Consider the following 115343-nt stretch of genomic DNA (forward strand, 5'->3'; position numbering starts at 1 on the left):
GCGGAACTGGGCTATCACAGCCTACTTGAACGGTACGAGGCGCTTGCCGCTGCGTGAACCGCCCGGTGCGGACCCGCATGCCGGGTGGTGTGGGAGGCGGGGTCGGCAACGACCCCGCCTACCCGATTTCCCATGCTTCGGTCCCTGGCCGGCAACACTGGAACGCTGGCGCCGCGAGGGTCTTGGGCCGGATGAGGACTGGATGCAGGTCTGCGGGTTCGACGGCGACATGCGCCACCGGCACCCGGTGAACGGGTTCATGTGCCCGGGCATCGAAGCGCGGGTGCTGGAGGACGAGGGCGAGACGGAGATCGTGATCGATCATTTCGGAGTCCGCCAGCGCCGGCGCAAGGACGGCGGCTCCATGCCCGAGTTCCTGGGGTTTCTCGTGGAGACCCGAGAGGACTGGGAGCGCGAGAAGTTCCGTTTCGACCCCTCCGCCGAAGGGCGCCTGCCACCTGCCGACCAGTGGGCAGCATACTGCGCCGCCAACGCCGTACGCACTGAGCCGTGCTACGCGGGCGACCTGCCCATCGGGTTCTTCGGGGGCCCGAGGCAGATCATGGGCTACGAGGGCTTTGCGTATGCTCTCTACGATGATCCGGCGCTGTTGGAAGACATCCTGGACACGATGTGCGATTCGTGGGTGGAGTTCTTCCCACGTGTCCTTCGCGAGGCGCCCGTGGATGTGTTTTTCATCTGGGAGGATATGTGCTTCAAGACGGGCCCGCTCATCAGCCCAGACCAATTCCGGCGCTTCCTGCTCCCGCGCTACAAGCGGTTCACGGCGGCCCTGCGAGATGCGGGTGTGGATATTATCATGGTGGACAGCGACGGGGATGTGCGATTGCTGCTGGACCTGTGGATCGAGGGCGGCGTCACGTGCTTATTCCCGTGGGAGACCCAGATGGGCCTGGATATCACCGAAGTCCGGCGCAGGTATCCTAAGCTGCAGATGATCGGCGGCATTGACAAGAGCAAGCTGGCTCACGGCCGGGACGCCATCGACAGGGAGCTGTCGAAGCTGCCCTTCATGCTGGAGCACGGCCGTTACCTGCCGGCGGTGGATCATTTCGTACCGCCCGATGTCTCGTGGGACAACTACCGTTACTTCTGCGAGCGATTGCGCGAGCTGATTCACCGCTACCCGCCCGGCCCCGTGGATGACTGATGCGACGCGGTCCGTACCAGCGCTCTCGCGTGACGGCCGGAATGGGTCGCCGAGGGACGTGCCCCCCTCGACTCACGGCCTCGCCCTGATCGCCAGCGCGATGTCCCGGCTGAAAGCGGGCGACGTCAGTTCAAATCGACCCTCGCCATGGTCCACAGTGCTCTCCTGGATCGTCTCGCCGCTCACCGGGCTCACCCAGCGCACCGTGTAGCTCCCAGGGGGCGCGTCCAGGCTGAGCTCGGCGCGCAACTCCCGGGCTTCATCCGCCGGGTCGTACAGGTAGACCGCGTACTGCCTGCCCGGGTCCGCCAGTCCCCACCCGCGCGCCTGACCGGCATTGATCTCCGCCCCGAGAGGCTTCATCCGGATGAAATCGAAGCTGCGGATGAAGTCCCCGAGGGCTCTCAGCTGCTTCCGCAGTTCGGGCCCTCCGCCCCCGGGCTGGCTGTCCGGGTACTTGAAGGTTCCGTCCTCATGCCCCACGGTGAAGGAGTAGTCCAGATTGTTGTACAGCCCGCCGCCTGCGAGAATGAACGCCCAGCCCTCCCGGCGGTAGTGCTCATCCGCGGTGCCCTTGAAGCCGGTTTCGTTGTCGCCGATCACGCGGTTGAGGCGGTAATTCATCCCCACCGTCACTGGCGGCCAGGCATAATGGAAGTTGAGGATCGACACCGCCGGGTGAGGGTCAGTCACCTGGGCCTTGCCATTGGCGATGTTCTGGGAAATGAGATGGCGGTTGGGTAGACTGTCCTCGGTCTGCGTGATGACGACCGCAATCCGCCGTTGCCAGTCATCGGGGACACCCCGTGTGTACGGCTCGTTCATGATCTCGAAGAAGATGTTGTCGAATCCATTCAACTCAGTGACGACCTTCCGGGTCATCGCTTCCTGGACTGCCTGCAGGCCGTCGCTCTCCGTGAGGGAGTACGCCTTCTGGCGAGACACCTTACCCACGCCGTTGACATTGTTCGCCGCGTTCATGGGGCTGATGTTCCACTGCCCATCTCCGTAGAAAGGACAGAACAGGTTGATCTCCACCACGATGCCCCGATCAGACGCCTGCTGCACGAAGTCGGTCAGGCGCGCGAAGTAGGCGTCGTCCCACCGCGTGAGGTCGAACTTGTTGCCGCCCCTGGCGTAGCCAGGCGTACTGCTCCGCGCCCAGGGGCAGATCAGCCTCCCGGCAGCCGGGGCAAGGGTGTTGCGGGCGATGCCGAAAGCGCCCTCGGGCTCCATGTATGCACCCACGAAAGTGCGGGTGTGGTTCATCCCGTCGCGCTTCAGCGTCTGCAGGTACTTCACGTAGTCGAAGTCGAGATTGAGCACCGCGCCGTAATGTTCAGCGCTGGTAATGAGCACTTCGGCTTTGCCGCGGAAAAGGAAGTAGTGGGGATTGTCCGGGTGCAGCCGCAATGGGGCTCCGCACGCGCAGAGCGTGAGGAGAATCAGCAGCCCAACACAGAAAGCAGTCATCATGCCGGTCTCCCTTCGGCGTGCCCGAGTTTCACCCGCGGGGCTATCCGACCCGCTTGCGCAGGATGATCTTCGGTGACTCGCGCACGGCATCGAACCGCGCACAGAGGGCGTCGGAGTACGGGCTTTCGGCCGCCGCCTCTCCGTTGATCCTCGCGACCACAAGCCGGTGCTTTGGCTGGAAATCGCGCTCCAGCAGATTCGCGAGCGGCGCCAGGCAATCCTGCATTGCCGGGCTGTCGGGGGGGATAGTGAAACTCAGGTCTGCCCCGTCTCGCTGAATAACAAGCGCTCTCCGGGAGCCCACATACACGATCCAGTTTCCGGGGACACGCCTTGGTAGACCGTGTTTGAGCGGTTCCAGAGCGGTTCCGCAGAGAGAGACGGGATCGCAAGCGTTGATCCACCAGACAGCATGGCGCGGGAGATCCCGCTGGAGCTTTCGCAGGGCGGCAGGGGTAGCGAATTGCGGTCCCGGAATGCCCTCGAAGAAACTGCCGCCCACGATCTCCCCGGAGAGCTCCATCAGCCGCAGGGCCCGAAACACCGCGGGCCAGCGGAACAGCGGCCCCTCATGCACCAGGAGCTCGCGGAAGACGACGCCGTAGCGCTCCAGCAGCAGGCGCGCCCGGTCTTTCGCGCGCTCTTCCTCTTCCAGTAACCCTTCGCCTCTGGGCGGATCGGGCAGGCGGAACCAGCTTCCGGCATACAGCGCGGCGCCGGCGGAACGAGGGCGGCGAGCGAAGCCGCGCCGTCCCCGTCTCGGCTGAGGCTCCGATACGCTCGCCGTCGTGTGCCGGAACCCGCAGGCGATGCCCCGGCGCAGACTGGCCACGGTGTCATTGGTAAGGAAGCCGCTCCACACCGCCGTCCAGAGAACATCAGCCAGGCGCTCGGGCCCAATATCCGTCCGCGTCTCCAGGGCGCGCAATGTATACCGGGCGTCCGGGTCCTGGAAGAGCTCGCGCAGTTCATCAGGCATTCTTCGTGCGGTGTGTGCGCGTGTCAATTCCAGGTCATCTGCGAGACAGAAAGCCACCTTCTGTCGGGCTCCCCCGATCCACAGCAGTTGTCCCTCGTTCATCAACCCGTCCAGCAGAGCCGGGCGGTAGTCCCGGACACGCGCGGGGAGGATGGCCTCCTCCCAGAGCTCGGCTCGAGCCTCAAACCCGCTCAACTGCTCCAGCGTCGCCCAGACCTCATCTGCGCCCTCGCCTGGTGTGCACAGACCCTGGTTGAGGGCCAGGAACAGTGCAAGATCCTCCGCGGGAAGAGGCTCGAAAGCGGGAACTGCCTCGGCCCGGGCCATGCGCAGCAGCGTCTCGAAGTTCGCGCTGTCGCAGATGTCATTGGCGGGGCCATTACGTACCAGCAGTCCGTCGATGACAGCCTCCGAGTCGATGAGGTCCTCGACGCATTCGGCCACCCGCTCCGGGTCCAGGCCCAGGGTTCTGCCGATGAGGTCGGGGTTCACCGGACCGAAGAAGCCCAACCACTCGCCGAGCACGGCCAGCAGTCGTTCGTCATCGGGGCCGGGGTGCTGGGTGATCGCGGGCGCGGGACCATCCCCCGCAATCGGCCGCGCAGCGACACCGGGTCCCCAGATAGGCAGGACGCGGCGCAGATCCTCCACGGCCGCCACGAGTTCCGTCTCGGAGCCGGGCGGTCGCAGCCACACCAGCTTGCCCTTGGCGTCGTTGAGCAGCGCATTCGGGTCCGCGCCCAGGTCTCGCTTCACCGCCGCCAGCAAATCTGCCCACTCGCTCTCCGGGATCAGGACGCGCTCCTTGGCCCAGTCCACGATGTCGCGCGCGGTCTGGGGAGCGTACCCGGGCGCGAGGCGCTTGCGCTTGCTCTCGAACCTCGCCACGAGTTCGGGCGTGATCGTGGGTCGCAGCGAGGGCGAGAAGACTACTTCGCGCAACAGGTCGCTGCGAAGTTGGGATTGGGTGCGTCCCGTGGGGGTGTCATCGGCGTACATGTACTGGTTGGTCTGGCGCCAGCTCAGTACGCCGGCGAAGGGACTCAGGTGCTCGGTGCGAACCTCGGCCCAGGTAGTGACGCCACTCTCCAGCTCCTCAAGCCGTTCCTGCAGCCCCTCCATGTCGAACTCGTCCTGCAGGCAAGTTCGCCAGGCTTCGAGCAGGATCGGGAAATCCTCGTAGTCCAGCACCGCTTCGAGGAGTGCTTTCGCACGCAGGCGCGTAACCCACAGCGGCATACGCTGGTTCATCTTGTGGCGGGTGATGAGCAATGCGCGCCCGGCACATTCCCGGAAGCGCGCTCCAAAGAACCCCGAGCCCTCCACGGACTTGCGGAGCAGTTCGTTCAGCCGCGCGCGGGTTACGAGAGACAGGACCTCGGCGCTGTCCACATCCTCGGTCGTCACGATGTCCACCACGTCATTGGACGGGTACACCTCAGGCCTCACGCCGAACCGTTCCTTCCAAGCCTGCGCGAGGGCCATGGCGAAGGGTCTGTTGATCGTCCCACCCCAGAAGTTGTGGATGCAGATCTGACTGCCCGGCACATTTCCCGGGCCGGCCGCGATGTGTTCGACCACAATCTGGTGGCGGTGCGGCAGAACACCTGCGCAGAAGGTCTTCTGCAGCCGCAGGTAGGACAGCAGATCGTGGGCGGAATCCGCGTCCAGGCAGTGACGCTGCATCAATTCGCGCGCGAACTCCGGGTCGTCCAGGCGGTTCTCGGCACTCTCAAGGAACTCGGCGATCCGGGTGGTGAAGTGGGTGTCGCGGCCCCATTCCTCGCCCCTCCAGAAGGGGGCGTCTTCCGCGGAGCGCCCGGTCGGGGTCACGAACACGTCATTGTGGGTAATGCGCTCGATGCGCCAGGCTTGAGCGGCGAAGGCCATCGCCTGCCCTGGCGCTGCTTCCCACACGAACTCTTCATCCAGTTCCCCGATGAGCGCATTGGTGCGCTGGTCGCGCAGGTGAAGATAGCCGCGATCCGGGATAGTGCCGCCGGAGATGTACAGGTCCTGCAGCGCACCGGGACGGGCCGCAACGGTATTGTCGATGCGGTCCACCGACAGCCTCGCGGTGAGCCCTCGGATGCGAGTCTCCTCATACCGCCCCGACAGCATGTCCAGCACGAGATCGAACTGCCGGCGGGTGATGTTGTGGAAGGGGTAGCTGCGGCGTATCTCGGCGAACAATTCGTCAATGTCCCAGGTCTCCAGGCCGGTCATGGAGATGAGCACCTGGGCCAGCACGTCGAGAGGTCCCTGAACAGGCCGTATGGGCTCGATATCCTGGTCGAGAATACTGCGCGCAAGCACTGCCGCTTCCAGCAGGTCGTGGGAGTGAGTAGGGAAGAGGGTAGCTCGGCTGACTTCGCCCACCTGGTGCCCGGCTCTGCCCACGCGCTGGATTGCCGACGAAATTCTTGGGGGCGATTGCACCAGCACCACTTCGTCCAGGCTGCCGATGTCGATGCCCATTTCCAGCGAACTGGTGGCCACGATGGCCCTGAGTTCACCGGCCTTCAGACGCCGCTCCACTTCGGTGCGAATCTCCCGAGACAGTGAACCGTGGTGGGCGTAGGCCAGGAGTTCCTTCTGCCCGTCGTTCATCTTCCAGGTCATGTTCTCGGCAACGCGCCGGGAGTTGGCGAACACCAGGGTGGAGCGGTTCCGGCGGGCGATCTCGCGACACTCCTGGACTATCGGGGACCACACCGGGTCTTCTTCCACGTGCCCCGCGGCGCCCTTGAGCATCCGCACCCGCACGTCGTATTCCTTTTGCGATCGGCCGCGCAGGATGTGGACCGGACGTGGCTCGTAAGCGCCGCTCTCCAGCAGGCGGTACCCACCGACATATTGGGCGACAAGCTCCAGTGGCCGCACCGTGGCGGACAGGGCGATGCGTTGGAACTCGCCGCTCAGTCGCACAAGACGCTCCACGCCGCTGATGAGATGCACCCCGCGTTTGGAGTCCACGACGCCGTGGATCTCGTCGAGAATCACTGTGCGCAGGGAGCCCAGGATTGAGATGCCGCCGCGGGAACTCAGGAGCAGGTTGAGGCTCTCGGGGGTGGTGATGAGGATCTCCGGCGGGTGCCGGACCATGCGCCGCCGGTCCTCAGTGGGAGTGTCTCCGCTGCGGGTGAGCGCCCGTAGGCGCGGGAACTGCACCCCCTCACGCTTGAACAGACGGCGCAATTCGCCAAGTGGCTCTTCCAGGTTCCGCCGGATGTCATTGTTCAGCGCCTTCAATGGTGAGATGTACAGGACGCTGCACTGGCCCTCGGGGTAGTCGCCCGTGATGAGCTGGTTGAGTGCCCAGAGAAAGGCGGTCAGCGTCTTCCCGCTCCCGGTGGGCGCGGTGACGAGAACGTGCTCTCCAGAGGCAATCAAGGGCCACGCCTCGGTCTGCACATCGGTAGGCGTGCCGATGCGCTCCCGGAACCACCGGGCAATGAGGGGGTGGAACAGCGAGAGGCTTTCCGACGGGTCGTTCATGGTGCGAGCATGCGGGCCTTCACTGGTTACTCGTGGGCGATGAGCAGCCAGCCCTTGCCCGGTTCGAAGGGTATCGCATCCGTTGGTTGGAACTCCGCGGGGCCCTGGAAATGCTGGATGGCGGGAGCGGTCAGCTTCGCTTTCGCCGGGTCGAGGCCCAGCGCCTGCCAGTCAATCTGCAGCCGGACCTTTGGCATGTCCGCCGCTCTGGGCTCCTCCGTGCTCTGGCGGGTGGATGGCGTGCCAACCGAAAGCGTCAGCCTGCCGAACTGTTCCGGATCATGGAATGACCCTCCCACCGGCGCCCAGCAAGACAGAGACTTGCTCGGGGTCTGCTGATCGCGGCAGATGTTGATGCCGATGGTCGTGCCCTCCTCCGGGGCGTTCATCCCCAGCGAGCGCCAGGGGATGCCGGCCTCCGCCTCCCAGCCACCCTCGCCCGCAGATGCCGCGTACTGCCAATCGCCGTCCCAGTCGTCTCCGCCGAGGCCCTTTCCATCGTAGAACGTGCCCGCGCAGTTGCCCACCAGTTGGTAGTAGACCTGCCGGTCCGGGTCGGGCTGGATGAACAGCTCGATGGCGTCATCCTCCCACACACTGCCGTCGCGCTGCGTCACTTTGGCCAGCGGCCGGAAACCCTCAGGCAGGCTGCACCGGAAGGCCAGGTACAGGCGCTCGGAATCCCACGCGGCGTATGCTTCCGTCTGCAGCCGTGCGCGCTCGTCCTGATTGAGGATTGTGAACCCGGTCATGCGGGCCGCGCGGTCCCACTCTCCGGGGGAGAGACGCCCGTCCACTACAGGCGCGCTCGCAGCGGCCTGGGCAATGGCTCCCGGCCTCGGGCGCTCGGTGGGCCAGTGCGCCAGGGCGATGAGCGTCTGCCCTGGCTTGCGGTAGACGGTTGCGAGCACATCCGCGCGGTCTGTTCGCACCGGGCAATTGGACGACCAGTACCCGAGCCAGTCGGCGTCCTGGATGCCGAAGTCGTCCCAGAACCGCCACATGTGGGTGCAGGAAGGGTGCAACCTGCCGGTCATGCCATAGATCATGCCGCGATAAGGGTTGCCACCCGTTTGGTATTCGAGCATCTCGCTTGTCAGCCCGAAGGGGATGCCGCTGATCTCCACAAACCAGTAGTCCGGCGCGCGATTGTAGTCGTACATCTCTCCGAACCACAGGTTGCTGATGTAAGGGAAGTGCTCCATGTAGGAGTTTGCCGGGCTGGTGTGGCGGTCCATGAAATCATAGTTGTTGCCGCTGTGGAAGTTGATGCGGTAGTCGGGATTGGTGGCGTGCATCACCTTCGCAATGCGTTTCATAATTTCACGGTCGTAACCGATCCCGTCGAGGTACAGTCCGTCGATGCCCGTCTCCTGCATGAGCCAGCGCATGCCCTCGACGTAATAGTTGTGCCACCGGGACAGGCCCTGGGTGGCGATTGCGGCGTCGTGCTGGCCGTCCCAAAGGGGCTGCCGCCACCCGGGCACGTAGCCTGCGACCAGGTGCTCCTGAAGCCACGGATAGCCGCCTCCAGGAGTGCCGAACATGGTCTTCTCCACCGAGTAGATGAAAGCGGAGCGCGTCTGGAAGACCTCGTCGCCAAGGCTGCGCAGGGGCCACATTTCGGCCACGTAGTTGCTCAGTTCGCGCACCGTATAGTAGAGATTTACGCCGTTCTTTGCGCCTTCGATGATCCGGGATGAGAAGACGACCTGCTGTCCCGTGTCACTCGGCGACAGTTCAACCACTCCCTTGAACTGGCCGGGCTCATTGCCGGCGCTCACCTGCGGGCGTGTGGAGGCAGTGTCTGTGTTCTCGAAGGTGTCCAGCAGCAATGTATGCTCATCGGCGGCAAACTGCACCATCTGGCCTTCGGAGTATGGCGCGTCACTCACCTTGATGGCGTCCACGGCGAAGCCCGAACCCCGGAGGCGCAGAACCGCGCCGTCGAGGGGCGTCTGGAGCGTGCCCCTGTATGGCGCCGAACCTTTGAGCTTCCCATCCACGAACACGGCCAGCGTATCGCCCCAGGAAAGGGTCAGTGTATGCTGCTGGCCCTGCTCCCAGTCTGGCGAGTGGGTCCCGAAGAGCACCGGGTATCGGTTGAGCTCCGGCGCTCCCTGGCGGATGTAGGCCCGCATCCCGCGGTCATCCACGTTCCAGTAGAAGCCCACCTGGTCCTGGTTGGGCCAGTCAAGGCCGAACAGGCTCTGATTGAACCGGGCTTGTCGGGGCTCGCCCGAATGCGGGTCGAAGTTCAATGTGACCCGCAAGTGCAGGGACCCGCGGTCAGGATTGATGTTCCCCGGTGCGGGGTAGGTCAGGGAGCCTTCGTCGGTTCGTTTGACCGTGCTCTTCACTCGGTCAACCGTGTCCTTTAGACGCTGCCACTCGATGAACGGGTAGTTGATATACGGATTCTCGCGGGTGGCATGGTGAATGTGCAGGATGTTGCCGTCGCCGTTCACATCACCATAGCGCCAGTTCCAGTGCCGCTTGTCCAGGGGCTTGAAAGGTGTGATGAGCAGGCGGAAACGGAACTCAAGCTCGTCGCCGGATGCCAAAGTGCGCGCCCCGGTGTAAGCGCGCACCATCACGGTGTCGCCCTCTTCAGTAATATCGCACCCGCCCTTGCCGCCGTTGCTCCAAGATTCAGGCAAGCCGCTGTCCACAAGACTGATAACATCCCAGACATCCCGCGGGCCCTGCAGGTACAGCTGGACTCCCCCGTCGGCATCCCCGAGCCAGACCTGATTGTCCGCACGCTCGATGTCCCACTTCCAGCGGTGCGACTGCGGCCTGTACCCGCCGCGTCGCCCGAAGCCCATCATGTACCGGGCGACCTCGCGCTTCAGCGGGATCTCCAGGCGCACATCGGACAGGTCGATCTCCCGCTCTGCCTTCATCCGCACCCGGTACTGAATGCAGCCGTCGGCCTCCATCGCACAATCGACGGTTGTGGCGGTCTGCGGGGAAAGGACTCGGGTCACTCGCCGAACCATCCCCGGAGCCTTGCTCACGGTCCGGCTTTCCGATTTGCCGCCCGAGGCTGTTCCACCCGGGCTGTCGGCGACGAGACGGACGGGTGCGGCGAGGATGTCGCGCCCCTTGCTGATAATGCTTTCGGGCAGCCCGCTTGGCCCGAACCGGACTTCGCGCTGCAAGCAGCGGATGGTGTCGCCTTCAACCTCCAGCGGAGTGTACGGGGGGATCACTTCCTCATCCAGGCCAAGGCGGGAGTTGAGCCATTTGAGCCGCGACATCCGCCACAGCTCGTTCACGCCACCGTCCGCGAGCACCGGGCCGGCAACGTCAATCTGCACAGCGACATCGCAGGGCGGAGCGCCCTCGGGACGGATCGTGAAGGTGCCACGGTAGCTGCCGTCTGCGTCCTGCGGGATCTGGACGCCGAACCACAATGCACGCACTTGACCCTGGGCGACGGAGAAGTCCCGGCGCATCGGACGGCCCAGCCAATCGCGTCCGGACAGGTTGAAACACGTGATCTGGCTTCGGGAGATACGCTTGCCATCGGCGGTAGATAGAACCGGGAGCTCCACATCCAGGCCGGGAACTGCCTGTCGCGCCGCCCAGACACCCACCTGGAAGACGTAGTACTCGCCCGGCTGGGCAGTGCCCTGGAATGAAGTGGAAGGACCGCTCTCCGCCCACTTCAGCGGGATGTCTTCGAACATCCGGATGGGGTACTTCCGGTCTTCCGGGAAGAGCAGGTAGCGCTCGTTCGGGTGGGCCGCGAGCACCGCCTCGGTCTCGGCGCGAGTGGCAATGACCTCCATCGGGTCCATTCGGTGGAACTCGCCTCGCGCCTCAATGCGCAGGACCTCGGCACGGGGAAGCGACCGCCAGTCGCCTTTCTCCAGCGCCTGAGGCGACAGCCCGTTACGGGCAATCCAGTCGGCTTCGGCCGTCTCTTCCGGCTCGAAGTACGTGCCGGGGTCGTCGAAGTTCCCGGTACCCGGGTTGTACGGAAGGTAGTACACCGCGTATTCCCCGGGGACCGTTGCCGGCTGGAAAATCAGATCGCCGGACTCGCGCTCGACCCGGACGCAGACGCGGTTCAGCACGCGTTGGCCGGTTGTCAGGTCCACGATGCGGATGTCCTTACGCTCGGGGTTCTGGTCCCGTCGCCGCCACTGGATCTGGGCGCGGACAGCGTCGGCCTTCTCGTTCACCCGCAGGACCGCGCGGTGGTTGCCCTGTCCGCGCTCTTCCCACTGGCCCACACCGTAGGGCAGGCCAGCGGCGAGAGCGGCGCCGGCAAGGCCCGCAGCAAACAACACGCAGGCGAGAGCACCCCTGATGGTGAAGGTGAGCCCGGCGTTTTCCATGGCAGGCACCTCGTAACCGTCCGGGTTGTCGACGCGTCGCGTCCGGCGTCAGGCGCTACACTTCTACCGCCGTGGAGACCGAGTGCTCCAATACTTCATCAGCGGTGACTTCGCGGCCCAGCTTCTGTGACAGGTAGATCCCCTGGCTGATGAGCATCACGTTCAGCCCGATCCCGGCCGTGTCAATGAGCTCCACGGTGCCCTGGAGAGCGGCGACCCAGTGGTGCTGAGAGCTGTCGTAAGCACTGTAGTTCTCGGTCCAGCGATGCCAGCGGAAGTCGGTGCCGTCGATATCCACCGATGCGCTGTACTCCACGTCTCCGACGGTGGAGAAGAGGGTCAGGGGGCTGAGTTTCAGGCCGCCCTTCGCGCCCAGGATCTTGCTGGACTCCGAGTTGTCGTAATGCACCGCCCAGCTTTCCTCGATGGACAGAGAGATGCCTCCGGCGAGGCGCACGAACCCCAGGCCCATCTCCTCCACGTCATAGCCCGCTTCCTTCGCCTTGTGTTCGTACATGGGCACTTCCTGGTGGGTCGCTCCGCTTATGGTCTCCACCCGGGGATTGCCCAGCAGGTCGAGCACCTGGGCTATGTGGTAGACGCCCATGTCATACAGCGCCCCGCCGCCCGCCTGGGCTTTCTGCACGAAAGGCGCGGTGCCGTAGCCATCCACGAAAGGCCGGCCACGCCTGCGGAACCCGAAGGATCGCGCGTAATACAGCCTCCCGAGTGCGCCGTCGCAGATGAGTCTGCGGGCGGTCTTGTGTTCCTTGCTGTACAGCGTGGAAAGCTGGATGTGCAGCTTCTTGCCGGTGGTCTTGGCGGTGTCGTACATGTTCTTCGCGTCCACATACGCGCCCGCCATGGGCTTCTCGCAGTACACGTGCTTCCCCGCTTCCAACGCGGCGATGGTCACCGGGCTGTGCAGGTTGTTGTGCAGGCAGACATCCACCGCGTCGATCTCGTCCAGCGCCAGCAGATCACGGAAGTTCGTGAATACCTGGGGGATCCCGTGCTCGGCCGCGACCTTCTTCGCCTCGGCCTCGTTCACGTCCGCAACCGCGACGATCTTAGCGCCCGGAACCTTTGCGTAGCCGTTGATGTGGCTCTTGCCGATCATACCCACGCCGATGATGCCAATTCGAATGTCCTCAGCCATTGAACTGCCCCTCTTCTGTTGGTAATGAGTCACACGCTCATGACAGTGTCTGCAAGTTTGTTTCCACTGGCGTTGGGGATGACCTGCCTCCAGTTGAAGCCGGCAGGTCAAAGTTCGGAAGGACTCTGCGGATACCCCGTCCAATAGTTCTCCTGGAAGTGCCTCTTGGTCTGCGCCTGACAGCTTTGCCCCCGCTTCCTCGCGGAGGTTCGCTGATTCCCGGAGTTATCTTGAGGAGGCCACAAGGTTGCGCACGAGCCTTTCGCGCCGAGTGTCGCGCCTGCCGATTCTGCTCAGTTGCGGCCTGCCCGCGGCTCTGATCCTGGTCGCGATCGCCCCCGTCTTCGCGCAGTCGCCCCACCTGCGCGTGCAGAACGTGGTCAGGCAGTTTGTGGAGACCACGGGATACGAAGTGATCGGTCTGGGCTCGTGGATCGACGGCAGTTCGTACAATCCCGCCACGTCGGACCACGACCTGCGTCTTGTTCTGCCCAAAGGCGCGGGGGCTCCCGACCGGAAGTGGCTGGAAGCGCGCCAGAAGCTGACGGAGCTGATCAAGGCGGAGTTCGGCGATGACGCTGCCTCTGTCCTGTCGCGCACGAATCTGTACCCGCCCAGCCAACTCATGGGCGCGGTGGACGATATCGATGACGCCGCCTGGGTGTTCACCAGGAACGGTGCGGTCCCTAACCTCGGACATACCGGGCCGATCACCCGGAATACGCCTATCAAGGAACTGTCCGAGGGCCTCTATGGTGAGGGCTCTCGAGCCTTCACCCAATACTATGAGAAGGCCAAGGGCCGTCTCTTCTACAAGGCCCCCAACGGCCGTTGCATCACGGGCATGACAGACCTCACTCATATGTCCGAGGGCGTGCGCACCTTCACCACCGCAGGCACCGCTGACACCGCGCTGCAGTGGGTGGAGCACGCCATCGAGGAGTGCGCACACGGACGCGGCGACAAGGTGGCCAAGTACCTGGAGCGCATCGAGCGGGATCTGCTCAAGTCGCGAGACCTGGCTCGACTGCCTACCAGCAACGCTCTCCGCGAGCAACTCAAATCCGTGCGCGAACTCCTCAAGGCCAATCCTGCCCGCCTGGCCGACCTGGGAGACGATGTTGCCCGTCTACTCTCACAGGCTGCCACGGAGGCCTCGATCCTGAAGAGCTATGCCAAGGCCGGACCGATGGGGCGAATGTATCAGCGGATCATGCTAGATGGTGTCGAGGCCGGCAACGAACTGGGGCGCCTATTGAGGACTGCCCAGTCCAAGGTCAGCGGCGCGGTCAGCATGGACCAGCTGGTAACCGCGTTCACCGTGTACATGGCGGTCAAAGGTACGGCGCAGGCCGCAGGTGAGGGAGGAGTGGGCGAGGCGATCAGGGCTGCCGGGCCGCTCGCGGTGAGCCTGGCGTCGCTCCCGGTCTCGCTGCTCATGGACATGACGAATGCGATTATGAAGGAAGCTGAGGCCGCCGGGTACGAGATGGCGGCCGCATCCCAGGAACCCTGGGACCTCATGGCCGGGGTATACACGGCACTTGGCCGCGACAGTGACGAAGACGATCCCCGGCGCCGCTTCACCCTCGATGATCTGGTGCGGGGCTGGCACGTTGAGGCCCGCCTTTCCTCGTTGGTGTTCGGGCAGTGCCTGCGGGCCAGCCGACGGAATATGGGCGGTGTGACGGAAAACGTGGACATGTCCGTCGCAAACGCCATGTACGGCAGATGCTGGCCGGTAATCCGCGATGCCTGGCGCTGGCAGCGGGACATGCTGGTCAGCGAATACGTCGAACTGGCCGCCGATGCCCTGCACACGCCCATGCTCCTGAGCTACGAGCCCTGCCCTGCCAAGTATGAGGGCCGCCCGGTGCAGGTCACCGTCAAAGCCCGCAGCCGCGACAGGAAACTGGGTGCGAAGCTCACACGCATGGAGGAAATCCTCAAGATTCTCTGCGGGAAGCGAGCGGTGCTGGCGGAGGACTGGATCTGGCAGCCCGAGGGCGTCATGGAGGACATGACCACCACGGACATACAGCGCCGGTACACCTTCGACAAGCCGGGCGTGCACCCGGTGGTGCTCACCGTGCGCTTCGAAGCAGTAAGTCCCGACATCCAGCCGCCGGAGCCCCACCGGGTGCTTCTGCGGCGGGAGCTCAAAGCGGTAGTGGATGTGCTGGTGGACGGTGATCTTGAACAGCCTGCTGTTCGCGGCTATGTCGCCGACGCCCGGCCGGGCTGGGTCCGCGTGACCTCCGATTCGCCGCCGCCCAATGCCAACTGGGCCCAGCGTCTGCGCAGTTACCTGAACACCCCGGTTCGGGACCACCTGGGCAATGAGCATCGGCCATACGCACTGGAACTCGTGCGCGAGGGCGAAGCCAGGTCTGGAAGCGGACGCTACAACACGAAGACATACGCTTTCGTGTGCGTCAGCCCGCAGGAATGGCAGGTGCAGATGGGCTTCGGCCCGCAAGACAGCCGACCCATGGATCTCGCAAAGACCCAGGGGAACCGGCTGGCGCAGGTGCTCGTGGCGCAGCTGGACCTGTTCGGCAAGATCACGACCAACCCGGGTTCGAGCCTGTCTCCACCTGACACGGTCGAAATGGTCGAGCCCAACAAGATCGCCCCCTACCTGCGCACCATGCGAGTCCAGTACACCTCAACGGCCGGGGAGTACTGGCTAAACGCGACTGCTTTCGTCGGCGTCGAAGTCAACCCGAGGGATGCCGCGAAGTACGATGTCGAGACCCTCGAAGCCACGACTCGAGCTGCATACGAGCAGGCCGTGCGGGAAATGGAAGCCATCTTCTCAACCGCGCGCTATGTGAGGGAGTGAGACAGATGAAGCGCTTCGGCCCCCCCATGCTCTCTCTGCTCGCCGGCATTCTCTGCGTACTCGTCACGGCCCAGGACGTCTCGCCAATGGCGGGGAACTGGGAGAGCGCGGGCTACTATGTCACCCTTCAGGTGGACGGCAGCGCAGTCACCGGCACCTTCCGCAGATATGTGGGCAATGAGGTCATCCGCGGCACGATCACGGGGACGGTGGATGCGTCGGGACGGTCCTTCGAGGCCACTTTCAGCCAGAAGATCGACGGGGAGACGGAGACCTTCACCGCGAACCTCACACTGGCGCGCCACGGGAAAGCACTCAACGGTTTCCAGTGGGGACTGGGCGACCAGCAGATGCCGTCTGTGTTCGCGCTTTGGCGGACCGAGAGCACGAAGCGGGGGGTGTTTTTCGACGAGGACACCGTGGATGAGGGCAAGGACCCGCCTGTCCCTCCCCCAACGAACGACCCCAGACTGCCCGTTGATGAGGAAGAGCCGCTCAAGATCCAGCCTCGCCCTGAGCCGACCACCGCGGCAACCGCACTCGAGCCCCGGGCGGAACTGGTCTGGGACCAGGCCGTGACACTCTTCGACAACAGCAATACGGTGGGCGTGCAGAACGGACCCTCTCAGCCCACTGTGTTCTCACTGGATCGCCCGCACGGGATCGCCCTGGTGCGGACCTATCATTGGAACAGCGGCAAAGGCGCCACTCCGGGGACCCTCGCCCTGCGTGGTGCCGACGGAGCGGTGTACGGCCCCTGGCAGGCGAGGGGAGCAGGCGACCAGCAGCGGAGCAACATCATGTGGGTGGTGGAACCGAAGATCGTGGTCCCGGCGGGGCAGTACACTGTCGTGGATTCCGACCCATCCACCTGGGGCGCGAACAGCGCGTCCGGCGGCCGTGGGTTTGCGTGGGTCAACGGTGTCCCCGCCGATGATTTCGCGGGGGAGGCGATGCTGCTGTTCACCAACAGTAATTCGGATGGCCTGCGGGGCATTGCAACACAGCCCACACGGTTCACGCTGGACACCCCCCACCGGGTTACCATGCTGCGCACCTACCACCACAACGGGGGCAAAGGTGCTACGCCGGGCACCCTCACGCTGGTCAGCGACGCAGGGGTTGCATACGGTCCCTGGGATGCCGCGGGAGTGGGGGACAAGGCCGGGCGCCAAAACCTCTTCTGGCAGGTGGAGCCGCACATCGACCTTCCCGCGGGGAACTACACAATACTGGACTCCGACCCGTCGACCTGGGGAGCCAATGACGGGTCGGGCAAAGCCGGGTTCGCATGGGTCTGGGGATGGGCCTTGTGACGGCGCTCAGGTGCCGACCTGGGCGTCGCCCAGGAAGTCGTGGCTGATGCGGTTCTGGATAGCCCCGATCTGTGCGAAGGCCTGGTTCAGCAGAGTCATATCAAGCTGGCTGATGCGGCGGTAGCTGATGAGATTGTCCAGCGGCTGCCCGGCATCGTGGTCGGCGGCCTGCTGTTTCAAGCGCAGTCGAGTGAGTTGTTCCCAGGCGGTTGCCGTCTCGTCTCGGCTGGCTTCGGTCAGGACCCCTGCCTGTTGCAGCGCGTCCAGCCGGTCCAGGGTGTGGGTCTTGTCGAGGCGGTGTCGCAAGGCATAGAGCCGGGCGAAGCTCACGAGGGGAATGAGCGCGTCCTTGAGATTGATCTGCCCGGCCTGATCCACCCCGCCGCCGGAGAGAATTCGGCCGAAAATCCTCATGGGCGGCTTGTACTGCAGGGCGTTCTGGGCAAGGTGCATGAGGAACGCGGGGTTCGTCGACAGCTCCTCATACACGTGAGCGCGCAGTTCAGCCGCCAGTTCGGAAGCTCCGGACACAGGGCGCAGATCGAAGAAGATGCTGAACTCCAGGGCCTGCTGGGCTTCTCCGCCGCGGATCCACTCGCTGAAATACCCCTTCCAGACGTCCAGCGGCTTGCACCAGCGGGGGTTCTGGGCCATCACTTCGCCCTTGCAGTACGGATACCCGGCGCGATCCAGCCAGCCGCAGACGAGACTGCCCATCTGCTGGAAGTACTCCGCAACCGCCGGGTCATCTCCGGCCTCGGCAGCATAGATGATGGCGTTATCCTGGTCGCTGGACAGCACCTGTTCCTGGCGTCCCTGGCTGCCCAGGGCCAGGAAAACGTAGGGCGCCGGCGGCGGCCCGAGCCGGTCGCATGCGAAGGCGATGAAACGTTCGCAGGCGGCGTCACACACAGAGGTGAGCATTCGGGTGACCCGGTCCGGGTGCGCGCCGCTCTCCAGGAGTGACCGGGCGAACCCGGGAGCGCGCCTGCATGCGGTCACGACCTCCTCCACCCGGCTCGCCCGCGATACCTCCGCCGCCAAAACCAGCGGTCCGTAGCTCGGGTACTGGAGGAGCTCTTGCCCGCGCACGACACCGGTGGCTCGCCCGCTGTCATCAACGACTACGAGATGGTGCACGCCGGCTCGGTCGATGAGCGCCAGGGCCTCGCAAATCTCCGCGTTCGCAAGCACCGTGATCAGGGGAGAGCTCATGAACCGGTAGACAGGTGCGTCCAGGTCGGCTCCAGCGGCCACAACTCGCTCGCGCAGATCGCGGTCGGTGAAGATGCCCATGACTTCACCGGACTGCGCCCGAACCAGCACTGCACCGGTGTCAGCGGAAGACATCATGTAGGCAACGGTGCGAACCGGGGTATCCAGGTCGCAGAAGACCGCGCCGTGTTCCGCCTGCCCCACTGGTTCGTGCAGGAAGAGCATAGAGCCCTGCAGCCGGTTGATCAGGTGTTCTCTCTCCGCTTCCCGGCGGGCCTCGACGGTGACGTCCTCAATGACGGCGTCCACGTACTTGCCCTGCCCGCGGTGGCCCTTTACGAGCACCGCGCGCAGGCTCAGGACGCGCCCGGTCAGGTCACTCCCAGACAGGTGCAGCTGAATCTCACCCTTGCCGTCTCGCAACAATCCCGCCAGGAACTGCCCGTAGGCCGTCGCGTCCGGGAACAGGTCGGACAGGGCGTAGCCCTGAGTCTGGGAGCTCTCGGCATACCCCAGCAGCCTTCGAGCCGAGGCGCTCGCGCTGATGACCGTGCCCTTGCTCGTCGCGAGAGCCCGCAGCAGTCCCGCCGGCAGGGCTTCGGAGACCGCGCCGTGTTGCCGGTCGCCGGCAGGTCCTGGATCAGTGCCCTCCGGCAGTAGCACTCCAACGGGCTTCGCAAGGAGAATGAGGCCGCCGCGCGCGGCGAAGGGAATCCGGCTGAGGCCCAGGGCGCAATCGACAAGCGATCCATCACGGCGCTGGAGGGTCCCGTCGAAGCCCTCCGGCGATTCGCGCCCTTCGAGGAGATCCCCGATGCGCTGCCATGCCTGTTCATTCTCACGAATGCGCGGCAGGACGTCCTCCAGGTCCAGCAGTTCAAGCTCCGCAGCCGTGCATCCTATCAGGTCGAGCAGCATGGGGTTGGCGTATCGGCATCGACCTGACAGCACCAGGAGCGTTCCCTCGGTAGTGGCCTCCACCAGGGACTGGTAGCGCCGGGTGGATTCCCGCAGACTCTCTTCGGCGTCCCGACGCTCGCGCTCGATGCGCAGGCTTTGTCTGAGCACATACAAGAGCAGGAAGGCGACCATTGCGGAGATACCCAGAGAAGTGAGCAGGAGGCTGCGCTCTACCCGCGCAATCTCCCGGCTCACATCCTCCGTGTACAGGCCGGTCCCGATGATCCAGCCCCAGGGCTGGAAACCCCGGACGTAGGACTCCTTTGGCTCCAGGCGAGTGGGGTCGTCCTTCCACTGCCAGACATAGTCCACGTACCCCTCCTGTCGCTGGCGGACGACCTCTGCGAACTCCTTGAAGATGCGATTTCCCCGGGCGTCTCTGAAGTCCGACACATCAGCGCCGTTCAGGTCTTTGCGGTACGGGTGCATGATCATGCGCGGGTGCATGTCTTGCAGCCAGAAGTAATCCTTTCCTTCAGGACCATACCGCAGTTTCTCGATGCGGGAGATCGCCATTTCCTGGGCTTGCTTGTGGGTGAGACGCCCGGCCTGCACTTCCTGCTCGTATCCGGCGAGAATACTCCACGCGGAGTTGGTCAGCTCACGGATCATTTCGCGCTTGCGGTCCATCAAGGATCTCTCAAAGGCCGGCAGGAAGACGGCGTTCAGGGCCACCGCGAACAGCGTAATTGCAAGAAGGGTGGGGACCACAACGTGGAAGAAAATGTGACGACGCCTCAGACCAACATGCCCGGGCGCGGCCGGTTGTTCGTGCGTCAGGGAGCTCACGCTGCATACAGCATCACGGAATGCTTTCCAGGCTCCGGTAGGCATATCCACGCCAAACGACCTGCCGCCTCCGGTCCTGGCCTCGTGCGCATCGCTCCCGCCGCTGACCAGCAGCCCCATTTCGGTCGCAATCGCTGCAAGCTCTTCCCGCAGAGCTTCGGGATAGGGACCGTAATAGGCCTCAATGCCGTCGAGCCCCCACTCCTTCAGGCGCTCCAGGACTTCACGGAGGTGTTGGACATCGGGGATCGTGGTGAGCGGGTGCGCCAGGAATGCCTTGCCCCCGGCCCGGTGGACGAGGGCGATGGCGTCTTCCGTGGAGATCCTCCCGCCGGGGGCGGCCGTATCTGCGGATACGGCCGCCTCTCCTGCCCGGGGAGCCGCGCCTCTGCCGCGAATCGACCCCTCGACACTGCCGGCCGCGGGCGCCTGGAACTGGCGCAGGGAAGCGAGGGTGGCGCGCAGTTCGGGGTGGTCCGGGTCAAACCCGTATGCGAGGAGGTGGGTCTCACTGCCGTTCAGGCGCGTGGTGATCTCAACGGCGTTGATGACACCGATGCCTCTGTCGGAGACTGCCTGGCGGAAGGTGTCAAGGCCCTCCAGTGTATCGTGATCCGCGAGAGCCGCGAATTCCACCCGGTGCGCTGCGAGTCGGCGTGCGAGCTCCCGCGGCGCAAGCGTGCCGTCGCTGTAGATCGAGTGACAGTGGAAGTCTACCCGCGTGGTTTCATTCATGCCCCGTAGGTGCATGTTCTTCGGGATCTATCCACATCAGCCTGAAGGCCGGGACGCCTTGAGCCAGGGAACATTTCGGCTTGGGCCGGGCGCAATCCTGCCCGCAGAAAAGTACGGCGGCCTTGCGGGGCCGCCGTACTGAGGCAGATCGCAGGTAGAACAGGATCAGCCGGCCGCGGCCTTGTCACCCTTGGGGTCATGGAGGCGGTGAAAGGACTGCTCCAGATTCGCGCGGGTCTCCTCCGCCGTCCCGGCCCAGGTGGCCCTGGACACGAGGAAGATGGCAAGAAACGCCGCAGGCACACTGATCAGCGCGGGCTGCTCGAAGGCCCACAGTCCCGCGAGTTTGCCAATGACGACAACCGAAGAGATGAGCCCGCCAGTCATGATCCCCGCATACGCGCCCTGCTCAGTCATTCTGCGCCACCAGATTCCGCAGGTCAGAAGCGGGAAAAACGTGCTGGCGGCCACCGCGAAAGCCAGGCCCACCATCCAGGCAACGTTCGCATCGCGGAAGCCGATGCCGACGAAGATCGCCAGCGCACCACAGACGAGCACAGCGATTTTCGCCGCGAGGATCTTCTGACCGTCCGTGGCGTTTGGGCGCAGGATCGTGCCGTAGAAGTCGTGAGCGAAGGCGGAGCTCAGCGCAATCAGCAGTCCAGACACCGTGGAGAGCAGCGCGGCGATTGCGCCCGCCGCGACAAGGGCGACGGCCCATTCACCCGCTTCCTTGCTGGTCACGAGCATCATTGAGTTGGGGTTCGGCTCTCCAGCGTCGTTCAGGAGCACCGCCTCGGGACCAAGCACCATGCGCGCGAAAGCCCCCCACATCGGGGTCGTGATGTAGAAAATCCCAATGAATATCAGCACCCAGACCGTTGACCATCTCGCTTTGGCCGCGTCCGGGTTGGTGTAGAAACGTGCGAGGATGTGCGGCAGACCAGCCGTCCCACAGACCAGCGCGATCAGCAACGAGACGCTGGAGAAGAGATTGAACTTATTGAAAGGCATGAGCCATGCGCGACCGTTGGGAAACTTCTCCTTCTCCTTTTCGGAGAAGGCCGGGTTCCCTCTGACGGTGGTCCCTGCCATGTTGTCAGTCGAGTCTGAAACGATGGCCGTGTCACCGTACGCATGGGTCAACAGTTCCGGATACGGATGCCGCGCGAGCAACACCATGAGCGGGACAACCATCGCAAACAGCATGATCCAGAATTGGATCATCTGGGTGATTGTTACGCCCGTCATTCCGCCGAAGGCCACGTAGAGGGTGATGACACCGCCGAGCAGGACTACACCCAGAGCCCACGGCAGCCCGGTCACCGATTCCATGAGCGTTCCGACGCCCACCATCTGCGCGATGATGTAAACCGCGGAGATGACAACGGTCCAGAAGATTCCAATGCGTCGCAGGCGTACGGAGTTGAAGCGCCCGGCGCAGAAGTCAGGAATCGTGTACTGCCCGAACCGCCGCAGCGGGCTGGCGATGAAGAGGAGCAGCAGAATGTAGCCGGCTGCAAAACCCGTGGCATACCAGACACCGTCGAAACCGTTCGCCCAGACGAACGCTGCAACGCCGAGGAAGGACGCGGCACTCAGGTAGTTGCTCGAAATCGCGGACGCATTGGTGAACACGCCCACGCTGCGACCGGCCACCCAGTAGTCACTCAGGGTCTTGGCCTTGCGAGCGGACATCAGTCCGATGATGATTGTGGCCGCGAGAACGATAATGGTTGCGATCAGGGGAAGACTACTCACTCTCGGCCACCTGCCTCTCCCACTTGTTCGAGTAGACGGTGTACAGTATGGCGATGGTCCAGAACTCCAGGTGCAGAAGGATCCCTACCATCAACCACACCAAGGGGATGCCCATCACCGGTGTGAGCATCGTCTCCGGCATGGCGTGGTTGAGGAACGGGATGACAAACATCGACAACAGGAACAGTACGGCGAGGGCGATACTCATCTGCAACTGGCGCTGCTGCATCTGCTCGTACGTCATGCATCTACCCTCCTGTGGATGGATCTGACAGCAGAAGTCTGTTTCGTCCCCCAGGAGCTACCAGCAAGCCCACTAACTTTTCGACACTCGGTTATCGATTCCTCCTGCTGGTGAGGTTCTTTTTTGGGGAGCTTACGCGGGAGGTCCCGGTGGCCGGCAGAGGAAACCATTTCGGGGCTGGAAGGGTTCTCTATCCGGGACCGTGTGCCCGTCGCCATGTCGCAAGTGACACCGCCTGCATCCATAGAAAGCGTGACTCATGTCTGAGACCCTCGTCGTGGACAGCGAAACCACAGCCTCCGCTCCAGTCGCCTACTGGCGTCTGATCACCGCATCCACACTCTGCATGGTGATGTTCGGCGCGGTGCTGGCCGTCCCGCCCGCATGCCTGGACGCCATCGGCGACGAGTTCGGCGTGGAGTACGAGGCGCGCGGTCTGCTCATCACCATACGCATGGCAGCACTACTGGTGTCGCTCTTGATTGTCGGGTGGCTGGGCGAGGGACCTGCGAAGCGCCATTTCCTCTTCTGGGGACTCCTTGGCATTGCCGCGGCCCAGGGCTGGGGTGCCGAAGCCGGCGCGTACTCCGGCCTGCAGATGGCGATGATCCTGTCGGGGCTGGGCAAAGGGGTGGTGGAGGCGCTGCTGAACCCGCTGGTTGCCCAGCTTCACCCCACGCGCTCGGCCACCGCGCTGAACCTGCTCAATGGGCTCTTTTCCGTGGGGCTTGTGGCCGGAGCCTTGAGTGCAGGAGAACTGCAGGAAGCGGGTTACTCGTGGCGACACGCGTTCTGGCTGTGGTCCTTGGCGCCAGTGGTCTGCGCCTTCCTGTTCATGACCCCGCGCTACCCCGCTCCACAGAACCACGCGGTGACAGGCGTCACTACCGGTGACAATGTGCGGCGCTTCCTGCGCATGCCCCTCTTCTGGGCGCTGGTAGTGGCGATGATCATGGGCGGCGGGTGCGAAGCCGGGCTGACCTCCTGGGCGCCCAATTTCACATCCGACGTGCTCGGGGCATCGGCACGGTTCAGCGCGCTGGCGACGGCGCTTTACGGGATCGCTATGGCGATCGGGCGCTTCGGGAGTGGCGCTCTGGTCATGCGCATGTCCCCGGTGCGGCTGATGATCGTCTCCGCGGCGCTGTGTGGGGCGGCGACCCTGGGCCTGACCTTCGCCCCCAGTCTCACCGTGGTCTACATCCTGTTCAGCCTCGGCGGGCTGTTCGTCGCCTGCTTCTGGCCCACGCTTCTGTCGGTTGCGTCGGATCACATCTCCACCGGGTCAACGTCCCTTTTCTCGCTGCTCGCGGCGGCGGGAGTGGGCGGCTGCGTTCTCTTCCCGTGGGCGATCGGCAGACTCGGCGACGCGCTGGGCCTGCGGTCGGGCGTGCTCGTGCTGCCCGTCTCCATGGCGATTCTCGTCATTGTGCTGGCGATCATCCCGCGGCTCATCCGGGCGTCGGAGAATAGCGAAACCGGGCACTGAGTGAGCCCTCAATGCCCGGTCGTGTCTGGCCGACGGTTTTTGGGGGAGCACTACTGCGGCGGACACGCCCCCCGATCTCGTCGCAGGCAATGGCGGCCGGTTGCCCTACCCCTCGAACACCACCATCGCGTATCCATCCACCTTCGGCACGGTGGTGTGGACATACCCGTTGCGCACCTCGAAGGACAGCGGCGCCCTGTCTGGTGCGAGGTAGACCGAGGCGACCTCGCGCCCGTCCGCTCTCAAGGCGACGGGCACGTCCCGCAGTTCGATGCGCTCTTCAATCATGTCCACACTGTTTCCCCGACGCTCGGGCACGTAACTCATGAGGTGCAGCATGCGTCGCCCCGGCTGTGCGGTGACATTGGCCCGGGCGAAGGAAGGCAGCGACGGCGCCTTTACGAGTGGCTCGGGCATGATCCGTCCCAGCAGGTTGGAGATAAGCTGCTTCACCGGCACCTGGGCGTCGATGATGTAACTTGAGAAGAGGGGGTGGCTCAGATGCACGAGCCGACCCTTCTGGATGATGCAGGCGCGGCCGGTGGGTCTGTCCGGAGGCATGTATACGAACCCGTGCTCGCCGTCCCAGTGCCGATTGTAGTACGGCGCAATGATCTCCCCGAGTGCTTCCGCGCCCGGTAGCGGCTCGATGTTCGTCCCCTTTTGGTACAGGGTGATGGGCATGTCAGGCAGGCCCTCGGCGACTTCGCTTGCGGGCCTGAAGAACGCTGGATCGTACGGATCTTCGCCGATGAACCGCGCGCCCCAGTCGTCAAGCACGAAGTCCTTGCCTTCCGGGTCCAGCCCCGACCATGCGCTGGAGATGATCGCTCCGCCTTTGTCCAGATGCTTGCGTATACGCGCCGCCCATTCGGCGTTGAGCGATATGTGATCGGGTAGCACCAGCAGCTCGTATCTGTCCCACTCGCAGAAGTCGGTGACGATATCGAACTGCCATTTCAACTCGCACAGAAGCCGGGTGGCGCCCTTGATGGCATTGTACTGCTTATCCCAGTACTGGCGCCGCGTGGGGCTCATGAACCTGTAACCCGGGTACGGCGCCTGCCAGACCACCGCCGTGTCCACTTCTGCGGTCGCACCCTCCAGCCACGGTTCGTACTGCTGGAGCCGGTTGTACAGTCGCTTGTACAGGTCGAATACCGGCTGGTTGATATCCCCGCGAGGGTGGAAATGATCTCCGATGGTGGTGCGCATGGCATTAGCCATGCCGTAGACGCAGTCGTATTCCAGGCTCGGTTCGGTGCGGATGCCGCCGAAATCCCCCCAGGACTTGTGGAAGCGGCCACTCATGTTGAGCACGGGCTTGCCCAGTGTGCGCAGATATCTTGCGCCCATGGGAAGGGCCTCGTAACCCCAGCCCCCGGTGGGCAGACACTCAAACTCCAGGTAGGTGCCGATGTCGTCCTGGGCCTCGTAGTCGATGCCGTTGCAGTAGATCAGCAGTTCGGGGTTGATGCTCTTCGCCGCATCCGCAAGTTGCCGGGCCATGCGGTTCATCTTCATGTAGTTGTAGTCGTGAAGCTGCTCTTCATCCTGCCAGTCATAGCCGAGTTCCTTCATCTCGCGAATGCATTCCACGCCTACGCACGGCGGCGTATACATGCAATCGAAGAACAGGCCGGCAATCGGGTAGCCGGACACCACTTCGCGCACCATCTCGATCACGTGCTCCCCGTAGGGCGAGTTGTAACACATGCTGCGGAAAAAGTGGTCCAGGCGGTTGGGCTTGTAGGTGTAGCCTTCCTGGGTGAGCACCAGCCAGTCCCGGTGCAGCAGGCCTTCCTCGTGACTCAGGCCGATGTTGATATACGTGGTCAGCGCGATGTTCCGCTTCTGACAGGCCTTCGCCAGTTCCCCGATCAGGTCGTATTCCAGCGCCGGGTGCCGGATGCCCACCTTGGTGTTGCAATATGCCGTGCCCAGATTGCAGCGAGCGGGGAAGACAATGTAGTCCACCCCGCAATCGGCAAGCTGGCCGGTAATATCGTCGAAGTCGAAGCCCTTGCCCACGTCGGGGTTGGCGGGCATGGTGTGGAAGTCGAAAAAGATGCACCACTTCGGGTTGTGCATGGCGCGAGGCCTCCAAACTTGGCCGGTTCAGGTTGTTCGCTCCCGCGACATGGAGCGTTTGAGCGCTGGTTCCCCAAAGGAAAGCCGGGTTCCTTCGACTTCTGCGCGCCGTGTGCAGGAATGGCTGCGGCACCCGGCGAATTTTCCTCTCCGGACCGCGGTGAGCGGCATCTGTGTGCGCACAACAGGGCTCCATGATGAGACCCGTAAGTCACAGGAGGCAGCACAATGGCCGGCAAGTTCTCGATTCCTAAGTCTGAGTTCCAGCAGCGCTGGGCAACGCTCCAGCAGAAGATGGCGGAGAAAGACCTGGACGTGCTCATCGCCCACGGCGACGAGGCCGACCCGTCCATGGTGCGCTACCTGTCGGACTACTGGCCGCTGTTCGAAACCGGCGGCGTGGCCCTTGGCCGCGAGGGCGACCCGATCCTGCTCATCGGCCCGGAAACTCTCACCTTCGCCCAGGACCGCAGCAAGTGCGACAGGATCATGCAGCTCCTTGAGTACCGCGAATCCGCGGAGCCCGAGTATCCCGGCGTGGTCCTGGACACCTTCTCCGACGTGATCGCGAGAGCCGCGGATGGGAAGGAAGTCAAGCGCATCGGCGTGGCGGGTATGCCGGTCATGCCGGTCACGGTCTATGACGCCCTGAAGAAGGCGGCGGGCAAGGCGAAGATTGTGCGCGCCGACGACCTGATCGTGGAGATGCGCACCATCAAGAGCCCCAATGAGATCAAGTGCATGCGCGAGGCCTTCCGCATCAGCGAGATCGCCACCGAGTATGTGCTGAACAACATGAAGCCCGGCATGACCGAGCAGCAGGTGGTGGGTCTCGCCCAGGCCGCGATGTACGAGAACGGTGCGGAATATGAGGGCCACCCGACCTACGTCCTTTCCGGCAAGAACAGCACCCATGCCATTGGCCGCCCCAGCAACAAGGTCATCAAGGAAGGCGAGCTGATCCAGCTCAACATCGGCGCGCTGGTGAGTGGGTACTCTTCCAGCGTGGGCCGGCCGGTCTGCATCGGTAAGATGCCCGCGAAGATGCGGGACCTTGTGAGCTTCGGCCTGGAGATGCACTACAAGACCGCGGAAATGATGAAGGCCGGCGAGCCCGCCGCGGATGTGGTTATCAAGTTCGAAGAGATCGTCAAGGCCGCGGGGTACGGCGACTACCTGCTCTACGGCCCGTGTCACGCCATCGGCCTGATGGAAGTCGAGCGCCCGTGGATGGAAAGCTCCAGCAAGTATCCGCTGGCGGAGAACATGACCTTCCAGGTGGACACATTCCTGTACATCAAGGGCAAGTTCGGCCTGCGGTGGGAGAATGGCGTTCGCGTGACGAAGACCGGCGTGGAGTGGCTGTCGGAGAAGTACAACCAGGTCTTGGAGTTGTAGCGGAGTCGGGCATTGCGGGATAACGCGTAGGTCGAGCGTCCCGCCCGACGGTCTTTGAGAGACGGCCTTGCCGACCGGGACGGTCGGCCTACGCGCATGATGATGACCACGCCGACCGAGACGGTCCGGCTACGTGACATTCACTGGGAGACACACCATGACCGACATCAGCGTTGTCTTCGGTTTCGATATGGAGACCGACATCGGAAGCTGGGGCATCGAGTACCGCGGGATCACTGAGGGTACGCCCAAGATTCTCGATCTGTACCGCGACAAGGGCATCACCGGCACGTTCTTTTTCACCGGCGAATCCGCGCGGCTGCACCCCGACGTCGTGAAGAGCATCGCCGCCGCGGGGCATGAAGTGGGCTGCCATGCGCTGTACCACGAGACCGTGGGCGACCCCATCTTCGAGATCCCCGGCGTGCGCCCGCTGCTTGTGGAAGAAGTCCCCTTCCGCCTGAAAGTCGCCACGGAATGGGTAGCCGAGGCATTGGGCGAGCAGCCGGTGTCCTTCCGCGCACCGCGACTGTGGGGCAGTACCGCCGTCTGCAATGCTCTGGAAGACCTGGGCTACGTGGCCGACGCCTCGTACCCGCTCTACTTCTACGAGAAGCAGCTTGTCCCGTATCACCCCAGCCGCGAGGACTGGACCCAGACCGGGGATTCGAAGCTCATCGAGATCCCCAACTTCTGCGACATGACCGTGGACAGCACCGACGAGTACCACCGGGATCGCGACCAGTGGCCACTGTTCCGTACAAAGAGCGCCGACGCGCTCATGGTGCATATTGACAATTTCATCGGTTACGTGGCCGAACGCGGGCTGCCGGTGGTGCTCTGCTTCTACTTCCACCCGTGGGAGTTCATGCCCATGCCCACCCGCCTGCACTACGGCGAGGGCGCGGTGGAGCCCGACTACTTCCTGGTGGAGAACTGCGGTGACTACGCGCTGGAGCAGTTCACAATTCTCGTGGACAGACTGCAGGCGCGCGGCGCACGATTCACCACCGCCAAAGCGATCGCGGCGGAGTGGGCGTAGATTGCCCTGAACAGCGAACCAAGGAGACCGATATGAGCGCTGGAGACGGACGCACAACCTGGATATTCCCCGACGGCGACCTGCCGCCGGCCGGTGCGGATGATCTGCCCCTCGAGGGCCATGAGTCCCTGATCGTCCTCAACACGGGCGACGAGGACGCGCATATCGAGATGGACGTGTACTTCTCGGATCGCGAGCCAGAAACGGGCATCAAACTTCTTGCCCCGGCGCGGCGCGTCACCTGTTTCCGCATGGACAAACCCGTGGGTGACCGCGGTTTCCAGGTTCCCTTCGGCCAGTACGCCCTGCGGCTGCGATCTTCAGTGCCGGTGGTGGCACAGATTGGGCGCGCCGACGTGCGCCAGCCGAACCTGGCGTACTACACCACTATGGGCTTCGGAGCGGACTGACCGCAAAACTCTCACCGCCGAACACCTCGCCGGTCTGCCTCCACAGACCGGCGGTTCTGCCTGTTCGCGAGCATCTGAGGAGAGCCTGCCATGAAGATCATCGAGTCCATGCCCTTCGCCGCCGAACTGCTCTCGCCGACCTATGCCGAATCATTCCGCCGGGAGGATGTCGTTGCCGGGCCGGGCGAAGTGACCCTTGACGCCGAATGGGCGCTGAGCCTGTCCGACACCAGCGAGACCACCCAGGTGGCGGCAGACCATTTCGCGCAGTTTGTGGCGCAGTCTGTTGGTGGGGAACTGACTTGCTGTGGGGCTCGCAGGCGCATTCTCCTCGATGTGGACGCTGCGCTGGACAGCAATCCGGAGACCCACCGAATCCGTGTGTCACCGGAGGGCATTGAGGTTACGGGCGCGGGTCCTGCAGGCGTATTGCAGGGCGTATTCCGCCTGGAGAACCTCATGCGCGAGCGCGGCGGGCCGATCCTGCCCGTCTGCGAGGAGACCCGCAAGCCCCTGTTCAAGCACCGCATTCACCGCTCGCCCCTGTCGCCTTTCTACGTGGACGAGTTCACCGGATACGGCGGGGACCCGTTCAATGCCGAATGGATCAGCCCCGGCATGGACTACCCGGGATACAGGGAAGAGGACGCCGGGCCCGAGATCTTCTACCACGACAATATGCTTATGCGTCTTGCGGAACACGGGTTCAACGGCATCTGGATCCGCGGCAGCTTCCGGCACTTCGCCCGAAACAGCGCGATCCCCGAGTTCGGCGCGAACTCCGACGAGATCTTGGGCAAACTCAACGGCGTCTGCAAGCGAGCCGCGCGCTACGGTATCCGGGTTTTCCTGTACCTCAATGAGCCGCTGGGGATGCGAGAGGATGACGAGTTCTTCAAGCTTTATCCCCAGTGTCGTGGCGCGGCGTCCACGTACAAGCCCATGGTGAACCTGTGCACCAGTACGCCGGAGATCAAGACATACCTGAGGGAATCCTCGCGGGATATCTTCACCCGTGTGCCCGACCTCGCCGGATTCGTGATGATCACCGCCTCCGAGTACCCCAGCCACTGCTGGTGCCGAACCGGGATTAACCCCGAGAACCCCCAGGAGCGGTTCGGCGAGGTATCCGGATGCCCCCGGTGCAGTCAGCGGACCCCGCAGGATACGGTGGGCGAACTGGTGCGACTCATCCGTGATGGCGCGAAGTCCGTGAAGCCCGAGGCTGAGATCATCGCGTGGAACTGGAGCTGGGCCATGTGGGAACCGGACCCGCAGGAGGGCGTGCTCGCGGCGCTGCCCGAGGACACCATCGTCATGGGTGACTACGAGCGCGGCGAACCCGCCGAGGCCTGCGGCATCCCGTACACCAACGACGAGTACAACATCAAGGTGGTCGGTCCCAGCCAGAGGTTCCGCGGTGTTGCGGATTTCATGCTGTCGCGCAACCGCCCCCTGTATGCGCGCATCCAGATCGGCACCACCCATGAAAACCCGGATATCCCCTATCTGCCGGTGCCCCACAAGATCGGGCAGAAGTACGTGACGCTGCGCGAGACCGGCGTCTCCGGCCTGATGACCTGCTGGAACTTCGGCAACATGCCGTCCCTGGCCACTGAGGTCGCCGGGCAGTTCAGCTTCGCCCCACAGCCGGACACGGTGGAAGACGGAATCCGCGCCATTGCGGTGCGCAACTTCGGCCCGGATGCGGCGGATGATGTGGTGGCCGCGTGGGCGATTCTCGCAAAGGCCCACGACGATTTCCCGGGAAGCATCCCGGTCATGTATAACGGGCCGATCAGCCGCGGACCGGCCTTCTGGTTCGTCTTCGACCAGGTGAACAAGAAGTTCCCGAATTCCTGGCTGCTGGACAAGGACGTGGAAGGCGATTTGCTCAACTGGTGCTCGCCTTTCACCCCGGAGCAGGTGCTCATGTGTTACCGTTCCGAAGTGGAGAAGGCGCAAGAAGCTCTGCGGCTGTTCGACAGCGCCCTGGCGAAGGCGAAGGGAGAGGACCTGCGGCGGTTGCAGCGCGAAGTCGGGGTAGCGAAGTTTCACCTCCTGCAAACCCAAAGTGCCGCGAACGTACTGGACTTCCTGCTGACCCGCAACGCCTTTTACGCCAGCGAGGATGTCTCGGAGAAGCGGGCATTGCTGGATCGCATGGAAGAGATCTGCCGCGATGAGCTGACTGTTGCGCCGACATCGATCCCCCTCATGGAAGCCGACCCGCGCCTGGGCTGGCATGGCGAAGCATACGGGTACATGATCAGTCCCGATCTGGTGCGCGAGAAGCTGGCGCGGCTCCAGCACATCGTGGACGAGCGCATTCCTCAGGCCCGCGAGGCGCTGTGAGCCCGCGCCTGGCGTACTGAGATGCGCTGCGAGGCACTAGATCCCCGTGTGCCCCTTACGGAAGACCACTTTCACGGCCCCGGAGTTGCCCGCCGGGGTCGTGTCCATGACGTACACGTGGATCGTGGTGCGCTTGCGAACGGTCAGATTACGTTCATGCCAGGGCGCGGTCGCGTACATCGCGGCGACAGGAGCGCAGAATTCCTCCGGCCCTCCGCAACCCACGTCACACCAGTCCACGCAAGCGGGATCAAGGTCCAGCAAGGCTTGGGCCGATGCGCGCTCTTTGTCCAGTTTGGACGTCCCGTAGGCGATGGCGCCCTCGGATGTGTAATGATATTCGCCGGGCTCCAGGACGACTGCCTTCCCTATGGGGCGCAGGTCGCAGGCCAGGCAATTGGCTTTTGCGTCCACCCAAACCCGGGCGAAGGGCTTTGCATCCGGCGAGACCGACATGTAGTCTCCCTCATTGCGGTATGCCGCCACCACCACGCCACCTGCGTTATCCGCACGCACGCGGTCTATGACGAAGGCATGCACTGTAGTGGTTGCTTTCGCGATTACGGTGATCTGGCTGTTGGTCATGTGGCCGTCGGGCTGGAACAGCGCGGCCTGCGACATCGGCGTGTACTTGTCCGCGGTGTTCCGGCTCGACACCCGGTTCGGGTCGAACTTCAGGATCACGTTGACGGGGCGGCGCCTGTGATAGGTATCGCGGGCACCGTAAATGATCCCCCGGCCGTTTTCGATTGCCAGCGTGTTCAGGCCCGGCTGGAGGCGGATCGTCTGGGACACCTTGCGGTAGTCTTCGCTGAGGCAGTTGCGCTCCCCGTGAACCCAGGCCGTCGCAGCCACGTCTCCCCACTCGGCGCAACACGGCGCCAGCGCCGCCAGGAGTAGCATTACTGCGTGCGCCCTGTGCATGGCATCAACCCCCTGCGGACCCGGATATTGCCAATCACCTGTTCGCCGTCCGCATGGTGCCTGCCTGCTCCTGCAGGAGAAGGCCCGCGTGACGCGGAACCCATACCTGTCGGGCAGAGCCCCGGTAACCCTCTCCTGCACGCGGAGGACGCCATGAACAGCCCCTGGCCCTATGAATACCCCGGAGCCTACTGGATCGACGAAGCGGAAGAGCAGGCGGTGCTCGATGTCCTGCGCAATGGGTCCCTGTTCCGCTATTACGGACTAGGCACGCCCAGGTATGTGGATGCGCTCGAAGCCGCCGCACGCGAGTTCTACGGGGTCAAACACGCGCTGGCAGTCAATAGCGGCACCGGAGCGCTGACAGTGTCCCTCGCCGCCCTGGGCATTGGTCCCGGGAGCGAGGTAATCGTGCCCTCCTACCTATGGGTGGCCACAATAGGCGCGGTGGTGCAGGCCAACGCTATTCCGGTCCTGTGCGAGGTGGACGAGTCCCTGACCATGGACCCCGCCGACCTGGAACGCAAAATCACCCCGCACACAGGTCTGATCATCCCGGTCCACATGGCCGGCGCCCCCTGTAACATGCCGGCGATCATGGAGGTCGCGAGCCGCCATCAGGTGCCGGTGCTCGAAGACTGCGCCCAGTGCAATGGCGGCAGCGTAGGCGGCCGCAAGGTCGGCACTTTCGGTGACATGGGCATCTTCAGCCTGCAACTCAACAAGAACATGACCTGTGGCGAGGGCGGGCTGATCATCACCAGTGACGAGAAGCTCTATAACCGTGCATTCTCAGCCCACGACATGGGTGTGGTGCGGATCGAAGGCCGGCTTGCGACGCCCGAACCGTATGCGGTCCTCTGGGGTCAGGGCCGGCGGATGACCGAGCTTGCGGGCGCTGTCGCCTCGGTCCAGATCACCAAGCTGCCTCGCATTGTGGACCATATGCGGGCTTCCAAGCGACGGATCAAGAGCCTGGTCGGCGAGGTCCCCGGCGTGCAATTCAGGACCCTTCACGACGAAGCGGGTGACACGGGGGCCTTCATTATTCTGATCCTTGAGCATCCCGCCCGGGCGCTCAGGGTCGCGGAAGCCCTGCGCACCGCGGGCATGCACAATGTGGGCCTGGTGGCGGATACGGGCCAGCACATTTACTACAATATCCCGCCGCTTGTGGCGAAAGCGGGCCTGTCGGCCGCCGGCAACCCCTGGAGCCTGGAAGCCAACGCCGACCTGCTTCGTGACTACAACCGCGGAGCCTGCCCGAAGAGCGACGACCTCTTCAGTCGATCCGTTATCATCCCGGTGCCGTCTTGCCTGACACCCGAGCAGGAAGACTGGGCTGCCGAGACGATCCGCGCCGCCTTGGAAGGGTAGGGGAGAGCCCAGTGACCTCGCGCGAACGCATCCGGGCCGCGCTTGCAGGCCAGCAGGCGGATCATCCGCCGCTCACCACCTGGTGTTTCGGGCTGCCTGCGCCGGAGCATCTGCGCTGGGAGACCGGCCGGCGCCGGATCGACTACTGGTACTCCATGCGCATGGAGCATCTCCACACCACCACCGTTCCGTGGACGCTGGAGGACGATTTCCGCCGGGTTCTTGCATGGCAGTCGCTGGGAGTAGACGACCTGCTGGACGTGTCGGTGCCCTGGAGCGTCGGCCCAGAGGTGACGTGGGCTGATTCGCGCATCCCGGCGGAGCAGGGCCGGTATCCAGTGATGGTTCGCGAGTACCTGACCCCTTCGGGCAGCCTGCGCCATGCGGTGAAGCAGACGCAGCCGGACCCGCCCGGTTGGCCGGTTCAGCCCGACCATGTGCCGCTGATCGAAGACTTCAACATCCCCCGCGCCGTGGAACACGCGGTCAGCAGTCCGTCAGACGTTCCGGTGATTCAGCACCTCTTCGCGCCGCCGGATGAAGCCGCGCGTGATTGGTTCGCTCATCGCATGGAGGACGTCGGCGCTTTCGCCCGGGCGAAGGGTGTCGCGGTGCAGGCTTGGTCAGCCTTTGGGATGGACGCCGTGGTATGGTTCACCGGCACCGAAGGCGCAATCATGATGGCGCTGGACCAGCCGGAGGCTTTCGGCCAACTGGTGGACATCATCGCGGCGACTGACTACGCGCGCACCGAACTGGCGCTGACCTCGGTGGATGTGGACCTCATCGTGCAGCGGGGATGGTACTCGTCAACCGACTTCTGGTCTCCCGTGCTATTCGACCGTTTCGTCTTCCCGCACTTGTCCGCACTCGCAAACCTCGTGCATCACCACGGCCGCAAGCTGGGCTACGTGATGACCACCGGCGTTGCCAGGCTCGGGCCCCGGCTGGCTGATGCCGGAGTCGATCTGCTGTACTTCGTGGACCCGGTGCAGGACGGCGTGGACCTGAAGTGGGCGCGGGATGAGCTCGCGGAACGTATGACCCTGGTGGGTGGCACGAATGCCCTTAGTCTAGGCAGCGGGGACGCCGCGCGGATTCGCGAAGAGGCTCTGCGCGCCCTGGAGATCCTCGCTCCGACGAACCGCTTCATCCTGCATCCGGTGGACGCGGTCTTCCCGGACACACCTTGGAGCGGGATTGAGGCGCTCATTGATGCCTGGAAGGAGTGGTGGGCGTGAGTCTGCCCAGGCCCGGCTTGCGGGCGCACGTGGCGGTCCTGTCGCTCTCGAGTCCGCTGGAAGTGGGCGCTGATCAGGCCACGGGTCTCGCGGCAGCGCTCGCGAGCATGCTGTGTGAGGAGGGTTGCGAAATCCTTGAACTGGGCTCCGTGGATACGCCCGACAAATCACGGGCCGCCGGGCGCCGGTGCGCCGAGGAGCGCGTGGATGCCATCGCCGGGGTCACGGCAAGCTGGTTCGAGGACTATCTTGTGCTCGACCTCCTCGAGGAGTGGCGCACGCCGGTGCTGCTTTGGTCAACGCCCGGCATGGAGACCGGCGCGCTGTGCGGGACCCAGCAACTCACCTGCTACCTGAAGCAACTGGGCTGGCCCTTCGGGTGCGTTTTCGGCGACCTCGGGGACGAGACATGCCGTCGACGCGCCCTGGGGTACCTGCGAGCAGCCGCGTTGCACGCCCGGATGCGGCGAGCAAGAGTCGGCCTTGCTGGCCGGCGCATCGGCGGGATGACCCACACTTCCCCGAACGAGTTCATGCTCAAGAAGGTGCTGGGCCCGCGGGTCGTGCCGTTGGATCTGCCCGGCCTGCTCACTCGGGCGCGGGAGTTCGGCGCCGGAGAGACTGAGCCGCTGTGGGAGGGTGTCAAAAGCAGCGCCGGGGCTTCGAAGGTGCCGGACGCGGATGGCCTCGACGCGATGGGTGTCTACCTCGCTCTGCGGGAGCTCGTGGAGCAAGAAGGCCTGGACGCGCTCACTGTGGGCTGCTATCCGCATCTCATGGGGCGCGTCTGCCTCGCCGCTTCGCTTCTGGCGGATGATGGTGTCCCGCTAGCGTGCGAGGGTGACGTCAACGGCGCGGTGGGCCAACTCGTGCTGCAGCTACTCACGGGCCAGCCCACCCACCACACCGACTGGCTCAACCCGCTGGAAGACGGCTCGGTGATCTTCACACACTGCGGGTCAGGGTCGTTCTCGCTGGCGCAGAGACTGGACGATATTACCCTAACCGACGTGCGCCTCATGGGACAGGGGGTCTGCGCTTTGTTCCCCGCGAAGCCCGGGGCGGTGACGCTGCTGAGTCTCGTTGCGACAGCCGACGGATACCAGCTAGCGCTTCTCGAGGGCGAGGCTCTGCCCACCGGGATGGTCTTCCCGGGCAACCCGGTGAGGGTTCGCTTCGAGCAGGAGACCGGCGCGCTCATCGACTGGATTCACGCCGAAGGCATCGGCCATCACTGGATGATCGGCTACGGACACGTGGGCGAGCAGGTGCGCGCGTGGGCGGACATGTGCGGCGCCGGCCTGCGCCTGGTTGGGCTCTGATATGTCCCGCGGTCGTCACCTGCCCGCCGCGTAGTCGCTCATCGCTTTCACACGGTCCGCGTTCTTGGGCGGGAGTTCAATGTAGTCGCTCTCCCACAGGAGCAGTTCCACCGCGCCCAGTCTCTCGGCCAGCGCGGTGTCATTGCGGAAGCTCTGGACGGAACCGTTCCATCCGAACAGCCACAGGTCACACTTGCCAAGGGTCTGCTCCTTGAGCCACTTGTAGCTGAGTTCCGCATTGCCACCGGGCCGATAGTAGCCTGCCGCCACCGCCTCGTCCATCAGCCCCTCCTGTGCCCAGGTCTGCACATCGAGAAGCAGGCCGCGCAGGCTGCCGTCGTACGGCGTGTCATTGGGCGCGCCACGGTATCCCCAGGGATTGTGTACCATCACTGAGATCACGCAGTCCGGATCTGCCTCCTCGATGGCCTGCTTCGCCATACGCATGAACTGTGTCTGCGGCTTCGCCCGGACTGCCACCCACCGATCGTCACCGTTGGGGACCTCGTGCGAATCGATCCCGTAAAGGCGTCTGAACTCGGCGATGTTCGGCTCCTCGTATCCGTGGTTCGCGACGCCATCCGGGTCCGTCTGCGGGTTGCAGCGCACGTCGCCGGTGCGTATCCAGTCGAAGAAGATGCCGTCGGGCTTGTACGCCAGGATCTCGCGCACCAGCGCCAGCTTGTACTCGCGCACCTGCGGGAAAGCGAAGCTCTGCTGGGAGCGATATTTCGTGCCGTCGCGGCGCGTCCAGCGGGACTCTGGGTGTTCGCGGTTGAATCGGCTCTCCAGGCCCCAGCCGTGGTCGTCCTCATTGATGGTCAGCCAGGCGTGGACCTCCAGGCCGATCTCGTGGCCGTAACGCACGGCCTCCGCCAGTGAGTCGAACTCTCCCCAGTTGTATTGGGCCAGCTTTTCCAGTACCCAGGTGGAGCCGTGAGTCTTGTGGTAGTTGTCCTCGTCAAAGCCGTGTAAGGGGTCCATGAGCTTGCTGGGGTACATTGCGCGGCCGCCGTCGAAACAGCGCCAGTAGACCCGGCTCCAGCCGCACTCCTTGCAGCGGTCGAGAATCTGTCGGACCCCCTGCGGGCCCCACTCAGGCGCGGGATTGCGCAACATCCAGTCGGAGTGGGTCACCGGAGACCCCAGGCGCACTCGCTGGGGCGCTTCCTGGGCGCCCGCAGATGCCGCAAGAATGAACAACGCGATGGCGAACTGCACGAAGCCGGTATTCATCTCAGTCTCCTGTCTGATGCGGGCGGAATCTGGTCACTCGTCGGTGCCCTGCTTCCGAAGGTGCATGTCCGCGAAGTCCATGTACCGCTCCCAGTCGTAAGGCAGCACGTCATGTCCCCCACTGCGCACATGGTAGCCGATACTGTTCATCACCGGCTGGTCCACTGGCGGCTGCTCACCGTACAGGCCTTTCAGACCGAATAATTCGTACACCGGCGTGGCGTGCAGGCCAGCCAGGAACTCGCCCTTCGGGTCGGCCCACCTGTCTTCCACCGCGCTGGCGATGTACACCGGCCTCGGGGCCATGAGAGCGATGAGCATGTGCTGGTCCACCGGCAGCGCGGCCTCATTGTCGTTGTACTGCCGGAAGTTCAGGCAGAACCAGTGGGGGAAGGCGGTGTTGATTCGCAAGACCGTCTCCCCGTAATTGCGGCGGCTGAGCGACGCGCCGCCACAACCCGAGTTGTTGGAGATGACCAGGGCGAAGCGCTCATCCTGGGCCCCCGCCCATAGCGACGCCTTGCCCAGGCGCGAGTGACCTGTGACCGCGATCTTCGAAGCGTCCACCTCCGGGCATGTCTCCAGGTAGTCCACGATCCGGCTCAGGCCCCAGGCCGAGGCGCCGATGGCTCCCCACTGATCGGGGTCCGGGCGCGTCTGTCCCTCTCTGTAGAAGAGGGGGTGTATCCCATTTTGAAAGCCGTCGTCGAAGTCGGGGTCCAGATCGCCGTAATAGGCAGTGGCCAGACCGTATCCGCGTTCGAGGATGCGCTCTACAGCCCAGCGGGCCGCACCGGTTCCCCGAGATGCCTCTGTCGCGCGGTTGTTCACCACGCCCGGATAGCGATCGGGCAGCCAGCTGGAGCACAGGGTGATCGCCGGGTCATTGCGGATTGAGTGATTGCCCATGAAGTTCAGGCTGACGAAGACCGGAACCGGGCCGTCTGCACGCGCGGGGAGATACAGGAGAATGTCCATGTGTCCATCTTCCTCGCGCCCGGTGAACAGCACCCGCGCTTCTCGGCGGGTCCCGAGGCCGTCCGCGATCTCCGCCGGCGCGCTGAGTTCGCGTATCACCGTCCCCGGATGAGGCCCCGGCGACTTACCATACATATGAGTCTCGAACAGGGCGAGAATTTCGCCACGTCGTTTCGCGCGCCAGGTGTCCGCGTCGGTCACCGGACTTCCATCCAGCATCACCAGCGGGTCCGGCAGCGTGTACTCGCCCACTTGCGATTCGTCGTAGTTCGCGCGCCATTCGGCGCCGGCCTGCGCTACCATGATCATGGCTCCCAGCAGAAGAGTGGTGCGCATATCTTTGCCTCCGAACCATGATTCAGCGCCGAGACACCCGTCACCTGCACCTGGTCCCGCAGGAGTCGCACCCCCGGGCGCGAACTTCCCCCAGGGTGATTCCAAATCATGCCACCTTCTCTTTGGCGCTGTCTAGATGTGGCTGCAATGATCTGCGCTCTGCAGGTTGTCGGGCACTGCGCGCCCGGATTGCAGTTCGTGATGTTCAATGATACGGCGCTGCAACGCCCCGCGTTTGCCGGTGCTGACACCCAACTCAACATGGCGGTGACCGGCTACAGGGACTGTTCGAGACTGTGGCTGGGGCAGATCACCTTTCCCGTCGCCGGCGAGATCATTTTCGAGGCCGAATGTCAGCAAGGCCTGCGGCTGTATGTCGGCGGCACGCTGGTGATTGATGGCTGGGGTCCGGACAGGCCGCGGCGGGGATCAATCAACGCGCGGACAGGAGAGACGCTTCCCCTGCGGCTGGAGTATTACCACCTGGGTGGCGAGGCATTCCTGCGGCTCAAGTGGTCGTGGGAGGGCCATGCGCCCGAACTGGTCCCGCCGTCGGCCCTGTCGTATGCCGATGCAGACGCGGTGCATGCGCAAGCCATCTTGGAAGGCAAGGAGTTGGTCGGAATGGGCAATCAGGGTCCCTACGCGGCTCCGGATGAGCCGGTAGTGTCCGCTCCCGCGGGGGATGAGGAGGACTGCTCCAGCGTGTATATGCCGGGGCAGACCAGTCGGCCGGCGGAACCGTTGAGCCTCGCCGTGGGGCCGCACTTGTTCATCGATGACTACCTTGTGGACCAGACGGACGGCATTACGCGGCGCGTGAACAGGCCATTGCGCGACCCGGACATCCCCAATCCCATCATCACAGGCCGAGAGGATCGCAATTACCAGCCCTTCCTCACAGTCCTGCGCGACCCAGAAACCGGGGTGTTTCGCATCTGGTACGGGGCGTACGGTGAGAGTCCCGACGGGGTCACCTCACATATCGGGTACATGGAGTCCGACGACGGTATCCACTGGAAGCGGCCGGCGCGCCAACTTGAGGACCCCGCGCCCATCCAGTTCGGCAGCAGTGTGATCGACGACGGGCCCGAGTACCCCGACCCGAGCCGCCGCTACAAGCTCGGCTGGTGGAAGGATGGCGGGCTCAAGATCGCCACCTCGCCGGACGGCATAACATGGACGCCCCTTGCGCCATACGTGGTGCTCAAGCACAACCACGACATCACCAACATCATCCGCGACCCGCTGAGGGACCGCTACGTGGCCACCGTGTCCGTCTACACCACGGGCGAAGGCTGGACAGGCAACCGGCGCATCACCCTCCAGAGCGAGAGCGCCGACCTGCTGCACTGGTCCAAGCCCTGGCTGATCATCCGACCCCGGCCCGAAGTGGACCCCGGTGAGACCCAATTCTACGCCATGAATGGTCACCTTTTCCGCGGCAACCTGTGGATCGGGCTGGTGAAAGTCCTGCGCGATGAACTCAAGGCTCCGGGCACTCCGGAGGGCGCTTTTGGTGTGGGACACTCAGCTCTCGCATGGACCCGCGACGGGAAACACTGGGTGCGGGATACCGAACCGTTCTTCGAACCCGACCCCGACCCGGCGGCCTGGGACCATGCCCACGCGTGGCTGGACTGGCAATTGCCCGTGGGCGATGAGGTTTTCATCTACTACGGCGGCTACAAGAGCGGGCACAAGATGAACCGCTACGAAGAGCGGCAGATCGGGCTGGTGCGCATGAAACGCGACCGCTACGTGGCCCGGGAAGCCCGGGGCGAATCGGGAACACTGCGCACGCCGCTGGTGGTGTTGGAGGGCGAGTCAATCACACTCAACGCCCGGGCAGACGGAGAAATCCGGGTCCGCGTCCTGGGTGCGGATGGCCAGACGCTTGATGGCTTTGGCCTGGACGACTGCGCGCCGATTACCGGCGATAGTGTGGCTCATCCGGTGACCTGGCGGAGGGTCTCGCGGATTCCACAGGGCCAGCCGGTGCGTCTGGAGTTCCGCTTGACCGACGCGGAACTGTACGCATTCGATCTGTACTCGGCCGCTGCGGCTGAATAGAGCAATGGAGGCTGACATGCGAATACCCGTGCTGATGGGGGCGCTATTTATGGCGTTGGCAGGCGGCTGGGCAGCTGAACCTGCCGTCACTGGCCCGGAGCTCATCGCAAACGGCGGCCTCGAAGAACTCGCCCCCGATGGGGCAATGCCCGCGGGCTGGCTGGGTTTCTGCACGGCGGACTGGGGCGACTGCGCCGGGCAGGCGCGTGTGTCCGATCAGAACCCTCATCAGGGCGCGCAATGCGTGGAGATGTCCAATGTCCGGACCCTCTATGCTGTCGCCACCCGGGAAGGCGTGCCCATGGACCCTGACCGCACGTACCTGCTCACCGCGTACGTGCGAACGGCATTGAGGCAGGGGCAGGCCGCTTTCCTCGTTGCTTCCTGGCGCGGCGAGAAAGGGTACATCGCGCTGGAAAGTTCGCGCCGGATCACCGGCTCCAAACCCTGGACGCGCCTCTCCCTGCTGCTATCGCCTGCCACTCGCCCGAAAGGAGCGACCAACGCGCAGATTTCGGTACGCGTTTCGGGGACAAGCAACTCCGGTCGTGCCTGGCTGGACTCGGTGTCTCTTCGAGAGTGCCGGCCCGTGCCTCCGGAGCCCATGAACACAGGTGCGCGGCGGCGTCTCATGGACATGGCGCGCGAACTGCTGGTTGAGGTCGAGGTCTGGCGTGACCGGCTGTCCGTGCTCCAGCGCCGGAGGGCGGACCTTGCCACGCTCATCGATACCGGCGGCAGTTTTGACGATCTGCGGTCGAGATGGGGTAATGACGCCGCAAAAGGAACCTTCCTCACTCACCGGCAGCGCCCGCGGTCTGAGTTTGAAAGCAGTCAACCACAAAGCGAGGCCGAGCTTCTCGCGCAACTCGACCGTCTGCACGAGCTTCCGGCATTCCGTGAGCAGTGCTTCCGGGAACTCGACGCTCTTCTCGCGCTCAAGCGCCAACTGGACGCGCACCCTGACCTGCGGAGGTTCTACCTCTGGGCACAGCTGCAGGCGCTTGGCGCAGGCTACCGGGCTGCGAAAGGACCAGACATTGAGATTGTACCGCCCGCGGAGTACGAGCAGGCCCTTGCAGGAGCCTTACCAACCGAGGGAATCATCGCGAACCCGGTCTTCACCGCACCCGGTCGCGCACAGGAAGGGACGCGCATCGTCGCCTTCCGCGCGCGCCTTCAGGAGTTTGAGGCGGGCGATCAGATCTACCTTGGCATCCACGGGCCGGATGGCAAGCCGGCCGGCTTCGGGACCCTCCGCCCAAGTGGCCCGGACATCAGCATGCGCGTGGACGTGCCCAGCGCGCGCCTGTGGTTTCCCGACTGCCCCGTGCTGTATGAGGCCCGGGTTCTGCTCATTCGTGACGGGAAAGCGCTGGACTTCCACCGGCAGATGATCGCCTTCCGGGACATTGCGGTGGCCGAAACTGACGTGGACGCCGCAGGAAGACACGCCTGGGATTGGTCCCTTGCAGACTACGCCCTGACTGTGAACGGGCAGCCGTATTTCATGCGCGGGACCGTCTGCGGCCAGGCGCGCAGCTACCCGGAGGAGGCCTCGCGCGTCTTCGACGAACTGTGGCTGGACTTCCAGCGCACCTACGGCAGCTTCGTGGGCGGGCTCTCGGTGAGTGAAGCCGATGACCTGGCGCGTGCGGGGCTGTACACCATGGGCGGGCTGGCTCCGAGCTACGCGCACATCCGCAGCTACGAGTCCGCAGATGAAGGGTTCGAGGAATACGCGGAAACGTGTGAGGCCTGCGCCTGGGTCGCGGACCATCCGGCCCTGGTCTCTCTGCAGACCGGGAACGAGGCCGAGCTCGAGGTCTGGGGTGCCGACCTGAAAGCCTCGTACGGCGATGACCTGTGGCACTGCTTCAACGAGGCCCACGAGGTCCTGCGACGCGAAGTTGACCCGCGCACTCCGGTGGGTTACGTCCGGGCAACCAATCTGTCGCCGGTACTGCCCGTGCCACGCGATGACTACAGTGGGGTCAACCAGTACACGGGCCGCTACTTCGGCCGGCGGAGTACCATGACATCGGACCTCGGAGCACTCTCACTCGGCTGCGCCCTTGACAATAAGCCGATGGGCATCACCGAGTGGTATGGCCCGAAGTACTCCTGGGCGGGCCGGGGCATTTCCGGGGTGGACGAAGGGGGCGCAGCCCAGTACCTGTTCGACTACTACCGGGCTATGCTCCGTGCGCCCGCTACGATCCACTCCACACAATTCGTGCTCAACTGGGTGCTCACGCCGGTGGAGGACCTGAGCTCAGTACCCCTCGCCGAGGGCCTGAAACAGCGGGATCAGTGGCGCTGGAGCATGTCTTTGGGTGTGCCCTGGTACCCCAATATCTGGCCCGACCTGGAAACTGATACCCCCGGCCGCCGGGCGATGCGCGGCTTCCAGAGCCCGCTGTTCGACCTGTGTGAATCTCCTGGCGAGATCCTTGTCGCGTCCGTCGCCGCGCGAGCTGATGATGCACAGCGCATATCGCGCATGCTCACCGAACTCGGGCGCGAGTCGCGGGTTGCGGGGCTCCCCGACGGTCCCGGACTGGCGGACATCGATGCGAACGTTGTCCTCCTGGGCGGCCTGGGTAACGGGCAGCCTGAAGCCGTCCGCTTCCTGGAAGACCTCGGCGTCATCGGGCGAACCGACAGTGTCTACCCGCCTGCCGGAGGTTTTCTGATCCAGCGACGCGTTCACCCGTTCTTCCCGGACCGCGTGCTGGTGGTGGTGACTGCCGCGGACGACGCGGGAATGCAGGCCGCGATGGCGAAGCTGGCGGCTTCGGCCGAGGGCCTGGGCGAAGCCTATGCCCGGCACGCCTCGTGCGGTCGGGCACTGGCCTTGGTGGACGACAACGACAGCGCCGCGCGGGCCTTCGCACGCTATGTCATGGAGTTCGCCACCCGTGGCGATTTCCTGGGACGCGATGATATCCGGCTGACACTGGACGATTTCCAGTTCGCACCGGACGGCAGTCTTCCGACTGAGCATACCGGACTGGGTGCGGTGATTGTGGCTGCTCGACGGGAGCTTTCCGGGCGCGAGATCGAGGTCCTGCGCAAATTCGCACGGCTGGGCTGCAACGTAATCTGGTCGGCGGCCACCCTCGCGAACAATCCTTCCGTGGCAGCGGATCTTGGCATTGTACTGGGCGAGCGCATCCCACTCTCCGAACGCCTCCCGGTAGCCGACTGGGCGCAGGCGCCTCTGGCCGTACCGGACATGGGAGACGCGGCGCTGGAGCCTTTGCGGAAGTTCGGTGGACTGAAGCCGGAATCGCAGTCATGGGTCGCGGCGACCACCGCGGCAACGCTCCAGGTCGTTGAAGGCTGGCGGAGCGTTGCGGCCTCAGGGCAGGGCGCGCCGGTCGTGGTCATGCGACTGACGGGGGAAGGTTCCGAATGGGTCTTCGGGGCGGATCTCGAGGCCACCGCCGATGCCCTGCTGCTCACCACAACGCGAGGCGCGAAGCACTCCCTCTATGACCGCGACGTGGCCTGCGGTCTGGAGCGGCTCTTTCGCTTGCTTGCTAATGCCTGTGCCTTCCAGAGCGAACCCCGGCCCGCGAGCACTCCCCGGTTGCGGGCAACCATCGTGCCGGACCGCCAAATCTATGCGCCGGGCCGGCAAGCCAGGGTTCGGGTAGTCGTGCGCGATGCCGACGGCAATCCGTGCGACGCCAGCGTGCGCGTGAGCTTTGCCGGCGGCGATCGTTTCCAGGGCCTCCCGGGCCAGGCCCTTCTCTGGACCAACGCCAGGCGCCTCAGCGACGGGGTGTATGAAGTCTCGCAGACCATCAATGAGCAGCAACTCGCGGGTCAGGCCGTCACCGATGTGCGTAAGGCGCGACACCGGTCTCAGTCGATCATGACCATTTTCGCGGACGTGGTGCGCCCCGGCACTGTGGGCGACTGGACCTCGGCCACCGTGCGCGTGGGGGAGGAGACGGACGAGGCAGGCCACATGCAGGAATTGGTGGCGAACTTGCGCGAAGGCCGGATGCGGCTGGTCTTTGGTGTGAGCGATCCGGCTCAGTGGGTCGAACTCAAGGGCAGCTTACGTGCGCCGCTGACTCTGCACGCAGGGCAGCCTGCCACCTTCACGCTGGACATCACCCAGGTCGAGAACGATACGGGCAACGACTGGATGGACGATGCAGCGCTTGTGCTCACACCGATCGGCGGCGGCAATTCTGTCCGCCTGCCGCTTGCTCCGGGGAAGGCCATTGCAGGGCCCTTGGCGTCGGTGGTGAAGAAGCGACCGGAGGACTGCATCGTGGTGTCGAGCGAGAGCCCGGCGCGGTTCGAGGTCACCTGGGAGAATCCCCGTCCGGGCCTGTGGGCGCTTTCTCTCGCCCATCTGTACAGCGACGACTACCACATTGCCGACACCGACCGCCTGCCCCGAGAGGAACGCATCGGCCAGGGCGCGCTGGTGGTCGTACCGTAGCTCAATCGTGTGTGGCTTTCCACAACGGCGAAGCCCCTCCACACCGTCTGGAGGGGCTGCGTTCTTCGCATCCGTCGGCGGTCCGGGCTACGGGTTGACCAGTGATTCGCGGACGCCGAGAGCCATGGCGACGTTGGTGAGATCCGTCCAGACAGGCGGGCTGCTCACGGGAGCGTCCCTCCGCACCTGATCACGCACGGCCCAGTAGGCGGCGACCCTGGAGGGCGGCATCATGCGCTCGAAGATGGTGTTGAACTCATCCGCGCTCGTGGCCCGGTAGGCGGTGAAATAGTCGGCATAGGCCAGCGGCATCAGTTCGGGGTGGGCACCAGAGCCTGCGCCAAAGGGCATTTGCTCGGCCCGGCGGCACATCTCCTCGAAGAGAACCGCCATGCCGCTTGCCGACACGTTCCGCAGCGAGGCGTTGGCTGACCCCAGCGCGTCAAAAAGCACGGGGTCCCCGACATGCCGCGTGAATTCCGCCAGAACCAGGGCCATGATCATCTCGTTATGGGCGATGAACTCGGCGGGCAGGTCGCGGATACGGTAGAAGGCGTAGCGAGCCTGCATGTCCGCCGAGTAGGCGTTGCGGATGGGCGATTCCGCCACGCCCGCTGCCTGCAGGCGGTTGTAGAGCCAGAAGTCGCGCAATGACGCCGGGGGCTCCGTCTTCTCCACAACCAGAGCGTCATTGGCGGCAAACCAGTTGAAGTACTCTTGTTCCTCCTCGCTGGAGTAGAGGAACGCCATGGCATCCGCGATGGTCTCGGAATAGACCGCGGCCCGATTCGGGACCGCCTCGTTCGTGTAGTGTACGTTGTCCGGGCCGTAGGAGTAGCTTCGCCGGTCGATTGAGAAAATGTGACCCCGGCGATGGGACGCATCCTGGGTATGGGTCAGCTCGTGGATGAAAGTGGCATTGACCTTGCGGGCCCGACCGCCCCACTGCGAGTTGTTGGTGAAGGCGTATGCGCCCAGACTCATCTGGCCTGCCCACGGACTGTCGTCTGAGTTGTGCCGGGCCGATGGCCACACACGGTTACCCGCCCCGATCCATGCTCCCCAGTGATGGGCAGCGACCTTCACGGTCCTGCCACCCACAGTCATCGTGGCGTTTAGCGGTTGCAGATCGTTCAGGAGCAGCACTAACACAGGCTTGCGTGTGAGGTCCGTCACGAGACGCGCATATTCCTGGAGCGAGTCGTCGCCGCCGTGGGCGCGGTCCGCCATGAGCGCCTTGACCAGGTTCTGCAGGACGGCGATGCCGCTGGTCGTCCAGAAACTGCCCTCGAAAGTCCCCGCGATGATCGACTCGTTGTTCAAGATCTCCGGGTCCGCCGGCGGGTTCTGGTTGGGGTTGGCCACATAGCGGAAAGACAGGCGGTCCTTGAGTATCTGCTGGTCGGCGGGGGTGGCCTGTACAGGCTGCACAGCGCCGATAGCAATGGTGATGAGCACCGCCGGCACGGAAGTCGTCCATCTGGGTCTCATGCTCGTCCCTCCTCAGGTGGCCGGAACTTCGTCCACGAACAGCACTGCCTCACTGGAGGTCTGTCGTCCGCTGGATACGCTGCGGTTGCCCGTCAGGCGCCAGTTGATCTCGTAGTCGTAGTCGTACTCGTCCCTGGGAAGCATGAACTCGATTTTCTCGGACAACTGGTCCTTCGACGGGTTCAGGGTGGCCTGACGAACTTGCGCAGCCCCCGCCAGGTCATAGTGGATTTTGACCGTTACCAGACGCACCTGGGCATCTTTGAGCATGTCCGCGTCCGCTTGCAGTTCCACAGATCGGCGCTGGTATGGCGGAGCGAGGTTGATCGCACCCTCCGTCGCGTCGCGCCAGGGCTCTTGTACAGTGTTGCCGCCGAAGAAGCTCCACGTGGTCTGGTACTGGTAGTTCAGCCATTTGCTGCGGTTGTTATCGCCTTTCCAGCCATAGAGGAGTTTGAAGTTGTTCCCTTCCTGGTTGAAGTTGTTGCGGTCGATTCGTACCTCATCGTCGGTGATCTCGCCGCTCTCGTGCTTCTTGCGCAAATGCACAGTGACGAAGTTGATGTATTGGCCGAAGTCCGTGGCGTTCATCCCGTCCACGAAGGCTACGATTTCGCGCTGCCTGTAAAGCGGATCGTCCAGGTTGACCTGCCGGAAATGGCTCTCATCATCCATCAGGCTGCGCAGGTCTCCAATGTTCTCATCGAAGCGCAGAGTGAGAGAGTCGGGGGTGAACTTGTTGAGGTCGATCTTGAAGGTGCCGCGCTGGCGGATTCGTTTCATTTCGAAGGCGGCAACCACGGCGAAACTGGGAACGGTGCGCTCCTCACGCGGGGCGCGTGTGGCGGTGGATGGCTGGTCAGTGGGCCTTGCGCGTCGGGCATATTCGCCACCCGTGTCCTCTTCGCGCTGGGCGTCACCATACGACGGACGCGGGGTCTCTTCGCCGCCACCTGCGGGCGCCGCGGTTCCCTCGCCGCCGGCTGCAGCCGCGGCTCCGCCCTCACCGGCTGCAGGGGCCGGAGTTGCGCCCCCGCCTCCACCCGCGGCCGGAGTGCGATCCGCGCCTCCTGCGCCTGTCGTGCCGCCTCCGCCGGCGCCAGCGGCTCTTTCGCGCTCCTCAGCTTCGCGGTTCTCCCGTCTGATCCGCTCGTTCTCACGCTCCGCTTCGGCGCGTGAGTCGCGCAGCATCCGCGATGCCCGGTCCAGCAGGCCGCCGCCGCTCTCTCCGCCAATGCCCGCGAGGGACCCGAGAGAAGGCGTCCCCGTTCCGTTGAGCGGAGAGAACATCATCTCTGTCAGCTTGTTGTAAGCGGTGGTGAGCAAAGTCTCCAACTTCTCATCGCTGCCTACCTGTGTCACTTTGATCGCGCCCTCGCGCTGAAGGTCATCGAAGGCGCCTTTGATCTCCGCCGCAAGGTATGTGCCGGCGATCCCCACTCCGAATGCCTTGTGGTCGTAGATCTGATCGAAGTTGGCCTCAATGACCGCGCGGTGCGGCGAGCGATAGCCGGCCATCTCCATCTCGAAGGTGAAGCTGATGTCGGGAGTGGCGGTCTTGAAGGACTCCCAAAGCACCTTCGCCCCCAACTTTGTCAGCTGCATGGAGATGGCGGCCTTCTGTCCGTCGAGCACAGGCGCGCTGCCCATGCCCACGACCTGAGTGGTAAACCCGCCCTTGGGGTCGGCGAAGCTGGATACGAGCCCGAACCTGCCCGACTTGTAAACGACCGGGCCCTGAATCTTCGCACCGGGCTTGATTCGCTGCAATGCCTGGCGCGCATCGCGCAGCTGCTCGTCGGTGACGTCCAGCGCCACTACCGCGTGGACGATCCCTCCGCCTTCGCCCTCGCGCGCCTCGGGCTGGTCAGCACCAGTGCGCACGTTCTCCACGTACCGCAGGAAGGAGAACTGGGGCCTGCCGTTCTCGTCGGTTGCGAGCCGCGGCTTGTCGGACACGTAATAGTACGTCATCTCATCATTGAGGTCCGGGAACAGGGTGAGCTCCCCGGCGGTGACGGGCTTGTCCAGGAGGATCTGCTGGGCACTCGCGCAGGGCGCCAGCAGCAGAGCCACCCACGCCACCGTGCCGACGGTCAGGCCGAGCCGTGTTGCCTTCATCCCTAGCATCAGCCTCCAATCAGTTCCTTGAAGCGGTCCAGCACTTTCTCGGTAGCGGTCTGTTCCAGTTGTTTGCCGGCATCCTTGTACACGGAAGTCTGCAGCAGATCCTCGGGGATCGTGGCGTAGATGTAGTCGTCGCCCACCTTCGCGCCCCAGGGCAGGACCAACTTGCCTTCGGTCTTGTGGTTCAGGATCAGGCGACACACGTAGCCGCGGCTGTCGCGGTCCATGAAGATCTGGCGCGAGACCAACGGCTGGCCCTGGGCGGGGGACAGGTGAATGTTCTCCTCGGTCTCCTGTCCGAATTTGAAATACCGAATCTGCGCAGTGGCCCGGGTGATCCCACTCGCCTTCATCTCGTCTAGATCACCCTCGAACTCGATGGTGCGGGGCTTCACTGGTGGCGCGAGGGTTACGCCCTCCCAACTGCCCTTGATCCACGGCGGGTTCTCGGGGAACACATTGCCACCCCGCAGGCTCCACTGTGCCTGGTATTCGTACACGTCCGGGTTGGTGTCCTCGCCCCGGGAGTAGGTGACCGTCGCGGAGATGCCTTTCTCTTTGATGTAGTTGGCATCGATGGTCACGTGGTCCTCAAAGTTGTTCCCCTTGTCTCGGGTTTTTCGCACGTTCACAGTCACGTAGTTGACGGCTTCGTCGAACATTTCCTTGGCGTCCAGGTCCAGTATGAAGTTGATGTCCCGGTGCTGGAAGAACGGGTCGTTCAGGTTCACCGTAGCCACGCAGCGCGGGTTGTCGCGCACGCTGTCATACCAGCTCGAAAGGTTCGCAACCACCGAGATCGGGCGCTTGATGGCTATTCGGTAGTTGAGACTGATTGTCTTGTCCTTCTGGGCGAGGGAGTTCTCGATGACGCTGCGGTTGAATGTATACGAGTTACCGTGGCGGATATCGGGGATCTCGTTCTCCTTCTTCTCGTCGCCCTCGGGCGGGGGAGGCATCTCTGGAGAAGCGGGCTCCGCAACGGCCTTGAGGAAGTAGTCGAAGAACGCGTCGCGCACCTTGGCGACCCGCTCATCCGCCACGAGTTCGTCGAACTTGACTTCGACGATGTTTTTCTCCAGCAAGAAGTCGTATTGCTGGCGGATCTCGTCGTAGGAGTACGAATACTGGGGCGTCTCGCTCTTCCAGATGGGTATGCCGAGAAGACTGTATTTCTTGGTCGTAGTTCCGGACTGCCAGCGCTTGTACTCCGCGTTGAGCTCGTTATGATGGGTCTCCAGCTTGGACCAGTGGAAGGTAATGGTTCCCCTGGCCGCGGGGGTGAGCGTGGTGTAGGCGTAGTTCAGCGCAACAGAAAGGTCCGCGATGGAACTGGTCTTGGAGAAAGTGGCGCCCATGAGTTGCGCGCCTTCGGGCGAGAGCCGAGAAGCCGCCGCGACCTTGCCGCCAGGAACCAGCGGCGCTTTCCCGGAAGTGACCAGGGAGTAGGTCAGTCCGCCTTCGCCCTCGTTTGAAAGGGTGCCGGAGACAATCTGGAACGAGCCGGTATCGCCTTCGTACTCCAGCGGCGCGGCCCCCGCGAGTTCAGCGCCCTTGATCTTATCCTTGAGCTTCGCGGCCAGCTCCCGCTCCTGTTCCGGTGTGAGGCCCCACTCCATGAGGAAGTGGAGCAGCCCGCCTTGTGCACCGCCCTGATCCACGCGCTTCTCAGTGGTGTACATGAGAAACAGGAACTCGGGCGTTCCGTCCGGCCTGCGCGCCAGGCGCAGATTGGTGGGCAGATAGTAGTACTTGGTGGCGAAAATCATTGGTCGAAGAGCAAGGGCCAGGCGCGGAGCCACCACCAGCGACGTCCGTACCCCGGCGACGCGCGGAGCGGCATACGCCTGCGGCCGGGTACTCACAATCATCGGCTGAGGCGGCTGCGGCGGCGCAGGGATGCTGGGCGGCGGGATGGATGTGGCCTGGGGCAGCAAGGTCACCTGGGTCCCGTCGTCCAGCACTATCGTTATCGGGTTCTCGTCATCCAGCGCGACGGCGTCTGCGGTCTGGGGCAGGGCGGCAAGGAGCACCAGAACCGCCGGCACCACCTTTGCGATCAAGAGATACCTGCGACTTGTGATTGAGCCCATCGTCTCCCCTCCTGATGTATTGGCATCCGCAGCGCACAATGCGGCCCGCGAGTTGCGCTTACTGTTCGGGCATTTCATCAATGAACACGAGCCCGCTTGAATCCTGGCCGGAAGCGGTCAGGCGCTGACCCGTCGTGAGGTGCCACGTAATCGTGTAGTTGTAGTCGAACTGTCCGTTCGGCAGGACGATCTCGACCTGCTGCTCCTCGATCGGCTGGTCGGGTCGCGCCACAAGCTGGTGTTTGCGAATCTGGCCGAAAAACGGGTAATCCACCTGGACGATGGCGGCACGGACACCCCGTTCCTTCAGCTTCTCCGCATCGCCCAGCAATTGCACGGTGCGGCGCTCGTACGGAGCGTAAACGTCGATCATCGGCGCCTCGGCATCCACCCATTCCGTGTCATACGCCCCGCCGCCCTTGAAGCTCCAGCGCGTCCTGTACTGGTACTTGAGCCAGGCCAGACGGTCATCGTCTCCGTCCCAGCCGTAGATGACCCGCGCTTCACCGAGAGCGTCCTTCACGCTCTCACGGTCGATGAGCACCTCCTCGATAGTCTCCTTACCGCTTTGGTGTTGTTTGCGTACCGTGACTGTGACCGAATTGATATACTTGTCGAAGTCGGGCAGGAGCGCACCGTCCACCCCGATCCGAACTTCGCGCTGCTGGAACACCGGGTCCGCTAGATTGAAGGCCCGGAAGTATCGTTCATCGGTTCCGTGCTTCTGGTAGAAGTCGCCCACGTTGAACACGATGAATCCGTGCCGCTCCACGTTCGAACGATGGTTGAAGTCCATCACACTGATGCCCGAACTGCGCATCTCCTTGAGCTGGAACCCCGCGTACAGGCCGAAGTTGGTGGTCCTGCGGCTGGAAAGGATGCCGGAGCGCTGGTCGATGAGCGCGCCCAGTGCTTCACCCAGACCGCCCCGCTGAGCTTCGGGCACCCGGTCGGGCTCCACGGGTCGGAACATCAGCTCCAGCAGCTTCGCGTACACGTTGTTCAGGAGCGCCTCCATGGATTCATCGCTGCCGCTGGACCGGAGCTTGATGGCATTGTTGCGCAGCAGGTCATCGAAGGCCAACTCCACGTCGGCGCTCACGAAATAAACGGTCCCGCCGGCCGAGAACGCCTTGCTCTTGCGCACCTCTGACCAGTCCACGGTCAGTTCGGCCTCATACGCGTCGGTGAGACCGCTGAAGGTCATGTCGAAGACCACGGAGACATCCGGGGTCGCCATGGCGAAGCTCTGCAGGAGAAGGCTGGCCTGCTGCGGGGTGAGATCGAAGGAAAGGGCGATGCGGTTGCCCTCCAAGACCGGCGCAGCGCCAGATGCCAGTATCCTGCGCTGAGTGCCGCCATCGGGGTTGATGATCGACGACACAAGGGCGTAGTGGCCTTTATCGAATACGATCGGCCCGCGTATCCGCACATCATCGTCTTGGGTGATCTCCCGCAGTGCCCGCTGGGCCTCCTGGACCCTCTCGGGAGGGGTCTCATACAGCAGCAGGAGGGTGAGTATCCCGCCACCGGCCGCCGCGGAGATGGTGTTCGCGGAATCGGTCTCGCCGGGCTTGGTCATTGCGTAGCGGATGAACGAGAACTGCGGCTGCCCCTGCTCATCGGTGGCGAGGCGGGCCTCGTCGGGAATGTAGACATACTCCTGCGGGTTGGTTACCAGCGGAAAGCACCACAGCCCCTCGGCGCGCACGCCGCGGTCGATGGAGACCTGCTGCGCCTCGGCCGAGATCGTGAGCGCGACCAGCACCGCCACTGCGAGCACGGCTCTCATTGCTGCCCACCTCCCGGCGCTGGCGGTGCAGGCTGCGCATCAGCCGGCTCGGGTGCCGGCGCCGGCGGCGCGGCAGGGCGTTCCGGCGGGGTCAGGTAGAGGTAACCGGTGTCCAGCAGTTGCAGACTGCCCTGGACCGTGCGGTCGGGGGCATACCACGAGACCCGGTAGGCGATGGGTTCGCCGCGGTCGGAGTAGATGGACACACTCCTGGTGGATTCCACATCGGTTGCCCGCAAGGTTGCCTTCCGTTCGAGACGCGGTTTGTTGGCCAGAACGCTGGCGAAATCCACCACCGCTGTGGCAACTCCCCGCTCCGTGAAGAGGGCACGGTCCGCGTCAATCTCGACCACGCGCTTTTCGAATGGCGGCACCAGCGCCACCGCGGAATCACTGGACGATATCCACTGGTCTTCCCGCGCCGGGACGGGCACGGTGGGGCGGTCACGCACACTCCAGCGTACCTGGTACTCGTACTTCAACCAGTCCGCGCCCTGTGCGCCCAGGCGGGGGAAAGACACATCCTGCACCGTGCGGCCGGCCTCGATGTCTGCGTGGGAGAAATAGAGAGACTTGGTGACCGCCGGGCCGTCCTCGTAGGACTTGCGGAAGTTCACCGACACGAAATTGATGGTGTCCTTGAACGCGTCGAGGTATTCGCCGTCCACCTGGAAATGGACAGTGCGCACCTCGAAAGCCGGGTCGGCGAGGTTCACCACCCGAAAATAGCGCTTGTCCTGTCCCAGGGCCGAGTACAGGCCGCCCAGGTTGCCTGCAGTGTCCACGGGCACCCGGATGGTAGAGTTCTTCGAGAGAACCGCATTGAAGGTGTTGTGCCGAATATCCTTGCGGTTCTTCAGCACGAACTGGTCGTCGGTGTAATACTTCTGGTCGCCCGTGCCGGTGAACAGCTTCGCGAGCCAGCCTTTCTCCTGACGGCCCTTGATCTGGTCGGCTTCCACCGCCGTCTCCCGCTCCGGGTCCGCCGCCCAGCCTGCCTTGAAGTCGAACATCAATTCCGTCAGTTTCCCAGTGATGATATCCAGGATGCTGCGGATCTCGTCTGCCTTGATCCCCAGGCCGGCAGTGCGGTCCAGCACCTCGATCTTCAGCAAGCCCGTGCGCTGGAGGTCGTCGGTGATATCCCGGATCTGCCGCCGCGTGTACTCGTACTGCACATTGTGCAGGCGGCTGTAGTGCTCATAGACCGTGTTTACGTCCGCCGTGACTCGGGCGTTGTACCCCATCACCGCGGCCTCGTAATATGCGTGGATGGCCACGGACACATCGGACGTCGGACCCGTGAGTGAATCCCACAGCAGCGTGGCGCCCTTGGGTTCGAGGATCGCGGCGACAACCGCCTTCGAACCCGGAGTCAGCGGAGCCTTGCCCGAGGTGATCAGGGTCCGGGTGAACCCGCCCTCGGCCTGGTCGTTAAGGATTGCCGAGACCACCTGGAAGGATCCCATGCCCTCCTCGCCATCCTTCACGGCCTGCATGAGGGGCACCGGCCCGATGATGCGACCGTTTGGGACCTGCTTCTTAAGCTCCTTGTCCAGGTCCTCCACCATGTCCGGGGGCAGCGTGAACTCCACAAGCGCATGGAACAGCCCGCCGCTGGTCTTCCCTTCGGGGTCCACGTATTTGAGGCACAGCAGTTCCAGTGTTCCGTCGTCTTTGGTCGCAAGTCGGGGGTAACGTGGCACGTAGTAGTAAGCAGTGGGGTCGGCGTAGTCCTGCAGAAGCTGAATGCCCTTGATGAACCGCTGGCCTTGGTCGAGATTCACCAGCGCTGCGCAAGGCGGCGCACACAGAGACAAGGCAAGCCCGACAAGACACATCATGATCCATGCGCCGAACCGGCCTGTAGCCCTCATCCCGGCCCTCCATGGTTACGGGTTGGCCCCGGGGTCGTCCTCTTTCTGGTCCTCTGTTTCGTCTGGTTCGTCTCCGAAGACCTGCGGCTTCGGGGGCGATGTCACGTCGAGCATCTGCGCCCACGATTCCCGCTCGATCCACTCTCCGGCGGTCTCGGACCCGTCTTGACCGATCTCGATCACACGGTACCGGTACGGCTTGTCGATCCGCACGGCCACCGGGAATCGTATGCTTCGGGCGTACAGCTCCGGCCTGCCACTTTCAAAGATCACAGACAAACGCGCCTCGCCGCCCGCAACTGCCTGGGCCGCGATCTCCACCTGTTTCTCGTAAAGGTCCGGCCGCAGTTCGTTGTTGAAGTCATAACAGCGCACTTCCAGCACCGCATAGCCAGGGGGCAGGCTTTCGTTGATATCGGCGCGCTGGAACAACTCCGGCCAGCGAGCGGCATCGGCGGTGATGGACAAAGCCCCTGCGCGCACCACCCGGTTGAGCAGTGCGGGCTCCTCATCCCCCTCTTTGGGCGCCTCGGGGCCCTGGAGGGCCTTGTTCATCTCGGCGATCAGCTCCGGCGAGCCCTGCAGTTGCTCCACCGGTTCCTCCGGCGCGATGCCGGGCGCGATGAAGGCGTAGCCCAGACTCAGGACCACCTGCCCCTCCTGGAGCGCCTCCCAAAAGAGCTGCGATGTCTCATCATCGAGGCTCAGCGTGTAGTTGCGCTCGGTCCAGTACCCAACTGCAGGCTCCTGCCCCGCCTCCTCGAAATGCCCGTCCGGAATCGCTTGCGGTGGATCCTGCCGCACCGTCGCATACACCAGCGCGGAATCCAGGCGGCTGATGGGCAGGGGGCGCAGGTCCACCGTCCGGCCCGGCTTGTAGAGGGCTCTGCGTGCCGCCTCGATGTCCGCCAGTGAAGGCCCATCCAGGCGCACCCGGAAGGTCAGAATGCTGCGATGGAGCACAGCGCCCCGATCTCCCGCCGCGCTGGTGCCGACGTAGCGCATCTGCAGGAAGCGGAGGTCCGGCCGGCCCTCGTCATCGGTGACCAGCGCCACCTGTCCCGGCGGGTAATAGTAGCGGGATGTGATCTTGTCGTCTCGGTACACCTTCAGGGGGCCCGCCGGGATGCTCAATCTCAGATCCGGGGCCGCCTGCGGGGCGGTCCCAGCGGCCAGCACCACCAGGCAGACAATGGTTCCAGTTCGGGCGAGGCTCACGGATTTTCGCCACCCTCCGCCGGCTCCCCGGTAGTCTCTCCGCCTTGGTCTTCAACAGTCTCGGCCTGGGCGCCGGGCAAGCTCCCCAGTGCCTGCTGGATCTGAACGGTCCCGATCAGCACCCGCAGGCTGTTGTAGGGAATCCAGTTGACACCCTCGTGCATGGTGCCGTCGGGCATGACCACGGTCAGCGTGTACTCGAAGAGCGGGTCGCCCGGGACATCTTCGCCTGGCTGGCGGTTCACGAGATGGATCGGGCCCAGCGTGAATTCCGTCTGGTCTTCGGTCAGGGGCAGGTCTGGTTTGATCTTCATGTCCCGCACGGTGGGGTCGAAGTACCTGGACCGGACCCGCACGGACAGTTCCGCCGCGCCCGTGTCACGCAGGGGATTGAGGGTCTTGAAGGTGATATTGTAGGTGCCCAGCGAGGTCACGCCACCGGTAATACCCGCGATCACTGCGTTGTCGTACTTCTCTCGGTCGCGGTCTTCCGGCACCGAGTAGACCAGCCACATGCGCTTGGCGCGGGCGTCGATCCATGCCGGCACTTTGGCCGCGTCAATCTCCACCTGGGCCTTGGGCGGCACCAGGGTGTTAGCGAGACTCCAGGAGTAAATTACCGGAGTGTCCGTGCCCTCCTCGAGCATGAGCACGCACAGGCGCTTGAGACTTACGGGGAATGGGGTGGTATTGCGCCAGTTCTGACCGCGGACCCAGTACATGCGGCCCAGGGTGTCGGGGTCAGCGAGGTCGATCGTCACATCAATGGCCAGCGGGGGCACCTCACCGCTGGGCGTCAGTGTTGCGGTCCCCCGAATGCCGACCCCCGAAGTGAGGGCGAGTTGCAGGTTCTCCTTGGTCACAGTGTCGGTGATCCATGAAAGGCTGACTCTGCCAAGCGCGTCCGAGATGGCGTTGACCTGAATCTTCTCGGGAGGAATGGCGTACTGGCTCCCAAGGGCGTCGGCCAGCGAGAAAGCGGGAGCTTGAGAGATGGGCAGTGCCACCAGTTGTGTGAAGGTCTTCGCCTGTTTCTTGCAGTAGGCTTTCACGAGCTCCTGGGCGAGACCGATCTCGCTGGTATCCAACCCGCCGTCGAGCTCGGCGGACATCATCACATTGCCCGCCTCCGCGCCCGGAGTCGCGGCCATGTAAAGCATGTCCATGCCGAAACCCTCGTCAGGCCTCCAGGCCAGCCGGTACGTGCGCGGCAGGAAGTAGAAGATGCCGGATGCAGGGTTCTTGTCCTCATACACATGGGGCCAGAGCCGACTGATGGCCGAGTAGTCCAGTTGGACCTGGGGATCGACCGCGATGGTGGTCAGCCAGTTGATGGGCTTGTTCGCGGGGCCCTGGCCGCCTTTGTCCGTGACCGCCGGGGGTACGCCGAACTTGTAGGCCTCGATAGGAACCAGGTTCAGCTTCATGGTGCTTACGGCCGTGAGTTGCGGCGATTCACTCGCGGGTGTCTCGGCGGGCTTGGGCTTCTCAACTGTCGCCTCGGCTAATGGGATTCGTCGATCGTCCAAGACCGTGCGGCCGCGGATTATCCCCCGGGGAGTCTGGATCGCGGGGGGTGGCGGCTGCGGTGCCGGTGCTGGCGCGGGTTGGATCATCAACGGCGCGGCCTGCAGGAGCTTCGGATCGATCTTCAGCACCTGAACAGGCGGTTTGACGATTGGGTCGGCCGCCCCCCCAGGCTGGGTCTTGAGCTGCGCGGCTGCCCCCTCGGGTTCCGCAACCACCTTGATGACCAGATTCTCGAGACTGATCTCGGACTGCCATTTCTTGGTTACGGAGTACGTGCGCAAGAGTTCCGGAAGCGTCCTGCCCTCTCGGATCACCTCGAGTCGCAGACCCGTTGACTGGAACGCAGTTCCCTCGGGGAGATCGGGAGCCAGCGTCAGCAGCATATCAAGCTCCCCGTCGGCTGCCGGCGCGGGAACGACCACGACCGGAACGCCGGGCTGAGCCTCACCCTTGGCCCCGAGGACCGTGCCCCGCAGCTTCCTGCCCGCCATCCTCTTGTAGCTCACCCGCAACCCCAGACGGGTCTCAGTGTCCTCGGTCACAACTACCTTGGTGAGTTCTGACTTTCCACCCCCCAGGAGGTCGCCCAGGAGTGACGTTACATCCTGGTGCGGGCGCAGTTCGCTCCCCTGGATGCCGCTGAACCCGTCGGCCCAGGCCAGGCCATGCAGCAGAAGAAACGTGGCGGCCAGGGCTACGGGAAGTCCGGTGTTTCTCGCAGTGGCGGCAGTCATCGCTCATTCCCCCTGACGATGTATGACGCTTGCTGATGCGTCCGGCGAACTCGCGCTGATCCGGCTGGCTTGCAGGCTGACTGGCTCTTTTGGAGACGTGAGGATTCACGGGGCATTTGGACCGGGGAGGACTCGGAGCGACGCAGCCCGGGATAGTCATCCTCCGCGAACAGACCGGACCGGAAAGGGCCCGTAAAGCAGACCGGACCAGGCATGGCGCACTCCTCCCGATGCCTGGCGGGAAACACTCCGCCAGTCCTCCACCGTCCTCTAGTATATTCCCTGCCATGGGGGTGGTCAATCATGGCAGGGCAACGCAGCGTCTCCGTCCAACGCCCGACGCCCCACGGTTCACCGGGCAGTCCGGTCAGGCCGGGTGCTGCAGTTGGGGCAAACTGTCTGTGTCAGAGCGAAGGCGGTATCAACAACATCTTGCGCTTTCATTACCATCACATCGCCGTCGCCAATGCGCCCGTCGCGGATCATGCCCTGGGATCGCATCGCACGCTCCAGAGGATCCCATTCCAGCAGACACGGACCATTGCGCCACAGCACGCTCCAGGCAGTCTGGATCGACCCATCCTCCGCCAGGATCTTTCGCTCGTGCTCCCGGTACCCCATGCAGGGCACGCGAGCGATCGTCTCGCCGATGTGGGCGGCGGTGTTGGCGCGCATGCCCACCCCGAGGAGTACCACGAGGCCTCCGCGCGAGGCCAGCTTCCCAAGTGGCGAGCGCACGTCGAAAGTGAGTAGGTCCAGATGCTCGCTGGTCAGCCACTCGGCCAGCGGTCCGATCGCCGCGTAAGGGTGGGTGGGGTGAACGCTCCTGTGGGCTTCGGGACGCCGGCGCAGGGCTTCGGTGATCGCGCCGTTGATTGAAGGCGTCGTGCGCACGTCGAAGACCTCCGCCTGCCCGTGGTTGAAGGTGGGCACCATCACGGTTCCGCCGGGTGCAACGGCTTTCAGCAGAGCGTCAACCACGGTCTCTGCGCCGCCTTCGACGTACCCCAGGGCGCTCAACGAACTGTGCACCTGGATCAGCGCACCCGGGCCGATGCCCAGGTCACGCAAGCCCTGGACGATCATCTCCTCCGTCACGCGGGTTTTTTCGGCCGGGTCGTACATGGCTGTGCCTCCTTACACGATCGTCGTCCCCGTGCCGGCTGGGCCGAAAACTGTCGCTGCGCAGTGTCATCCGACTGGCCTCCGGCACGGCACCGCCGGGCAGATCAGGGCGCAGACCCGTGGGTTTCTCCGCTGCTGCAGGTTGTCCTGCCGGATCGCTCGCCGCGCTGGGACAGGACGATGATGATCGCGGCCAGCACCATTCCCATCGGCCAGATCCGCCAGACCGTGCGCCAGGCAACTGTCTGGCCGCGGGACTGCGCCACTGCAGACATGATCCTGCCCGAGGACCAGCCAGACAGCGCCGAGCCCGCATATGCCATGGCGTCCACGATTCCGGCTGCCTGCCCGGCGCCCTCTTTGCCGGCGATGTCCGCGGGCATTGCGCAGGCGATCAGGGATGCGGGCGGGGAGGACAGAATGCCCAGCGCAAGCAGCATCAGGGGAGCCAGACCAGGGACGTTCTCTACAACGGTGGGGAACAGGAAGGTCAGCGCGGCAAGAGCCAACATCGGCGGCAATACCGCCTTGAGGCCCAGCCGACAAGCGTACGCGCGTGAAAACGCGGCGATAGCAGTGCAGCCGATAGCGCCGCCAAGCGGCAGGAAGAAGGCGCGGCGCGAGGCGGCTTCGGCGCTGAGACCGCCCACTTCGGACAGGTAATGGGGCGTCCAGTCCAACAGGCCGTGGTAGCCGTAGATCAAGGCCGCGTTGGCGACGGCCAGTGCCCACAGACGGCGGTTGGCCAACACCGCCAGCCATCCGTTGTGATTGACTGCACGCTCCCGGGGAGCTGCATGGTCAATGTCCGACGGCAGCCCGGCCTCCTCGGGGCGAACCCGCACCGTCGCCAGGAACAGCGCTGCCAGCCCCAGGCAGATCCAGGCCGGAACCCAGAATGCATACCGCCAGCCGTACGAATCCGTGAGCCAGCCTGAGAGCAGCCAGCTGAAGCCCCCGCCAAGAATGTAGGAGGTGCCGATCACACCCGATGCCATTTCGCCGAGATGCCCTGGGAACCAATTGGCGATGATATGCACCACCGAAGTCCACCCGCAGGACTGGAAGTAACCGTTCGCACCCCAGACCGCAGGCATCCAGAAGAATCCCTTCAGATGGGCGAAAACCAGGTTCAGAAAGCCCGAAACTACCAGCCCCGCCGTAACCAACACTCGCGGCCCCAATCTGTCCGCCAGCGCGCCATTCACGAACTGACCGATGGCGTAAAGGACCTTCATGCATGCCAGGGTGGTTCCCAGTTGGCGTTTGGTGATGCCCTCCCGCGCCGAGAGATTCCCCTGGGCCGCGGCGAGGTTGACCCGGCACAGGTAGTACCCCGCGTAGACGATCCACAGCAGCGCGATGGTGCGGCGGCGCCAGAAGGAGAATGCGGCACGGAGATCTTCGGTGTAGGTTGGCTGCTGTGTTGGGGACATGATCCGGTCTCGTTGTGTGTGATGCGCAGAGATGGGTGAAGGTGCGAGGCATGGGAATATGGAATTAAGGGATGATACAACTTTGGTGGACAACTGGACAGGCCCCAGTGGCCTGACACACGGAGGCTTCACAGAATGGACGCCAATCGGCGCAAGCAGCTCATCAGGGACAACAAGCCGGCCGTTTTGTGGCCCGGCGAACCGCTTCTCGGCGGCTGGTATGGCGAGGAAGAGATCGAGGTGGTGGTGAAAACGATCCGGGCGTCGATGGACTGGACCGTAGGCTTCGGGTTCATCTGCCCCGAGATCGTGGAGTTCGAGCAGGCATTCGCGCAGTATTCGGGCACTCCCGACGCCGTGTCCATCAACGGCGCGGGAACCGGCCTGGACATGGCGGTGATGTGTCTGGACCTGGAGCCTGGGGACGAGATCATCGCACCGTCCGTGAATTTCCGGGCTGCCCCCACGGCCATCGTCGGCCAAGGCGGCACCTGGATACCCGGCGAAATCGATCCGCGCACCTTCCAGCTCGACCCGGCCGACGTGGAGCGCAAGATGAGCCCGCGGACGCGTGCGATCCTGCCCACCCACATGAACGGCATGCCCGCGCCCATCGCAGATTACCTGGAGATTGCTGAGAAGCACCCGCACCCGAAGCACGGACCGGCGAAGGTCATTGGTGACGCCGCCCGGGCGTGTGGCGCCGGTTACAAGGGCAAGAAGCTGGGCGCAATGGAATGGATGACCATTTTCAGCTTCCACACACAGAAGAATATGACCACCCTGGGGGAGGGCGGGATGATCACCTGCCATGACCCGGAGATCGGCACGCGGCTGCGGGCGCTCAGGCAGTTCGGGGGCGCGGATGGCTGGGGTAGCAACTACAAACTGACGAAGGTGCAGGCTGCGGTGGGCATGGTCCAGCTGCGCAAACTGGACGAGATGGTGGGCAACCGCAGGCGGCTCGCCATGCGCCGCAATGAGATTCTAGCGGATGTGCCCGAGCTCACTTGCCCCTTCGTCCCGGACGACGTGGAACACTCATTCTACCTGTACACCATGCTTGTCCCGAGGGAATGGGCCGGAGAGAAGCGGGACGCACTGTGCCGCATCATGGCCGAAGACTACAACGTGGGCTGTGTGGTGGCCAACCCTTGCCTGCACAAAACCAACCCGTTCCTCATGCGGCACGTTGGCAACGTGAGCCTGCCGGTGTCCGAAGAGATCGCGGACCGGCTCTTCTGCCCATCCTTGCATCCGACGATGACCGACGAGCAGAACGAGTTCATCTGCGCGGCGCTGATCGAGACGGTGGAGAGGCTGAAGTAGGGGGAGACGAGCTGCCGCGAGGAGCATTGACCGCGAGTGAACGGAGGGTTGCCGATGGGATCGTCAGAAGCGGCACTGGCTGACATTCGGGACCGGATTGTGGCGCGCTTTCGGCCTCGCAGGATCGTGCTCTTCGGCAGCCACGCCCGTGCGGAAGCCGACGAGGAGAGTGACTTTGATATCCTCGTGGAGATGGACAGCGACAAACCGCCGCCTGAGCGGAGCGTGGAGGTCAATCTGGCGCTAATGCCGCGGGACTACGCGCTGGACGTCCTTGTCTACACGCCCGCGGAAGTCAGACTGCTCAGGCGGCGCGCCGGGTCTTTCTTGCGGCAGATCGAGGCGGAAGGGAGGGTCCTGTATGACAGGGCCGGCTCCTCCTCCGAGTGAAGCCTGGTTGTCAAAGGCGCGCAATGATTTGCTCGCGATCGCCAACAACCTCCGCGCTGACGAGACGCCCTGGGACGTTGTTTGTTTCCACAGCCAGCAGGCCGCAGAGAAGGCCCTCAAGGCGGTTCTTGCAGCGTCCGGACAGATGCCCCCGCGCAGCCATGACTGCGCCCATCTCCTGGGGCTTTGCCCACCTGAGGCGGGGCTTCCGGCCACCCTTGCGCAGCCATGTGCGGAGCTTACGGGCTATGCCGTGATGGTCCGCTATCCGGCCGATCTCTACGAGCCCGATGCAGAAGCCGCAGTGAGAATGGTGCGCAATGCCCGGGAGGTCGTGCATTCCGTGCTTGCAGCGCTGGGCCTAGACTTGAGTGACCCCCTGGATCCTGTCCTGGGAGCCTACGCGGCCAATATCGGGGAATGCGGTGACATGACAGAGAGAGGCCCGGACGCGCACGGGCAGACTTGACTGAGACCTGCACTGGCTGCTCTGGCTACCCGTTCCCCGGAACCGCCGGGCGATAGCTCCATGCCTGGCGTTTCCAGATCTCCCACAGCGGCTCCATGCTCAGGCCCGGTGCACGGTTGCTGGAACTGAATCGCCGGTCGAGGATGGCGGGCTCATCCGCACAGAGGGGCAGGTCCGGCGCGCCCTGCACCGTAATCTGCAGGGGCATCTCGCCCCGCACCGATTCCCTCACGAACCGGGCGAGTACCTGGAACCAGGCGCCTGTGCCCACATCCTGCATACTGGCCCGCAGCGCCCCGGGAACGCGCCGGTCATCCATCATGATCGAATAAGCCGCCAGCGCCCCCGCGAAAACATTCTCGCGGGTGAGCGTCACCGGTTCCACATTGGGCAGGATCGGTTCTGTGGGGCCCAGAAGACGCTGGATGGGGATCTGCTCCGGCCAGCGGCCCTGGCGCCAGCAGAACTCGCAGGCGAAGGTGAGCATGCCCAAGACATCCGCGCAGGAGAAGCTGGTCCCGTAGTCCACGAGGTAGTTCAGCCGGTCCTGCATTCTCCCCGCGAGGCTCACCAGCTGGTCCATCGTCACCCACTTGCCGGATGGCTCGTGATCTCGGTCGCACAGGGCCGAATACGTCGTCAGGTTCACGTCGGCCCGGGACTTGAGCCAACGGATCTGCCTGCGAAGGAAGTCAAAGGCCGCCTCGCTGTCCTCATCTGAACGCGGCTGGGCGGGGCGGATGTTGGCCGGGCGGGGATAGGGGCCGGGCGCACCATGGCGGAAGAGCATGGCGTACTCATACAGGCTGCCCCAATCGGAGTTCACCCAGCACGTCGGGTGGCCGACGATGGTGATGAAAGACTGGGTCTCAGCCATGCGGTCGAATTGCATCTGGAACTTCGCAAGCTCCGCATCAACATCCATGGGGGCCTTCGTGGCCGCGCGATTTGTGGGGTCCAGCCGCTGGTCCCAGGCGGGCTGAGAGCTGAGCGTGCAGTTGGAACGCCCCCAACTCAGCCAGTTCATGACCCACCCCCTGGGGCCGCCGGCATTGCACCGGACCCCCGCCAGTTTGAGCGCATACGCCATTTGTGGGCACCATTGCGCTTGATGCACGCACCAGGCCACGGGGAACTGCCCGGTTATCTCGGCCACATCATTGAGCCCGGGCGCCTCCACATTGAGTGCGAACGCCACGGCCTCGTCCCAGGTCATCTCCTGCCCGTAATGAAGAGCGGGAATCGGGAATTCGCCCCAGTAGTTGCCGTGGTAGCAAGTCTCGTGGTCGCGCATCGCGTCCAGAACATCTCGCCGGCCGCGCTGGCGGATGACCCGGGCCTTCTCTCCGGCAGTGAAGAGCGAGGCCTGGACACCCTCTTCGCTGAAGATCCGGCAGATGCGCAGGAGCGCATCGTCCGAGTTCTCATTGATGGGGTCCTCGACATCGAAACCGAAGACGACATCGATCATGAGAGGGCCTCCAGGACTATCAGCAGAGCGGATTCACGCCACGAAGGTCCCCGCGCCGGTCTTCGGAAGCTCCTCGCGGGCCTGTTTCACGACTTCCTCGATCTGCGCGAGCCCGGGCCTCTCCACCGGTTGCCAGGAGGCCACAAGTTCTTTCCAGCGCGCATTGGCGGCCTGCGCGATCTTTCCCTCGAGACGCTGGTCGGGCGGCGGATAATTGACAGAGCGGTCCATGAGTGCCGGCAACCACAGACAGTCGCGGAAGTTCCGCGCGGTGTGTTCGAGGCCGATGAAGCTGCTGCCATAGGCCTCGGTGGCTTCGAGGATCGCATCGAGGCCAACGGCCTCGTCGCTTACATCGAGGTCCTGGTACAGACCGAAGAGCGCGCGGTCGATCTCCAGGTCGATGAGGAACTGGACCGGGGAGAATGCTCGTCCGGCGTCGATGAGACCGGGACTGCCGATGCGCGGTGCGAGCCCCCGGGCGTTGGCGATGAACAGGGACTTCGCCACTTTTTCGAACGCGATCTGCAGGCCCGGCACCTTGCCGTCCACGTACCCCCATCCCGCGACGCTCACGCCACCGCCGTAGCAGTGGTCGAACAGCTCGCAGATGCCCACGTCCTGGCGCACAGGTTCCGGCCCGCCGAAGCATCCCCGCGAAGTGCGCGGGTCCAGGACCCCGGTGCAGACTCCCGCGCGGAAACCTGTCACGCGCGGCTGCAGGGCCAGGCCACCGACCCACCCGGCAAGGATCTCCGCGGCACCGACAACGATGGCGCCGGCCTGTGTGACCGGGGCGCTAAGGCCCGCGATGCACATGCTCCCGCCGCCCACAACAGTCTTCCCGTAGTCCGGCGCGAGGCGCATGAGTTCGCCCATGCGCTCGCTGATGCACAGAGGCGAAGGCAGCCAGCCGCCTCCTCCGATGTAGCGGGTGCGGTCTCCGTAGAGGATTTCCCCGAAGCGTTCGAAGTAGGGGTTGTGCAGAGCCAGCAGGGAAACGGCTCCGATGGGCTTGTCCGAGTTGGCTGCGACGGTGAGGAAACTCTCCAGCGGCTCGAGCAGCTGATTGATGCCTACCACCGAGACTGCCGCCGCGACGGACTCCACCTCGGGGAGCATCTGGCCCAGTCGCGTCATGGCCACCAAGTCGTCTATCGTCGCGTTGCGGGCTGCGCCTGTGTCGAAGTCATAGTAGACCGGCGCGATCTCGAATCCCAGCGCCTGGATGCAGCGCCCGGCGGTGGACGGCTTGCCGGGCTCGTGGGCGAGACCATTGGATTTCTGCAGCGCAACGGCCTCATCAATCAGCGCGTCTGTGAGGCGTGCCCGGCGCACTCCCGGATCGACCTGCGCGCCCTTGGCCGCAAGGGCATCCAGCATCCCAGGGTGATGCACCCACACCCCGCGTTCCTTGAGGATCTTGCGCACGGCGGCGTCCAAAACCGCGGCCTTTTGCTCATCGACGACGGTCCAGTCGCGGGACATTTGCGCCTCCAGATGTTCGGATTGCCGCGCGGGAGTCACCGCGCAGAGCTCACTTCTTCTCAGACTCGTCGCCGGACTGCCACCTCTTGGATTTTGGGCCCTTGCGGGCGCTGCCCAGGCTTCCCCCCGGGGGTGGCATGGCAGGCGGCGCAGCTGCCTTGACGTCCTTGCGGGGTGTCAGAGGTGGCGCGGCCGGCGGGGCTGCAGGCGGCGCAGCCGGGGCAACCACGTCGGACTTCGCCGTCTCTCCCCCGGAGGCTTCGGGGTCGGGATGCTCAGAGTGCATCTCGGAGATCGGCACAACTGGAGCGCCTCCGACCAGCTCCTCCATACCGTGGTCAGGGGCCGGGATGGTCTCGAATATCTCTTCGACGTCTTCGTCAACAGTCGGCGTTGGCGCGGTGGGGGCTTCCACCGGTCGCAGCAGAGCGCGGCTGTACACGAGCCCCTGAAGCTTTTCGATCCCCGGCGCGCGGCTCGCGAGGCTGAAAGTGTAGCCGAGGATGAAGGTGCCTACACAGCCGAATGCCGAGAACCACAGGCCGTCTACCTTGGTGGCGAAGGCCACGTAGATCAAGGCTGCCGAGCCCACCAGAGCGCCGAGGAGCGTCCCGATGCCAGTTGCGCGCTTCGTGAGCATCCCCAGCAGGAAAACCCCCAGCAGCGGACCGCCCAGCAGCCCCATGATCTTGTTGGTTGCTTCGACCAGGGTTCCCAGTTTCTCCATCTGGAAGGCAACGGTCATCGCCAGCAGGCCGAAAGTCGCTGTGAGCCAGCGGGAAAGCACGAGCATCCGATCAGGGTCGGGGTCAGACTTCCGGAAGCGGGCATAGAAATCAATCATGCTCGCCGTGGTCAGCGCGTTGAGCCCCGAGGAGACCGTGGACATGGTGGCTGCGAAGATGGCGGCGATGAGCAGGCCGGGTACCCCGTGGGGCAGTTCGTTGACCACGAAATAGGGCATGATCCGGTCGGGCTGCCTCAGGTTGGTGGGCATGCTCTCCGGGTGGCTCTGATAGAATGCGTACAGCACCGCGCCCATCAGATAGAAGATCACCACGATGGGGACGGTGACGATGAGCTTGAACCAGAGAGACTTCTGCGCTTCCGGCAGGCTCTTCGCGGTCAGGTACCGCTGAACTGAGATCTGATCAGTGCCCATCTGCACCAGGTTTGAGAAGAAAGGTCCGATGAGACAGCCCCAGAGAGTGAAGCGCGCGGTCAGGCTCCAGGATGTATCCCGGAAGATATTGAACTTCTCGCCCTCATTGGCAATCTCGATCGCTCCCTGAACACCTCCGGGAATGCGCGATATGGCCATCCAGCCCACGATGAACATCCCGCCGAACAGCACGAAGAACTGCATGACGTCGGTCCAGATGACCGCCTTCATGCCGCCAAGAGTGGTGTAAATGGTGGTCAGGACAGAGATCGCGATGATGGAGAACCACAGCGGCAACCCGGTGACTTCAGCGATCGCCATTGCAGGCGCATAGATGGCCAAAGCCAGGTAGCAGATGACGCGAATAATGAACATGGCCGAGGACCAGGTGCGGACGCTGATGTCAAATCGTTTCTCCAGGTACTCGTAGGCGCTGTAGAGGTTCAGGTTGTAGAAGAACGGCAGGAAAACCAGGGCGATGATGGGCGTAGCGATGAAGAAGGTGAGGAGTGACACGGCGTAGGTCATGTCATGGTTGAAAACCTCGGTGGGCGCGCCGAGGTAGCTGATGCCACTGAACAGCGCGGCGATCACCGAGATGGACACCATGAACCAATTCATGCTCTGGCCCGCAAGGAAATAGTCCTTGATGGACTTCTGCTCCTTGACGAACCAGACACCGATGGCGACCGACGCCAGGATGTAGAGAGTGAATACGATGTAATCCACGCTGTTGAAGCCGATGAGGTTGAACATGGGCGGGAAAGACCTCCCCCACAGAGGGGAATCGGGTTTTGTTCGGCTCCGGGCAGGGCCGGGCGGGAGCGGCGCCTATTGTGCACGACCCTCTGCCAACCAGTCAATCGCGGCATCCATGAGCGGCATGAAGGGCATCGCCGGGCCGGACTTGACCGGACTGCGCAAGGCTCTCGTGCCCACCAACAGGACCTTCCCGTCAGCCACCACTAAGCGCCCCCCCTGTTCATTTTCCCAGGCCACCACGAAAGCTCCCCGGCCCGCCTTTGCCACGGGTTTGGCAGTGCGGGACCAGATGTGGACGCCCCAGGGCATAGTCGGCAGGGCGCCCAGACCTTCGGTGATGGGGTGCTCCCCGTTCAGCGTGGGCCCGGCCTCACGCACCAGGGAAACAGAGATATCGTACTCTCGAAGCAGTGCGTTGAAATCCAGCAGGCGGATGGTGTAGGGCAGCTTTGCGTGGGCCAGGCACAGCACTCGCCCACCAAGATCAACATACTGGGCAAGCGCCAAGGCCTCGTCCACATCATAGGGCCGGGTGGAGGAGACCACCACCAGCGCCGGCGGGTTAGCGAGGGCCAATGCCAGAGGCGACTGCCCCGACGGCTGCAGGTAACGCACCGGCAGGCCCAGCCGCGCCAGGGTCTTCTCGAGGTTCTCGGCGATCAGGTCCCAGTCGTCATCCGCGGCCAGGATGTCCACGAGTATCGTCCCGCCGAAGTCGCTGGACGGCTCATCGCGACGACGCCCCAAAGTGCTGCGCATCGGCCGGGGACGCCGGTCTTCGACGGCGCCGGGCCGCAAGGGATTGCCCCCCAGGGCCGGCTGCGCCGCATCCGTGGCATCCGTGGGCAGGCCCTCCATGACAGGCTCCGCATCCTCGCTCTCCATCAACCAAAGGCAGGCATTGGCCAGGAGGCGCGCCTGGTCCGCTGTGGGCAGGGCGTCCCGGTCGGCCGTGACCATATCCAGCGGCAGCACCACCACCCGCCCCTCGCCGCTGGTGGCCCGAGCTGCCACGGTGGGCTCGCCCTGGGTCGCCAGAGCCTTGCGGGTCTCGCCCCTGACCGCGGTGCGGTATGAGGTCTCCGGAAGCCTCCCAACGCCGGATGTGATGGAGTCGGCGAGCAACTTCGGCGCAGCGCGTGGAGTGCGCGCGCTGGCCAACTTCATCCCGAGCGGTTCCAGTATGGCGTTGGCGGGTGCGATGTGACGCGTTGTGGAGCCATACAGGAGCAGCAGGCCGCCACCCTCGTTCACGAAAGTCTGCAGGATCTTGATGTCGTCGGCATCGTAGGTGTGGTCGGAGTAGACCACGATGGCGTCTGGCTCGCGCGCTGCCTCGTCTCCCGATTTCGCGACGGTGAACCCCAGGGGCTCCAGTGCGGCGGCGAGAATGGAGTGGATCTGCCCCGGCTGCCCGGAACCCGGCATGTCCACCAGGACCACGCCGCGGTCCTGGGCGATGGCGGGCAACATTATTCCGACCATGAGACAGACGACTACCGGCGCCAGTCTTCGCTGCGAGTTCATGGTCACCACCAAAGGGGATCGCATTATTCCGCCGGCGCACCCTCAGGATAGTCAACCGGAAGCCCGGTATCCAGAGACTTGTGTATTGCCTCGGCAATTGCGACCGCTGCCAGGGCATCTTCGCCGCTGATGAAGGGCTGGACATCGTCCAGAACGCAGGCCGCGAAGTGCTCCAACTGGGTGCGCAATGCGCCGTGCTGCTGGTCCAGCATGACGGGGCCGTACGCAATGTCCGGGCGCCGGGCGCGGTCCATGCCGGCGATGTCCAGGGATTCATCTCCGACGCGCACGGCCACGCGCCCGGCAGTGCCCACCACTTCGAGGCGCGCGTCCAGGGTGTTCGAGACGCCCTCGGGCACCACCCAGCAGGTCTCCAGGCAACCCACCGCTCCGTTGGCGAACTTCATGAGTGTGAAGATGGTGTCCTCACGGTTCAGGTCCGCCAGCACCTTGCTGCAGCTTTCGGCGTACACGCGCACCACCGGGGAATCCGCGAACCAGCGCATGATGTCGATATCATGGACACCCAGGAAGAAGGCCACCGACGTGCGCGGGGCGATGCGGCGGCCACTGGCGGTAATGTTATTGCGCCGACCGAAAACCTGAATGATGTCGCCGACCTCGCCCTCCTCGATGGCCTGCTTCGCCACGGCATAGCGCGGGTCGAACCGCACGCAATGGCCGGTAAGCAGCTTGACTCCTGCGGCGCGGCAAGCGTCGAGAATGGCCTGCGCGTCGGCCACAGAGGTCGCCAGGGGCTTCTCCACGAGGATGTGCTTCCCCGCTTCCGCCGCGGCAATGCAGGCCTCGCGGTGTGACTGGTCATCAGTGCAGATACTCACGAGGCCGATCGCGGGGTCGTTCAGCACTTCGGCGAGACTCCCGGCGGCCTTACAGTCATGCCGGGAGGCGATCTCCGACGAACGGTCTGCAACCACGTCGAAGACGCTGACAAGACTTGTCCGGGGCAACTCGGCCCAGATGCGGGCATGGCGTTCGCCCATCATCCCGAGACCGACGACGCCACAACCAATGCGATCAGGCATGGTAATTCTCCCTCCTGGCGGACTATGCAGCCATTTCCGCTTGCCTCGCGCCGGACCTCCCCAGCCGTCATTCGACCGACGTGGCGGCCTGGATGGTGAGCTTCCGCAGTTGGTTGCTGGTGTTGGTCAGTTTCCCGGACCCGTTGACCATGGTCAGGTGAACCCAGAATTCCCGGATGCCTTTCGCCCGGGGTTCAGCCGACAGGTCAAGCTGAAGCACGCCCTGGAAGCGGCGGTCGCCGGCACGCTCTTTGCCCTGGGTGGTGGCTTCGGCGATTACTTCGGACCCGTCCAGCGAGAACCCGAGTGTGTTGTGGCCGCCGTGACCGGCAAGCGCCAGGCAGTCCACCTCGACAGTGCTCACGTCCAGCGGTCTGTCGCTCACGAAATGCTGGCGGATTCCTGCGCTAACCCCATAGCCTTCAATGCCATGGGTGGATAGCGCCCCGGGTTGCCAGACCAGGTTCTCGCCGCCGAAGGTCTCGCCAATATGCAGGTACCGCTGGCTCTGGAAGTCATCCTGGTAGGTCACCTTCGCCGGGCCGCCGCCCACGGGGGCTTTCAGCAGGTTGTAAGCCTTCTCCTCGGGGCCGGCGAAGCTGCCGGTCACTTCGAGCAGATCCAGCGCAGGTGACGGCCCATCGCCGCCCTGCATCGACACACGCACCCACAGGTTCGAGCCCTTCATATCCGACAGCGCGCAGGACGGGCCGTTCCCGGAGTCGCTCTCAGTCCAGCTCCGGCCGTCCGCGGAGAGTGCAACGGCGAGCTTGCCCTGCCCCTCCGCTCGGACCTGCGGCACCGCGATCTGGAAGGGCGTCCACAAGTGGTAGATCAGCTCTGCCTTCCGGGCTTCCCCCGTCCCCTTGAGTCGCAGCGTTTTGTCTAGACTGGACCACGACAGGTTCAGGAACCCGTGAATCGTGGCTCTGCGCAAGAAACCGTCGGTGGCGAAATCATCCATGAATGTGAACCTGCCGGTCTCATCGCCCGACACCTCCACGGGCCCGGCGTATGAGTGCTGCGCTGCCTCCTCCGGGAGCCGCGAAGCGTCCAGGCGGTGGCAGTCCTCGAAGGTGCGCAGCATCCAGCCGCGCCACTTGGCCGCTTCCGGGTCATCGGTCTGCATGTACACATTCACGCTGCCCAGCGGTCCATGTACGCAGAAGTAGAAGACCGGGATGTTGAACTCGCGGCAGACCCGTACCTGCTCCTGGGAGCACTGGAAGGAATTGATCCCGGGGGTGGCGTTGATGCAGGCGACCACGGGCTTATCGATGACAATAAACCGCATGAGATGCTTGCGGAAGGTGTCGTAGTCCATGCCGTAGGCGTCAAGAATCCAGCCGTCTGCCTTCTGGTCACAGCGCGGCCCCATCGGCATGGAATACCACTGGTACACCGGACCGTCATATTTCGCCTTCACGTGGTCATAGATGGCGTTGAGGTAGTCGAAGCCGCCCTGCCAGTCCACCTCTTCCTCATGCAGGAAGATGAGGTCCACCAGGGACAGGTCCAGGGCATCCAGGATGCGGTCGGTGTCGGCGAAAACTTCCTCCAGCGGCTTCTTGTGGCTCACGCGATCCCAGGTATACAGGCCGACCATCACGAACTGGCCGCGCTCGTGGGCATCGCGGACCCGTTTCGCGTAGCCTTCGGGGTTCTGGGTGGCCGCGAACTTGAAGTTGGTGAAGTCCAGGAACTCATAGTCGACCGCGTAGATGCCGACCTTCGAGAAGTCCAATCCCGGAGGCCCCTGCGCGAAGGCTGCGACACAGAGACAGACTGCGGCTGCGAGCACCATCGATACGCGGTTCATGAGGGTGTCCCTCGCTTTCCATGGATGGGTCAGTAGTCGCAAGTCTTCTCGTACTCATCCAGCATGGCCATGAAGTTATCGTATTTCGTGCCCCAGCCAATGCTATGGCTGGCGCCAAGGATCAGCCCGCCCCCGCGCTTTGCGGTCTCCATGGTATGGCGCACCTCGGCCCGCACGTCCTCAGGCGTGCCGCTGATGAGCACGTGCAGGTCCACGCCTCCCCAGGCCGCCACCCGGTTCCCGGTAGCCCGCTTGACGAAAGCCGGGTCCATGCCCGCCTGGGGCTGGAGGGACTGCAGGCAGTCGATCCCGGCATCGGCGAGGTCGTCGAGGATCGGGCGGTTGTCGCCGCAACTGTGCTGGAAGAAGTGCAAGCCGTGCTCATGGGCCGCCTGCGCATTGGCCCGGACAGCCGGTAAGAACAGCCTCCGGAAAGCCGCCGGGGACACGAAAGTGCCGGTGGTGTGGCCAAAGTCAGTGCCATTGAGGACCGCATGCCAGCCCCGGTTGCGCCAGAACTCCATGCGCTTGCGGCTGGCCGCGATACTGGACTGCACACAGGCCTCCACGGTCTCCGGGTGGTCGGCGATCTCCACCAGCCCGCGTTCCCAGCCGCCAAGCAGCGCCTGCTCGGTGGCCATAGGCATGTCGCCGATCAAGTAGCGGTCCGGTGGCAGCAGGGGCTGCACGGCATCGAGCACCTCATACACGGAATCATCAGGCGGGCCGACTTCCGGGTCTGCGGGGAACTGCTCCGGGCTGAACTCTCTCCTCCATTCGGTGGGGTCGTGCACCATGGAGATCTCATTGGTGACAGCCGAGAGCTTGTAAATGCGCCCCGCGCTGTCCTCCCAGGCATCGTCGGCTATCCTGCGCGGACATTCAGGTACATAGCCTTTCGGGGGCACCAGGGCCATCTTCGCGATGGGGATCACATCATAGATGTCCAGCTTCCGGTACAGCTCCGGGAGGTCCTGGATGAGGCCCTCTACGACTTCATCGCGCCGACCTTCCCAGAAGGCGATCTGTGTGCGCACCTTATCGCGGATGTAAGTGGGTCTGCCCAGGACGCGCTCCGCGATGTCGCAGTCGATGACGAACTCGCCGATAGGCACGCGGTCGGGCTCCTGGAACGCCAGTGCCATTCTGACGCGCTCGATGCTGTTCATTGGGCCTCCAGTTGCCTGCGTATGATGACGGGAGGTTTCCACGTGCGGCTCAGAGAATCCTGTGAGCCCTGTTGAGTGAGACCTGTCCCGACGTCTCGCCGGTACGTGGAGGTGTGCCGTGGCCCTGCGTCTCCTGATTTGCGTGGTTGGAGCTTGCTATCTGACATTCTGCTGGGGAGAGCCGGTGGACCCGATGGATTCCTTCAACGTGCAGTGGGATTCGATGAGCGCGGATTCCTCGGGCTCAATGCCCTTGGGGAATGGGGATGTGGGCCTCAACGTGTGGGTGGAGCCGGGCGCCTTGTGCTTCTACATCAGCAAGACCGACGCCTGGAGCGACAATGGCCGCCTGCTCAAGCTGGGCCGCGTGCGCATGGCACTGAACCCGGACCCCTTCGTGAACGGCGTCCCCTTCCGGCAGTCCCTTATTCTGCGCAAGGGTGCGGTGGAGATCAGCGCCGGGCCCGCGGGGAACACGATCTTCTTGCGGGTCTGGGTGGATGCGAACCGTCCTGTGGTTCTGGTCGAAGGCTCAGGCGACCAGCCCTTCACGATGTCCGCCGCAGTGGAGGTCTGGCGCACTGAACCCCGGGAGATCAAGGGCCGCGAGATGTTCAGCGCCTACGGCATGACGGGTTCACCGGAGCCGGTGTTGGTGCGTCCGGATACCGTGCTGCAGGGCCAGGAGGACCGTGTGGTCTGGTTCCACCGCAACGAACATTCGGTCTGGCCGATGACCCTTGACCTGCAGGGCATGGGGGCGTGGAGGCAGCAGGCAACCGACCCTCTGCTCAACCGGACCTTCGGCGGCATCATGCGCGGCGAAGGGCTGGTCAGTGACGGGCCGCAGAGGCTGGTCTCTGCAACGCCGGCGCGGGAGCAGACTCTGGAAATCGCGGTCCACACGGCAATCACCGACACTGCCGAGGCGTGGCTATCGCAGGCGGAGGAGGTGTTGTCCGAGGCCGGGCAGATACCTGTCGATGGACGCCGCGCGGCCCACGAGCGGTGGTGGGATGAGTTCTGGGGCCGCAGTTGGATCCGCGTCTCGGGTCCGGCGCCATCGAGCCGCATGACCACCAATGACCTCCCACTTCGCATTGGGGCTGACAGTGACGGCGCGAATCGGTTCCTGGGGCATATCCGCGAGGTTCGCATACTGGGCCGGGCGCTGACCGGTCGGGAGATCGCCGCGCTGGCTGCCGGGGAGCCGCTGGAGGACCGGTCCGGCCTGCTCATCGACTGGGCGCTGGATGGCCCATCCTGGCAGACCACCGCCGAAACCGCCCGGCTCGACCTGCCCGGGAAGATCGTGGGGGATGTGGTGTTCGAGGACGCTGACGGCCTGCCCGCGGCGCGGTTCGATGGGAGTGGCTGGATCGAAGCGGCGGACTCGGATGCGCTGGACCTGACCGATGCGGTAACCCTCGCGGCCTGGGTGCGTCCCGACGAGCTTTCTCAGGCGGGGGCGCGCATCATCGACAAGTCTCGCGCCGGGACCTCGAACGGTTACCTGCTGGATACCTACCCCGGGAACTCGCTGCGGATGATCGTGGAGCCTAACACCGTGCGCCATGACGCGAAGCTTCCCGTGGGCAAGTGGTCGCACGTTGCCGCGACCTATGATAGCCGCACCGGAGAGCAGCGCCTGTACGTAGATGGCAGGCAGGTCGCTGCGGCGGACCTGTCCACGGGTGCGCATGAGATCACCCGCGGGTATGTGCTGCAGCGGTTCATCTCCGCCTGTGCGGGACGAGGCAGGTTCCCAATCAAGTTCAATGGGTCCCTGTTCACCGTGGACGCAGTGGAAGACGGCCAGAAACTGGACGCCGACTACCGCCGCTGGGGTGGCCCGTACTGGTTCCAGAACACCCGCCTGGCCTACTGGCCCATGCTCGCTTCCGGCGACTTCGAGATGATGCTGCCGCTGTTCCGCATGTACATGGATGCCCTGCCCTTCGCCCGGGAACGCACGCGAGTCTATTTCGGGCATGGCGGGGCGTTTTTCCCGGAGACCATTACCTTCTTCGGGGCATACGCCAACGAGAACTACGGCTGGGACCGCACCGGCAAGCCGGTCTCCCACGTGGACAACACCTACATTCGCTACTACTACTCCGGCGCTCTGGAACTGGTGGCGCTGATGCTGGAGTATCTCGATCACACCGGAGATGCTGCCTTCGCGCGGGAGATGCTGGCGCCTTTCGCGACAGAGATTGTGGGTTTCTACGACCAGCATTACCCGCGTGACGCTGCCGGGAAGCTGCGCATCGAGCCCTCCCAGTCCCTTGAGACCTGGCAGAAGGCGAACAACCCTCTGCCGCCGATTGCGGGGCTGCGATGGGTTCTGCCAAGACTGCTTGCCCTGCCGGAGGGCGCCTGCTCCGCAACGGTGCGCGGCGACTGGCAGCGTCTCCTGGGAGAGCTGCCGGAATTGCCGATGAAGGACGGGGTGGGTGGCCCGATCCTCGCAGGTGCTGAAGAGATACTGGAAGAGGCGCGCAACAGCGAAAACCCCGAACTATACGCGATCTTCCCCTACCGGCTGTTCGGAGTGGGGAAGCCGGGCCTGGAGATGGCAAGGCGCACTTTCGAGCAGCGGCGGGTCAAGGGCAGCCGGGGCTGGCAACAGGATGATACCCAGGCTGCCCTCCTGGGTCTGGCCCGAACGGCGCAGGAATTGATTTCGCAACGTTTTGCTCAGAAGGATCCCGGCAGCCGATTCCCCGCGTTCTGGGGCCCGAACTTTGACTGGGTGCCGGACCAGGACCACGGATCCAACGGGCTGATGGCCTTGCAGACCATGCTCTTGCAGACCGACGGCAGGCGCATCCTGCTTTTCCCAGCCTGGCCGAAGGACTGGGACGTCGATTTCCGCCTGCACGCACCGGGAAACACGGTGCTGGAAGGAAAGCTCGCAGGCGGAGAACTGCAAAGCCTGACCGTCACCCCTCCCGAACGACGGGTGGATGTCGAGGTGCTGGAGCCCCAGTAGACGCTGTGGCTGAATATTCTACGGGGCAAGAGTCACAGTGCCCCAGTTCTGCGGGCCTTCGAGGATCCGGCTTTTCGATGCCGGCCAGGCCGCGGACAGGCGATGCCCCAGTGGCGTCCCCTGCAAGGCCAGCGCGAGCTTCCACGAGTGGCCTGCCTGCGGCGGTCGGCCGATGGCTGTGGAGGGGATAAGCGCTTCGATGACGACGCCGGTGCTGTCCACTGCGACCGTGCCGGATATCCGGGCATCGTCGTAGATGGTGTTCGGGAGAGCGCCGCGTTTCCACTCGCCCGCGTATAGCCGCCAGCCCTGATCAGTCTGTGTCGGGGTGAGCCAGAACTGGTGGGAACTGTTCCCCCAGGCGGCCGCGGAGAAGTCGCAGTCGATGAAAACCTCAGCGCAGGTGAGGTCCCAGAAGTCCCTCGGGTCCCCTGTCTGCATATCCGCGGAGGGGATACGACAAGCCACAAGCAGGCCCTCGGGCGACCAGGCGAGGCGCGCTTCGAAGGGTGCGGTGAGGTCGGACCTCTCCAGGAAGCGGCCGTCCAGGGCAGGAATTGCGGCCCAGTCGGACAAGTCGCCGTCAAGCTTCAGTTCCGAAGCTTCGGGGACCGCCAGCCTTCCCGGCCGCAACCACACCACCTGCTTCAGCCCTCCGGCAAGCTCAACGGTGGCAGGCACCGGCTGATAGAGCCCTCCGGCGGCCTGGAAAGTGGCCTCCAGCGCGTTGCCCGGTCCCGGGGCGTCCACGAGGATGCGCCCGTGATCTTCAGCCACCGAGACGCCCACAATCTCCCGATGGGCTTTCAGATGCAGACGCGACGCTTCCCCTGGCATGAAAGGCTCGCTCTCCGGCTTCACCGCCGGGAGTACGCGCAGTTGCGGATGCCAGACACGAGACCAGCCGTCGCCACTTACCCGGGCGGTGATCGAGTAAAGACCCGGATCGGCGTCGGGCTTGCAGGTGAGCGTGGCGAGCGCCACGTCGCCTCTCCTGCTCCACTCGCCGGCAGTGCAGGGTCCGGCGACCTCAAGGGGTTCGGGAACCCCGCTGCCGGGCCTCAATTCAACGGTAATCTCCTCGCCGACCGACAGCAACAGGCTGGACGGCGATAGCCAATCCGCGCCCAGTTGCCCCTCCCAGCCAGCCGGGAGTGAGGCCAGGCTGAAGTACTGTACGGACGGGGTGATCCGTGCGGGGTGCACCGGATTGCCGAAGATATCCAGCGCAGGAACGCCCCGCAGTTCCGCGGGTACTGGGTACTCGGCGCGCACTGACCACGCAGCGGCGATCAGGGACCCGTCCGGACTGCGGAAGACCAGGCACCAGCGGTCCTGACCGATATCCACCGACCCGAGCAGCTCTGCGCGGGCAGTGAGCGCACTCACGGCGGCCAAAGCGGCACCCGCGGGACGGAGGGTCTGGGACAGGTCCAGCAGGCCGCAGGTCGCGAAGCGCCCGGGAAGGCCCTCGACGTCGCGGTCGTAGTACCAGAAAACCTTGTCCGTGCCACACAGACGCGCGAGCAGGTATACGCGCGCAAGATAGAGGGCCTGCAGACGGTCCCCAACCGCCGGTCCCCGGGACGCATCCCAGCCCACTTCCGTGAGCCACGCCTGCTTCCCGGCTCCATGCGCCAGGCGGTTGATCCTGCGAAGTTGGTCCAGGAAGGTCATTCCCTGGTCGCGGTCCTCGCCACCCACATTGATGTCTCCAATCGCGATCTCGGGCGCGATTGTGCCGGTGTAATAGTGGTAGTTGACCACGTCGTACAGGTCGCGCTCCGGGGAGTCGAGTAGTGCGCGCTCATCGTCGTAGCGGATCCCTGCGGTGCCGTTGAGCACTACCCGGGCCTTGCCCGCATCCCTCAGGCCCTCGGCGGCATTGCGGATGAGATTGCGGTAATTGGACAGATCGAACCTGCGGCCGGGGAAAGCGTACTCGGCCTCGTTATCCAGTTCCCAGTACGGGGCTTCCGGGAACGCTCTGGACAGTCGCGCGAATCCATCCCGGATTGTCTGACCGTCCTCAATAAACGCGGTACCCTCGGCATTGCGGAAGGATCCCTGGGCGACGGGCAGGATCGTGATCCCGGCCGCGTCCGCCGCATCCCAGACCGCCCGGAAGTCGAGACCGTTGCCGATGGGTGCGGTCTCGCCTTGCTTCAGCCAGCCCCAGGAGTAGTCCCGCGCCCAGTGAATGCCGCAGGCCGCGAGGATCGGCCACTTCGCTGCGAGGTGGGTGTTGACGCCAATGGAAGAGCCCAAACGCTGCACCGCATCCAGACGTGGCACGGCCAAGGTACGCACCAGGCGCTGCTCGCAGGCAGCGACGGGGGATTGCCCACCACGGGCCCAGAGTTCCAGGTGCACCGTCACCGGGCCAAAGCGCTCCATGGGGACGGGGATCTCGGTGCGCCACGAGCCGGCCAGCTTCACGGGGAGCGGCGCCGGTTCGCTCGGGAGGCCCTCCCAGGGAATCAACTTCATGCGGAGTTCGTAGGTCTCGACGCCGGTCTCCCAGGTGAAGGCCGAGACGTGGACCAGACCCGTGTTCCCGGTCACGAGGCCGCCCTCGCTCCCCGGCCGAGCCGAAAGCACCGGGGCGTCGGGCAGATCGAGCAGTTGCTGGTCGGTGTCCACGGCGAGGGTCAGGCGAGAAATGAGAGTGGTCAGATTGTCCGGGCGACGATCGTCCCAGTTATGGAGTGTGATGGACTTGAGGGTCAGGGGTTGCTTCGCGGTATGAGGGACATCCACACCCAGCTTCTTCCAGCCGCCGAAGTCCAGCCTGCCCAGCCCGAGCTTCATGTCCTTGCCGTCGGCGTCGTCGAAGTGCACTTCCAGCGCATGGGCCGTCCCGGTTCCGCGCACCCACAGACTCACGCGCCGCACCGGGTACGGCACCGGCACGAAGGGTACCCCAGGTTCCAGCGAGAAGAAGCGGAACTCCTCGTCTCCCGGCCAGTTCACCGTGACCGCGAGGCTTCCGGTGTGCTCGACCGTGTCTGAAGCGATAGGCTCCGGGCCATCCGGAACGACCATACAACTGCCCGGCGCCTTGTTCCAGGGCCCCGGCGACCACGCACCCGGAATATCGAGGTCTCCCACAACACGGTAACCGAGAGCCGCACATGCGGGAAAACTCGCTGCTAGACAAAGGATCGTGAGCGCGAGGCCGGCCAGACTGGGTAAACGTGCGTGCGCCATCCCTTGTACCTCCCGGCGGAGACGTGGATCCCTGACGCCCAGCGCAGTATAGCATATGTGAGGGAAGCGGCGTCTCCGGCCTTGCGAAGGGGCCTCAGGCCCCCTATAATGACGACCGGCAAGCGAACAGACGTTCCTGTCTGAGGGTGAGGCGTTTGACGCGCGATGATGGCGACCGGATACGCGACTGGGCGCAAGACCTGAGGCAGGCGAACTTTCGGCTGCGCAGGCTGGGGGAGCGCAAACAGGCATCAGACGAGTCCCGGCAGGTGCAGGCAGACGGCCCCGCGCGCCTGGAAGAACTCGTGCCGGGGGTCGAGATACCCTCGCCCGGCGGCAGCGCGGCCTGGGTAATCTCAAAGCACATCGCTGAGCGGGAGCCGGGCTGGGCGCAGCTCGGCCACAGGCTCTTTCAGAGGGTGATGAATGCGCCGCATGACCCGCTGCTGAGTGCCCTGGCGCCGCGTGATCTGAGTGCCGAGGAAGTGCTCTTTGTTGACCTCGAAACAACCGGCCTGCAGAACAGCCCCCTGTTCCTCATTGGGGTCATGTCCTGGGCCGGGCACGGGCTGCAGGTCCGTCAGTATTTCGCCCGGGATTATACCGAGGAGCCTGCGGCGATTCAGCTCTTCCTGAGCGAGCTGGAGCGCTGCCGCCTGATGGTCTCTTTCAATGGCAGGAGCTTCGACTGGCCCTATCTGCGGATGCGCGCGGCGGCAACGCTGGTTGGAAATCCCCAGGAACCCGCCCATCTCGACTTGCTTCTGGAGGCGCGGCGAGTTTGGAGGCCTTCGGTCCCGGACTGCCGCCTACAGACCCTCGAAGAGCACATCTGCGGGCGTCCTCCGCGGGTCGGAGATATCCCGGGCGCTGACATCCCCCGGGCGTACCACGACTTCGTGGACACCGGGGACGCCCGCCAGATGGCGGCTGTCCTGGAGCATAACTTCCTGGACCTGGTGACCCTGGCCGAGCTGCTGGTTCGATTGCCCAGGAGCTAAGCCTGCCCTGTGCACCATGATGACACGGTGATGCGCAATGCCCGTGAAGGCCGCAGTGATCCCCTGGCCAAACCAGCCCGTCGAGGTGTGCGAATACCCGGAGCCTGAACTCGAACCTGGCGGCGCGCTCATGCGCACGCTGTATTCCGAGGTCTGCGGCACCGATGTCCATCTGCTCCACGGTCGACTGTCAGCCGCGCCATACCCTTTGATTCCCGGGCACATCAACGTGGGCAGGCTGGAAGCCTTGAACAGCCCGGTCATGGATGCTTTCGGAGACCCTCTCCGCGAGGGCGACCTGGTGACCTTCCTGGATGTGCACGAGACCTGCAACAACTGCTGGTTCTGCCTGGTCGCGAAAGCCACCACACGGTGCCCGCATCGCAAGGTCTACGGCATCACTTACGGCGCAGATGACGGCCTTCTTGGCGGCTGGAGCGAACTGGTTTACCTGAAGCCGGGTGTGAAGATTATGCGACTGCCTGATGGTTTGTCGCCGGAACTTACGATCGCAGGCGGCTGCGCCTTGCCCACGGCATTCCACGCCGTGGAGCGCGGCGGCGTTGGCCTGGGGCACCATGTAGTGGTTCAGGGATCAGGCCCGGTGGGCCTCATGGCCTGCGCGCTGTCGCGGTTGTCAGGTGCGCAGAGCGTGACTGTCTTGGGGGCGCCGGACTCCAGGCTTCAGACCGCATTGGCGCTGGGCGCGGATGAAGTCATCAGCGTGGAGAGCACCGATGAGGCTGCACGCCTTGCCAGGGTGCGTGCGCTTACCGGCGGGCGAGGCGCGGACATCACGATTGAGGCTACGGGTAACCCCAACGCAATCCCCGAGGGCATGCGGCTTACCCGGGATGCGGGCACCTACGTGGTGGTGGGCCAGTACACCGATGCCGGTCCGGTGGAGTTCAACCCCCATCTGGACCTAAACCGAAGGCATCTGGAGGTCCGCGCCACATGGGGCATCGATTTCTCCCACATGTACCGCTCGCTGCACGCACTGGCGCGGTTCCGGAACAGCTTTCCGTGGGTCGACGTGATCAGCCGATACTACGGACTGCACGAGGCGAATGAAGCGCTGGAGCAGGTGGCGGCGGGGTCGGTGGTGAAGGCTGTTATCTGCCCCAACGGGCGACCGGGAAACGACCAGATGCCGGCGTGACTGCGCCGGCGCGAAACCAGGGAGAAAGCTGACATGAGCGCAGTGAGAGTTGGCGTCGTGGGTTGCGGGGTCATCGGGCCCACCCATATGCAGGCTGCCGTGAACTCGCCGCATATTGAACTTGTGGCGGTTGCAGACCTCATCGACGACCGCGCGAAGGCCGCTGCGGAGAAGTTCAATGTGCCCAGGGTTTACCGCGAGGGCGCTGAACTGATACAGGACCCGGACATCGACCTGGTAGTCCTCGCGTTCCCGGCTGCCGGACGCACCGAGCTCGGCCTGGAGACCCTCAAGGCGGGCAAGCACCTACTCACGGAAAAGCCCGTGGCGATGAATGCGGATGAGGTGCGCCAGCTCATGGCGGCCCAGGGCAATCTTCTCGCCGGGGCGTGCTGCTGCCGCTATCGGTTCACCGAAAGCGCGCGGGCGGCCACCGATTTCATCGCATCCGGCGCATTGGGACAGTTGCGGAATGTGTATTGCCGGGAACTGCGTCCCGCAGGCGCGAAACCCTCGGGGGAACCCGTGGAATGGCGCCTGAAAAAGCACCGCAACGGCGGCGGGATCCTCATGAACTGGGGCTGCTACGATCTCGACTACCTGCTGGGCCTGTGCGGCTGGCAACTGGTCCCCGAGACGGTCTTTGCCCAGACCTGGACCTGTTCGCCCACTGTGGAACACCACATCTCGCCTGGGTCCGACGCCGAGACCTACTACACCGCCCTCGTGCGATGCAAAGGCGGGACGATGCTGAGCATCGAACGCGGCGAGTATATGGCGATCAGTGGCGAGGCAGCGTGGCAGATCATCGGCACGAAGGGGTCCCTGCGGCTGCACATGCTGACCTCGGCAGAGAAGAAGATCATCTTCGACGAACTCGATCCGGACGAGGGCCTGAAGTCCCGGGTGATCTGGGAGGGCGCGGAATCCAGTTTCGCTTGCACTCCGGTGGAGGACATGGCAAAGGCGATCCTGGACGGCACGAAACCCGCGACCAGCCTGGACAGGGCGCTGGTGATCCAGCAGATCAGCGACGGCGTGTATGCATCCGCGACCAGCGGACGGTGCGTAAGCATCGCGTGAGATACTGGAGCGATGCCCCATGAGTGACATCGGGTTCATCGGTGCGGGGGCCATGGGGCGACCCATGGCCCTCAATCTACTGCAGGCCGGGCACCGGGTGACGGTCTACGACCTGAACCCGGAAGCCATCGCCGCCTGTGTAGAGCACGGCGCCTCGCCTGCAGCGTCGGCCGCGGATGCCGTCCGGGGTAAGGAGTTCATCCTGACCAGCCTGCGCTCGTCGGACGCATTTGTGAGCGTGGCGGATGTGTCGCTGGTTCCTGCGGCACGCGCGGAGCAGGTTTTCATTGACCTGGGCACTACCCGGATACGTGAGACTCGCCGGGTCGGTCAGGCACTGCTGGCAAGGGGTGCCCATCTGCTGGATGCTCCGGTGAGTGGCGGCCCGGAGGGTGCGCGAACGGGTATGCTGCGAATCTTCGTCGGAGGGGATGCCGGAGTTTACCGTCGCGCGCTGCCGGTGCTGGAAGTACTTGGCGATCCCGACCGCATTCGCCTCTGCGGCCCTATTGGGTCCGGGCAGATCGTCAAAGGGACCAATCAGCTGGCCATGGCGCTGGGAGCGGCGGCGTGGCTGGAAGCCGCTTCCTTCGCCACCCGCGCAGGAGTCTCCCCGCAAGCGATCCTCGACACCGTCGGCGGGGATTGCGGCTGGCGTGGAGAGTTCGCCGATGTTGTACGGCGGATCAGCGCAGGCGATGGCGACCACGTGGACACGAAGCTGCCGGAATTGCCCTATTTCCTCGAGTTCGCCGAAGATGCCGGCCTGCCAATGCCGCTCACCCGCGCTCTGTGGGACCTCTGCGCGGAGGGCGACTGGTCACTGCATGACAACATGCATCGCGCGACCGCCAGTTACTGGCGCGAATTGCATCGGGCGACGCACAGTCGCCGCCTTGACGGTATCGGTGGGCGCTGATCCGCCCGGCACCTACCTCCCAGCAGCATGATGTGGTAAACTGGGCTCCACACCATACTCTCACCAGGACGGGATCCCCATGCCGGTCAAGCTTGTGAACTTCGTTGCCAAAGACGCACCCGCGACTGAGCCCTTCTCTGCCGGATTCCTCTGCGGAGATCGCGTCGCAGACATTCTCCGGGTGGTTGCGGCCTGTTCCGAGATAGAAGCTGCGTGCGCTTCGGCGAGCTGCAGGCCCAGCGCGCTGGCGATTTGTACCAGCGAACACTGTCTGGCTGCCGCCGAGAAGTGCTCGCAGTGGCTGGCGGCCCAAGATGAGGCGACCATTGCCTACCTGTCCCACCGGCGCAGCGATGTGCGTCTGCTGCCGCCTGTCCCCGCTCCGGGGAAGGTGTTCTGCCTGGCGCAGAATTTCCCGTCCCATATCGGCGAAACCCGGCAGATCATGCACGCCGAGCCTCAAAGCCCCATGGGCGGCACTACTCCGAAAGTCTTCCTGAAGCCCACGACCAACACGATCTGCGGCGACGGTGACCCGATCCCGATCAGTCGCAATGCCCAGTTCATTGACTATGAGGGCGAGATGTGCGTGGTCATCGGCAAGGAATGCAAGTACGTGGAGCCGCAGGAGGCCGGGCAGTACATCGCTGGGGTCACCTGTATGAATGACGTCTCCGAGCGCGACCTTTTGATCTGGGAGCGCACAGAAGAGGGCCCCTGGGACAAGTTCTTCGACTGGCTGAACGGCAAATGGATGGACAATTTCGCACCGATGGGCCCGTGTCTCGTTCCGGCCGGAAGCCTGGATCTCGACAATCTCGAGTTGACCTGCAGCGTGAACGGCGAAGTCCGGCAGCGCGGCAACACCGGCGAGATGATCCACAGCGCCGCCCAGACGGTGTCATACATCAGCCAGATGCTCACGCTGATGCCGGGAGACGTCATCGCCCTGGGGACGCCCGGCGGCGTGGGCAAGGCGCTGGGCAAGAAGCTTGTGCCCGGCGATGTGGTGACCGTTGAGATCGAGGGCGTTGGTGTGCTGACCAATCCTGTGGTGGCGGAGTCCGCTTAATCTGACCGCCCCTGTTCACCCGTTGCGCTCCGCGCCCACCGTGTCAGGACAGAAGATGATGAATGAGGGTACCTCGTGCGGGTGCCGGGAGGATCCTCTCGGACGCCTGCCTGAATGGCTTCGCGTGAAGACAGGGAAGGCCCGGCTCAGCCAGGCGACGCGCTCGCTTGTGGAGGCTCACGGGCTGCACACCGTCTGTCAGAGTGCGCGGTGCCCGAATATCGGCGAATGCTACTGCTCGGGCACTGCAACCTTCCTGATTCTCGGCAATGTATGCACCCGAAACTGCCGATTCTGCGCGGTGGCCCACGGTGTGCCCGATCCAGTGGACCCGGACGAACCAGCCCGGCTTGCACAGGCGGCGGCGGAATTGGGGCTGCATTATGTGGTGGTCACCTCGGTTACCCGAGACGACCTCCCGGACGGCGGCGCCTCACAGTTCGCCGCTACCGTCAGGGAACTGAAGCGGCAGATACCGGGCGTGCTGGTGGAAGTGCTCCCCTCGGACATGGGCGGCGACGAGGCCGCGCTGCGGACCGTGCTCGACTCGGGACCCGATGTGTTCAACCACAACCTTGAGACCGTGCGACGCCTGCAACCCGTCGTGCGTCCTCAGGCAGGTTACGAGCGGTCACTGGGTGTTCTGAGGCGGGCAGGCGAACTTGGAGCGCTCACCAAGTCGGGATTGATCGTGGGCCTCGGTGAGACCCGGGATGAGTTGCGCGAGGCCCTGGGCGATCTGGCCTCGTGCGGCGTGCGCATTCTCACCATCGGGCAGTATCTGCAGCCCACGCGCGCGCATATGCCGGTTGCCAGGTATGTGGAGCCCGCGGAGTTTGACGAGTTCGCCGACTGGGGCAGGCAGGCCGGCATCGACCATGTCGTCTCCGGGCCTTTCGTGCGTAGCAGCTACCAGGCTGCCGAAGCGGCTGCGTGTGTCGAACTCCGTAGAGATCATGGGGGAGAGGAGGAGCGCCGCTGACCCCCGGTCCGGACAGGCCCCGCAGCCGGTGGCGAGTCGGGCTGTCCGCAGCGCTCGGACGCGTCCGTGGCGCAGCGCTGGTCACGTGCGTGTCTCTGACCGTCCTGCTGCTGTACCCGCTGACTTTCCTCGCAGTCTTCCTGTCATCCCCAGAAAGCCGGACGCTCCTGCAGGCCGTGATGGCGTCCGAGACCGCACATCAGGTCAACCGCGAGGTGGCAGTGGGGCCCCTCGAAACGGACCTGCTGAGCCACGTGACGGTGCATGGTGCGGCACTGGCCGCTCGCGGATCGCTGGCGACCGGTAGCTTCGCCTCCGCAAAGCTTATCCGCCTGATCCTAGCCCCCCAGGAGCTTCTCTTGCGCCCAGGCCGGCCGCTGGCAGCCGTGCGGGTCCTCGAGACCGATGGCCTGCGCATCGATCTCACCCGAGACGCGCAGGGCAAGCTGGCCCTTCCAGGACATGGCAACCGGGCGCGAGAGTTCGCGGACACGGGACTGTCCGGCACAAGCCTGCTCTTGCGGCGCACCCATGTGAGTTACACCGACCGGACCCTGACGGGCGAGTTCGGCACACCGCTCCAGGTCAGCTACGACGGCGGGATCATGGTGGGTGACGTCGAGCGCTTCCTCTCCGCACTCCAGGGGCGGGCCAGGACGCCGGGTGTGCTTTCGATTCGGGGAAAGCTCGGGGCGCGCGTGGACTCCCAGGTCGTGCATGCGGGCCTGTCCGCCGGCTGGGACAACATTACGCTCAGCAATCTCCTGGTGGTGACTGTGCCGGATGGTGACCGAGAGCCCCAGGGGAATCTGGACGAGGTCCGGCTCGACCGCGTGGACATCGGGTTGGCTCCCGGGCGCATCTTGCGTGACGGGAAGCCTCCGCTCCAGGCCCTGACCGGGGTAGACGTCCGTGGGAAACGCGTGCAGCTGTCGCGGTTACCGGACGGACAGCTCAGTCTGCTGAGAAACGTCAGGGAGTGGTTGCCGCGGGAAAAACAGCCGCCACAGCCGCTGGCCGCCACATTCCCGGTGACATTCCAGATCGAACGCGCCACATACACCGATCTCGCGCTGGCCGGGGCGTCAAAGCCTCTCGTGGTCGAAGCGCTTGACCTGGCCGGCCGCGTGTCCACGGTGCGCCTCACCCGCGCCCTGACAGGGAAAGCGACTCCTTCAGCCGGCGAGATCAAAGGCGAGTTTGCCGCCACTTTCGGCGATCTTTTCGCAGTCTTCGCACTGCAGAGTGACCTGGTTCACACGGCGACAATCACCGGGCTGGATGCGGTGGAGCGTGGCCGCAGTCTAGCCCGCGCTGATCGCGTACTGCTGGGCTTCGACTTGCCTGCGATGGCCGCCGGCCGGAAGGCGCCGGGACTGGACCTCATCGAAGCCGATAGGCTCTTTGCGGACGTCACGCTGGACCGAAACTACCTGCCCACTTTCCTGCCCTCCATCAACATCCCGCCGGCGCCCGAAGGCTCCGACGCACCCGAGCCGGCACTCCCGAGAATCCGCCTGACCAGCGCCGAACTCCACGTGGTCCTGGAAGCGGTTCGGTCCCGCGGACAGGCACTCAGAATCCAGGCACACGGAGCGGACGCGGACCTGTCCATTGCCGCACTGGCGGCGACAGACTGGGGCCGGGCGGGTTCGGCGTCTGGACGCTTCGCTGCGGACTTCGGCGATCTGCGCGCTGACACTTCTCTGGACGTGCGGCCTCCTGCTCCGGCCGCACTGGCGGGTCTGAGCGTGCGGCAGCGCGGGCAGGAGATTCTGGGCGCGCGGAGGGGGGAGGTGCGCCTGGACTGGGCCGCGCTGAACCGCGATCCCGAAGGCGCAGTGAAACTGATCCGCGCGGACGGCCTACTGGCGAGGATCCTTCGGGATCGCGATGGGGAACTGGCGCTGGCCAAGGCGCTGGGGATTTCGATGCCCAAGGGCCGGCGGTCGGGTTTTGCCGCGCGCGTCCAGATCACCGGCGGCGATGTGACCTACACCGATCTCAGCCGGCCGTCGGGCATCAACAGTGGGCGCATTCGGCATCTGCGGGCGGACGTTGACATGGGCAAGATCGCGCTGGTCTCCGACGGCAGGCGGGCCCGGGGCATCGGCACAATCAGCGGGGTGCTCTCGGCACGCGGGCCCGGGGTCTCTGCGAGCGCGTCCGTGCGCGCCAATCTGGACCAATATACGGTGGTTCGAGACTTTCGGGTGACGGAGGCCGGTGGCCGCGTTCCGCTGGACCTGGATTACGCCCGGGTGGACTTCGCGCCGCACCTGTTCCTGTCCGGGCGGACATTGGACGGCATTCAGCGTGCCGAATTGGTGGGCGGCCGCTTCGATCTACTGCGTGAGGCGACCGGAAGTCTGCGGGAGGCGCGGCTTATCTCAGGCAAGCCCCTCGGTGGCGCCGGCACCAGCTTGACCGCTTCGGAACTGCGGTCGTTCCGCCCGACCATCGTCTTGCGAGGTATCTCCGGACGGGTCACCGATCGGTCCTTTGACGATGGTCCGGTGGTCGCGCGCGTTGAGGGCCTTGGCGGGACAGTGAACCTGCAGCGGGATGACGGCAGCCGCATTACGGGCAGGTTTGGGCTTTCTCTGGGGCCGCTGTTGGCGAGGGCCGAGTTGAGCACGAATCTGTGGTCGCGAGCGACGGCCACGCGGCTCGAGGCAGCGGAGAAGGTGGAAGGTGAGCAACCGCGTATTGCCTTCGCGGACCGGGTGCGCCTGGAATACAGCCTGGAACGAGTGCTTGAGGGCGATGCCACCGGAGCCTTGCAGAAGGTGGCAGTCACGGGCGGGGACCTGAACCTACTCAGGGAACAGGATGGCCGGTTCCGCCTGGCGCGACTGCTCGGGCTTCAGACCACGCCCAGAGAGGATAAGCCGTTCCCGGCAGACCTCTCATTGCCCACCGTGTCCTTCACGGGCACTCGGGTGATGTACACCGACCTGTCCGCACCCGCCGGAACTGTTGAGCTGGAAGGCCTGGATCTTGATGGCCAGGTCAATGCCGGGCGTCTGCTTGCGGCCGTGCGGGGCAAGACAGCCACTGGACTCGGGTCGGTGGAGGGAACGCTAAGCCTTCGCAGCCCCGTGCTGATGGCATTCGCGCGCGTGGACGCCAGACTCGACCAGCGGCTAGTGTTTTCGGGGCTGGAAATCTGGGAGCCCGTCGAGGGAGGAAGACGCGACCTCGTCGTCATCCCCGAGGGCCAAGTCAGCTACACGCCGGCAGGGCTGCTTGGCGAGCGCCCGCTCGAAGGCCTGCGCAGCGTGAACCTGAACCGCCCCGACCTGTACATTGTGAGACAGGAGAGCGGCGCACTGGAGCTTGAGGAGAAGCTGCGCGCGGTGTTCGGGATCTCCGGTGCACCGGCAAGAGACGGCGCGACAAGACGAGTGGAACCGGGCACTGTCACGGCAGCCATTTCCGTGACCGGCGGCAATGTCCGGTACATCGACCACCAGGTTACCCCCCAGGGCGAGCCGCTGCGAGTGCAACTCACCGACCTTGATGGGCGCATTCCCGCCGGAACGGTCGCGTCGCTCATGGAACGCACCGGGCCGGCGAGGTCCGGTCTGCTCCGCGCGGGCTTCCAGGCAAGCTGGCCCGGGGCAACCGCGCGAGGCAGCTTTTCCACCGATGTGCGGTCCTTCGCACAGTTGCGTGACATCGACTTGCGCGCAGCTGAGGGCGAGGAACTGGGCGCGCAGGCAGACATGATCCTGGCCGAATATGACCTGGGCACGCTCCTTGCCCAGGGCGATGGGTGGCCAGGGGGCATTCAGACGCTGCGCGCCGACGGGCTGCGGGCCCACATCATCCGGGATGAACGGGGACGCCTGGATATTGCGGGTCTCTTCGAGCCCTTCCTGCCGGAACAGAGCAGTGTGAGCAAGGCCGAGGCGCGTGCATTGCTTGAGCATCTCGCGGCCCGGGTGCAGCTGGCCGATGCCGACCTGCGCTACACCGACTATGCAGTCAACACAGAGGGCCCTGTCCGGGGGCAGATTCTCGCCCAAACGGCGGACCTGCGCCTGGAACGACTGGTGGCCGCCACTCGTGGAGAAGCAGTTGCGGAAGCGGGGAGTTTCGGCGGGTCGGTTTCTGCCGAGGTCCCCGGGGGGCAGTTCCGGGCAATTCTCTCCAGCACCGATATCGCCACGACCATGAACGCATCGAAGGTCTGGGTGGCGGCGGCGGATGACAGGGAACCCTCATTTCAGGCGGACTGGGCCACCGCCGGCTACCAGCTGGGAGGCTTCTTCGCCGAAGACAGGCCGCCGCAGGCCGCGCTGGCGTCTTTGGAGCTCGGTGCGCCTTCTGTTTGGATCGAGCGCATGGATGACGGCCGCATCGACCTGATCGCTTCACTCACGCGCGGATTCGGGGGTACTGGTGAGCCATCCGGCAAGCCCCGACCGGCTGCGGATCTGCGCGCCGAACTGGAGAGTCTCGATGCCAGGGTGCGGATCAATGACGCCAGAGCGGCCTTCGTCGATCATTTCGTGGAGGATGGCCCGATTGAACTGGAGGTGGACCGCTTCGATGCCCGGCTTGACACCGGCCACCTGTGGGCCAGTTTCCGCCAGGAGTACACCGGGGATATCGGCTGGGTACGCCTGAGTGCGAGGGCGTCAAACCCCGCTGAGCGCGTGGCTCTGGACGCCGATTGGCGCCTGGACGGCGATTTGAGCATCCGCGACGCATCCATCACTCGCGTCGGGATGCCCCTCCCGGTTCTGACGGCTCACGCGGTTCGGGTGCGTTACGAGCCCTTCGCGGCTTTCGGCAGGGGAGGCTCTATTCCGGCTTCGATCCTGGATATCAACATTGACCGTGCCTTCGCGCAGGGCCGGCGTCTCGAGACCGGGCGGTTCGAGCTGCCGCGACTGGTCCAGGCATACTTGCCCGAGGGTGAAAGTCCTGGTCTTGGGGCGCCTTGGACTGAAGAAGGGTTTTTCTGGGGCTTCACGGGCCGAGTTCGTATGGGAAGTCTCTCGGCGTTGTACGAAGATCTCAGCCTGGGAGAAGGCCCCGCCAGCGGAACGGTGAGCAGCGTCTCGGCTGACCTGGACTTCGCGCGAATCGCGGCCTTGCGCCGTGGTGAACGGGTGGAATCCCCGGGGACCATCAAAGGCTGCGTGCTCCTTGGGCGCGAGCAAAGTTGCCTGCGCGCGACTGTCACCGCGGACCTGGGCGGCCAGGTGTTCGTGGATGATCTCGGACTGGTCAGCCAGTCAGGTCGGCGCAGAATACTGACGGCGAAACGCCTTTCGGCCCAGTTCGATCCCGTCGAGGTCTTCTCCGGTGATGTGCCACTGCGCGGAGTGACCCGGATTGCCGCACAGAACGCGGACGCCGACATCCTCATGGATGCTTCCGGGCGTTGGGAGCTTGCCCACCTGCTTGACGACTTCGTGAAGTCTGAGCCCGACGGTGGGGCTGCCAAGGGACTTGCACCCGAGGACCTGCCGGCGACTGTTGTGGTTCTTGATTCATCGGCAAGATACCTGGACCTGACCGAAGGACCGAGGCGCCCGGACCTGAGGCGGGCTGAAGCACGCAACATCAACGGCAGTGTGAATCTGGCGAAACTGTGGCAGTCCAGGAAGACCGGCAAGGCGCAGGATGCCGGGTCGATCAAGGCGGAACTCGAGGCGGAGTGGCGCGACACGCGCATCGCCGCCGATCTGGACACCGACCTGAATTCCGTCGCCCACTTGCGCGGTGTGTCGGTGACGGGCTTCGTTGATGATATGCCCAGGGAGCTGGTCACATTGCGCCGCGGCCAGATCCAGGGCAGACTGGGGGAGATCATCGCGGGAGGGGACTGGCGGGAGAACATCGACAGGGCTTCGCTGGAAGGGCTCGTGGCCGACGTGCGCCGCGCGGCCGACGGCTCCTATGACATCGCGCGCGTGCTGGGCCTGGACGTGCCTGAAGACCCGCTGGAAGCGGCTGAAGGCGAGCTTGCCCGACTCAGCGGCGTTCTGGCGCTGACCGATTCCACCGTGCGCTACGCAGATGCCTCATTGGAGCGCCCGCTCTCCCTCGAGTTGTCGGGTATCCAGGGCGAGATCAACCTGGCCGCGGCAGGACGGCTGATCGACGGTGTGCCTGCGAATGATGCGGGGCGGATTACCGCTGGAATCGACGGGACCTGGGGCGAGTACTCCCTGCGAGCGAAACTCTCCACCGATATTCTGGGCGAGACGGAGATCGCCGACCTCGCGCTGTCCGCGCCGGGGGAGATCGCTCCCGTGTCGGCCGACCGCCTCTGGGCACGCTACGATCTGAACGCCATGCTGAACGCGGAGAAACCACTTCGGCACGTGCGTGAATTGGCCGCCGAGAGACTGGTGGCACGTGGGGTCCGCAGAGAAGACGGCTCCTGGGACCTGCTGGACGAAATCGTGGATGCCACCGGGCAGCAAAGGGACACGACGGAACGGCCGGACCCGGGCTCCCTCGTGGCGCGTGTGCGACTCGCCGATTCTTCTGTGAAGGTCGTGGACTACACCGTGCAGGGCACTGAGCCCCTGGTGGTGGCCGCCCATGACCTGGATGCGGACATTGATCTGGGGGCCGTCCATGCCATGCGCGCAGACGGCGAGACGCGTTCGGCGGGCACGGTGAGCGCCAGTGTCACGGCAAGCGCAAGTGGAATCTCCGCTTCCGGGACGCTTCTGGCTGACCTGGCAGGTGTGCTTCAGGCCAGCGATCTGAGGGTCAGTGCGCCAGAGCCCAGCGGCGGTGATCTGCTGGAAATACCCCGCATGGGGCTGCGGCTCGAAACTGGCCCGATACTTGCGGGCGAACCCCCTCTGCAGCATGTCTCGTACGTTGAACTTGATGAGCCCACCGGGCGGCTGATCCGCGAGGCCGACGGGCGGCTGCGTCTAGCCCGCATTGTCGACGATGGACTTTGGGAAGATGGGACATCCCCGGCCGCCGACTACGAGAGCGGGAAGTTCCAGGGGCGTCTCGCTACCCAAAATCCCAGGCTGCAGTATGTTGACCTCGCACTGCTCGAAGATGGTCCGCTGGTGGTGGCCCTGTCCGGTCCGGGCCTGGACCTCGACCTGTCCGACGCCGACAAACCCCAGGGCCTGGTGAACGTCGACTTGCATGCCCGCAGTCGTACGGAGCAGGCTTCCCTGAGGATCGGCGGCGAGGTGGACAAGCAGGTGATGGTGCGCGACCTGGTGGTCTCGGAGCCCGGACGGGGCGAAGTCTTTCGGATGGACCGCTTCGATGTCTACGGCAACGTGGCTTCTGCTCTCGGCGATGCACCCGACCCGCTCCTGGCGATCCAACGTGTCGAGATCGGCGGCGTGCGAGGGGAGTTCCGCCGGGATTCGTCGGGTCGCATCACCTCACCGGGGTTTATCCCCCGGCGGCTGGCGACGACCGGCGACCAGGCGCCACGGCTTCAGGGGAGGTTCGACGCATGGGTCTCTCTACAGGACGTGGCGATAGGGCTGGTTGTTGAGGAACTGCTGGGGCCCAATGCGCCGCCGGTACGCGTGGAACTGGGTCAGGTGATGGGCAGCGTCCGCGCACAGGGCGAACTTCGTGACGATGGGGGAGCCGTTTCTCCTCAGGGCTCCGTCCAGGCGCATGTACGCATGATCTCGGACGGAACTGCAGTCACCGCGGATGTGGAAACCGACATATTGGAGCGCGCCTGGCTGCGAAATCTGGCGAGCGTGGATGATGCGGGTCACCAGTACGCCCGGGTCGCTGAGGTTGCCGCGCAGTACAACTTCCACGACCTCGTGGCGGGGAAACCCCTGTACCGGGCGCTGGCGGGTCTCGAAGTGAAAGACGCCCGGGTTGAGGTGGGCACCGGGGAGGACGGAATACTGCGTCTGGCCGGGCTGCCCGTGAGTGATCTGCAGGTCCGCTCCGTCGGAGAGGCAACAACCGCGGGCACCGTGGAAGTGCACGGGCAGGCATACACGGATGCCGGCGGTCTCGTCCGGGGAGAGCTGCGAGCCGATGGCGGGCTGGTGGAGAGTGCGCGCGGGGAATTCGTGTTCGATCCTTCGGACTTGTGGCTTGATGCGGAGTTCGAGGCCGGGCGCGTGGACATTCCGCTCCTGGGCGAACTCACACTGGCGCGCGAAGATGGCCGGGCGCTTGAGGGGACCGCAAACGCGAAGGGCTTTGCATACGGGCAGCTGGGTGAAGACGGGTCCGGTTTCGCGTGGTCTCTTGCAGGTGAACTGCGAGACGCGAAGGTGGTTGTCGCCTCGCTTGGAGAAGCGCCGGTTGAAATCGATACGCCCTTCGAGGCCACCTCCGAGGGCATCCGGTTTGAGCGGGCCGATGTGCGGTGGGCAGGGGTTAGCGGAACTGTCCAGGGATCGGTGTTCGACCTGGAAGATCCTTTGCTGGCTCTGGATATACAGGCGCAGGCGTCGCGCGGTGAGGATTTGCTGGCACTCCTGCCCGAAGCGGAACGAGAGCGGCTGCAGGGGCTGTCGCTCACCGACCGCGCGGTGGTGATTGCGACTGTCACCGGGCCGGCGGGGGACGCGGTGGCTGATGTTCGGTTCTCGTCGCCCGGAGCCGCCATAGCTGAGCTGCAGGGCCTGGGCTACCTGAGGCTCGAGGGAATCGACTTGACCGCATCCGTGGTTGGCTGGAAGAGCCTCAGCGTCCGGGCGGTGGCGTCAGTGGACCGCAGCAGCCTGTCGGTGGCGCCCGGCGTGGACGACCCAGTGGCGGCGGCGCTGGAGACCGTGGAGATCGGTCCGGCGGCGGCGAGAGTCTTGTCGGCGTCCAGCGACCTGGGGGACGCCATTGTGCGCATCCCGTGGGCCAGTATCCAGGGAGTGCCTGTCACGGACCTCGCGGCGTCGGCCACTCTGACCGAAGGCGGTCTCGCGATTACGGGGCTCCGGGGTAAGGTTCTCGGTGGCGACCTGTCCGGCGCCGGACAGGTGGACATCGCTGAATCCGGTGGACTGACAGCTTCCGGCCGAGTGTCCCTCACGGATGCGGAGCTCGCGGGGCTGCAGTCCGCTCGTGGCTGGCCGGAGAACATGCAGCTCACCGGCAGTCTCGGGGTGCTCGCGGGTATGCAGACCTCCAAGAAGGGGCTGAGATACGCTGCTGACGTAACACTTGAAAAGCCGGGCGTGAACGGAAGCGAGTTCGATTCCGGACGTGTCCTGGTTTCGGGCGGCAGTTCCGGGACACGGATCGATCTGGCGTCCCTGGACCGCGGCGATACCCACATCTGGGTGCAGGGGGATGTGCGCGGGCGGGATTCCGGCGGTCCCGGCGGCATGCAGGTGGACCTGCGGGTGGCTGGAGTTGGTGTGGACCCGGGCATGCTCCCGCTGGACCCGGGAGACCGCCGGCTTGGGGGCTCCATGTACTTCACCGGGGAGGCAACCGGCGATCTGCGCGATCCCGACCTGGACCTGTGGATGCAGATCTTCGATCCGCAAGTGGATGCAATCCACCTTGATGCTGCGGCAGCCCACGTCGTCCGGACCGGGTCAGAAGCCCGCGTTGACCATTTGCTCGCTTCGTCCGGGGCTGCCGTCCTGGGGGTCCGGGACCTTCGGCTCAACCAGGTGGCCCTGTACGACACCGACGGCCGGCTGAAGCCCTCGGCCTACGTGCAGGGAGGGCTGGTGGGCCTGTATGCCTCTGCGTCCGACATCGCCGAGGTCACCGACAGCGAAATCAGCACCGGCGGCTGGGTGCACTTGAATGGGACGATCAGCGGCCCGGCGCGCCGGCCAACTCTGAACGCACTCGCGGGAGCGGACCACCTGCAATTGGGCGAGTTCTTTGTGGATGAAGTTCGGCTTCCCATCACCGTGACCGGAGATGAAGTGATCGTTGCCGAGGGTAGCGCGCGCGCTCATGGCGGGCATCTGTCAGTGCTGGCGCGCGTCTCCGATCTGTACGGCAAGAGCCGGTACGAGATGGTGGCCTCGCTGGACCGCCTTGCCCTGGAGGACTTGCCCCCGATTCACAGGCTGGGGCTGGATGTTTCCGGGATAGCCTCGGTTCCGCAATTCACGGCGTGGGGAAGCCGCGATGATCCCGTTACCGGCGGCGCCACTTTCCGCGCGTCTAATGTGAAAGTCAGGACTGAACGCCTCGAGCCTGTCACCGGTTGGGTAGGGTTTGGCAACGGGCTCATCCAAATGAGTGCGCACAAGATCCAGAGCGTCCCCGAAGCCGAGACCAGAGGTGGCCAGGCTGAGGAGCCCGTTACCGTGAGCGCTCAGGGCACCCTGGAAATGGCAACCCGCATGTTGCGTGCCGAGGTGCACGTGGGCTCGCCCGAGATTGTCGACCCGGCGGGGGACGTCCCCGAGAGGATCATCCGCGCTCTTCCGGACATTGGCAGCCTGCTGCAACTGGCCGCCCCACTGGTCGCTGTGGGTGAGGCCGCGCGCGAGACCCCGGTTCCGCCTGCTTTCGGGGCATCATCGGAGCCGGAGACCCCGGTTTCGACCTCACAGTCCCTGGCTCAGCTTGGGCTGCGCACCTCCGGCAAGGTAGCCGGCCAACTGCTTCTCGTGGGGCCGCTTGATGAGCTCAACTGTCGCACGCGGTTCTCGGTGTGGGACGCGGAACTGGACCAGAAGCCCCTTCCGCGCCGGGTGCGAGGGCAGTTTGGCGCTGATCTCAGCAAGCGCAGGATCTATGACATCGAGGCGGACGCCATCGATGGCCGCCAGTTCTGCACGGTCACAGGCTCTGTCACACTGCCCGACCCCAGCTTCGATGAATGGGCGGAGGCGGACGATCCGGCCTCCCTGGACCTCACCATTGAAGGTGCGGACATTGATCTGCCGATGTGGCGCGACTGGGTGCCCACTGACCTGCCCTTCGGGGGATCAGCCACGTTCCTGCTTGTTGCCAACGGCAAGACGCGTTCGCCTACGGTCAGGGGCAGCCTGGATATCATGAAGCCGGCTCTCGCGGGGGCACAGTTCGACCTTCTGAAGTTGCCGCTCATCGACGTGCGCGAGGGAGCTGTTGTGGTGCGTCGGGCGAGGCTGATCCGGTCTGATGAGATCCCGGCCGAGCGCAAGGGTGATGCACCGACCCGGGCCGTGCGGGAACTGGCCATGGAGGGCACACTGCCCTGGACCTGGGGCAAACCATGGATCCCCAGGGACCGGGACATGGACCTCAAGGCGGAGCTCGGCGACATCGATCTGGGATTCTTTGTGGGGCTGATGGATGAGATCGCGCGCGAGCGGGCGCCGCTGGACCGCAAGTCCGAGCCGACCCTGTGGTCCCAACTGGACACCAGTGGGACGGTGAGCGCGAGCCTGAATGTAACCGGTCCGTGGGGCGCCCCTGAGCTTGCGGGCCGCTTGAGGGTGAAGGACGGATCAGTGCGATCGGCGGGGTGGGAGCGACCGGTGGACGACCTGCAACTCGGCGTCAGGTTCGTGCGGGAGGCCGGGCGGAATCTGGGGATCATCGAGGAAGCTCGGGGGCGCTGGGGTGCGGTGCGTTGGACTGCAGACAATGCCTGGGCGTACCTGGACCATCTGGGCATAGCGAATCTCACCCGGAACGAGTACCACATGGACCTGACCATGACTTCGGACAGGCGCACCACGGTAGGGGGCTTCTCTGTGGCGAAAGTGGGCGGGGGGCTTTCGCTGCATACTGAGCTCCCGCTCGATGGATTGCAGGCGGAGGGGGACAGGATCCACCGCCTGACGGCGAACGACCTCACGGCCTGGCTCCCCGACGGGAGCATCCGGCTCTCGGGATCTGCCGGACTGACCACCTTTTCGCCCACTGAGCTTGCCGGCAACAGCTATGACCTGAGGGTCACCTTCGACCACGCCCACCTGCAGCGGGGCAAGCAGTTTCGGGGCGTCGTAGATGGCGCGGTGAGTGTCGTGGGTGCCCCGGATGGGCAGGGGGAGCCGGAAACCCAGGTCCGGGTCGCCGGTGAACTGATGGTGCATCAGGCCGAGGTAGGCCTGGTAATCCCCAAAGCGCCCACGACCGGCAGGGAGATACTGAGCCTTTCCCGGCGGTATCCCACCCCGGTTTTCGACGTCAAAGTGAACGCGGGGGAAGCGGTGCGGATCCGGGGGCTGGGCATTACTATCCCGGTGGAGCCCTCTACCATCGCACATGTCACAGGCAGCCTGCACGAGCCGAAAGTGGTGGGGAGCATCTCGTCACCATCGGGCGGCATTCAGGTTCCCGGTGGTGGGATTCAGGTCAATACTGCCAACATCGAATACGAATTCGGCCCCAAGCCCGGCTATCTGAACCGGGACCGGCTGCCCCTGGAGCTTCGCGGACAGGTCCGCGCCGAGGCCAGGCAGGTGATCACCAATGCCGAGGTCCCGGGCTGGGGCGCCGGCGATGTTGAGATCATCATCTTGGTGCACGGGAACCTTCCGGATGACATACGCGTCGATACCCGGTCAGAGCCGCCGCTAAGCGAGCAGCAGATTCTGGCGCTGGTTGGTTCCGAACAGCTTGCGGGGCTGGAAGTTGGCGGTCGTGGTCGCGGCTTCGACGAGGTCCTCACCGAGCAGGCACTCAATCTCCTCGCGGCCGGGTTCAGAGCCCGGGTTTTCGACCCCATCGAGTCCGAATTGCGGCGCATACTGGGTCTATCCGAGTTCAACGTGACCTTCGGCTTCGACCAGGCCGTTGATATTCGGCTCGGCAAGTACCTGCTGAAGGATCTACTGGTCTCTTATGAACGCAGTTTCGGCGCAACGGGCATCGATGAGTACGACCTGAGCGTGTCCTACCGCTTGAAAAACCGCCTGCGGGTAGCGTACACTACGGACGAGCGTGGTGATCACCGCATCAAGCTCTCGTATGATATGGACTTCTGACAGCATGCGCGACCGGGCCGGATGTGCCCGGCGCACCCCTGAATGGGGCCCGAGTCCGCGCAACGGACCGCACCCGGCGTTGTCCAAGTCAGGTGGCGTCGGCGGCACACGATGCCGGGGGAGCCGATCAGGGCGCGGGGTCCCAACATGAAGCGCTGCCTGCTTTCTCCCGGTCCCGGCGGCGGTCCAGGGATGATCGGACGTCCAGGACTGAGTGGCACCGTGGAACCGACCACTGACGCCGACGATTTCGCCAGAATCGTCGAACAAAACTACCAGCGCGTGTACAGCGTGATCTTCCGCATGATCGAAGATCGCGAAGAGGCGGAGGATCTGACCCAGGATACCTTCGTCAACGCCTATCGCGCTTTCGACAGCTTCCGCCACGAGAGTCAGGTATACACGTGGCTGTACCGTATTGCCGTCAACCTTACGAAGAACCGGCTGGACCGCCGGCGCAGGCGCCGTAACTCCGAAGGGCCGTCGCTGGACGAGCCGGTGGCCATGGAAGACGATGAGCTGTCGCGGCAAGTGGAAGACTTTCGGCGGGCCCCGGACAGGTCTGCGGAGAACGCCGAACTTGAACGCATCCTGTCGGAAGAGGTCATACGCCTGCGGCCCGAATACAAGGAAGTCGTGATACTGCGGGACTACGAAGGGCTGTCATACGAACAGATAGCCCGCGTTGTTGGCTGCAGCGTTCAGGCCGTCAAGTCCAGGCTATTTCGGGCGCGCAGTGTACTGCGTCGCGCTCTTGCGGAGTACCTCGAGATCGAGCCGTAACCGCCCACACCGGGCACACAGAGATGAACCAATCGTGGGGAGACAACCAATGCGGATTAGAGCAACCGGGCAGACGCTCGCCACGCTGCTGGCCGCCACGGTCCTGCTGAGTCTCGCCATCACGGCGAGTGCCCAGGGATTGCTGGTGTCCGAGATCAAGGTCGAAGGGGCCGGCTACGTCTCGGCCAGCGTCATCGAGAACGAGATCAAGGGCATCCTCAGCGTAGGGGCCGAGCTGACCCCGGAGAAGATCACCGCGGCGCGCGAGGCGATCGAGCGCCTCGGATATTACGACAAGGTCGAAGTCTCCCAGCGCGTGCTGGCTGAGGGCCGAGTCCAGGTCATCATCAGCGTTGTCGAAAAGCAGCGCATCGAGAAGATCCTCTTCGTCGGCAACACCGTTCTGAGCGACGACGACCTTCTGGGGGTCATCAACTCCAAGCCCGGCGTGCTCGTGGACAGGCGCCTTGCAGAACGCGACGCAGTGCGGATTCAGTCCGCATACACCAAGGCCGGGTATTTCGCCCAGGTTGCTCACGCGAACGTGGACAATTTCGGCGTGCTGACTTTCGTTATTGAGGAAGCCAGGATCGAGGCCATCAAGATCACGGGCCTGAAGCGCACCAAGGAGTGGGTCGTGCGGCGGCAGATCGAGATCAAGCCCGGCGAACTCTACCAAGAGCGCAAGCTCATCAGCACCGTCCATCGGATCAATGAGCTGCAGCTTTTCAAGAACGTGGAGTTCGAGGCTCACCTGGGCGAACTCGACCCAATGAATATCACGGTGGAGTTCAAGGTGGAGGAGACCCGGACCGGGCAGGCCGGACTCGCCTTGGCCTACAGCAGCCTGGACGACCTGGTTCTGATGGTGTCGGTGCAAGAGAACAATTTCCGGGGCCAGGCCGAGCGTGCCTCGGTCAGCCTGGAGATGTTCGGCCGCACCAGCTACGACCTCAGCTACGAAGAGCCTTTCTGGGATGAGAAGGGCACCGCTTTCGAGATCAACCTGTTTGACACCGAACGCAAACGCCAGTTCTTCGGCGGCGCCGCCGTCTCAACCGGCAGCGACGAGTTCGAGGAACGCCGCACGGGTGGCAGCATCCGCATTTCGCGGGCCCTGGATGAGGCCAATCGCAGGCGAGCCACCGTTCGGTTCCGCAGCGAAGAGGTGTCCAGTTCATTCTTCCAGGGCGTGAAGTACGTCGGGACGCAGGTGCCCGGAGGAGTGTCCCCTGCGCAGACCATCGACGACCTGCAGGATGGCGATCTGCGGGATATCGTCGATAATCCGAATCTCGAGCCCGACATCCCCGGTCCCGGCGACATCCTCGGGCCTATCAAGGTGGCTGCTCCCCTGCATCCCGGCGGTCGTCTGGCCAGCATAACGCTGGGTTACAGCTCGGACCTGCGCGACTCGCGCTTGAAGACTACGATGGGCAGCTTCTGGTCGGGCAACGCCGAATTCGCCGGAAGTTTCCTGGGCGGCGAAGTGAGCTTCACCAAGTTGACAGGAGAGTACCGCTACTACCGACCGGTGGGGAAGAAAAAGGACGTTATCGCGGCCCGAATCATGGCCGGAGCCAGCTTCGGCGATCTGCCCCTGTTCGAGTCGTTCACTGCGGGTGGCTCCAATACGCTGCGCGGTTATGAGGAAGACCGGTATCGCGGTGAGAATCTGCTTCTGGGAACGGTGGAGTACCGGCGCGCACTCAATGAGAGCCTGACTCTTGTGGGCTTTGTGGATGTCGGCGACGCATACGGCGGCAATTTCCCCACCGTGGTTCCCGGCTTCAGCGTTCCCGCGGAGGACCAGAGCTTCGAACCCCATGTGGGTATCGGGGTGGGAGCGCGCATCGTGACGCCCGTGGGTCCTTTCCGGATCGACATCGGCTGGGGAGAAGACGGGAGCCAGGCGCACGTCAACTTCGGGCACACTTTCTGAGCAGAGAGGTTACAGGACCGCAGCGCGGGGCCTTGCATAGCCCCCTCAATCTGTGTAGAATTGGGATACACCGCAACGGAATCAGCTTCCGTTGCGGTGCTGTTATTGCGAGACGAAACACGTCTCGACCGCAACAAGAAGCCTCCGTGTCTGTCTCACAAGATAACAGCCCACGGGCTGCAGTGCCGTTCGGAAAGGAACTGTTGAATGGCTGTGAGATTGCCGGTCTTGGGACTTTTCCTGACATGCCTGTTGGCGGCTACCTCGTTTGTAGTTGCGGACACCCAGAGCGACACGCCGGCGGCGCCGGCCCAACAGCCTGCAATGAGCGGCCTGAAGATCGCTGTGGTTGACGTGAAGCGCATCAATGACGAGTTCGTCCGGCCTCAGGCGCGCAACGAAGAGACGGCAAACTGGGCACGGCGCCAGCAGCAGTACATCGACGAACTGCAAAACCGCTACATTTACCTCAGCGAAGAGGCCTTCAACGAGATCATCCAGATTCTCGGAATGTCGCGGCCACTTCCCGCAGAAGCCGCTAAGCGCCAGCGCGAGCTGCAGGACGTGAATGATAAGACCGAGGCGCGTTTCCTGGACCTGCAGCGAAAAGTCGACCGGACTGCGGAAGAGCAGGAGGAGTTCAACCGTCTGCAGGCCGGCGTTGATGCGCGCAACAAGCAGGTTGAGCAGATCGTCCAAAACCTGCAGAACCAGCTGAACCAGATGCAGATGGACACCATTGACGCCGCCATGGATCGTGCGCAGACCGTGATCGTTGAAGTTGCCACGGCCGGCGGCTACAGCCTTGTTTTCGCAAAGGCCGCAGTGATTCACGGCGGCGACGACATTACGGACCAAGTGTTGGAAAAGCTTGCCGAGTTGCCGACTGGGTCCGCGAAAGTTGGTGCGCCGGGTCCGCCTGCAGCAGCACCGGCTCCGGCGCCTGCAGCGACGCCCTGACGGGGTCTGCGGGAGAGCACATGGCAAGACCGGCTGGAGCCGGGGAATTGCGAAGGTCCAAGCGCACATTGGAATGCATGACCCTGATGAGGCTGACCTGCTGGGCCCCTCGGGGCTTACCGACTGCTATCGCGCTGGTCCTGGTGACGGTGGGTGCACAGGTTCCCGCCTGGGGACAGGGGAATCCGCCGGCGGCGGAGCATGTCGGCCATGTGTATCTGGCGCAGCTGATGGTCAGGCATCCGCTTTACCCGGACCTTGTGCGACTGGAACGGGCTATCCAGTCGCTTCAGACGCCTGAGCCGGAGATGGTCCTCGAGACGTTCACTGCCGGAGCGCGCATCGAGGGCGAGTATATAGCAGGCCCTGTGATTTCACGTTGGGCGGTGGAGCGGCTGGTTGCGCGGCGGGACGAAATCGTGACCGGGCTGTCAACTGTGCTGGATCCCACGCTCGCATCCCTGCCCGAAGACCTGGCTTCCGAATTACAGTGGCGTCGTGATCAGATCCAGCGGGCGGCGAGGCTCGAGTTGCTCACTGCCCGGGCAGATTCCAGCCGGGAACTGGCCGAAGCCTCGGTGAGACTCTACCGCGAAAACCAGGAGCGCCTGACGAGTCTGGGGGAAGAACTCGAGGGTGCTGGGGAGAACCCCGAAGACGTCCGGGCGGAACTGGAAGAGCACCTCGCGCAGATGCGAGCAGAGCACGAGGAACGTCTGGACCGCCTCGAGCACACCGTCGCGCAGCGGACGCAGGCGGCAATTGCTCAGAGTGAACGTTCCGCCTGGCGTCGGGCGAGAACCCGCCTGCGCAGGCCAACCGGAGGTATCTCCGAAAGCCTGCGTGAGGGCATGATCGAGACGCTCCAGAGCTTTCCGTTCCCGGACTGGCTCAGTGACGTTTCACTGCAGATCCCGGCGCCGCAACTGCCCACCGGCGACGTTGCCCGGGACGCGGTCGGGACCGTGGACAGCGCCAGGCAATGCAATAGAGAGCGTCTCGCTGCGGAACTAGTTCGCCGTCGTGCTGTCATAACTGAAAACATACGCAATGCGACACGCCTCGGCGCGGAACGCATAGCCAGGAAACATGGGGTCCGGCTCCAGTTCTCACCAGTCGGTGATGCGCAGGGGCCGGACATGACCGAGGAGATCGGCGAAGCCCTGTCAGCTCTCTGGGGCGCCGGTTCCCGGTAGCAGGTCTATGGGAGGAAACTGAACGGTGCAGAAGGTTGCTATTCCTCTGGCGCGCATCGCCGCCCATGTGGAAGGCACGGTACTCGGAGATGCCGGAACCCTGATCAGCGGTGCGGGCACACTCGAAGAGGCCGAAGCGGGACACATTGTCTTCGTCGAGCGTCCGGAAATGCTCACGGCGGGCGAGCAGAGCAACGCCTCGGCCCTCATCGTTGCACCGGGGCTGTCCAGCTCGGCGAAGCCGATTGTGGTCACGGAAGATCCACGCCTCGCCTTCAGCAAGGTTCTAGAGCTCTTCGCGCCCAAGCCCAATGCCCAGCCGGGGGTGCATCCCACTGCGGTCCTGGGACGCAATGTCACCTTGGGCGAGCGCGTCTCAATTGGCGCGCACACGGTGATTGGAGACAACGTGATCATCGGGGATGACACCATTATTCATCCCCTGGTCTATATTGGGCATGACGCTACTATCGGAAAGTCGACGGAGATTGCCCCGCAGGTCTACATCGGCGACCGCGTGACTGTTGGGGATCGCACCACGATCCTGGCGGGTGCAGTCATCGGGTGCGATGGTTTCGGCTTCCTCCAGACCGGCCAGGGTCATCGGAAGATCCCGCAGATCGGGACTGTGGCCATCGGCAATGACGTCGAGATTGGCGCTTGCAGCACGATTGACCGCGCCACTGTTTCCGTCACCCGCATCGGTGATGGAACGAAGATCGACGACCAGGTGCACATTGCCCACAACTGCAATATCGGGCGAAACTGCTTGCTTTGCGGACAGGTGGGAATCGCCGGTAGCACCCGGGTCGGCGACAATGTGGTTATGGGCGGGCAGGTTGGGGTCAGCGACCATGTGACGATCGGCGACAACGTTGTGGTGGCGGGTAAGTCTGGGGTGTTCGGTGACATCGACAAGCCGGGTGTCTACTCCGGCTACCCCGCCCGGCCGCACAAGAAACAACTGCGCAATATCGCGATGTCCCATCGTCTGCCGGATCTGGTGGAACAGATCAAGAAGATGGAAGCGCGCATCGCGGAACTGGAACAGAAGCTAGCTGAGCGCGAGGGACAATAGCGCCCGGGGAGCAGTCCGAAGATCGCCAGAGGGCCCGGCACTCCTTACGCCGGGCCCTTGCTTGTGCAGGGCCTGTGAACATGATGCAGTCGATCCTCCTTCTTCTGCTCGCAGCGGCCGCGGCAATACCGGCGTCATCTTACGCCCAGGTTACTACGATCGGACCGCTGCCCGTACCGGGGCCGGGGCTTATCGATGCCCTGGACGGCGACCCGCTCCGCTCAGCCTCCCAGGTCATCATTCCCCGTGAGCCGTTCCATGACGGGCCGGACGGTGGATTGAGCACCTGCGCGCCCGGCGCCGAGCTCATTCGCATACCGAGCGGGTCCTACTTCTCACTCCCCTCGTGGCAGAGCGTCCGTTTTCGCTCGGGTTCAGCTCCCGGCAGCGATCCTGTTCGGGTCATCCTGAGCAATGATCCCGAGCGCGTGCCGATGCCACGCCTGCTGTCGCGGAGCCGGCTGCGCGTCGGGGAGCGCACCCATTTCATGTGGCACCATCTGTCCGAATACCCTCAGGGCATGAATCTCGTGGTGCGCCTGCGCAACCAGGGATATTCCCCCGCGGTGCTGGATATCGTGGCGGCCCACGGAGGTCCGACGCCCGACGAGATCTGGGCAGGGCATGTGATTATGCGGCGGTTCCTCGGGGGTTGGCAGGCGGGCCAGGGATTCCAGGTGCGCATTGGGCCGGGGGATGTCTTCGAACTGTCCCGCCGCTGGTTCCCGAAAGGGCACATCGCCGGCGGAATGGCGGACCTGTGTCTGCTGGAGGGTTCGGATGTGATCCTGGAGAGCCTGGCCCAGCAAGACTGGCGCTGGTCGCCTTCGCTGGACAGCGTGCGCGCGCTGCTGCCTAACGCGATCCCGCCTCCGCTCGAGCTCCCTGGTGTCAGGCTCGTCGCGGTTACCCATGAGGTCGGCAAAGCCTGGCAATTCGTCACGATCGGCAAGAATATGGAGTTCAAGGACCACCCGGCCCTCAGGGGCGATTACGGCGTGGTCTACAAGGCGGAAGTCACCTTCGAGAATCCGAACCGGAGGAAGGCGCGTCTTGAGGTAGCTCTGCGGGCCGGAGGCGGGGTCGCTCGCGGAGCGGTGATCGTGAACGGGAAGATCGTGGAGACGGGCCTGCTGTCGATGGGGATGGAGCACATCCTGTTCGATGACAGAGGCTCCACGGCGCCACGCACCCGCGTGCAGGTGCGCCTTATCCCTCAGGCGGGCTCGAACTATCCCGTCAGCCTCGTTGTGCGCAGTGTTCTGAATCCAACTGGCTGACCCCCCGCCCTACTGGCCCTTGAAGCAGTAGATGCAGCCGTCGTTACTGCCAACGAAGACGTGTCCGGCCGATGCAGCGGCGGATGACTGCACCTCCCCGCCCGTCTCGTACTGCCAGACGACGGTCTGGCTCTCTGATTCGATGGCATAGAACTGGCGGTCATGGGAACCGCAGTAGACCACGGTGCCGCTCACCAGCGGCGAACTGTGCACCCAGTCGCCTGTAGGAATGCGCCAGTTGAGAGATCCCGTGCGGGCATCCAGGCAGTAAATATAGTGATCGCGCGAGCCGATGTAGAGGTTCTCGCCCACGAGGCTCGCCGACGCGTGGATCTCCCCCTCGGTGCGGTACTCCCAGAGCTTCTGGCCCGTGGGCGCGTCGATGCAGTAGACGTGGTGATCGGTGGAGCCGAAGAAGACGCGCTCTTCTGCGTAGACCGGTGCGCCCAGAACCTCCCCTGCGCTGGTGTACTCCCAGATCAGCCTGCCCGTGGCGGCATTGATGGCGTACAACCTGTGGTCACTGGAACCGACGTAGACAGTGCCGTTCCAGTAGGCCGGGGATGAGATGATCTCGCCCTGGGAGCGGAAGGCCCACACCTGCTGGCCGCTGATGGTGTGGATGGCGTAGACGCGGCCATCACAGCTGCCGAAGAAGAGCATGTTTCGCCAGCCGGCGGGACCGCAGACCACCTCTCCCGCAGTGGTGAACTCCCAGATGCGTCGTCCTGTTCCGGCATCCAGCGCAATCAGGTTGGTCTTGCAGCCGATGAAAAGCGTGCGGCCGTTGACGATGGCCGGGCTACTCATGATCTCGTGGGCGAATTCAACGCTCCAGATGGCCTTGCCATCACGGGCGCTCAGGGCCGTCACCCGGCCATTGCGACCCGGCCGGTCCACGAAGGCTCCGGCGAAGACGACTCCGTTTACCACTGCGGGTGAGCTGATGACCCACTCGCCGATGCGCTGCTGCCAGCGCTTGCGCAAGGGCGGCGCGATGAGCTCCGGCGTGTATCCGCTGCGGGTGACATTGCCCCGAAACATGGGCCAGTTGTAGGCCTTTTGAGGGGCATCGGGCTTCTGCCGTGCCAGTTCCAGCGCGATCTCGTCCAATAGTGTCCGAGCCTGGGTATGTTCGGGCTCGCGCTGCATGGCCTCGCGCAGGAGGGCCAGGGCCTGACGCAAGCGGCCTTGCTCACGCTGTTGGATTGCCTGAGCCACCAGTTCGCGCGCCGGTGTGGTCTCGGAAGCCTCTTCCGGTACCGACGGTCGCGCCGGCGTGGTGCGGTCGCGCTCTATGGAGGTCGGTGCCTGCACCGGTTCGGGGTGCGCAATTGCCCCATATCTGGCGACGTCGAAGGACGCCTTGCAGACCGGGCAGACGCGATAGTCGTAGCTGGTCATGTACCCGCAGCCCTGACAGTGCTTGATCTCCACGTCTGCGGCGGCATCCTGAACCAGGGGGCGGATGCCCTTGAGCGCCTCGGACAGGGCCGCGAAGCTCGGGTACCGGTCTGCGCGAGCCTTCGCGATACACATCATGACGACGTCACTCAGCTCAGGCGGAACCTGGGGGACCAGTTCGGTCGGTGGCGGCGGCAGCTTGCTCAGGATGCTGTTTATGACCGCGCCGACGGTGTCGCCCGTAACGGGAGCCTTGCCGGTCAGGGCCGCGTAGAGTGAAGCGCCGAAGGAGAAGACGTCGGAGGTTGCGTCCGCCGAGCCCGCGTCCAGGAACTGTTCGGGCGGCATATACAGGTACGTTCCCAGGCCCACGCCGACATCGGTCATTTCACGTCCCTGTCCATAGACCTTGGCGAGACCGAAGTCGGTGACCTTCACCCCCATGCGCTTGTCCAGCATGATATTGGCGGGCTTCAGGTCTCTGTGGACCACGCCCTTCTGGCCCCGCACCTCAGCGGTGTGCACATAGCACATCGCCTCGCACACCTGCAGGGCGTACTCCATGACTTGCGGCGGGAAAAGGTTTCTCTCCGTGTCGATAAGCCGCTTGAGATCAGTCCCGTCCACATACTCCAGCCACAGGAAAGGCTGGCCGTTGATGTCGCGGTAGATGATGGCCTCCACCACGTGCTGGTGGCGACCGATGTTCATCCACGTCTTGGCCTCCTCACAGAAACGCTCCACCGCACTACGCTCTTCGAGAAGATCCTCCTTGACCGTCTTGATGGCGAAGCGCTTGTGGCTGAACTCGTCCAGCACGATATAGACGATGCTCATGCCGCCGCGATGCTTCTCCACCACTTTGTACTGGCCGTCGATCAGCGATGTGAGTTGGAATTCCATGGGTACCCGTTCCTGCTGTGATGGCACGTCCCGCAGCCCGGTCGGGATGAGGTGCCGTGGTTACTGCCCTGAGGCACGCTGTCCGGCGATGCGCACCTCACCGTTCCCTGTCACGAGCACTTGCCGCAGTTTGCCATCTACATACCGAAGCAATGCCCCCTGCCCCCGGAGTTCGAAGTCTTCCGCGGTGAGGGTGCCCCCGCCCGGGTTGACTAACAGGATATCTCGTGTGGACCCGCCAGTCACCTCCACGGCGACAGGTTGCTCATTGGGGTCGCCCTCGGCGCGAGCGGTAACCGGGAGCATGCGCACCGACAACTCTGGCGCATCGCCATCGAACACCGCCATGGCCGTCGCGTAGAGCGCCTTGCGGCCCGTGACGCGGGAGACCACGAAGGGCACTTTGATCTTTGTGGGATTGCCCATGCCGATTGCCGAGAAGAGATGCGCCTGGCCTTCGGCCACATTCTGGGTCAGCTTGAGCCCCGGACCGCCTTCCTGCCGCCAGATCGCAGCCCAGTCCGAGCCGATGTCGCCCTCGCGCCACTCCTTCGCCCAGTCATAGCCGTCGCCCGCCGGGGCCTTCTCAAGCGCGGACAGTGCCACCGGGGTCTCCAGGGCGCCGCGGTTGTGGTAGGTCCAGTCAAAGGTTCGTTCATCTTCGCTCTCGCACAGGACCACATCGATGACCCGGTCACCGATGAGGGCCATAGTCCGACGGAGACGAACGCCGCCGTAAGCCTCGTCAGCCCGGGCGCTGGCCACTGCCATGTTGTCGTCCTCGGCGAAGAACTGGAGTGTCCCGGTGCAGGGCTTCTGGCTCTTGCCGTCCACGACCACGGTATTGTGGCTAATGGTCTGGCGGAACCAGCCGCCATGAGCCGGGTTGCCGTAGGCAATGCAGCCCGGGTCCTCGGCCAGCAGGGCTCCGTGACCGTAGAGGACGAACCCGAGCTTGTCCGGGTGTCCGTGTCCGCCACCGTGAGGGCCGTAGTCCAGCGCGAGGTAGTTGTGGGGCACGTAGCGGTCCGCACCCTTTTCGCCGGTCTCCCCGGACCGCAAGACCGCATAACCGGCGGCAGGGAAAAGCGTGGACTCGAGACGGAAATCCTCTTGCGCGCCCAGCTCCGCGCCGAATAGCAGCGTCTCCAGGCTGTTGCGGCTGCTATTGAGTATCGGCAGGAGGTGGCGCGGGTCCTGCCAGCGCGCATAAGCGATCTCGTAGCGGTTCCCACCGCCGAGCGCGTTGGATGTTCCGCTGTCATTGAATGCGGGGAGCACACCGCCGGGACCCATGAAAGCCAACGGAGCATCATACATGCTCTTGTAGCGGTCAGTGTAAAGGTCGATGCCGATGTTCCGCGCTGCAATTGCCAGGGGCTCCAGGGCCATCATCGTGTAAAAGTGGTACCCCCAGGCGCTCTCGTACCAGAAGCCATCATCGGTGACACCTTTCTCGATCTGCGCCCGGAAGCCCTTCGGCCCATTGATTGCGTCCCCTGCGAAGCGCTCATCAGAGAGGGCAATGCCCACCAGCCCGTAGGCCGACGCGTGCCAACAGCAGATATTGTGGATGCCCCACTGGTGATCGTGGATCAGTTCCGCCGCGGGGATCAGCATTTTCGTGGCGATTAGCTCTACGTCTTCGGTGGAAAGGGTGTCATAAATGCAGTCGAACCCCTGCACCAGGGGGATCAACCAGGTGGATTCGTCTAGAGTCTGGGGCCCGACGTGACCGCCCCCGCGATTGGGCTTGCCGTTGATGTCATGCAGCGGGTAGTTCAGGTAGCGTTCGGCGTACCCCAGGAGGATCTCGCGAGCGCGCTCCGCATACTTCCGCTCTCCTGTGAATACATAGACCAGGCCGAGATCGCGGATGGCCTGGGATAGAGCATTGTGTTCTCGGTCCAGCACCACGTCATCATACGGCCAGCCGGTGTAGGATGCGCCACAGTCGGGGCAGACGTGCTCGGTGGGTGACTTTGTGGTGAGCCGGCCGCCGCATTTCTTGCAGGTGTACCAGTGCCACCACTGCCCGCCGCGATCGGGGTATTTGATCTCTCTGGTCAGCCATGAATCGGCCCGGGCCACCAGGCTCTTGTAGATGCCCTCCGCCTTCGGGTCCTGCCCGACTTTCGCCAGAACTTCGGCGGCCTGCTCGCGGGTGATGAGCAAGCATGGATGCTTGACTGTCTTGAGTGGGACCGGCAGAGAGAGGTCGACGGACATGGCGGTATCGTTCGCTCCTGCAGGACTGAAAGAGACCCGGGTTGTCAGCACGCTCAGCGGAGCGGCAACTTCCGGCCCGGAGACGGCAGTAGAGAGAGTGACCTCCACCTCTGCTGATGTCGCGGGGGCGATTTCCACACTTTCGGGCACGTTCACCTGCAGAAGGTCGGCCGTGGCGCTCAGACTGGTGGCGAAGGTTGCGGTCTCCGCGGTGGTGTTCGCAAGCGTGATCCGGTATCCCAGGCGCAGGCGACCGCCCTCGGTGACGGGCTCCCCTCGCTCCACATTCTTGATGCGCAAGGGGTCGCGCTCCAGGCGGATATTGTCGATGAGCACCGGGTGAGCTTTGCCGTCGGCGAATTGGGCGCGAAACATGATGACCTGTGACTTCTCGTCCGGCTTCTCCCCCCAGAGCCACTGAGGTGCGCGGAGATTGATCGTCGCGGTGCGCCACTGGCCGGCCGGAACGTCGCCTTTGGAGGCGATCTGCCAGGTCGCCTGCATACCGTCGCCGAGAGGCCAGTCCACAATCTTGACGCCCCACCACTCGCAGGTCGTCCCTTCAAGGCGGTAGTCGAAGATGAGGCGGTCCCACTCGCTCATTTCGATACCGCGGCCCGCGAAGTTGAAGTTCACAGCCTTCGGGCCCGTGCCGGGGTCGGGTTCCCATTCAAGGGCGCCCTCGCCCTGGCTTGCCTGTGCCACGATCTGTGTTTTGCCTCCCCAGCCCGTGAGTTTGCCCTCGAAGTCCTCGAGGGACTGCAGCACGGGTGCGGCGGCAGCGATTGACACGGTCAATAGAGCGGTCACGGTTAGCCAGCTATTGAGGCTGAGCTTCATCATGTGCACTCCCGATATCGTTGGCCTGCGGCGTCTCCAGCATGCCGAGAACCTCATACACGCGGTGGGGTTCGTCGATGCCGCGGATCTCCTGCAGGCCCAGGTCGCGACACTCCACCATGTCGCGCACGAGGTCGTATGTCGCCTCGCTGATGATGATAGAGGCGCCGAGGTCCTTGCACAGTGCCTGCAGGCGGCTGGCAAGGTTCACATTTTCCCCGATGACAGTATATTGCATGCGGGAACCCGAGCCAACACAGCCGACAATGGACTCCCCTGTGTCAATGCCGATGCCCGCTGCAAGCTCCGGCATGCCCAGAAAGGCCCATTCGTCCCGCCGACGGGCAATCCGCTGCTGCATGGTCAGTGCGCAGGCCACCGCGAGGCGCGGGTGATCGACCTGTTCCACGGGTGCGTTGAAGAACGCCATAATCTCGTCGCCCATGAACTTGTCAAGAGTCCCGCCGAAGCTGAAGATCACCTCGTGCATCAACTCGAAGTACCTGTTGAGCAGGACCACGGTGCGCTCGGCCCCGAGCCGTCGACTGGCGGCGGTGAACCCGCGCAGGTCCGCGAAGAGCACGGTAACGGTGCGCGTCTCGCCGACGAACGCCGCATCCGCATCATCTTGGGTCAGCAGCGCTGCAACTTCGGGCGGAACGAACTGCGCGAGGGTGTTCATCAGGGCGCTTTCCTTGCGCTCCTGGGTGATGACGCGAACCGAGATCGCCGCCAGCAGAGAGAGTACCATCGCCAGAGACGGGACGAACATGGGGGCGATTACGCCGAAGCGGTTGAAGGCCCAGACTGCCAGGGCGTTGTGCAGGACCAGGCAGGCTGCGGCCACCGGCACGTGGACCCGCGCCCGGGTGGTGGTGACCAGGGCGCCGATGAGCAGTGTCCAGACCAGTACCGCGAGCAACGTCGCTTCGGGACGCCAGCGACGGATGAACTGCCCGGTCAGGACGGTGTCCAGCGCGTTGGCCTGGACCTCGACTCCCTTGGCGACCGGCTCGAAAGGGGTGGGGCGCACGTCGTGAAGGCCTATAGCGGTAACTGCGATGAAAACAATCTTGTCCCGGAAAGTGTCTGGCTGAACCTCGGCACTCCCGGCCAGCAGATCGCCGGCAGATACGTGCGGAAAGGGCTGGCCGGGGCCGGCGAAGTTGATGAGCATCGTCCCCTCGCGTCCGATGGGGATGCGTCGCTGGGCCCCGAGTTGCACATGGGAACCCATGCGGACCTGGATCTCTTCAGACGGCACGCCCAATGCACGCGCGGCGACCGAGAGCCATAGTGACTGGTAAAGCCCGCCGCCAGCCTGCACAACCGGCGGACTCTCGCGGTAGATGCCGTCCAGCGACGCGATGACATCCACGAAGCCCACGCCTCGCGCAACCCGGGCGATCTCGGGCAGGGGGCCAATGGCGCCGGTAGCGCTATACAGATGTGAGAAAGCGTTGAGTCCCACGCCCCGACTGATGTTGGTTCTCGGCAGAGCGAACCGCGCGAGTCCGTCGGTCGCACTCGCCCCGTCCGGCCGGTTCTCCGCACCCGAAAGCAACGCAGCAGCATGCACGGTGCTGCCGTAGTCGCGGCAGGCGCGCACCAGGGCCTGGTCGGACCGGGCGCCGCCGGGGCCCGGCTCCGCGAGCAAGATGTCGAAGGCGATCACGCGCGCTCCCGCTTCGCGCAGGACCTCGATGAGCCGGGCGTAACGTTCCCGGGGCCACGGCCAGGGCCCGACGCGCGTCAGACTGTTGTCATCCACGGCGACGATGACGATCTGGTCACTGGAGGTACGGGCGCCACGGTTGAGAAAACGGGCGTCGATGGTCCTCAGTTCGAATCGCTCCAGGATGTCGCCCGGCGGGGTGAGCGTCCACGCCACGATCAATAGACCGACCCCGAGCACAGTAAGCAGGGGCGCGATTGCCTGGTGTCCTGATTGGTTCTCCGGCGCTGTGTCGCGCCTCATTGTAGGGCTCCCGCCGATGCTGTCACGCTCCGGGCGAACATTGTGGGCCCAGAGTGGCGTCGTTTGAATTGCCGCGGCTGCGGGTATCAGTTATGATGCTGACAAGCGAACGCACGTTTCTGCGCATATTGGGTTCGTCAAAGCAACACCCAGGAGGGCTGGGTCAAACATCATATGCGAAGAGCGTCCCTTGTACTCATCATAAGCTTGGCGATACTTGCGGCCATCAGCATGTTTATGCTGGAGTCTCTCCTGGTCGTCCAGCGTGTCGCCGCAATCACGAACCCTACCGGCGCGATCAGTATTCGCCCTCAGGGCAGCAATGCCTTCGTGAACCTTGGCGACACGAAACGGGTCATGGCCGGCACCGTCATCAAGACCGGGTCTGATGGCGAGCTTATGCTCAATTGGGTGGACGGGTCACGAATCAAGGTGGGCCCGAACACCACCATGCAGGTGCTCAAGTGTCAGGTGAATCGTGCGCGATCCAGCGAGAGCTACCTGTTCAAGCTGGACCTGGGGCGTGTATGGGTGCGCGTGCTCAAGCGGCTGTCACAGCGGTCGAAGTTCGAGATCAGCACCCCAACCGCGACCGCTGCGGTGCGCGGAACGATCTTCTCGGTCGCCGTGGCGGAAGACGGGTCCACCAGCGTCTCAGTGCTGCGGGGACAGGTTGACGTCGTGACCGACGAGGGTGATGTTGCGGTCCGGGCCGATCAGATAGCGGAAGTCGGCCGCGACGCTACCCCAGCGGTACTTGAGCAGAGCGACGCGGACCAGGCCCAGTGGAAGTCGGTCGCGGATGTGGCCCGGCCCGCGCTGACCGTCGACAAGCCCATCGGAGACCGAATGCCCGCGGGGGCCCAGTCTGTTCACGTCAGCGGCACGGCGGAGCGTGGGGCCCAGGTGACCGTCAATGGTCATCCGGTGGCCGTGAAGATCAACGGCAGATTCGAGACGGACCTACCACTGCCCCACGGGACGGAGCCGGTACGGATCGAAGTCCGGGCGCGCGATGAGAAGGGCTTCGAGAGCGTCGTGGTGCGCAAGCTGACTCGGTAATCCATCCCAGCCACAGGACCGGCGCGGTCCACCGTCTCGAGCACGGGGGGCGCAATGTTCCGCCAGATGCGCCGACTTTTGGGCGCGTGCATTTCTTGTTTCATCTTCTGTACTTACCCGGGGCACTGTCAGACCGCTCCGGGTGACCTCGTCGAGATACAGGTTCCCGGCGCACACCTCTCGCTTTTCCCCACACCCCAGCAGCCGGTCCAGCTGGTGATCCGTGCCCGCGCCCTGACCCCAGCGGCAATTTCGCTGAGATGCCGCGCGGTGATCGACACACCCCCCGGGATGGCCGACTCGGGGTACCGGGTGTCTGATCCGCAGACGCTGGAACTCACTGAACAGGGGGTCTGGCGCGAGACCGCCCTTGTCTTCTCGTGCTCTCACACATGCGTGGCGATGACCACAGGGAAGCTGGTGATTCGCGGGTCGGCGGGAGATGTTCCAGTTCGGAAAGACGTGCCGATCCGACTGGGCCGAGGCGCCCTGGCGTTCCTTGAGCGCCGCTCGGTTCCATACCCCGACGGCGTACGCGCACTGGATGTCACGTGCCTGGAAAACCCCTTCCTGCGCGCGGAAGTGATTGGGCCGTCCGGGTGCGTCGCGAGCCTGTTCAGCCATGCAGTCGGCCCGGATGCGCTGGTGCCCGGCGATCACCCCTTCGGGCTGGTCTGGGCGGGGTTCGACGAGTGGCATCACAGCACCATGCCCCGGCCGGGCGAGGAAGTTGCTGCCGTCTACTCCGGCAGAGCACTGGGTGGGGTCGCGAACATGACCGTCCGCCTGGCTGGGGACAGCGACTGCCTGGAGGTCACCTGGGACGCGCGCGCACTGCCCGCCTCGCCAGGGCCGATCTACCTGGCGACGAGTGTAGTCAAAGGTTCGTCGCTTACAGTGCCGGGGGCGGGAGATGCTACGGCCGGCGAGATTCTGCCCGTTCCCGCCCAGGGCACGGGACAAATGCGAGTGGCCCCGGCCGGCGAGGGGCAGGCGCTGGTGGTGGAGTATGCGGCTTCCACGCTGGTGAGCGTCACGGCCGGGTCGCGGCGCCCCTGGTACGACTACTTGGCCTTCAATCTCGGGGAAGGGTCGCCGGGTAT

63 protein-coding genes (1 of these 63 running past the window's edge) are annotated in these 115343 nt (G+C 64.3%); 32 read left to right on the forward strand and 31 right to left on the reverse strand.

Going from position 1 to position 115343, the window contains the following annotated elements; all coding sequences use genetic code 11:
- Nucleotides 1-202 precede the first annotated feature (202 nt).
- Entirely contained in the window at nucleotides 203-1171 is a 969-nt protein-coding gene (locus HPY44_07100) for a hypothetical protein (GenBank protein NSW55759.1), read from the forward strand.
- 72 nt (nucleotides 1172-1243) lie between these two features.
- Here the strand turns inward: HPY44_07100 and HPY44_07105 are convergent, their stop codons facing one another.
- The 4 genes from HPY44_07105 to HPY44_07120 are packed head-to-tail and all read right to left on the reverse strand — an operon-like array spanning nucleotide 1244 to nucleotide 12632.
- Complete coding sequence (locus tag HPY44_07105) at nucleotides 1244-2647, reverse strand: cellulase family glycosylhydrolase (GenBank protein ID NSW55760.1); 1404 nt, start codon at nucleotides 2645-2647, stop codon at nucleotides 1244-1246.
- A 40-nt stretch (nucleotides 2648-2687) separates the two neighbouring features.
- The gene (locus HPY44_07110; GenBank protein NSW55761.1) at nucleotides 2688-7124 is read right to left on the reverse strand and encodes a DEAD/DEAH box helicase; all 4437 of its coding nucleotides are present in this window, start codon (nucleotides 7122-7124) and stop codon (nucleotides 2688-2690) included.
- A 26-nt stretch (nucleotides 7125-7150) separates the two neighbouring features.
- Entirely contained in the window at nucleotides 7151-11473 is a 4323-nt protein-coding gene (locus HPY44_07115) for a carbohydrate-binding family 9-like protein (protein ID NSW55762.1), read from the reverse strand.
- Nucleotides 11474-11528: 55 nt separating this feature from the next.
- On the reverse strand, nucleotides 11529-12632 hold the full coding sequence (locus HPY44_07120; GenBank protein NSW55763.1) for a Gfo/Idh/MocA family oxidoreductase: 1104 nt from the start codon (nucleotides 12630-12632) through the stop codon (nucleotides 11529-11531).
- A gap of 247 nt (nucleotides 12633-12879) precedes the next feature.
- Between HPY44_07120 and HPY44_07125 the strand changes: the two genes are divergently transcribed.
- Nucleotides 12880-15477: a hypothetical protein gene (locus HPY44_07125; protein ID NSW55764.1), complete on the forward strand. Its 2598-nt coding sequence runs from the start codon at nucleotides 12880-12882 to the stop codon at nucleotides 15475-15477.
- Between the two features lie 5 nt (nucleotides 15478-15482).
- The gene (locus HPY44_07130; protein ID NSW55765.1) at nucleotides 15483-16793 is read left to right on the forward strand and encodes a hypothetical protein; all 1311 of its coding nucleotides are present in this window, start codon (nucleotides 15483-15485) and stop codon (nucleotides 16791-16793) included.
- Between the two features lie 6 nt (nucleotides 16794-16799).
- On the opposite strand, the gene HPY44_07135 is transcribed toward HPY44_07130, so the two are convergent.
- From HPY44_07135 to HPY44_07145, 3 genes are all read right to left on the reverse strand, one after another.
- Nucleotides 16800-20507, reverse strand: coding sequence for a cache domain-containing protein (locus tag HPY44_07135; protein NSW55766.1), 3708 nt, complete (start codon nucleotides 20505-20507; stop codon nucleotides 16800-16802).
- Nucleotides 20508-20657: 150 nt separating this feature from the next.
- Nucleotides 20658-22253, reverse strand: a complete 1596-nt coding sequence (locus HPY44_07140; protein NSW55767.1) for a cation acetate symporter — start codon at nucleotides 22251-22253, stop codon at nucleotides 20658-20660.
- Nucleotides 22246-22497, reverse strand: a complete 252-nt coding sequence (locus HPY44_07145; GenBank protein ID NSW55768.1) for a DUF485 domain-containing protein — start codon at nucleotides 22495-22497, stop codon at nucleotides 22246-22248. Before HPY44_07145 ends, HPY44_07140 begins: the two co-directional genes overlap by 8 nt.
- A 259-nt stretch (nucleotides 22498-22756) precedes the next feature.
- Between HPY44_07145 and HPY44_07150 the strand changes: the two genes are divergently transcribed.
- Complete coding sequence (locus tag HPY44_07150; GenBank protein NSW55769.1) at nucleotides 22757-23986, forward strand: MFS transporter; 1230 nt, start codon at nucleotides 22757-22759, stop codon at nucleotides 23984-23986.
- A gap of 105 nt (nucleotides 23987-24091) precedes the next feature.
- Here the strand turns inward: HPY44_07150 and HPY44_07155 are convergent, their stop codons facing one another.
- Nucleotides 24092-26077 carry a beta-galactosidase trimerization domain-containing protein gene (locus HPY44_07155; protein NSW55770.1) on the reverse strand — a complete coding sequence of 662 codons (1986 nt, stop codon included), beginning with the start codon at nucleotides 26075-26077 and terminating at the stop codon, nucleotides 24092-24094.
- 228 nt (nucleotides 26078-26305) lie between these two features.
- Between HPY44_07155 and HPY44_07160 the strand changes: the two genes are divergently transcribed.
- The 4 genes from HPY44_07160 (at nucleotide 26306) to HPY44_07175 (ending at nucleotide 31282) form a co-directional block, all read left to right on the forward strand.
- Nucleotides 26306-27475: an aminopeptidase P family protein gene (locus tag HPY44_07160; GenBank protein NSW55771.1), complete on the forward strand. Its 1170-nt coding sequence runs from the start codon at nucleotides 26306-26308 to the stop codon at nucleotides 27473-27475.
- 157 nt (nucleotides 27476-27632) lie between these two features.
- Nucleotides 27633-28517: a polysaccharide deacetylase family protein gene (locus HPY44_07165; GenBank protein NSW55772.1), complete on the forward strand. Its 885-nt coding sequence runs from the start codon at nucleotides 27633-27635 to the stop codon at nucleotides 28515-28517.
- Between the two features lie 32 nt (nucleotides 28518-28549).
- Complete coding sequence (locus HPY44_07170) at nucleotides 28550-28927, forward strand: sensory rhodopsin transducer (GenBank protein NSW55773.1); 378 nt, start codon at nucleotides 28550-28552, stop codon at nucleotides 28925-28927.
- Nucleotides 28928-29017: 90 nt separating this feature from the next.
- Nucleotides 29018-31282 (forward strand): hypothetical protein, encoded by a 2265-nt coding sequence (locus HPY44_07175; GenBank protein ID NSW55774.1) that lies wholly within the window; start codon nucleotides 29018-29020, stop codon nucleotides 31280-31282.
- Nucleotides 31283-31318: 36 nt separating this feature from the next.
- On the opposite strand, the gene HPY44_07180 is transcribed toward HPY44_07175, so the two are convergent.
- Complete coding sequence (locus HPY44_07180) at nucleotides 31319-32206, reverse strand: hypothetical protein (protein ID NSW55775.1); 888 nt, start codon at nucleotides 32204-32206, stop codon at nucleotides 31319-31321.
- A 153-nt stretch (nucleotides 32207-32359) separates the two neighbouring features.
- On the opposite strand from HPY44_07180, the gene HPY44_07185 reads away from it, so the two are divergent.
- Genes HPY44_07185 through HPY44_07195 form a run of 3 tightly spaced genes read left to right on the forward strand, consistent with a single transcriptional unit; the run spans nucleotide 32360 to nucleotide 36146 of the window.
- A complete protein-coding gene (locus HPY44_07185) occupies nucleotides 32360-33583 on the forward strand; it encodes a DegT/DnrJ/EryC1/StrS family aminotransferase (GenBank protein NSW55776.1) in 1224 nt (407 codons plus the stop codon).
- 11 nt (nucleotides 33584-33594) lie between these two features.
- Complete coding sequence (locus HPY44_07190) at nucleotides 33595-34824, forward strand: hypothetical protein (GenBank protein ID NSW55777.1); 1230 nt, start codon at nucleotides 33595-33597, stop codon at nucleotides 34822-34824.
- The gene (locus HPY44_07195) at nucleotides 34821-36146 is read left to right on the forward strand and encodes a hypothetical protein (GenBank protein ID NSW55778.1); all 1326 of its coding nucleotides are present in this window, start codon (nucleotides 34821-34823) and stop codon (nucleotides 36144-36146) included. The genes HPY44_07190 and HPY44_07195 overlap by 4 nt, the downstream gene beginning before the upstream one ends.
- Before the next feature lie 15 nt (nucleotides 36147-36161).
- Here the strand turns inward: HPY44_07195 and HPY44_07200 are convergent, their stop codons facing one another.
- Together HPY44_07200 and HPY44_07205 are read right to left on the reverse strand one after the other, a co-directional pair.
- On the reverse strand, nucleotides 36162-37382 hold the full coding sequence (locus HPY44_07200) for a family 10 glycosylhydrolase (GenBank protein NSW55779.1): 1221 nt from the start codon (nucleotides 37380-37382) through the stop codon (nucleotides 36162-36164).
- A gap of 33 nt (nucleotides 37383-37415) precedes the next feature.
- Nucleotides 37416-38663 carry an acetylxylan esterase gene (locus HPY44_07205; GenBank protein NSW55780.1) on the reverse strand — a complete coding sequence of 416 codons (1248 nt, stop codon included), beginning with the start codon at nucleotides 38661-38663 and terminating at the stop codon, nucleotides 37416-37418.
- Nucleotides 38664-38804: 141 nt separating this feature from the next.
- Between HPY44_07205 and HPY44_07210 the strand changes: the two genes are divergently transcribed.
- Nucleotides 38805-40769: a hypothetical protein gene (locus HPY44_07210; GenBank protein ID NSW55781.1), complete on the forward strand. Its 1965-nt coding sequence runs from the start codon at nucleotides 38805-38807 to the stop codon at nucleotides 40767-40769.
- 16 nt (nucleotides 40770-40785) lie between these two features.
- The gene (locus HPY44_07215) at nucleotides 40786-45234 is read left to right on the forward strand and encodes a hypothetical protein (protein NSW55782.1); all 4449 of its coding nucleotides are present in this window, start codon (nucleotides 40786-40788) and stop codon (nucleotides 45232-45234) included.
- Nucleotides 45235-45321: 87 nt separating this feature from the next.
- Here the strand turns inward: HPY44_07215 and HPY44_07220 are convergent, their stop codons facing one another.
- From HPY44_07220 to HPY44_07260, 9 genes are all read right to left on the reverse strand, one after another.
- A complete protein-coding gene (locus tag HPY44_07220) occupies nucleotides 45322-46725 on the reverse strand; it encodes a hypothetical protein (GenBank protein ID NSW55783.1) in 1404 nt (467 codons plus the stop codon).
- A gap of 12 nt (nucleotides 46726-46737) precedes the next feature.
- Nucleotides 46738-48846, reverse strand: coding sequence for a hypothetical protein (locus tag HPY44_07225; GenBank protein NSW55784.1), 2109 nt, complete (start codon nucleotides 48844-48846; stop codon nucleotides 46738-46740).
- A gap of 8 nt (nucleotides 48847-48854) precedes the next feature.
- Nucleotides 48855-50945, reverse strand: a complete 2091-nt coding sequence (locus HPY44_07230) for a hypothetical protein (GenBank protein NSW55785.1) — start codon at nucleotides 50943-50945, stop codon at nucleotides 48855-48857.
- A 58-nt stretch (nucleotides 50946-51003) separates the two neighbouring features.
- Complete coding sequence (locus HPY44_07235; GenBank protein ID NSW55786.1) at nucleotides 51004-52737, reverse strand: hypothetical protein; 1734 nt, start codon at nucleotides 52735-52737, stop codon at nucleotides 51004-51006.
- Nucleotides 52734-54614 (reverse strand): hypothetical protein, encoded by a 1881-nt coding sequence (locus tag HPY44_07240; protein NSW55787.1) that lies wholly within the window; start codon nucleotides 54612-54614, stop codon nucleotides 52734-52736. Before HPY44_07240 ends, HPY44_07235 begins: the two co-directional genes overlap by 4 nt.
- A gap of 15 nt (nucleotides 54615-54629) precedes the next feature.
- A complete protein-coding gene (locus HPY44_07245) occupies nucleotides 54630-55832 on the reverse strand; it encodes a hypothetical protein (GenBank protein ID NSW55788.1) in 1203 nt (400 codons plus the stop codon).
- Complete coding sequence (locus HPY44_07250; protein ID NSW55789.1) at nucleotides 55829-58096, reverse strand: hypothetical protein; 2268 nt, start codon at nucleotides 58094-58096, stop codon at nucleotides 55829-55831. The genes HPY44_07245 and HPY44_07250 overlap by 4 nt, the downstream gene beginning before the upstream one ends.
- Before the next feature lie 351 nt (nucleotides 58097-58447).
- Nucleotides 58448-59221 (reverse strand): AAC(3) family N-acetyltransferase, encoded by a 774-nt coding sequence (locus HPY44_07255; GenBank protein ID NSW55790.1) that lies wholly within the window; start codon nucleotides 59219-59221, stop codon nucleotides 58448-58450.
- 104 nt (nucleotides 59222-59325) lie between these two features.
- Entirely contained in the window at nucleotides 59326-60657 is a 1332-nt protein-coding gene (locus HPY44_07260; GenBank protein NSW55791.1) for an MFS transporter, read from the reverse strand.
- Between the two features lie 135 nt (nucleotides 60658-60792).
- Here HPY44_07260 and HPY44_07265 point away from each other — a divergent pair, with 135 nt between their 5' ends.
- From HPY44_07265 to HPY44_07275, 3 genes are read left to right on the forward strand one after another with little or no spacing between them, the layout of a single operon-like run.
- Nucleotides 60793-61986 carry a DegT/DnrJ/EryC1/StrS family aminotransferase gene (locus HPY44_07265; protein ID NSW55792.1) on the forward strand — a complete coding sequence of 398 codons (1194 nt, stop codon included), beginning with the start codon at nucleotides 60793-60795 and terminating at the stop codon, nucleotides 61984-61986.
- Nucleotides 61987-62040: 54 nt separating this feature from the next.
- Complete coding sequence (locus tag HPY44_07270; GenBank protein NSW55793.1) at nucleotides 62041-62376, forward strand: nucleotidyltransferase domain-containing protein; 336 nt, start codon at nucleotides 62041-62043, stop codon at nucleotides 62374-62376.
- A complete protein-coding gene (locus HPY44_07275; protein ID NSW55794.1) occupies nucleotides 62348-62845 on the forward strand; it encodes a HEPN domain-containing protein in 498 nt (165 codons plus the stop codon). Before HPY44_07270 ends, HPY44_07275 begins: the two co-directional genes overlap by 29 nt.
- 25 nt (nucleotides 62846-62870) lie before the next feature.
- Here the strand turns inward: HPY44_07275 and HPY44_07280 are convergent, their stop codons facing one another.
- The 7 genes from HPY44_07280 to HPY44_07310 form a co-directional block, all read right to left on the reverse strand.
- Complete coding sequence (locus HPY44_07280) at nucleotides 62871-64316, reverse strand: hypothetical protein (protein NSW55795.1); 1446 nt, start codon at nucleotides 64314-64316, stop codon at nucleotides 62871-62873.
- 33 nt (nucleotides 64317-64349) lie between these two features.
- Nucleotides 64350-65804 (reverse strand): trimethylamine methyltransferase family protein, encoded by a 1455-nt coding sequence (locus tag HPY44_07285; protein ID NSW55796.1) that lies wholly within the window; start codon nucleotides 65802-65804, stop codon nucleotides 64350-64352.
- Between the two features lie 49 nt (nucleotides 65805-65853).
- Complete coding sequence (locus HPY44_07290) at nucleotides 65854-67722, reverse strand: sodium/solute symporter (protein ID NSW55797.1); 1869 nt, start codon at nucleotides 67720-67722, stop codon at nucleotides 65854-65856.
- A gap of 75 nt (nucleotides 67723-67797) precedes the next feature.
- Nucleotides 67798-69255: a hypothetical protein gene (locus tag HPY44_07295; protein ID NSW55798.1), complete on the reverse strand. Its 1458-nt coding sequence runs from the start codon at nucleotides 69253-69255 to the stop codon at nucleotides 67798-67800.
- A 23-nt stretch (nucleotides 69256-69278) separates the two neighbouring features.
- Nucleotides 69279-70301 carry a Gfo/Idh/MocA family oxidoreductase gene (locus HPY44_07300; GenBank protein NSW55799.1) on the reverse strand — a complete coding sequence of 341 codons (1023 nt, stop codon included), beginning with the start codon at nucleotides 70299-70301 and terminating at the stop codon, nucleotides 69279-69281.
- 67 nt (nucleotides 70302-70368) lie between these two features.
- Nucleotides 70369-72120 carry a hypothetical protein gene (locus tag HPY44_07305; GenBank protein ID NSW55800.1) on the reverse strand — a complete coding sequence of 584 codons (1752 nt, stop codon included), beginning with the start codon at nucleotides 72118-72120 and terminating at the stop codon, nucleotides 70369-70371.
- A gap of 29 nt (nucleotides 72121-72149) precedes the next feature.
- The gene (locus HPY44_07310; GenBank protein NSW55801.1) at nucleotides 72150-73289 is read right to left on the reverse strand and encodes a hypothetical protein; all 1140 of its coding nucleotides are present in this window, start codon (nucleotides 73287-73289) and stop codon (nucleotides 72150-72152) included.
- Between the two features lie 118 nt (nucleotides 73290-73407).
- On the opposite strand from HPY44_07310, the gene HPY44_07315 reads away from it, so the two are divergent.
- Nucleotides 73408-76284, forward strand: coding sequence for a hypothetical protein (locus HPY44_07315; GenBank protein ID NSW55802.1), 2877 nt, complete (start codon nucleotides 73408-73410; stop codon nucleotides 76282-76284).
- Nucleotides 76285-76302: 18 nt separating this feature from the next.
- Here HPY44_07315 and HPY44_07320 read toward each other — a convergent pair whose 3' ends face one another.
- Nucleotides 76303-79494, reverse strand: a complete 3192-nt coding sequence (locus HPY44_07320; protein NSW55803.1) for a hypothetical protein — start codon at nucleotides 79492-79494, stop codon at nucleotides 76303-76305.
- Between the two features lie 155 nt (nucleotides 79495-79649).
- On the opposite strand from HPY44_07320, the gene HPY44_07325 reads away from it, so the two are divergent.
- From HPY44_07325 to HPY44_07385, 13 genes are all read left to right on the forward strand, one after another.
- Nucleotides 79650-80495: a ribonuclease H-like domain-containing protein gene (locus tag HPY44_07325; GenBank protein ID NSW55804.1), complete on the forward strand. Its 846-nt coding sequence runs from the start codon at nucleotides 79650-79652 to the stop codon at nucleotides 80493-80495.
- Between the two features lie 37 nt (nucleotides 80496-80532).
- Nucleotides 80533-81657, forward strand: a complete 1125-nt coding sequence (locus tag HPY44_07330) for a zinc-binding dehydrogenase (protein NSW55805.1) — start codon at nucleotides 80533-80535, stop codon at nucleotides 81655-81657.
- Nucleotides 81658-81690: 33 nt separating this feature from the next.
- On the forward strand, nucleotides 81691-82740 hold the full coding sequence (locus HPY44_07335; GenBank protein NSW55806.1) for a Gfo/Idh/MocA family oxidoreductase: 1050 nt from the start codon (nucleotides 81691-81693) through the stop codon (nucleotides 82738-82740).
- 19 nt (nucleotides 82741-82759) lie between these two features.
- Nucleotides 82760-83659, forward strand: coding sequence for an NAD(P)-dependent oxidoreductase (locus HPY44_07340; GenBank protein ID NSW55807.1), 900 nt, complete (start codon nucleotides 82760-82762; stop codon nucleotides 83657-83659).
- Nucleotides 83660-83738: 79 nt separating this feature from the next.
- Nucleotides 83739-84731 (forward strand): fumarylacetoacetate hydrolase family protein, encoded by a 993-nt coding sequence (locus HPY44_07345; protein NSW55808.1) that lies wholly within the window; start codon nucleotides 83739-83741, stop codon nucleotides 84729-84731.
- A 58-nt stretch (nucleotides 84732-84789) separates the two neighbouring features.
- A complete protein-coding gene (lipA, locus tag HPY44_07350; GenBank protein NSW55809.1) occupies nucleotides 84790-85713 on the forward strand; it encodes a lipoyl synthase in 924 nt (307 codons plus the stop codon).
- A gap of 89 nt (nucleotides 85714-85802) precedes the next feature.
- Entirely contained in the window at nucleotides 85803-98585 is a 12783-nt protein-coding gene (locus HPY44_07355) for a translocation/assembly module TamB domain-containing protein (protein NSW55810.1), read from the forward strand.
- A 192-nt stretch (nucleotides 98586-98777) separates the two neighbouring features.
- Nucleotides 98778-99368 carry a sigma-70 family RNA polymerase sigma factor gene (locus HPY44_07360; GenBank protein NSW55811.1) on the forward strand — a complete coding sequence of 197 codons (591 nt, stop codon included), beginning with the start codon at nucleotides 98778-98780 and terminating at the stop codon, nucleotides 99366-99368.
- A gap of 49 nt (nucleotides 99369-99417) precedes the next feature.
- Nucleotides 99418-101310 carry a BamA/TamA family outer membrane protein gene (locus tag HPY44_07365; protein ID NSW55812.1) on the forward strand — a complete coding sequence of 631 codons (1893 nt, stop codon included), beginning with the start codon at nucleotides 99418-99420 and terminating at the stop codon, nucleotides 101308-101310.
- Between the two features lie 207 nt (nucleotides 101311-101517).
- A complete protein-coding gene (locus HPY44_07370; protein ID NSW55813.1) occupies nucleotides 101518-102270 on the forward strand; it encodes an OmpH family outer membrane protein in 753 nt (250 codons plus the stop codon).
- 47 nt (nucleotides 102271-102317) lie between these two features.
- Nucleotides 102318-103466, forward strand: a complete 1149-nt coding sequence (locus tag HPY44_07375; protein NSW55814.1) for a hypothetical protein — start codon at nucleotides 102318-102320, stop codon at nucleotides 103464-103466.
- A gap of 25 nt (nucleotides 103467-103491) precedes the next feature.
- Complete coding sequence (gene lpxD, locus HPY44_07380; GenBank protein NSW55815.1) at nucleotides 103492-104544, forward strand: UDP-3-O-(3-hydroxymyristoyl)glucosamine N-acyltransferase; 1053 nt, start codon at nucleotides 103492-103494, stop codon at nucleotides 104542-104544.
- Between the two features lie 80 nt (nucleotides 104545-104624).
- Nucleotides 104625-105824 carry a hypothetical protein gene (locus HPY44_07385; GenBank protein ID NSW55816.1) on the forward strand — a complete coding sequence of 400 codons (1200 nt, stop codon included), beginning with the start codon at nucleotides 104625-104627 and terminating at the stop codon, nucleotides 105822-105824.
- A 9-nt stretch (nucleotides 105825-105833) separates the two neighbouring features.
- Here HPY44_07385 and HPY44_07390 read toward each other — a convergent pair whose 3' ends face one another.
- The 3 genes from HPY44_07390 to HPY44_07400 are packed head-to-tail and all read right to left on the reverse strand — an operon-like array spanning nucleotide 105834 to nucleotide 113178.
- The gene (locus tag HPY44_07390; protein NSW55817.1) at nucleotides 105834-108131 is read right to left on the reverse strand and encodes a PQQ-binding-like beta-propeller repeat protein; all 2298 of its coding nucleotides are present in this window, start codon (nucleotides 108129-108131) and stop codon (nucleotides 105834-105836) included.
- A 60-nt stretch (nucleotides 108132-108191) separates the two neighbouring features.
- Nucleotides 108192-111203, reverse strand: a complete 3012-nt coding sequence (locus HPY44_07395; protein NSW55818.1) for an alginate lyase family protein — start codon at nucleotides 111201-111203, stop codon at nucleotides 108192-108194.
- Nucleotides 111181-113178 carry an adenylate/guanylate cyclase domain-containing protein gene (locus HPY44_07400; GenBank protein NSW55819.1) on the reverse strand — a complete coding sequence of 666 codons (1998 nt, stop codon included), beginning with the start codon at nucleotides 113176-113178 and terminating at the stop codon, nucleotides 111181-111183. The genes HPY44_07395 and HPY44_07400 overlap by 23 nt, the downstream gene beginning before the upstream one ends.
- Nucleotides 113179-113352: 174 nt before the next feature.
- Between HPY44_07400 and HPY44_07405 the strand changes: the two genes are divergently transcribed.
- Nucleotides 113353-114240, forward strand: a complete 888-nt coding sequence (locus HPY44_07405; protein NSW55820.1) for a FecR domain-containing protein — start codon at nucleotides 113353-113355, stop codon at nucleotides 114238-114240.
- 270 nt (nucleotides 114241-114510) lie between these two features.
- Nucleotides 114511-115343, forward strand: the 5' portion of a protein-coding gene (locus tag HPY44_07410; protein NSW55821.1) for a hypothetical protein. 34 nt of this gene lie beyond the right edge of the window; only the first 833 of its 867 coding nucleotides appear in the window; it begins with the start codon at nucleotides 114511-114513; the stop codon falls past the right edge of the window.

Source organism: Armatimonadota bacterium (assembly GCA_013314775.1).
GTDB lineage: Bacteria > Armatimonadota > Zipacnadia > Zipacnadales > JABUFB01 > JABUFB01.

Coding starts and splice junctions, on each gene's coding strand:
- HPY44_07165 (NSW55772.1), top strand. CDS start 27,633: ATGACCGACATCAGCGTTGTCTTCGGTTTCGATATGGAGACCGACATC.
- HPY44_07115 (NSW55762.1), bottom strand. CDS start 11,473: ATGGAAAACGCCGGGCTCACCTTCACCATCAGGGGTGCTCTCGCCTGC.
- HPY44_07320 (NSW55803.1), bottom strand. CDS start 79,494: ATGGCGCACGCACGTTTACCCAGTCTGGCCGGCCTCGCGCTCACGATC.
- HPY44_07275 (NSW55794.1), top strand. CDS start 62,348: ATGACAGGGCCGGCTCCTCCTCCGAGTGAAGCCTGGTTGTCAAAGGCG.
- HPY44_07400 (NSW55819.1), bottom strand. CDS start 113,178: ATGAGGCGCGACACAGCGCCGGAGAACCAATCAGGACACCAGGCAATC.
- HPY44_07225 (NSW55784.1), bottom strand. CDS start 48,846: ATGAAGGCAACACGGCTCGGCCTGACCGTCGGCACGGTGGCGTGGGTG.
- HPY44_07260 (NSW55791.1), bottom strand. CDS start 60,657: ATGTCCCCAACACAGCAGCCAACCTACACCGAAGATCTCCGTGCCGCA.
- HPY44_07365 (NSW55812.1), top strand. CDS start 99,418: ATGCGGATTAGAGCAACCGGGCAGACGCTCGCCACGCTGCTGGCCGCC.
- HPY44_07340 (NSW55807.1), top strand. CDS start 82,760: ATGAGTGACATCGGGTTCATCGGTGCGGGGGCCATGGGGCGACCCATG.
- HPY44_07405 (NSW55820.1), top strand. CDS start 113,353: ATGCGAAGAGCGTCCCTTGTACTCATCATAAGCTTGGCGATACTTGCG.
- HPY44_07295 (NSW55798.1), bottom strand. CDS start 69,255: ATGAACTCGCAGCGAAGACTGGCGCCGGTAGTCGTCTGTCTCATGGTC.
- HPY44_07185 (NSW55776.1), top strand. CDS start 32,360: ATGAACAGCCCCTGGCCCTATGAATACCCCGGAGCCTACTGGATCGAC.
- HPY44_07285 (NSW55796.1), bottom strand. CDS start 65,804: ATGTCCCGCGACTGGACCGTCGTCGATGAGCAAAAGGCCGCGGTTTTG.
- HPY44_07330 (NSW55805.1), top strand. CDS start 80,533: ATGCCCGTGAAGGCCGCAGTGATCCCCTGGCCAAACCAGCCCGTCGAG.
- HPY44_07250 (NSW55789.1), bottom strand. CDS start 58,096: ATGACTGCCGCCACTGCGAGAAACACCGGACTTCCCGTAGCCCTGGCC.
- lipA (NSW55809.1), top strand. CDS start 84,790: ATGAATGAGGGTACCTCGTGCGGGTGCCGGGAGGATCCTCTCGGACGC.
- HPY44_07100 (NSW55759.1), top strand. CDS start 203: ATGCAGGTCTGCGGGTTCGACGGCGACATGCGCCACCGGCACCCGGTG.
- HPY44_07230 (NSW55785.1), bottom strand. CDS start 50,945: ATGGGCTCAATCACAAGTCGCAGGTATCTCTTGATCGCAAAGGTGGTG.
- HPY44_07145 (NSW55768.1), bottom strand. CDS start 22,497: ATGACGTACGAGCAGATGCAGCAGCGCCAGTTGCAGATGAGTATCGCC.
- HPY44_07150 (NSW55769.1), top strand. CDS start 22,757: ATGTCTGAGACCCTCGTCGTGGACAGCGAAACCACAGCCTCCGCTCCA.
- HPY44_07160 (NSW55771.1), top strand. CDS start 26,306: ATGGCCGGCAAGTTCTCGATTCCTAAGTCTGAGTTCCAGCAGCGCTGG.
- HPY44_07335 (NSW55806.1), top strand. CDS start 81,691: ATGAGCGCAGTGAGAGTTGGCGTCGTGGGTTGCGGGGTCATCGGGCCC.
- HPY44_07305 (NSW55800.1), bottom strand. CDS start 72,120: ATGAACCGCGTATCGATGGTGCTCGCAGCCGCAGTCTGTCTCTGTGTC.
- HPY44_07210 (NSW55781.1), top strand. CDS start 38,805: ATGCCACCTTCTCTTTGGCGCTGTCTAGATGTGGCTGCAATGATCTGC.
- HPY44_07290 (NSW55797.1), bottom strand. CDS start 67,722: ATGTTCAACCTCATCGGCTTCAACAGCGTGGATTACATCGTATTCACT.
- HPY44_07390 (NSW55817.1), bottom strand. CDS start 108,131: ATGGAATTCCAACTCACATCGCTGATCGACGGCCAGTACAAAGTGGTG.
- HPY44_07175 (NSW55774.1), top strand. CDS start 29,018: ATGAAGATCATCGAGTCCATGCCCTTCGCCGCCGAACTGCTCTCGCCG.
- HPY44_07310 (NSW55801.1), bottom strand. CDS start 73,289: ATGAACAGCATCGAGCGCGTCAGAATGGCACTGGCGTTCCAGGAGCCC.
- HPY44_07110 (NSW55761.1), bottom strand. CDS start 7,124: ATGAACGACCCGTCGGAAAGCCTCTCGCTGTTCCACCCCCTCATTGCC.
- HPY44_07205 (NSW55780.1), bottom strand. CDS start 38,663: ATGGTAGCGCAGGCCGGCGCCGAATGGCGCGCGAACTACGACGAATCG.
- HPY44_07395 (NSW55818.1), bottom strand. CDS start 111,203: ATGATGAAGCTCAGCCTCAATAGCTGGCTAACCGTGACCGCTCTATTG.
- HPY44_07385 (NSW55816.1), top strand. CDS start 104,625: ATGATGCAGTCGATCCTCCTTCTTCTGCTCGCAGCGGCCGCGGCAATA.
- HPY44_07120 (NSW55763.1), bottom strand. CDS start 12,632: ATGGCTGAGGACATTCGAATTGGCATCATCGGCGTGGGTATGATCGGC.
- HPY44_07255 (NSW55790.1), bottom strand. CDS start 59,221: ATGTACGACCCGGCCGAAAAAACCCGCGTGACGGAGGAGATGATCGTC.
- HPY44_07155 (NSW55770.1), bottom strand. CDS start 26,077: ATGCACAACCCGAAGTGGTGCATCTTTTTCGACTTCCACACCATGCCC.
- HPY44_07130 (NSW55765.1), top strand. CDS start 15,483: ATGAAGCGCTTCGGCCCCCCCATGCTCTCTCTGCTCGCCGGCATTCTC.
- HPY44_07135 (NSW55766.1), bottom strand. CDS start 20,507: ATGCACCTACGGGGCATGAATGAAACCACGCGGGTAGACTTCCACTGT.
- HPY44_07105 (NSW55760.1), bottom strand. CDS start 2,647: ATGATGACTGCTTTCTGTGTTGGGCTGCTGATTCTCCTCACGCTCTGC.
- HPY44_07240 (NSW55787.1), bottom strand. CDS start 54,614: ATGAGGGCTACAGGCCGGTTCGGCGCATGGATCATGATGTGTCTTGTC.
- HPY44_07200 (NSW55779.1), bottom strand. CDS start 37,382: ATGAATACCGGCTTCGTGCAGTTCGCCATCGCGTTGTTCATTCTTGCG.
- HPY44_07280 (NSW55795.1), bottom strand. CDS start 64,316: ATGATCGATGTCGTCTTCGGTTTCGATGTCGAGGACCCCATCAATGAG.
- HPY44_07270 (NSW55793.1), top strand. CDS start 62,041: ATGGGATCGTCAGAAGCGGCACTGGCTGACATTCGGGACCGGATTGTG.
- HPY44_07265 (NSW55792.1), top strand. CDS start 60,793: ATGGACGCCAATCGGCGCAAGCAGCTCATCAGGGACAACAAGCCGGCC.
- HPY44_07180 (NSW55775.1), bottom strand. CDS start 32,206: ATGCACAGGGCGCACGCAGTAATGCTACTCCTGGCGGCGCTGGCGCCG.
- HPY44_07220 (NSW55783.1), bottom strand. CDS start 46,725: ATGAGACCCAGATGGACGACTTCCGTGCCGGCGGTGCTCATCACCATT.
- HPY44_07370 (NSW55813.1), top strand. CDS start 101,518: ATGGCTGTGAGATTGCCGGTCTTGGGACTTTTCCTGACATGCCTGTTG.
- HPY44_07215 (NSW55782.1), top strand. CDS start 40,786: ATGCGAATACCCGTGCTGATGGGGGCGCTATTTATGGCGTTGGCAGGC.
- HPY44_07170 (NSW55773.1), top strand. CDS start 28,550: ATGAGCGCTGGAGACGGACGCACAACCTGGATATTCCCCGACGGCGAC.
- HPY44_07235 (NSW55786.1), bottom strand. CDS start 52,737: ATGAGAGCCGTGCTCGCAGTGGCGGTGCTGGTCGCGCTCACGATCTCG.
- HPY44_07345 (NSW55808.1), top strand. CDS start 83,739: ATGCCGGTCAAGCTTGTGAACTTCGTTGCCAAAGACGCACCCGCGACT.
- HPY44_07300 (NSW55799.1), bottom strand. CDS start 70,301: ATGCCTGATCGCATTGGTTGTGGCGTCGTCGGTCTCGGGATGATGGGC.
- HPY44_07360 (NSW55811.1), top strand. CDS start 98,778: ATGATCGGACGTCCAGGACTGAGTGGCACCGTGGAACCGACCACTGAC.